The sequence below is a fragment of the Burkholderia sp. Ax-1724 genome (genome assembly GCF_011752995.1).
Classification (GTDB): Bacteria; Pseudomonadota; Gammaproteobacteria; order Burkholderiales; family Burkholderiaceae; genus Paraburkholderia.
The window spans coordinates 1-115343 of the sequence record NZ_VWWL01000001.1; the positions used below are offsets into that span (position 1 = coordinate 1).

97 protein-coding genes and 1 pseudogene (1 of these 98 running past the window's edge) are annotated in these 115343 nt (G+C 65.7%); 49 read left to right on the forward strand and 49 right to left on the reverse strand.

Going from position 1 to position 115343, the window contains the following annotated elements:
- The 18 genes from F3J19_RS00005 to F3J19_RS00090 all read left to right on the forward strand — a co-directional run.
- On the forward strand, window positions 1–680 hold a 680-nt coding region (locus F3J19_RS00005; RefSeq protein WP_167035788.1), incomplete at its 5' end, for a DUF3400 domain-containing protein.
- 33 nt (window positions 681–713) lie between these two features.
- On the forward strand, window positions 714–1142 hold the full coding sequence (locus F3J19_RS00010; protein ID WP_167035791.1) for an HIT family protein: 429 nt from the start codon (window positions 714–716) through the stop codon (window positions 1140–1142).
- A 95-nt stretch (window positions 1143–1237) separates the two neighbouring features.
- A complete protein-coding gene (locus tag F3J19_RS00015) occupies window positions 1238–1651 on the forward strand; it encodes a DUF971 domain-containing protein (protein WP_167035794.1) in 414 nt (137 codons plus the stop codon).
- 65 nt (window positions 1652–1716) lie between these two features.
- A complete protein-coding gene (gene ubiE / locus F3J19_RS00020; RefSeq protein ID WP_167035797.1) occupies window positions 1717–2448 on the forward strand; it encodes a bifunctional demethylmenaquinone methyltransferase/2-methoxy-6-polyprenyl-1,4-benzoquinol methylase UbiE in 732 nt (243 codons plus the stop codon).
- 36 nt (window positions 2449–2484) lie between these two features.
- The gene (locus F3J19_RS00025; RefSeq protein WP_167035800.1) at window positions 2485–3483 is read left to right on the forward strand and encodes a TIM44-like domain-containing protein; all 999 of its coding nucleotides are present in this window, start codon (window positions 2485–2487) and stop codon (window positions 3481–3483) included.
- 179 nt (window positions 3484–3662) lie between these two features.
- On the forward strand, window positions 3663–4307 hold the full coding sequence (locus F3J19_RS00030; RefSeq protein WP_167035803.1) for an SCP2 sterol-binding domain-containing protein: 645 nt from the start codon (window positions 3663–3665) through the stop codon (window positions 4305–4307).
- 15 nt (window positions 4308–4322) lie between these two features.
- Window positions 4323–5900 carry a ubiquinone biosynthesis regulatory protein kinase UbiB gene (gene ubiB / locus F3J19_RS00035; RefSeq protein WP_167035806.1) on the forward strand — a complete coding sequence of 526 codons (1578 nt, stop codon included), beginning with the start codon at window positions 4323–4325 and terminating at the stop codon, window positions 5898–5900.
- Window positions 5901–5948: 48 nt separating this feature from the next.
- Window positions 5949–6572: a methyltransferase domain-containing protein gene (locus F3J19_RS00040; protein ID WP_167035809.1), complete on the forward strand. Its 624-nt coding sequence runs from the start codon at window positions 5949–5951 to the stop codon at window positions 6570–6572.
- Between the two features lie 193 nt (window positions 6573–6765).
- Window positions 6766–7104: an FmdB family zinc ribbon protein gene (locus F3J19_RS00045; protein ID WP_167035812.1), complete on the forward strand. Its 339-nt coding sequence runs from the start codon at window positions 6766–6768 to the stop codon at window positions 7102–7104.
- A 75-nt stretch (window positions 7105–7179) separates the two neighbouring features.
- The gene (locus F3J19_RS00050; RefSeq protein WP_167035815.1) at window positions 7180–7836 is read left to right on the forward strand and encodes a DUF502 domain-containing protein; all 657 of its coding nucleotides are present in this window, start codon (window positions 7180–7182) and stop codon (window positions 7834–7836) included.
- 76 nt (window positions 7837–7912) lie between these two features.
- Complete coding sequence (gene aspS / locus F3J19_RS00055) at window positions 7913–9712, forward strand: aspartate--tRNA ligase (RefSeq protein ID WP_167035818.1); 1800 nt, start codon at window positions 7913–7915, stop codon at window positions 9710–9712.
- Window positions 9713–9897: 185 nt separating this feature from the next.
- A complete protein-coding gene (nudB, locus tag F3J19_RS00060) occupies window positions 9898–10401 on the forward strand; it encodes a dihydroneopterin triphosphate diphosphatase (RefSeq protein ID WP_167035820.1) in 504 nt (167 codons plus the stop codon).
- A gap of 29 nt (window positions 10402–10430) precedes the next feature.
- Window positions 10431–11657, forward strand: coding sequence for a cardiolipin synthase ClsB (gene clsB, locus F3J19_RS00065; RefSeq protein WP_205192465.1), 1227 nt, complete (start codon window positions 10431–10433; stop codon window positions 11655–11657).
- 430 nt (window positions 11658–12087) lie between these two features.
- Entirely contained in the window at window positions 12088–12687 is a 600-nt protein-coding gene (locus F3J19_RS00070; RefSeq protein WP_167035826.1) for a TetR/AcrR family transcriptional regulator, read from the forward strand.
- 96 nt (window positions 12688–12783) lie between these two features.
- Window positions 12784–14580, forward strand: coding sequence for an acyl-CoA dehydrogenase C-terminal domain-containing protein (locus F3J19_RS00075; RefSeq protein WP_167035829.1), 1797 nt, complete (start codon window positions 12784–12786; stop codon window positions 14578–14580).
- Between the two features lie 181 nt (window positions 14581–14761).
- Window positions 14762–17197 (forward strand): 3-hydroxyacyl-CoA dehydrogenase/enoyl-CoA hydratase family protein, encoded by a 2436-nt coding sequence (locus F3J19_RS00080; RefSeq protein ID WP_167035832.1) that lies wholly within the window; start codon window positions 14762–14764, stop codon window positions 17195–17197.
- Window positions 17198–17211: 14 nt separating this feature from the next.
- On the forward strand, window positions 17212–18411 hold the full coding sequence (locus F3J19_RS00085; protein ID WP_167035835.1) for an acetyl-CoA C-acyltransferase: 1200 nt from the start codon (window positions 17212–17214) through the stop codon (window positions 18409–18411).
- Between the two features lie 127 nt (window positions 18412–18538).
- Window positions 18539–19309 carry an enoyl-CoA hydratase gene (locus F3J19_RS00090; RefSeq protein ID WP_167035838.1) on the forward strand — a complete coding sequence of 257 codons (771 nt, stop codon included), beginning with the start codon at window positions 18539–18541 and terminating at the stop codon, window positions 19307–19309.
- Between the two features lie 202 nt (window positions 19310–19511).
- Here F3J19_RS00090 and fdhD read toward each other — a convergent pair whose 3' ends face one another.
- Entirely contained in the window at window positions 19512–20429 is a 918-nt protein-coding gene (fdhD, locus tag F3J19_RS00095) for a formate dehydrogenase accessory sulfurtransferase FdhD (RefSeq protein ID WP_205192434.1), read from the reverse strand.
- A 122-nt stretch (window positions 20430–20551) separates the two neighbouring features.
- Between fdhD and F3J19_RS00100 the strand changes: the two genes are divergently transcribed.
- Both F3J19_RS00100 and F3J19_RS00105 read left to right on the forward strand, forming a co-directional pair.
- Window positions 20552–21028: a nitrate reductase associated protein gene (locus F3J19_RS00100; protein WP_167035841.1), complete on the forward strand. Its 477-nt coding sequence runs from the start codon at window positions 20552–20554 to the stop codon at window positions 21026–21028.
- A 402-nt stretch (window positions 21029–21430) separates the two neighbouring features.
- The gene (locus F3J19_RS00105) at window positions 21431–24532 is read left to right on the forward strand and encodes an EAL domain-containing protein (protein WP_167035845.1); all 3102 of its coding nucleotides are present in this window, start codon (window positions 21431–21433) and stop codon (window positions 24530–24532) included.
- Between the two features lie 12 nt (window positions 24533–24544).
- On the opposite strand, the gene F3J19_RS00110 is transcribed toward F3J19_RS00105, so the two are convergent.
- Window positions 24545–24940 (reverse strand): acyl-CoA thioesterase, encoded by a 396-nt coding sequence (locus F3J19_RS00110; protein ID WP_167035848.1) that lies wholly within the window; start codon window positions 24938–24940, stop codon window positions 24545–24547.
- A 307-nt stretch (window positions 24941–25247) separates the two neighbouring features.
- Between F3J19_RS00110 and F3J19_RS00115 the strand changes: the two genes are divergently transcribed.
- Window positions 25248–27155 carry an ABC transporter ATP-binding protein/permease gene (locus F3J19_RS00115; RefSeq protein WP_167035851.1) on the forward strand — a complete coding sequence of 636 codons (1908 nt, stop codon included), beginning with the start codon at window positions 25248–25250 and terminating at the stop codon, window positions 27153–27155.
- Window positions 27156–27261: 106 nt separating this feature from the next.
- Here the strand turns inward: F3J19_RS00115 and murU are convergent, their stop codons facing one another.
- Both murU and F3J19_RS00125 read right to left on the reverse strand, forming a co-directional pair.
- On the reverse strand, window positions 27262–27981 hold the full coding sequence (gene murU / locus F3J19_RS00120; protein WP_167035854.1) for an N-acetylmuramate alpha-1-phosphate uridylyltransferase MurU: 720 nt from the start codon (window positions 27979–27981) through the stop codon (window positions 27262–27264).
- Between the two features lie 3 nt (window positions 27982–27984).
- Window positions 27985–29052 carry a phosphotransferase gene (locus F3J19_RS00125; protein ID WP_167035857.1) on the reverse strand — a complete coding sequence of 356 codons (1068 nt, stop codon included), beginning with the start codon at window positions 29050–29052 and terminating at the stop codon, window positions 27985–27987.
- A gap of 268 nt (window positions 29053–29320) precedes the next feature.
- On the opposite strand from F3J19_RS00125, the gene F3J19_RS00130 reads away from it, so the two are divergent.
- From F3J19_RS00130 to rsmA, 4 genes are all read left to right on the forward strand, one after another.
- On the forward strand, window positions 29321–31648 hold the full coding sequence (locus F3J19_RS00130) for an LPS-assembly protein LptD (RefSeq protein WP_240158595.1): 2328 nt from the start codon (window positions 29321–29323) through the stop codon (window positions 31646–31648).
- A gap of 65 nt (window positions 31649–31713) precedes the next feature.
- Window positions 31714–33078 carry a peptidylprolyl isomerase gene (locus F3J19_RS00135; RefSeq protein WP_345889912.1) on the forward strand — a complete coding sequence of 455 codons (1365 nt, stop codon included), beginning with the start codon at window positions 31714–31716 and terminating at the stop codon, window positions 33076–33078.
- 14 nt (window positions 33079–33092) lie between these two features.
- The gene (pdxA, locus tag F3J19_RS00140) at window positions 33093–34103 is read left to right on the forward strand and encodes a 4-hydroxythreonine-4-phosphate dehydrogenase PdxA (RefSeq protein WP_167035866.1); all 1011 of its coding nucleotides are present in this window, start codon (window positions 33093–33095) and stop codon (window positions 34101–34103) included.
- 102 nt (window positions 34104–34205) lie between these two features.
- Window positions 34206–35051 (forward strand): 16S rRNA (adenine(1518)-N(6)/adenine(1519)-N(6))-dimethyltransferase RsmA, encoded by an 846-nt coding sequence (gene rsmA, locus F3J19_RS00145; RefSeq protein WP_167035869.1) that lies wholly within the window; start codon window positions 34206–34208, stop codon window positions 35049–35051.
- 49 nt (window positions 35052–35100) lie between these two features.
- Here rsmA and F3J19_RS00150 read toward each other — a convergent pair whose 3' ends face one another.
- The 7 genes from F3J19_RS00150 to glyQ form a co-directional block, all read right to left on the reverse strand.
- A complete protein-coding gene (locus tag F3J19_RS00150; protein WP_167035872.1) occupies window positions 35101–36045 on the reverse strand; it encodes a DMT family transporter in 945 nt (314 codons plus the stop codon).
- A gap of 59 nt (window positions 36046–36104) precedes the next feature.
- Entirely contained in the window at window positions 36105–36500 is a 396-nt protein-coding gene (gene gloA / locus F3J19_RS00155) for a lactoylglutathione lyase (protein ID WP_167035875.1), read from the reverse strand.
- A 217-nt stretch (window positions 36501–36717) separates the two neighbouring features.
- A complete protein-coding gene (locus tag F3J19_RS00160; RefSeq protein ID WP_167035878.1) occupies window positions 36718–37611 on the reverse strand; it encodes a SprT family zinc-dependent metalloprotease in 894 nt (297 codons plus the stop codon).
- A 48-nt stretch (window positions 37612–37659) separates the two neighbouring features.
- Window positions 37660–38418, reverse strand: coding sequence for a lysophospholipid acyltransferase family protein (locus F3J19_RS00165; protein ID WP_167035881.1), 759 nt, complete (start codon window positions 38416–38418; stop codon window positions 37660–37662).
- Window positions 38419–38458: 40 nt separating this feature from the next.
- Window positions 38459–39013 (reverse strand): D-glycero-beta-D-manno-heptose 1,7-bisphosphate 7-phosphatase, encoded by a 555-nt coding sequence (gmhB, locus tag F3J19_RS00170; protein WP_167035884.1) that lies wholly within the window; start codon window positions 39011–39013, stop codon window positions 38459–38461.
- A 10-nt stretch (window positions 39014–39023) separates the two neighbouring features.
- Window positions 39024–41123: a glycine--tRNA ligase subunit beta gene (glyS, locus tag F3J19_RS00175; protein ID WP_167035887.1), complete on the reverse strand. Its 2100-nt coding sequence runs from the start codon at window positions 41121–41123 to the stop codon at window positions 39024–39026.
- Between the two features lie 15 nt (window positions 41124–41138).
- Window positions 41139–42146, reverse strand: coding sequence for a glycine--tRNA ligase subunit alpha (glyQ, locus tag F3J19_RS00180; protein WP_167035890.1), 1008 nt, complete (start codon window positions 42144–42146; stop codon window positions 41139–41141).
- A gap of 302 nt (window positions 42147–42448) precedes the next feature.
- Here glyQ and F3J19_RS00185 point away from each other — a divergent pair, with 302 nt between their 5' ends.
- Entirely contained in the window at window positions 42449–43294 is an 846-nt protein-coding gene (locus tag F3J19_RS00185; RefSeq protein ID WP_167035893.1) for a hypothetical protein, read from the forward strand.
- Window positions 43295–43529: 235 nt separating this feature from the next.
- On the opposite strand, the gene F3J19_RS00190 is transcribed toward F3J19_RS00185, so the two are convergent.
- The 3 genes from F3J19_RS00190 to F3J19_RS00200 all read right to left on the reverse strand — a co-directional run bounded on the left by F3J19_RS00190 (window position 43530) and on the right by F3J19_RS00200 (window position 47420).
- A complete protein-coding gene (locus F3J19_RS00190) occupies window positions 43530–45140 on the reverse strand; it encodes an FMN-binding glutamate synthase family protein (RefSeq protein ID WP_167035896.1) in 1611 nt (536 codons plus the stop codon).
- Between the two features lie 474 nt (window positions 45141–45614).
- Complete coding sequence (gene mnmA, locus F3J19_RS00195; protein ID WP_167035899.1) at window positions 45615–46835, reverse strand: tRNA 2-thiouridine(34) synthase MnmA; 1221 nt, start codon at window positions 46833–46835, stop codon at window positions 45615–45617.
- 105 nt (window positions 46836–46940) lie between these two features.
- Window positions 46941–47420: an NUDIX hydrolase gene (locus tag F3J19_RS00200; protein WP_167035902.1), complete on the reverse strand. Its 480-nt coding sequence runs from the start codon at window positions 47418–47420 to the stop codon at window positions 46941–46943.
- 382 nt (window positions 47421–47802) lie between these two features.
- Here F3J19_RS00200 and F3J19_RS00205 point away from each other — a divergent pair, with 382 nt between their 5' ends.
- Genes F3J19_RS00205 through F3J19_RS00215 form a run of 3 tightly spaced genes read left to right on the forward strand, consistent with a single transcriptional unit; the run spans window position 47803 to window position 50734 of the window.
- Window positions 47803–48942, forward strand: coding sequence for a Re/Si-specific NAD(P)(+) transhydrogenase subunit alpha (locus F3J19_RS00205; RefSeq protein WP_167035904.1), 1140 nt, complete (start codon window positions 47803–47805; stop codon window positions 48940–48942).
- 13 nt (window positions 48943–48955) lie between these two features.
- Entirely contained in the window at window positions 48956–49282 is a 327-nt protein-coding gene (locus F3J19_RS00210) for an NAD(P) transhydrogenase subunit alpha (RefSeq protein ID WP_167035907.1), read from the forward strand.
- The gene (locus F3J19_RS00215; protein ID WP_167035910.1) at window positions 49283–50734 is read left to right on the forward strand and encodes an NAD(P)(+) transhydrogenase (Re/Si-specific) subunit beta; all 1452 of its coding nucleotides are present in this window, start codon (window positions 49283–49285) and stop codon (window positions 50732–50734) included.
- A gap of 89 nt (window positions 50735–50823) precedes the next feature.
- Here the strand turns inward: F3J19_RS00215 and F3J19_RS00220 are convergent, their stop codons facing one another.
- The 8 genes from F3J19_RS00220 to F3J19_RS00255 form a co-directional block, all read right to left on the reverse strand.
- A complete protein-coding gene (locus F3J19_RS00220) occupies window positions 50824–51564 on the reverse strand; it encodes a YafY family protein (RefSeq protein WP_167035913.1) in 741 nt (246 codons plus the stop codon).
- Between the two features lie 37 nt (window positions 51565–51601).
- On the reverse strand, window positions 51602–51985 hold the full coding sequence (locus F3J19_RS00225; protein ID WP_167035916.1) for a VOC family protein: 384 nt from the start codon (window positions 51983–51985) through the stop codon (window positions 51602–51604).
- Between the two features lie 231 nt (window positions 51986–52216).
- Window positions 52217–53524 (reverse strand): class I SAM-dependent RNA methyltransferase, encoded by a 1308-nt coding sequence (locus tag F3J19_RS00230; RefSeq protein WP_167035919.1) that lies wholly within the window; start codon window positions 53522–53524, stop codon window positions 52217–52219.
- Between the two features lie 104 nt (window positions 53525–53628).
- Complete coding sequence (locus F3J19_RS00235) at window positions 53629–55779, reverse strand: site-specific recombinase (RefSeq protein WP_167035921.1); 2151 nt, start codon at window positions 55777–55779, stop codon at window positions 53629–53631.
- 58 nt (window positions 55780–55837) lie between these two features.
- A complete protein-coding gene (locus F3J19_RS00240) occupies window positions 55838–56578 on the reverse strand; it encodes a PqiC family protein (protein ID WP_167035925.1) in 741 nt (246 codons plus the stop codon).
- The gene (locus F3J19_RS00245; protein ID WP_167035928.1) at window positions 56575–58236 is read right to left on the reverse strand and encodes an MlaD family protein; all 1662 of its coding nucleotides are present in this window, start codon (window positions 58234–58236) and stop codon (window positions 56575–56577) included. Before F3J19_RS00245 ends, F3J19_RS00240 begins: the two co-directional genes overlap by 4 nt.
- Entirely contained in the window at window positions 58229–58879 is a 651-nt protein-coding gene (locus F3J19_RS00250) for a paraquat-inducible protein A (RefSeq protein WP_167035931.1), read from the reverse strand. The genes F3J19_RS00245 and F3J19_RS00250 overlap by 8 nt, the downstream gene beginning before the upstream one ends.
- Before the next feature lie 7 nt (window positions 58880–58886).
- Complete coding sequence (locus tag F3J19_RS00255) at window positions 58887–59534, reverse strand: paraquat-inducible protein A (RefSeq protein ID WP_205192436.1); 648 nt, start codon at window positions 59532–59534, stop codon at window positions 58887–58889.
- 390 nt (window positions 59535–59924) lie between these two features.
- Here F3J19_RS00255 and F3J19_RS00260 point away from each other — a divergent pair, with 390 nt between their 5' ends.
- From F3J19_RS00260 to F3J19_RS00275, 4 genes are all read left to right on the forward strand, one after another.
- Complete coding sequence (locus tag F3J19_RS00260) at window positions 59925–60485, forward strand: cytochrome b (protein ID WP_167035934.1); 561 nt, start codon at window positions 59925–59927, stop codon at window positions 60483–60485.
- Window positions 60486–60493: 8 nt separating this feature from the next.
- Complete coding sequence (locus tag F3J19_RS00265; RefSeq protein WP_167035936.1) at window positions 60494–61057, forward strand: YceI family protein; 564 nt, start codon at window positions 60494–60496, stop codon at window positions 61055–61057.
- Between the two features lie 146 nt (window positions 61058–61203).
- On the forward strand, window positions 61204–61773 hold the full coding sequence (locus tag F3J19_RS00270) for a YceI family protein (protein WP_167035939.1): 570 nt from the start codon (window positions 61204–61206) through the stop codon (window positions 61771–61773).
- A 295-nt stretch (window positions 61774–62068) separates the two neighbouring features.
- On the forward strand, window positions 62069–63346 hold the full coding sequence (locus F3J19_RS00275) for an MFS transporter (protein WP_167035942.1): 1278 nt from the start codon (window positions 62069–62071) through the stop codon (window positions 63344–63346).
- 77 nt (window positions 63347–63423) lie between these two features.
- Here F3J19_RS00275 and F3J19_RS00280 read toward each other — a convergent pair whose 3' ends face one another.
- The 6 genes from F3J19_RS00280 to queA form a co-directional block, all read right to left on the reverse strand.
- On the reverse strand, window positions 63424–63726 hold the full coding sequence (locus tag F3J19_RS00280; protein WP_167036906.1) for a contact-dependent growth inhibition system immunity protein: 303 nt from the start codon (window positions 63724–63726) through the stop codon (window positions 63424–63426).
- A 159-nt stretch (window positions 63727–63885) separates the two neighbouring features.
- Window positions 63886–64836: a protein translocase subunit SecF gene (secF, locus tag F3J19_RS00285; protein ID WP_167035945.1), complete on the reverse strand. Its 951-nt coding sequence runs from the start codon at window positions 64834–64836 to the stop codon at window positions 63886–63888.
- 18 nt (window positions 64837–64854) lie between these two features.
- Window positions 64855–66951 carry a protein translocase subunit SecD gene (gene secD / locus F3J19_RS00290; RefSeq protein ID WP_167035948.1) on the reverse strand — a complete coding sequence of 699 codons (2097 nt, stop codon included), beginning with the start codon at window positions 66949–66951 and terminating at the stop codon, window positions 64855–64857.
- 120 nt (window positions 66952–67071) lie between these two features.
- Window positions 67072–67401: a preprotein translocase subunit YajC gene (yajC, locus tag F3J19_RS00295; RefSeq protein WP_167035951.1), complete on the reverse strand. Its 330-nt coding sequence runs from the start codon at window positions 67399–67401 to the stop codon at window positions 67072–67074.
- A gap of 229 nt (window positions 67402–67630) precedes the next feature.
- The gene (tgt, locus tag F3J19_RS00300) at window positions 67631–68824 is read right to left on the reverse strand and encodes a tRNA guanosine(34) transglycosylase Tgt (RefSeq protein WP_167035954.1); all 1194 of its coding nucleotides are present in this window, start codon (window positions 68822–68824) and stop codon (window positions 67631–67633) included.
- A gap of 119 nt (window positions 68825–68943) precedes the next feature.
- Complete coding sequence (gene queA / locus F3J19_RS00305; RefSeq protein ID WP_167035957.1) at window positions 68944–70002, reverse strand: tRNA preQ1(34) S-adenosylmethionine ribosyltransferase-isomerase QueA; 1059 nt, start codon at window positions 70000–70002, stop codon at window positions 68944–68946.
- A gap of 192 nt (window positions 70003–70194) precedes the next feature.
- On the opposite strand from queA, the gene recG reads away from it, so the two are divergent.
- From recG to ubiA, 6 genes are all read left to right on the forward strand, one after another.
- Window positions 70195–72675, forward strand: coding sequence for an ATP-dependent DNA helicase RecG (recG, locus tag F3J19_RS00310; RefSeq protein ID WP_167035960.1), 2481 nt, complete (start codon window positions 70195–70197; stop codon window positions 72673–72675).
- Window positions 72676–72923: 248 nt separating this feature from the next.
- Window positions 72924–73883, forward strand: a complete 960-nt coding sequence (locus F3J19_RS00315; RefSeq protein WP_167035963.1) for a hydrogen peroxide-inducible genes activator — start codon at window positions 72924–72926, stop codon at window positions 73881–73883.
- Window positions 73884–74097: 214 nt separating this feature from the next.
- Window positions 74098–74220 (forward strand): hypothetical protein, encoded by a 123-nt coding sequence (locus F3J19_RS32930; RefSeq protein ID WP_275692046.1) that lies wholly within the window; start codon window positions 74098–74100, stop codon window positions 74218–74220.
- A 146-nt stretch (window positions 74221–74366) separates the two neighbouring features.
- Window positions 74367–74531, forward strand: a complete 165-nt coding sequence (locus F3J19_RS00325) for a hypothetical protein (RefSeq protein WP_167035966.1) — start codon at window positions 74367–74369, stop codon at window positions 74529–74531.
- A 224-nt stretch (window positions 74532–74755) separates the two neighbouring features.
- Complete coding sequence (locus F3J19_RS00330) at window positions 74756–75250, forward strand: Dps family protein (protein ID WP_167035969.1); 495 nt, start codon at window positions 74756–74758, stop codon at window positions 75248–75250.
- Between the two features lie 253 nt (window positions 75251–75503).
- The gene (ubiA, locus tag F3J19_RS00335) at window positions 75504–76367 is read left to right on the forward strand and encodes a 4-hydroxybenzoate octaprenyltransferase (RefSeq protein WP_167035972.1); all 864 of its coding nucleotides are present in this window, start codon (window positions 75504–75506) and stop codon (window positions 76365–76367) included.
- 252 nt (window positions 76368–76619) lie between these two features.
- Here the strand turns inward: ubiA and proC are convergent, their stop codons facing one another.
- From proC to F3J19_RS00365, 6 genes are all read right to left on the reverse strand, one after another.
- Entirely contained in the window at window positions 76620–77435 is an 816-nt protein-coding gene (proC, locus tag F3J19_RS00340; RefSeq protein ID WP_167035975.1) for a pyrroline-5-carboxylate reductase, read from the reverse strand.
- A gap of 82 nt (window positions 77436–77517) precedes the next feature.
- Entirely contained in the window at window positions 77518–78228 is a 711-nt protein-coding gene (locus tag F3J19_RS00345; protein WP_167035978.1) for a YggS family pyridoxal phosphate-dependent enzyme, read from the reverse strand.
- A gap of 36 nt (window positions 78229–78264) precedes the next feature.
- Window positions 78265–79491 carry a glycolate oxidase subunit GlcF gene (glcF, locus tag F3J19_RS00350; RefSeq protein ID WP_167035981.1) on the reverse strand — a complete coding sequence of 409 codons (1227 nt, stop codon included), beginning with the start codon at window positions 79489–79491 and terminating at the stop codon, window positions 78265–78267.
- 8 nt (window positions 79492–79499) lie between these two features.
- Window positions 79500–80588 (reverse strand): glycolate oxidase subunit GlcE, encoded by a 1089-nt coding sequence (glcE, locus tag F3J19_RS00355; RefSeq protein WP_167035984.1) that lies wholly within the window; start codon window positions 80586–80588, stop codon window positions 79500–79502.
- A gap of 213 nt (window positions 80589–80801) precedes the next feature.
- Window positions 80802–82295, reverse strand: coding sequence for an FAD-linked oxidase C-terminal domain-containing protein (locus F3J19_RS00360; RefSeq protein ID WP_167035987.1), 1494 nt, complete (start codon window positions 82293–82295; stop codon window positions 80802–80804).
- A gap of 207 nt (window positions 82296–82502) precedes the next feature.
- A complete protein-coding gene (locus F3J19_RS00365; protein WP_167035990.1) occupies window positions 82503–83918 on the reverse strand; it encodes an FAD-linked oxidase C-terminal domain-containing protein in 1416 nt (471 codons plus the stop codon).
- Window positions 83919–84250: 332 nt separating this feature from the next.
- On the opposite strand from F3J19_RS00365, the gene F3J19_RS00370 reads away from it, so the two are divergent.
- Window positions 84251–84805 (forward strand): cob(I)yrinic acid a,c-diamide adenosyltransferase, encoded by a 555-nt coding sequence (locus tag F3J19_RS00370; protein ID WP_167035993.1) that lies wholly within the window; start codon window positions 84251–84253, stop codon window positions 84803–84805.
- 56 nt (window positions 84806–84861) lie between these two features.
- Here the strand turns inward: F3J19_RS00370 and F3J19_RS00375 are convergent, their stop codons facing one another.
- From F3J19_RS00375 to F3J19_RS00400, 6 genes are all read right to left on the reverse strand, one after another.
- Window positions 84862–85194: an XRE family transcriptional regulator gene (locus F3J19_RS00375; RefSeq protein WP_167035996.1), complete on the reverse strand. Its 333-nt coding sequence runs from the start codon at window positions 85192–85194 to the stop codon at window positions 84862–84864.
- On the reverse strand, window positions 85191–85496 hold the full coding sequence (locus tag F3J19_RS00380; RefSeq protein WP_240158601.1) for a type II toxin-antitoxin system RelE/ParE family toxin: 306 nt from the start codon (window positions 85494–85496) through the stop codon (window positions 85191–85193). The genes F3J19_RS00375 and F3J19_RS00380 overlap by 4 nt, the downstream gene beginning before the upstream one ends.
- Window positions 85497–85780: 284 nt before the next feature.
- Window positions 85781–86854 (reverse strand): 3-deoxy-7-phosphoheptulonate synthase AroG, encoded by a 1074-nt coding sequence (aroG, locus tag F3J19_RS00385; protein ID WP_167035999.1) that lies wholly within the window; start codon window positions 86852–86854, stop codon window positions 85781–85783.
- A gap of 369 nt (window positions 86855–87223) precedes the next feature.
- Window positions 87224–88690, reverse strand: coding sequence for a metalloprotease TldD (tldD, locus tag F3J19_RS00390; RefSeq protein ID WP_167036002.1), 1467 nt, complete (start codon window positions 88688–88690; stop codon window positions 87224–87226).
- A gap of 87 nt (window positions 88691–88777) precedes the next feature.
- Window positions 88778–89641: a carbon-nitrogen hydrolase family protein gene (locus F3J19_RS00395; protein ID WP_167036005.1), complete on the reverse strand. Its 864-nt coding sequence runs from the start codon at window positions 89639–89641 to the stop codon at window positions 88778–88780.
- Window positions 89642–89724: 83 nt separating this feature from the next.
- On the reverse strand, window positions 89725–93975 hold the full coding sequence (locus F3J19_RS00400) for a YhdP family protein (RefSeq protein ID WP_167036008.1): 4251 nt from the start codon (window positions 93973–93975) through the stop codon (window positions 89725–89727).
- Between the two features lie 230 nt (window positions 93976–94205).
- Between F3J19_RS00400 and glnE the strand changes: the two genes are divergently transcribed.
- Window positions 94206–97001 carry a bifunctional [glutamate--ammonia ligase]-adenylyl-L-tyrosine phosphorylase/[glutamate--ammonia-ligase] adenylyltransferase gene (gene glnE / locus F3J19_RS00405; RefSeq protein ID WP_167036011.1) on the forward strand — a complete coding sequence of 932 codons (2796 nt, stop codon included), beginning with the start codon at window positions 94206–94208 and terminating at the stop codon, window positions 96999–97001.
- A gap of 35 nt (window positions 97002–97036) precedes the next feature.
- Here the strand turns inward: glnE and recN are convergent, their stop codons facing one another.
- Both recN and F3J19_RS00415 read right to left on the reverse strand, forming a co-directional pair.
- Window positions 97037–98710: a DNA repair protein RecN gene (recN, locus tag F3J19_RS00410; protein WP_167036014.1), complete on the reverse strand. Its 1674-nt coding sequence runs from the start codon at window positions 98708–98710 to the stop codon at window positions 97037–97039.
- Between the two features lie 73 nt (window positions 98711–98783).
- The gene (locus tag F3J19_RS00415; protein ID WP_167036017.1) at window positions 98784–99686 is read right to left on the reverse strand and encodes an NAD kinase; all 903 of its coding nucleotides are present in this window, start codon (window positions 99684–99686) and stop codon (window positions 98784–98786) included.
- 279 nt (window positions 99687–99965) lie between these two features.
- On the opposite strand from F3J19_RS00415, the gene hrcA reads away from it, so the two are divergent.
- The 3 genes from hrcA to F3J19_RS00430 all read left to right on the forward strand — a co-directional run bounded on the left by hrcA (window position 99966) and on the right by F3J19_RS00430 (window position 102700).
- A complete protein-coding gene (hrcA, locus tag F3J19_RS00420; RefSeq protein WP_167036020.1) occupies window positions 99966–100985 on the forward strand; it encodes a heat-inducible transcriptional repressor HrcA in 1020 nt (339 codons plus the stop codon).
- A gap of 228 nt (window positions 100986–101213) precedes the next feature.
- Window positions 101214–102284, forward strand: coding sequence for a ferrochelatase (gene hemH / locus F3J19_RS00425; protein WP_167036023.1), 1071 nt, complete (start codon window positions 101214–101216; stop codon window positions 102282–102284).
- Window positions 102285–102292: 8 nt separating this feature from the next.
- The gene (locus tag F3J19_RS00430) at window positions 102293–102700 is read left to right on the forward strand and encodes an RNA-binding S4 domain-containing protein (RefSeq protein ID WP_167036026.1); all 408 of its coding nucleotides are present in this window, start codon (window positions 102293–102295) and stop codon (window positions 102698–102700) included.
- Here the strand turns inward: F3J19_RS00430 and F3J19_RS00435 are convergent.
- On the reverse strand, window positions 102672–102833 hold the full coding sequence (locus F3J19_RS00435; protein WP_162842037.1) for a hypothetical protein: 162 nt from the start codon (window positions 102831–102833) through the stop codon (window positions 102672–102674). The genes F3J19_RS00430 and F3J19_RS00435 overlap by 29 nt on opposite strands.
- A gap of 369 nt (window positions 102834–103202) precedes the next feature.
- Here F3J19_RS00435 and grpE point away from each other — a divergent pair, with 369 nt between their 5' ends.
- The 4 genes from grpE (at window position 103203) to F3J19_RS00455 (ending at window position 109314) form a co-directional block, all read left to right on the forward strand.
- Window positions 103203–103778: a nucleotide exchange factor GrpE gene (grpE, locus tag F3J19_RS00440; RefSeq protein ID WP_167036029.1), complete on the forward strand. Its 576-nt coding sequence runs from the start codon at window positions 103203–103205 to the stop codon at window positions 103776–103778.
- A 193-nt stretch (window positions 103779–103971) separates the two neighbouring features.
- On the forward strand, window positions 103972–105924 hold the full coding sequence (gene dnaK, locus F3J19_RS00445; protein WP_167036032.1) for a molecular chaperone DnaK: 1953 nt from the start codon (window positions 103972–103974) through the stop codon (window positions 105922–105924).
- Between the two features lie 267 nt (window positions 105925–106191).
- Entirely contained in the window at window positions 106192–107331 is a 1140-nt protein-coding gene (gene dnaJ / locus F3J19_RS00450; RefSeq protein ID WP_167036035.1) for a molecular chaperone DnaJ, read from the forward strand.
- A gap of 24 nt (window positions 107332–107355) precedes the next feature.
- Window positions 107356–109314 carry a bifunctional anthranilate synthase component I family protein/class IV aminotransferase gene (locus tag F3J19_RS00455; protein WP_167036038.1) on the forward strand — a complete coding sequence of 653 codons (1959 nt, stop codon included), beginning with the start codon at window positions 107356–107358 and terminating at the stop codon, window positions 109312–109314.
- Between the two features lie 54 nt (window positions 109315–109368).
- Here the strand turns inward: F3J19_RS00455 and panB are convergent, their stop codons facing one another.
- From panB to hda, 6 genes and pseudogenes are all read right to left on the reverse strand, one after another.
- Window positions 109369–110184, reverse strand: coding sequence for a 3-methyl-2-oxobutanoate hydroxymethyltransferase (gene panB / locus F3J19_RS00460; protein WP_167036041.1), 816 nt, complete (start codon window positions 110182–110184; stop codon window positions 109369–109371).
- Window positions 110185–110220: 36 nt separating this feature from the next.
- The gene (locus F3J19_RS00465; protein WP_167036044.1) at window positions 110221–110901 is read right to left on the reverse strand and encodes a deoxynucleoside kinase; all 681 of its coding nucleotides are present in this window, start codon (window positions 110899–110901) and stop codon (window positions 110221–110223) included.
- Entirely contained in the window at window positions 110898–111443 is a 546-nt protein-coding gene (gene folK, locus F3J19_RS00470; RefSeq protein WP_167036047.1) for a 2-amino-4-hydroxy-6-hydroxymethyldihydropteridine diphosphokinase, read from the reverse strand. Before folK ends, F3J19_RS00465 begins: the two co-directional genes overlap by 4 nt.
- Before the next feature lie 48 nt (window positions 111444–111491).
- The gene (gene pcnB, locus F3J19_RS00475) at window positions 111492–113105 is read right to left on the reverse strand and encodes a polynucleotide adenylyltransferase PcnB (RefSeq protein WP_167036050.1); all 1614 of its coding nucleotides are present in this window, start codon (window positions 113103–113105) and stop codon (window positions 111492–111494) included.
- Window positions 113102–113788, reverse strand: coding sequence for an HAD family hydrolase (locus F3J19_RS00480; protein WP_167036053.1), 687 nt, complete (start codon window positions 113786–113788; stop codon window positions 113102–113104). The genes pcnB and F3J19_RS00480 overlap by 4 nt, the downstream gene beginning before the upstream one ends.
- Window positions 113789–113978: 190 nt before the next feature.
- A pseudogene (hda, locus tag F3J19_RS00485) lies at window positions 113979–114662 on the reverse strand (DnaA regulatory inactivator Hda); the annotation flags it as partial.
- A 311-nt stretch (window positions 114663–114973) separates the two neighbouring features.
- Between hda and purM the strand changes: the two are divergent.
- Window positions 114974–115343 carry the start of a phosphoribosylformylglycinamidine cyclo-ligase gene (gene purM / locus F3J19_RS00490; protein ID WP_167036058.1) on the forward strand. Its footprint extends 698 nt past the window's final position, so 370 of the gene's 1068 nt are visible here — the first part of the coding sequence; its start codon is at window positions 114974–114976; the stop codon falls past the right edge of the window.

Sequence of the window (115343 nt, forward strand, 5' to 3'; positions counted from 1 at the left end):
AGACGGTGGTGGTGTCGTGCGGCACGTGCTACGACCAGCTCGCCGGTTATGAATTCGACAAGATTTTCCCGGGCTGCCGGATTATCGACATCCACGAGTTTCTGCTGGAGAAGGGCATCAGGCTCGACGGCGTGAACGGCGTGCGCTACATGTACCACGACCCGTGCCACACGCCGATCAAGACGATCGACCCGGTCAAGCTCGTCAATCAGCTGATGGGTTCGGAGCACGACGGCTACAGGATCGAGAAGAACGATCGCTGCTGCGGCGAGTCGGGCACGCTGGCGGTTACGCGTCCCGACATCTCGACGCAGGTGCGTTTCCGCAAGGAAGAGGAAATCCGCAAGGGCGCGGCCAAGCTGCGCGGCATTCCGGTCGTGGCCGACGCGGGCGCGAACGCGCTCGACCCGGCCAATGCATCGGCCGGCGCGCCGAACGGCTCGGCGCTGACGGCCGGCGCCGCTCCGCAGCCTAATCACGGCAACGCGGGTGCGACCGACGTGAAGATCCTCACGAGCTGCCCGTCGTGCCTGCAAGGGCTGTCGCGCTACAACGAAGACGCGGGGACGGAAGCGGACTACATCGTGGTCGAAATGGCGCGCCACGTGCTCGGCGAGAACTGGATGGCGGATTACGTTCAACGGGCGAACAATGGCGGAATCGAGCGCGTGCTGGTTTAATGGCACGACCCACGATTTCTGCCGAGGACGACGATGGACTGCGTTTTTTGCCGTGAAGACGGTGGCGATGTGCTGTGGCAGGACGACTCGCTGCGGGTCGTCCTCGCCGACGAACACGATTACCCGGGCTTTTGCCGGGTGATCTGGAACGCGCACGTGGCCGAATTTTCGGACCTGTCGGCCAGCGAGCGCGACCGCGTGATGCAGGCGGTCTACGCGGTCGAGCGCGCGATCCGGCGCGTGATGCAGCCGGTGAAGGTGAACCTGGCGAGCCTCGGCAACCAGGTGCCGCATGTGCACTGGCATGTGATCCCGCGTTATTCGAACGACGCGCATTTTCCGCTGCCGATTTGGGCGCCGCGCCAGCGCACGGTGTCCGAAGCGATGCTGTCGTCGCGTCGCGCGCAGGCAACGCTGCTGCGCGAAGCGGTGCGGCAGGAAATCGAGCAGGCGCTCGGCTGAACCTCCCCGGGCGTGATTGACCGGTCGCCGCGCGAGGCCTATGCCCCAATGGGCGAAAGGCCGGCGCGGCCCGGCGTTTTCTATATGAGACCATGATGAGCGGATTGACTCCCGAGACCCCGGTGCCGACCGGCGTCGTCGTGCATTCGAAGTCGCGCGTGCTCGAATTGCAGTACGCGAACGGCGAATCGTATCGCCTGCCGTTCGAACTGCTGCGCGTGTATTCGCCGTCGGCGGAAGTGCAGGGCCACGGGCCCGGCCAGGAAACCTTGCAGACCGGCAAGCGCGACGTGACGATCACGATGATCGAAGGCGTCGGCAATTACGCGTTGCAGCCCACGTTCTCGGACGGCCATTCCACCGGCATTTATTCGTGGGATCTGCTGCATGACATGGCCGTGCGTCAGGATGAACTCTGGCGCGCGTATCTCGCCAGACTGGCGGCGGCCGGCGTCGATCGCGATACGCCGATGGTTCCGGCGGCGGCTGCGCACGGCCACTGTCACTGATACCATTCGCCCCGAACGCCGCGCGAGCGGCGCAACATTCAAGAACACGCGAAAGGACGAGCGCGATGAGCAAAACCCACTTCGGCTTTCAATCGGTCGACGAACAGGACAAGGCGCAGAAGGTGGCGGGGGTGTTCCACTCGGTGGCCGCCAACTACGACTTGATGAACGACCTGATGTCGGGCGGATTGCACCGCGCGTGGAAGATGTTCACGATCGCCCAGGCGAACGTGCGGCCGGGCTACCGGGTGCTCGACATCGCGGGCGGCACGGGCGACCTGTCGAAGGCGTTCGCGAAGCAGGCCGGCGAGAGCGGCGAGGTGTGGCACACCGACATCAACGAATCGATGCTGCGCGTGGGCCGCGACCGGCTGATCGACAAGGGCATCGTCACGCCGACGCTGCTCTGCGACGCCGAGAAAATTCCGTTTCCCGACAACTACTTCGACGTCGTGACCGTGGCGTTCGGCTTGCGCAACATGACCCACAAGGACGTCGCGCTCGCGGAAATGCGCCGTGTGCTGAAGCCGGCCGGGCGGCTGCTCGTGCTGGAGTTCTCGAAGGTGTGGGACCCGCTCAAGAAGTTTTACGATCTCTACTCGTTCAAGGTGCTGCCGTGGCTCGGCGAGCGCTTCGCCAAAGACGCAGACAGCTACCAGTACCTGGCGGAATCGATCCGCATGCATCCAGACCAGGAAACTTTGAAAACGATGATGGAACAAGCCGGCCTCGATGGCGTCAAATATTACAATTTGTCAGCTGGCGTGGTAGCTTTACATGTGGGGACCAAGTACTAGGGTTCCTAACCCATCGATTTTTAAAGGAAATGTGAAATGTCCGATTCGAATTTGTTATCTGCTCGTAAGGTTAAGGGGGCGCTGGCGAGAAGAATCGGACTGATCGCAATGGTCGGTCTGCTCGTGGCCGGCTCCCTCGCTTCCCTCGACGCGGAAGCGCGCCGCATGGGCGGCGGCCGCAGCATCGGCCGCCAATCGAATAGCCTGCAGCAACGTCAGACGCCGCCGCCGTCGCAACCGGCGCAGAGCAATCAGGCCACGCAGCAGCGTGCGCAACCGGCGCCCGCAACCACTCCTACACCGCCCGCCGCGCCGAACCGCAATCGTTGGCTCGGGCCGATCGCCGGTCTCGCGGCCGGCCTCGGCATCGCCGCGTTGCTGTCGCATTTCGGGCTCGGCGAGGCGTTCGCCGGCATGTTCGCCAACGTGATCGTGATCGCGCTGATCGCGATGGCCGTGATCTGGCTGATCCGCCGCTTTACCGGCCGCAAGCGCGATGCGTCGCAGCCGGCGTACGCGGGCACGGCGCCCTCGCTGAATGCCGGCAACACCGGCTACGCGCAGGAGCCGCGCTACAGTGCGCCGCCCGCCGGTTCATATCTCGAACCGCAAGGTAATCCGCTCGCTACGCCGTCTGTCGGCGCGGCGCCGTCGGTGCCGGCCGGCTTCGATACGGAAGCGTTCCTGCGTAACGCGAAGGTCTATTTCGTGCGCCTGCAGGCCGCATGGGACGTCGGCAACGTCGAGGACATCCGCGAATTCACGACGCCGGAAATGTTCGCCGAAGTGCGCGTCGATCTCGCGGCGCGCGGCACGCAGGCGAACCAGACCGACGTGGTGCAGCTGAATGCCGAACTGCTCGACATCGAGGAACGCGCGACCGAGTATTTCGCGAGCGTGCGCTTCTCCGGCCTGATTCGCGAGGAACCGGGCGCGGCGGCCGAGCCGTTCGTCGAGGTCTGGAATCTGTCGAAGGCACACCGTCCCGGCGAGGGCTGGCTGCTTGCCGGCATCCAGCAGGTCGAGCAGCACTGAGGCAACTGCGGGAGCACGGCGTCCAGCCGTCTCTCGACCAGGCCGGCGGCCGGCACGCCGCGCGCCGGCCAGTCGCATCACATTGGCCGTTCGGCCAGGCAGGCTGCGAAGCGAACGGACGTTACAATAGGAGCCCGCGCAAGCACCTCGCTCGCGCGGGTTTTTTCTTGCCACTTTCGATGACCCTTGCCGCCAAGCCCTTCGCTGCTGCTGTCAATCATCTGCTCGCCCGCGAATCGTGGGCCCGCGAGCGCCTCGCCCCTTATGCGGGCAAGACCGCCTGCCTGTCATGTCCGCCTGTCGTGCTGTCGCTGCTGGTGCAGCCGGACGGCTATCTGGGCACGCTCGGCGAGGCCGACGCGCCTCGCTTCGACGTGACGATCTCGGTGCCGTCCGACGCATTGCCGGCCTTCGTGCAAGGCGGTCAGGCCGCGGTGATGAAGCACGTGAAGATCGAGGGCGATGCCGAGTTCGCGACCGTGATCGCCAAGCTCGCCGAGCATCTGCGCTGGGAGCCCGAGGAAGACCTCGCGAAACTGATTGGCGACGGTCCGGCCTGGCGTATCGCCTCGCTCGTGCGTTCGGTCGGCGAGCACGTGCAGCGCACCGGCCGCAACCTGCTCGACACCGCCGCCGAGTATCTGCTCGACGAGAATCCGCAACTGGTGCGCCGCGCCGCGCTCGACGACTTCAACGTCGAACTGGCGCGTGCGCGCGATGCCCTGGCGCGCGTCGAAAAACGTATCGAGCGTCTCGAACAGAAGGTCGAAGCCCGTGGCGCGCATGCGCCGGGCGCCGCCGCCACGTTGCGCGGCACGCGCTAGTCACCGGGCCACACCATGCGTTTTCTGCGTTTTCTCAAGATATTTTTCACGGTCATCCGCTTCGGCCTCGACGAAATGATGCTGAGCCGCATCAACGACCGGCGCGTGCGTCTGCTGCTGCGTATCACGACGATCGGCCGCAAGTTCGACGATCCGCCGGGCGTGCGTTTGCGGCTCGCGCTCGAAAGCCTCGGGCCGATCTTCGTCAAGTTCGGCCAGGTGCTGTCCACGCGCCGCGATCTGCTGCCGGTCGACATCGCCAACGAACTCGCGAAGCTGCAGGACCAGGTGCCGCCGTTCGATTCGGCGGTCGCGATCGGGATCGTCGAGAAGTCGCTCGGCGCGCCGGTCGACGAGCTGTTCGACGACTTCGAGCGGGTGCCGGTCGCGAGCGCGTCGATCGCGCAGGTTCACTTCGCCAAGGTGAAGGCCGGCCAGCATGCGGGCAAGGCCGTGGCGGTGAAGGTGCTGCGCCCGAACATGCTGCCGGTGATCGACTCCGACCTCGCGCTGCTGCGCGACATCGCCGTGTGGGCCGAGCGCCTGTGGGCCGACGGCAAGCGCCTGAAGCCGCGCGAGGTGGTCGCTGAATTCGACAAATACCTGCACGACGAACTCGACCTGATGCGCGAGGCAGCTAACGGCAGCCAGTTGCGGCGCAACTTTCAGGGGCTCGATCTGCTGCTCGTGCCGGAAATGTACTGGGAGTTCTGCACGCCCACGGTGCTGGTCATGGAGCGCATGATCGGCGTGCCGATCAGCCAGGTCGAGACGCTGCGGGCGGCCGGCGTCGACATTCCGAAGCTCGCGCGCGAAGGCGTCGAGATTTTCTTCACCCAGGTGTTCCGCGACGGCTTTTTCCACGCCGACATGCACCCGGGCAACATTCAGGTGAGTCTCGACCCGGCGCACTTCGGCCGCTATATCGCGCTCGACTTCGGCATCATCGGTGCGCTGTCGGACTTCGACAAGAACTACCTCGCGCAGAACTTCCTCGCGTTCTTCAAGCGCGACTACCACCGCGTCGCGACGCTGCATCTGGAGTCGGGCTGGGTGCCGCCGACGACGCGCGTCGAGGAACTCGAAAGCGCGATCCGCGCGGTGTGCGAGCCGTATTTCGATCGCGCGCTGAAGGACATTTCGCTCGGCCAGGTGCTGATGCGCCTGTTCTCCACGTCGCGGCGCTTCAACGTCGAAATCCAGCCGCAGCTGGTGCTGTTGCAGAAGACCATGCTGAACGTGGAAGGGCTGGGCCGTTCGCTCGATCCGGAACTGGACCTGTGGAAAACCGCGAAGCCCTATCTCGAACGCTGGATGAACGAGCAGATCGGCCTGCGCGGCTGGTTCGAGCGCCTGAAGATCGAGGCGCCGCAATGGAGCAAGACGCTGCCGCAGTTGCCGCGCCTCGTCCATAACATGCTCGCCGAGCGGCATCACCCGGCCGGCGGCGCGAACGACGACGTGATTCGCCAGATTCTGCTCGAGCAGAAGCGCACCAACCGTCTGCTGCAAGGCCTGCTGCTGTTCGGCGCGGCGGTCGGCGTCGGCGCGGTGCTGGCGCGGGCGTTTCTGGTGCTCGCCTATGGTGGATGAGGCGGCCGGCTGCCTGCCGCCGAGCGCACAACCCGTACGAGGCATCCGATGAGCGATCCGACCCAACCCCCCGTGCCCGATTTTTCGAGCCGCGATCCCAACTCGCCCGAGTTCTGGGACGAACGCTTCGAGCGCCGTTTCACGCCGTGGGATCAGGCGGGCGTGCCGGCGGCGTTCCGCGCGTTCGCCGCACGGCATCGCGACGCCGCGGTGCTGATTCCGGGCTGCGGCAGCGCGTACGAAGCGCTCTGGCTCGCCCAGCAGGGCAATCCGGTGCGCGCGATCGACTTCTCGCCGGCCGCCGTCGCGGCCGCGCGCGAGCAGTTGGGCGCGCAGCATGCGCAACTGGTCGAGCAGGCGGATTTCTTCGCCTACGAGCCGCCGTTCACGCCGGCATGGATTTATGAGCGCGCGTTTTTCTGCGCCTTGCCGCCCGCGCGCCGTGGCGACTACGTGCGCCGGATGGCCGAATTGCTGCCGGCCGGCGCGCTGCTCGCGGGGTTCTTTTTCATCGGCGCGACGCCGAAGGGGCCGCCGTTCGGCGTCGAGCGCGGCGAACTCGACGCGCTGCTCACGCCGCACTTCGAGCTGATCGAAGACGAGGCGGTGGCCGATTCGATCGCCGTATTCTCCGGACGTGAGCGCTGGCTCAGCTGGCGGCGTCGCGCGTAAGGACGGACGCCGTGGCGCGCGCGGCACGGGCGCGCTCTTGAGAGTGTCGCGGGTCGCCCCCATCTGGCGCGATGGCGGCGCGCGGCGCGCATCGGCTCCCGAAATGCGGGGAGCGCTTACCGTTTGCGGCTATAATTCAAGGCTTTGCAAGCGTTTACAAGATTTCAGTAGGGATTTGGAGTAGGAAAGGATCATGCCGATCTACGCTTATCGTTGCGGGTCATGCGGCTTCGGGAAGGATGTGCTCCAGAAGATGAGCGACCCCCAGTTGACGCAGTGTCCCGAGTGCGGGAAAGACACGTTTAGCAAGCAGCTCACCGCCGCCGGCTTCCAGTTGAAGGGCTCCGGCTGGTACGTGACCGATTTTCGCGGCGGCAGCGGCGGCACGAGCGCGCCGGCTGCTTCGGAAGCCAATAACGCCGCCAAACCCGATGCGGCTCCGGCAACAGCCGCCGCATCGGCGGCCCCCGCGGCCTCTACGGCCGCAACCACCGCCGCTCCGGCCGGCACGAGCGGCTCCGGCAACGCCTAGTGAGACTGCTGTCTTCGCGGGCGGCGCATCTACCGTGGGTCGGACTTCGACTCGCGCGGCTTTCTGGCGGTACACATGACGACGAAAAAAGCGACGCTCAAATCGGTGTTCCTGACCGGCCTGCTGGTGCTGGTGCCTCTGGCCATCACACTGTGGGTGCTCGGTCTGATCATCGGCACGATGGACCAGACGCTGCTCCTGCTGCCCACCTCCTGGCAGCCGGAGCGCGCGATCGGCTATCGCCTGCCCGGCCTCGGCGCGGTGCTCACGCTCGCGTTCATCTTTATCGTCGGGCTGTTGACGCAGAATTTCATCGGGCAGAAGCTCGTGAAGTGGTGGGAGCTGCTGGTCGCGCACATCCCGGTGGTCGGCCCGATCTACACGAGCGTCAAGCAGGTGTCCGACACGCTGCTTTCGAGCAGCGGCAACGCGTTCCGCAAGGCCCTGCTGATCGAGTATCCGCGCCGCGGTTCCTATACGATTGCGTTTCTGACCGGGATTCCGGGCGGCGACGTGGTCAATCACCTGAAAGAAGATTACGTCAGCGTCTATGTGCCGACTACGCCGAACCCGACGTCCGGCTTCTTCCTGATGGTGCCGAAAAGCGAAGTGATCGAGCTCGACATGACCGTCGACGCTGCGCTCAAGTACATCGTCTCGATGGGCGTCGTGGCGCCTTCCGCGCCGCCGCCGGCGCCCGTGCCCCGCACGACCGTCGAGCCTCCGCTGTAATGCCGGCGCGCAGAGTTTCAGGCAGTGTCCCACTGCGGCGCGCCGTTCAACCAATGCAAAACGAAAGACAAACATCATGTCGATGAGATCTCAATACTGCGGTCTGGTGACCGAAGAACTGCTGGGCCAATCCGTCTCGCTGTGCGGCTGGGTAAGCCGCCGCCGCGACCATGGCGGCGTCATCTTCATCGACCTGCGCGATCGCGAAGGGCTCGTTCAGGTCGTCTGCGACCCGGACCGCGCGGACATGTTCAAGGCCGCCGAAGGCGTGCGCAACGAGTTCTGCCTGCAGATCAAGGGTGTCGTGCGCAGCCGTCCTGAGGGCACGACCAATGCCGCGCTCAAGAGCGGCAAGATCGAAGTGCTGTGCCACGAGCTGATCGTGCTGAACGCCTCGGTCACGCCGCCGTTCCAGCTCGACGACGACAACCTCTCGGAAACCACGCGTCTCACGCACCGCGTGCTCGACCTGCGCCGCCCGCAGATGCAGCACAACCTGCGTCTGCGCTACCGCGTCGCGATCGAGGCGCGCAAGTATCTCGACGAGCAGGGCTTCATCGACATCGAAACGCCGATGCTGACCAAGAGCACGCCGGAAGGCGCGCGCGACTACCTCGTGCCGTCGCGTACGAACCCGGGCCAGTTCTTCGCGCTGCCGCAGTCGCCGCAGCTGTTCAAGCAGCTGCTGATGGTCGCGAACTTCGACCGCTACTACCAGATCGTCAAGTGCTTCCGCGACGAAGACCTGCGCGCCGACCGTCAGCCGGAATTCACGCAGATCGACTGCGAAACCTCGTTCCTGTCGGAACAGGAAATCCGCGATCTGTTCGAGGCGATGATCCGCCACGTGTTCAAGCAGACGATCGGCGTCGAGCTCGACGCGAAGTTCCCGGTCATGGAGTACTCGGAAGCAATGCGCCGCTTCGGCTCGGACAAGCCGGACCTGCGCGTGAAGCTCGAATTCACCGACCTGACCGACGCGGTCAAGGACGTCGACTTCAAGGTGTTCAGCACGCCGGCCAACACGAAGGACGGCCGCGTCGCGGCGCTGCGCGTGCCGAAGGGTGGCGAGCTTTCGCGCGGCGACATCGACAGCTACACGGAATTCGTGCGCATCTACGGCGCCAAGGGTCTCGCGTGGATCAAGGTCAACGAAGTGGCGAAGGGCCGTGACGGTCTGCAAAGCCCGATCGTCAAGAACCTGCACGACGAAGCGCTCAAGGCGATCGTCGAGCGCACCGGCGCGCAGGACGGCGACATCATCTTCTTCGCGGCCGATCGCGCGAAGGTCGTGAACGACAGCCTCGGCGCGCTGCGTCTGAAGATCGGTCATTCGGAGTTCGGCAAGGCCAACGGTCTCGTCGAAGCGGGCTGGAAGCCGCTGTGGGTGGTCGACTTCCCGATGTTCGAATACGACGAGGAAGACAACCGCTACGTGGCCGCGCATCACCCGTTCACGAGCCCGAAGGACGAGCATCTCGAATACCTCGAAACCGATCCGGCACGCTGCCTCGCGAAGGCTTACGACATGGTGCTGAACGGCTGGGAAATCGGCGGCGGCTCTGTGCGTATCCACCGCGAGGAAGTGCAGAGCAAGGTGTTCCGCGCGCTCAAGATCAATGCGGAAGAAGCGCAGGCCAAGTTCGGCTTCCTGCTCGACGCGCTGCAATACGGCGCGCCGCCGCACGGCGGTATCGCGTTCGGTCTGGACCGTATCGTCACGATGATGGCCGGCGCCGACTCGATCCGCGACGTGATCGCGTTCCCGAAGACGCAACGCGCGCAGTGTCTGCTCACGCAGGCGCCGAGCGAAGTCGACGAGCGCCAGTTGCGCGAGCTGCACATTCGTCTGCGTACGCCGGAGCCGAAGGCGTAAGCCGGGTCCGCATCGCGTGGGCCGCTTGCGGGCGGCCACGCAAGTCCTGCAAAAAAGGCGCTGAGGTGAATCACACCGCAGCGCCTTTTTGGTTTTTTGCGTTACAGTGAGGTCACCGCTTTCGAGGCACTTTCGACTGTCATCCGACATGTACCGCGCGCGTCGGCGCGCCCAGTTTTCAGATCATGCCGAAACCGCCGAAAATTCCGCACTCCGTGCTCGTCGTCATTCATACGCCCGCGCTCGACGTGCTGCTGATCGAGCGCGCCGATCATGCGGGGTTCTGGCAGTCGGTCACGGGCTCGAAAGACCGGCTCGACGAGCCGCTCGCCGAAACGGCGGTGCGCGAAGTCGGCGAGGAGACTGGCATCATGATCGGCGGCGCGCTCGTGCCGCATAGTGCGCTCGTCGACTGGCGCTACTCGATCGAATACGAGATTTATCCGGAATTCCGCCATCGCTACGAAGCGGGCGTGGTCCGCAACACCGAGCACTGGTTCAGCCTGCGGGTGCCTGGGCAGATCGACGTGACGCTTGCGCCGCGCGAGCACACCGCGTTTGTGTGGCTGCCGTATGAAGAAGCCGCCTCGCGCTGTTTTTCGTCCTCGAATGCCGATGCGATCCTGCAGCTGCCACGCCGGCTTGCCGCGCATTCAGCCGGTTCACAGGCTGGGGAGCGTGGCCAGTGAGCGCAGGCGGCGCGGGCCGTTTCGCCCGACTGCGCCACACGCTGCTCGGCCGCCGTTACTGGCAGCGCTACCGCTTCACCAGTCACAACGAGGTCAGGCTGCTGCGCTCCGGCGACGAGTTCTTCAGCGCGCTGATCGCGCGCATCGACGCCGCGCAGCGCGACGTCATGCTCGAAACCTACATCTTCTGCGACGACGAAGCTGGCCAGGACGTCAACGAAGCGTTGCTGCGCGCTGCTGCGCGCGGTGTCAGGGTGCGCGTGATTACCGACGGCGTCGGCACTGCGCGTCTGAAGATGTTCGAGCCATGGCCGGCGGGCGGCATCGAGCATCGCATCTACAACCCGCATCTATTCGGCCGCTTCGGCTTTTCGCGCACGCACCGCAAGCTCGCGGTGATCGACGATCAATACGCCTATTGCGGCGGCATCAATATCGTCGACGACTACGACAACAACGGCGAGAAGCTGCCGTACCGGCGCTGGGATTTTGCGGTCGAATTGCAGGGGCCTGTCGTTATCGATGTGCACGAAGCGTTCGAGGTGCAGTGGCGGCGCATTCGCGTCGGGCATCGGTCGCTCGAATCGATGAGGCCCGACCTCACGCCGCACGATACCGCTTCGCTCGGCAGTCTGCGGCGGCGTCGGCGGCGCCGCAACAAGGAGTTGTGGGCGGCCGGCGAGCCGTGCGTGGCTTTCGTCGCGCGCGACAACCTCATCAACCGCCGCGCGATCGAGAAGGCGTATCTGGCTGCGATCGGCCAGGCGCGCCGCGAAATCCTGCTGGCGAATCCGTACTTCATGCCGGGGCGCAAGCTGCGCCGCGCGCTCGTGCTCGCGGCGCGCCGCGGCGTGGTCGTGAAGCTCATCATCGGACGCAAGGAGTTCAAGGCGCTCGATTACGCGGTGCCGTTTCTTTATCACGCGTTGCTGCGCGCGGGCGTGCAGATCGCCGAATACGAGAAGACGCTGCTGCACGGCAAGGTCGCCGTGGTCGATTCGAGCTGGGGCACGGTGGGTTCGTCGAATCTCGACGCGCTGAGCCTGATGCTCAACAACGAGGCGAACGTCGTGCTCATCAACGATCCGTCGATCGCGGGCTTGCGCGAGGCGATTCTCGGCGCGTTCGCGGATGCGCGTCCCATCGACGAAGCGCACTACGACTCGCGTCCGGCGCGCGTGCGCGTGCTGAACTGGCTCGCCTACACGAGCTACCGCGTCGCGATGAAGCTGTTGACGGTGGGGGGCTACGACTAGCGCGCGGCTCGCTTGCTGCATCGTGGCGACGGGCGGCGATGGTTGGAGAAGCGATAGAACAGGCACTGGAAGCAACAGACAGAAGCAACGGACAGAAAAAACGGGCACGAAGGCAATCGACGAGGCGATCAAACGGAGAATCGAAGCGGCGATCGAGCAGCGAGACAGCCAGGCAGCGAGATGCGACAACCATCACGCCGGTTTGCTTGCAGGAATCCGGCAACGAGAACACGCATACGCTGATCGGCAACCCTCGTTTCAAGGCAAACGCCTCTAAAAATCTGATTGATCTGATTGTCGAAAGCCGCAAAATTAGAACGCTGGTTAGACACCGGTTTCTAATAAAGTCCTTGTTTCGCGGACGGCAGCACTTAATAATAGTACGTCCGTTCGATTTTATTTCGATCACATTAGAACGGTAAGAACAGCTATGCGAAAAGGCGAACAAACGCGAGCGGCGATTCTCGATGCAGCACTCGATCTGGCAAGCCGTGACGGACTCGAAGGTCTCACCATCGGTTTGCTGGCCGAGCGTATGCAGATGAGCAAAAGCGGTGTGTTCGCGCATTTCGGGTCGCGCGAGGATCTGCAGGTCGAGGTCGTGCGCGAATATCACCGCCGTTTCGAAGACGAGGTGTTTTTCCCGAGTCTGCGCGAGCCCCGCGGTTTGCCGCGGTTGCGCGCGATGATTTCCCGCTGGATCGAGAAACGCATTCAGGAAGTCACGACCGGGTGCATCTACATCAGCGGTGCCGTCGAATACGACGATCGCGCGGATAGCCAGGTGCGCGAGCAACTGGTGTCGAGCGTGACGATCTGGCGTGCGGCGCTCACGCGCGCGATTTCGCAGGCAATGGACGAAGGGCATCTGCGTGCCGATACCGATCCGCAACTGATGCTGTTCGAACTGTATAGCGTCACGCTCGGCCTGCATCACGACGCGCGCTTCCTGCATCTGCCCGATGCGGTGCGTCTCACGTGGGCCGCGCTGGAAAAACTGATTGATTCGTATCAGAGCGAAAGCCGTTAGCCGCGTCGCCAGGACTTCCTGGAATCGCGCGGCGCAAGAGGTCCGTTCACGGACCCGGCCAACGGCCTGGCTTTTTGTCAAACTTGGGAGAGAGTCATGGGACAGTACGCCGCGCCGCTGCGCGACATGCAATTCGTGTTGCACGAATTGCTCAACGTCGAAGCCGAACTCCGGCAAATGCCGAAGCACGCCGATCTCGACGCCGACACGATCAACGCGGTGCTCGAGGAAGCCGGCAAGTTCTGCTCCGAAGTGCTGTTCCCGCTTAATCACAGCGGCGACCAGGAAGGCTGCACGTACGCCGGCGACGGCGTCGTGACCACGCCGAAGGGCTTCAAGGAAGCCTATGCGCAATACGTCGAAGCCGGCTGGCCGGCGCTCGGCTGCGATCCGGAATACGGCGGCCAGGGGTTGCCCGCGTTCGTCAACAACGCGCTCTACGAAATGCTGAACTCGGCGAATCAGGCGTGGACGATGTATCCGGGCCTCTCGCACGGCGCGTACGAATGTCTGCATGCGCATGGCACGCCCGAGTTGCAGCAGCGCTATCTGCCGAAGCTCGTCGCCGGCGTCTGGACCGGCACGATGTGTCTGACCGAGCCGCATTGCGGCACCGACCTCGGCATCCTGCGCACCAAGGCCGAGCCGAACAGCGACGGCTCGTATGCGATCAGCGGCACGAAGATTTTTATTTCGAGCGGCGAGCACGATCTGTCGGAAAACATCGTTCACCTCGTGCTCGCGCGTCTGCCCGATGCGCCGAAGGGCACCAAAGGCATATCGCTTTTCATCGTGCCGAAGTTCATCCCGAACGAAGCGGGCGAGCCCGGCGAGCCCGGCGAGCGCAACGGCGTGAAGTGCGGCTCGATCGAGCACAAGATGGGTATCCACGGCAACGCGACCTGCGTGATCAATCTCGACAACGCGAAGGGCTGGCTCGTCGGCGAGCCGAACAAAGGCCTGAACGCGATGTTCGTGATGATGAATGCCGCGCGTCTCGGCGTCGGCATGCAGAGCCTCGGCCTCACCGAAGTCGCTTATCAGAATTCGCTCACGTACGCGAAAGAGCGTCTGCAGATGCGTTCGCTGACGGGCCCGAAGGCGCCTGAAAAAGCCGCCGATCCGATCATCGTGCATCCGGACGTGCGCCGCATGCTGCTCACGCAGAAGGCCTACGCCGAAGCCGGCCGCGCGTTCTCGTACTGGGCCGCGCTGCAGATCGACAAGGAGCTCTCGCACGCCGACGAAGCCGAGCGCAAGGAAGCCGCCGACCTCGTCGCGCTGCTCACGCCGATCCTGAAGGCGTTCCTCTCGGACAACGCCTTCGAAGGCACCAATCATGCGATGCAGATTTACGGCGGCCACGGCTTCATCGCCGAATGGGGCATGGAGCAGTACGTGCGCGATGCGCGCATCAACATGATCTACGAAGGCACCAACGGCATCCAGTCGCTCGACCTGCTCGGCCGCAAGGTGCTCGGCGACATGGGCGCGAAGATGAAGAAGTTCGGCAAGCTCGTCGCCGAATTCGTCGAGGCCGAAGGTATCAAGCCGGAAATGCAGGAGTTCGTGAACCCGCTCGCCGACATCGGCGAAAAGGTGCAGAAGCTGACGATGGAAATCGGCATGAAGGCGATGCAGAACCCCGACGAAGTCGGCGCCGCGGCCGTGCCGTATCTGCGCACGGTCGGCCATCTGGTGTTCTCGTACTTCTGGGCGCGCATGGCGCGTATCGCGCTCGACAAGGAGGCCGCGGGCGATTCGTTCTACAAGGCGAAGCTCGCCACCGCGCGCTTCTACTTCGCCAGGCTGCTGCCCGAAACGGCGATGACGATCCGCCAGGCGCGCGCCGGTTCGAAGTCGATGATGGAAGTCGACGAAGCGTTGTTTTGACGCTCGCGCTGAAAACGAGCGAGGCGGGCGCGCGTGCCGGATGCGCGACGCCTCGTTCGAACTGCACGCGGGATGTATCGCAAAAAACAGCGAAAGACCCAGCTAAAGACCCACCGAGACAAACCTCGCGCGAAGCGCCGCTGAAGCTTCGCGACACCGCATCAATTCCCGGAGAAACGACGTGAGCAATCTGATCATTCGCAAGGTCGCCGTGCTCGGCGCCGGCGTGATGGGCGCACAGATCGCGGCGCACCTCATCAACGCCAAGGTGCCCGTGCTGCTGTTCGACCTGCCTGCCAAGGAAGGCCCGAAAAACGGCATCGCGCTGAAGGCGATCGAGAATCTGAAGAAGCTGTCGCCGGCGCCGTTCGGCGTGAAGGACGACGCGCAATACATCCAGCCGGCCAACTATGACGACGACATCGAAAAGCTCGCCGAATGCGACGTTGTGATCGAAGCGATCGCCGAACGCATGGACTGGAAGCACGACCTGTACAGGAAGGTCGCACCGCATATCGGCGCGAACGCGATCTTCGCGACCAACACCTCGGGCCTGTCGATCACGGCACTCTCCGAAGGTTTCGCGGACGACCTGAAGGCGCGCTTCTGCGGCGTGCACTTCTTCAATCCGCCGCGCTACATGCATCTGGTCGAGCTGATCCCGACCGCGACGACGCGCCCCGAAATTCTCGACCAGCTCGAAACGTTCCTGACCAGCGTGGTCGGCAAGGGCGTCGTGCGGGCGAAAGACACACCGAATTTCATCGCGAACCGCGTCGGCATTTTCTCGATCCTCGCGGTCATGACCGAGGCTGCGAAGTTCGGCCTGCGTTTCGACGAAGTGGACGACCTGACCGGCGCGCGCCTCGGCCGCGCGAAGTCGGCGACGTTCCGCACCGCCGACGTGGTCGGTCTCGACACGATGGCGCACGTCATCAAGACGATGCAGGACACGCTGCCCGACGACCCGTTCTTCCCGGTCTACGAAACGCCGGCCGTGCTGGCCGAACTCGTGAAGCAGGGCGCGCTCGGCCAGAAGACCGGTGCGGGCTTTTACCGCAAGGAAGGCAAGGCGATCAAGGTGCTCGATCCGAAGACGGGCGGGTACGTCGAGGGTGGCGCGAAGGCGGACGAAATCGTCGGCCGCATTCTCAAGCGTCCGGCTGCCGAGCGTCTGAAGCTGCTGCGCGAAACGCAGCATCCGCAGGCACAGTTCCTGTGGTCGATCTTCCGCGACGTCTATCACTACATCGCCGTGCATCTGGAGTCGATCGCGGATAACGCGCGCGACGTCGACCTCGCGATCCGCTGGGGCTTCGGCTGGAACGAAGGCCCGTTCGAAGGCTGGCAGACGGCCGGCTGGAAGCAGGTTGCCGAGTGGGTGCAGGAAGACATCGCGGCGGGCAAGGGGCTCGCCAACGTGCCGCTGCCGTCGTGGGTGCTCGAAGGCGCGGTCGCCGAAAAGGGCGGCGTGCATACGGCCGAAGGTTCGTGGTCGCCGGCCACGCAGAGCTTCGTGCCGCGCTCGTCGCTCGACGTGTACAGGAGGCAGGTGTTCCGCGCGCCGCTCGTCGGCGAAACCGGCGCCGATCCGAAGACCTACGGCAAGACGCTGTTCGAGACCGAGGCGGTGCGCGCATGGGTCGACGACCGCGCGGGCGAGAACGACGTCCTGATCCTCTCGTTTAAGAGCAAGATGAACACGATCGGACCGTCGGTGATCGACGGCATCGTGCAGGCGATCGAACTGGCCGAGCAGGACTACAAGGGCCTCGTCGTGTGGCAGCCGACCTCGCTGAAACTCGGCACGCCGGGCGGTCCGTTCTCGGCGGGCGCGAATCTCGAAGAAGCGATGCCCGCGTTCATGATGGGCGGTGCGAAGGGTATCGAGCCGTTCGTGAAGAAATTCCAGCAGGGCATGCTGCGCGTGAAGTACGCGAACGTGCCGGTCATTGCGGCGATCTCGGGCATCGCGCTCGGCGGCGGCTGCGAGCTTGCGCTGCATAGCGCGAAACGGGTCGCGCACATCGAGAGCTATATGGGCCTCGTCGAAGTCGGCGTGGGTCTCGTGCCGGCAGGCGGCGGTCTGAAGGAAGCGGCGTTGCGCGCGGCCGAAGCGGCAAGCCAGGTCGGCGCGACCAGCGATCTGCTGAAGTTCCTGCAGAAGTCGTTCGAAAACGCGGCGATGGCGAAGGTCTCGGCTTCCGCGCTCGACGCCCGCGCGATGGGCTATCTGAAGCCGTCCGACACGATCGTCTTCAACGTGTTCGAACTGCTCGACGTGGCGAAGAAGGAAGCGCGCGCGTTGGCCGCATCCGGTTACCGTGCGCCGCTGCGCGCGACTCAGGTGCCGGTCGCGGGCCGCTCGGCGATCTCGACGATCAAAGCCTCGCTCGTCAACATGCGCGACGGCCGTTTCATCAGCGAGCACGATTTCCTGATCGCGAGCCGCATCGCCGAGGCGGTGTGCGGCGGCGACGTCGAAGCGGGCAGCCTCGTCGACGAGGAATGGCTGCTGCAACTCGAACGGCGCGCGTTCGTCGACCTGCTCGGCACGCAGAAGACGCAGGAACGGATCATGGGCATGCTGCAGACCGGCAAGCCGGTGCGCAATTAAGCGGAGAATCACACATGGCAAAGCAATTGCAAGACGCATATATCGTCGCCGCGAGCCGCACGCCGATCGGCAAGGCGCCGCGCGGCATGTTCCGCAACACGCGCCCGGACGAACTGCTCGTCCACGCGATCAGGTCGGCCGTGGCGCAGGTGCCGGGCCTCGACACCGGCGTGATCGAAGACGCGATCGTTGGCTGCGCGATTCCCGAAGCGGAGCAGGGCCTCAACGTCGCGCGGATCGGCGCGCTGCTCGCCGGCCTGCCGAACACGGTCGGCGGCGTCACGGTGAACCGCTTCTGCGCCTCGGGGCTGACCGCGCTCGCGATGGCCGCGGACCGCATCCGCGTCGGCGAGGCGGACGCGATGATCGCGGGCGGCTGCGAATCGATGAGCATGGTGCCGATGATGGGCAACAAGCCGTCGCTGTCGCCGCATATCTTCGATCGCAGCGAAGACGTCGGCATCGCGTACGGCATGGGCCTGACCGCCGAGAAGGTCGCCGAGCGCTGGAAGATCAGCCGCGAAGCGCAGGACGCGTTCTCGGTCGAATCGCATCGCCGCGCGATCGCCGCGCAGCAGGCCGGCGAATTCAACGACGAGATCGCTGCCTACACGATCACCGAGCGCTTGCCTGATCTCGCCACCGGCGAAGTCAGCGTGAAGACGCGCGAGGTTGCGCTCGACGAAGGTCCGCGCGCGGATACCTCGATGGAAGGCCTCGCGAAGCTGCGCGCGGTGTTCGCGAACAAGGGCTCGGTCACGGCCGGCAATAGCTCGCAGACCTCGGACGGCGCGGGCGCGCTGATCGTCGTATCGGAAAAGATCCTCAAGCAGTTCAACCTGACGCCGCTCGCGCGCTTCGTCAGCTTCGCGGTGCGCGGCGTGCCGCCGGAAATCATGGGCATCGGCCCGAAGGAAGCGATTCCGGCCGCGCTGAAGGCCGCGGGCCTGAAGCAGGACGACCTCGACTGGATCGAGCTGAACGAAGCGTTTGCCGCGCAATCGCTCGCGGTGATCCAGGACCTCGGCCTCGACACCTCGAAGATCAACCCGCTCGGCGGCGCGATCGCCTTGGGCCACCCGCTCGGCGCGACGGGCGCGATCCGTGCGGCGACCGTGGTGCATGGCCTGCGCCGCCGCAACTACAAGTACGGCATGGTGACGATGTGCGTCGGCACCGGCATGGGCGCGGCGGGCATCATCGAGCGGCTGTAAGCGGGTGATCCTCGCAGTGATCCACCCCATGACTCACGCGGTGTACCACTAGCCGCGCAACGGTTCGCAGGCCGCGAGGCTTGCGGACCGTTTTTACATTCGGCAGGACCGAAAGGAGATGAACGGGATGACGACGGATATTCTGGTCGAGCGCGCCGACGCGGTGCTGACGATCGCTTTCAACCGGCCCGGCAGGAAGAACGCGATCACGGCCGCGATGTATCAGACGATGGCCGATGCGCTTGTCGAGGCGCAGCGCGACGCGTCGGTGCGCGCGATCCTCATGCGCGGCAGCGCCGGCATTTTCAGCGCCGGCAACGATCTCGACGATTTCATGAAGACCCCGCCGATGGGCGAGAACGCGCCGGTGTTCCAGTTCCTGCGTGCGATCAGCTCGGCGGAGAAGCCGGTGGTGGCGTCGGTCGCGGGGCCGGCGGTGGGCATCGGCACGACGCTGCTGCTGCACTGCGATCTCGTCTATGCGGCCGATACCGCGAGCTTCTCGCTGCCGTTCACGCAGCTCGGGCTGTGCCCGGAAGCGGCGTCGAGCCTGCTGCTGCCGCGCGTGGGCGGCTATCAGGCGGCGGCGGAAAAACTGCTGCTCGGCGAGGCGTTCGACGCGGCCGAGGCGCACCGCATGGGCTTCGTCAATCGTGTGCTGCCGGCCGGCGAGGTCGATGCGTTCGCGGCGGCGCAGGCCGCGAAGCTGGCGGCGTTGCCGGCTTCGTCGCTGCGCGTGACGAAGAGTCTGATGAAGCACGCGAGCCGCCAGGAACTGCAAACGCAGATGAGCGAGGAGGCCGTGCACTTCGGCAAGATGCTGCTCGCGCCCGAAGCACGCGAGGCGTTCAAGGCGTTCTTCGAGAAGCGCAAGCCGGATTTCCGGCAGTTCGATTGAGGCGGGGGCGGCATACATGGCACCGCGCCGCGCCGGGTTGGCGGTGCCGGCCGTTGCGGTGCATCGGCACTCCTCGTCGCTTTATTGCCGCTTTATTGCTTGATCGCTTCGATCGGCCCCGCCCCGCTGGCGCAGATGTGCCGTAGTTGAAGCGGCGTGAGCCGAGATGGCGCGGTTCGGGGCTGACCGCCGCTTCAATCGCTCACGCTTGCGGCGGCTGCCCCGTGTCGTAATCGACGTAGCTGCTTTCGCGGCAGAAGCTCACGAGCCGCACGCCCGCCTGACGCGCAATCGTAATCGCCAGCGAGGACGGCGCGGAGATCGTCGCGAGCATCGGCACGTCGACGCGCGCGGCCTTGCGCACGAGTTCATAACTCGCGCGGCTCGACAGAAACACGAAGCCGTCACGCGTATCCGCGCGATCGAGCACGAGCTGGCCGATCAGTTTGTCGAGCGCGTTGTGGCGGCCGACGTCCTCGAACGCATGGCGGATCGCGCCTGCCGCATCGCACCACGCGGCCGCGTGCAGGCCGCCCGTCAGACGCGTGAGCGCCTGATGCTCGGGCAGGGCACGCGCGGCGCGCGCGATCGCATCGGGCGCGAGCCGTTGCAGAAAGCCGGTGTCGGGCACGCGAGCCGGCTTCAGATCGAGCAGATCGATGCTTTCGATCCCGCATACGCCACAGCCGGTGCGCCCCGCGAGCGCGCGGCGCTTTTCCTTCAACGCGACGAACGCCTGTTGCACGACCTGTAGCTGCACTTCCGCGTGCGGCAGCTCGCCGTCGTCGTGCAATTCGACCTCGATGTCCCGAATGTCGCTGCCACGCTCGACGATGCCTTCCGAAATCGCGAAGCCGACCGCGAACGCTTCGAGGTCGCGCGGCGTACACATCATCACCGCATGCGAAATGCCGTTGAAGACGAGCGCGACCGGCCATTCCTGGCCGACGTGATCGGTGACGGTTTCGACCTGCGCGCCGCGATGCCGGCGCACCTCGCGCTGCACCGCGCCGGGTTGTTCGGTGGCGTCGTGGTCCGTGCCGCCTCGCTGAGCGTTATTGGGCGCGTGGTCCTGGCCGATTCCCTGCCTGCCGTTCTGCCCGATTTCCTGTCCGTTCAAGCTGCTTTGCTCCTGTACCATGCCGCGCTCACGGGCGTTTGCCCGCGATGTCGCGCGAATAAGGTTCTAAAATACCTCAAGCGACGCCCGCATGCTGTCCGTCACCGCGAAGGAGCCTGGTCATGGCACTCAACGAAGCCCCGCTTCTGTTCGACTTCGAAGTCGCGTCTTCGGAGAATTTCACCTATATCCCGATGTCGGTGCGCTTCAATCTCGATCGTTTCGGGCTGCGTATTTCGCTCGATCAATGGCAGCAGTTGCCGCTCGAAGACCGCAAGCTGCTCGCACGCTTTCCGGTCGACGAGGACATCGAAACCGAACCGAACTTCGATCACGCGCTGTTCGAAATGCTGCGCACTCACGCGAACGTCGAGCCGGAGTGGTTCACGCCCGAAGCCGCCCCCGCATGGCGCCGCATCGACGACGTGCCCGCAGGCGTCGCGCATCAGGCGGGACTCGCGGGCCTCGCCGCGCCGAGCGTCGCGCGCTGGGCCGAACTCGATCCGTTCAAGCGCTACGTGCTCGCCAAGCTGTCGCGCAAGTCCGAGGCGAATCACGACTTCGTCCCGGCGATGAAGGAGTTCGGCGCGGCCGGCTAGGCGCGGCCGCTTGTCTTGCGCGTGTCGTGCCGCGATCGGCGCGACGTGCCGTTCATCGGCGAGGCAAGGTCCAACATCGTCCTGTCATAGTGCAATGCGATTCTATAAAAGAGTCAGCATTGCGATACTGATCGAACGCTCGATCCACGAAGGGACTCCAAAGAAGCCACCTCGCTTTCGGTCCCAGCGCCGACGTATCCCGAGCCTCGCCCCGCCTCTCGCCCTCTACCTCCGATCGCTCGCGGCCGCTATCCCGCGACGGTATTTTTTCCTTCCCTCCCTCAATCTTTTCGCAACGCGGTCGTTATCCATAAGTTAGCGCGTAAAAAGATTCGCATCGATGCCGCAGGACGCACCGAAAGCGAGCGCTTCCGCCCTCGGAACGATTGACGTTCGGAATCCATGAATTCTTTCTTATCGAAGCGGCTGCTGATCAACCTGGCGGTCGTCGTCGTGGCGGTCGGCGCCAACGCGTTGGTCGCCTACACGCAGATCCGCGGACAAAGTGACGCCGACGTGCGCATGTTGCGTTCGACGAGCGTGCGCCAGCACCTCGATGCCTACCGGGCGACGCTCGACAACGCGCTTGCCGCGCTCGGCCGCTTCGAAGCGTCGGGCCAGCGCGCGCCGCTCGACACGGCCGCCGCGACGAGCTCGAAGCTCGTCAGCCTGGAGCTCGAGCTGCGCGACGACTTCACGGACGAGCCGTTGATGAGCGGCGCGCTGACCCGGCTTTCCACGGACAGTCTCGCGCTGCAACACGACATCGACGCCGAGCGGCAGAGCACGGCCGCCGTGCCGGAGGCGTCGAGCGAGGCGGCCGCGCCCACGCGTCTCACGCCCGCGCTCAGACGTGTGCAGGCGGCGCTCGCCGCGCTGCGCGCCGAGGAAAACCGCGCGTTGCAGAACTCCCTCGCAGCGGCGGCGAGCGACGGCGAACGCGCGACTTTCGTGCTGATCGTGACGATGCTCGCCGGCAGCACGCTGCTCATCATGACGTTCGGCGCGCGCGAGAGCAGCGCGCGCGAAAAGCTGCACAGCGCCCGCGCGCTCGTGCGCGGCGAACAACGCTTTCGCAGCCTGTTCGACGATCACGCCGCGCCGATGTACATCTTCGATCGCGAGACGCTGCGCTTTCTCGCCGTCAACGCGGCTGCGGTCCAGCAATACGGCTACTCGGAAAGCGAGTTTCTCGGCATGACGATTCGTGCGATCCGCACGCAGCCCGAGATCGCGCGCCTCGAAGCGCATCTCGCCCGCTGCCCGGCAGTCGTTCACGGCCACACGATGGCGGGTATCTGGCGTCACCGCCGCAAGGACGGCACGATCATCAGCGTCGACGTGTCGTATCACGCGCTGAACTTCATGGGCTGCGACGCGTTTTTCGTGCTTGCCGACGACGTCACCGAGCAGATCAATGCCGAAGCCGAAGCGCGGCGCTCGAACCAGATGCTCGAAGCCGTGATCGACAGCATTCCGCAGCGCATTTTCTGGAAGGATCTGAACTCGCGCTATCTCGGCTGCAACATGGCGTTCGCGCGCGACGCGGGGCTCGCGTATCCCGAGCAGGTGGTCGGCAAGAGCGACGCCGATCTGCCGTGGAGCAAGTTCGCGAGCGAGATGACCGAATACGACACCGAAGTGGTCAGCACCGGCGTGCCGCAGATGAACTACGAAGTCGAACTGATGATCGACGGCGAGTACCGCACGCGCATCACGAGCAAGCAGCCGTTCACCGACGGCGACGGCCGCGTGATCGGCGTGCTTGGCTCGTACCAGGACGTGACCGAGCGCAAGCGCGCCGACCTCGCGCTGCGTCTGCAAAGCCGCGCGCTCGACGCGAGCGTCAACGCGATCCTGATTACGGCGCCGTCGCCGGCGGGCAACCTGATCGAATACGTGAACCCGGCCTTCATGCGCATCACCGGCTACGATCCCGCCGAGGTGATCGGCCACGACTGCCGCGTGCTGCAACGCGACGACCGCGAGCAGGAAGGCGTCGCGCTGATTCGCGAGGCGCTCGCGGCGAACCGCGAGGTCAGCGCGGTGGTGCGCAACTATCGCAAGGACGGCGCGCTGTTCTGGAATCAGCTGTTCATCGCGCCGGTGCCGGATGCGGATGGCGTGATTACGCATCACATCGGCGTGATCAATGACGTGACCGAGTTGATCCGCTATCAGGAGCAGCTCGAATATCAGGCCAATTACGACAGCCTCACGCGGCTGCCGAACCGCAATCTGCTGCGCGACCGGCTCGAACATGCGCTCGTTCTCGCGCGGCGGCATCACAGCGGCGTGGCGGTCGTGTTCCTCGATCTCGACGGCTTCAAGAACGTCAACGACAGCCTCGGCCACAGCGTCGGCGATAGGCTGCTCGGCGTGGTCGCCGAACGGCTCACGCGCTGCTCGCGCACGAGCGACACGATCGCGCGGCACGGTGGCGACGAGTTCGTGATCGTGATGACCGACACCGTCGACGAAAAATCGCTGATCGCGTGGATGGAGCGCGTGCGCTCGTCGATCGCGGAGCCGGTCTGGCTCGACGGCAACGAGCTGTACGTCGGTTGCAGCATGGGCGCGAGCCTGTTCCCGCAGGACGGCGACGACGCCGAAACGCTGATGAAGAAGGCCGACGTCGCGATGTATCGCGCGAAGGACATGGGCCGCAACACGTTCCAGTTCTATCAGCCGGAGATGAACGCGAGCGCGGGCGTGCGCCTGAATCTCGAACGGCGTTTGCGCCGCGCGCTGCGCGACAACGAGTTTCTGCTGCATTACCAGCCGCAAGTCGATATCGGCAGCGGGCAGATCGTCGGTATCGAGGCACTGGTGCGCTGGCACGACCCCGAGGTCGGGCTCGTGCCGCCGTCGTCGTTCATTCCGCTCGCGGAAGAGAGCGGGCTGATCGGTCCGCTGTCGGAATGGGTGCTGCGCGAAGCGTGCCGCCAGAACAAGGCGTGGCAGGACGAGGGGCTGCCGCCCGCGCGCGTGTCGGTGAACCTGTCGGCGCGCGTGTTCCAGCAGCGCGACATCGCGAAGCTCGTCATGCAGGTGCTCGCCGAAACCGGGCTCGAACCGAAGTACCTCGAACTCGAACTGACCGAGAGCACGATCATGCGCAACGCCGAAGAAGCCGTGTCGATGCTCAACGAACTGCACGCGCTCGGCATCGGTCTTGCCATCGACGACTTCGGCACCGGCTATTCGAGCTTGAGCTACCTGAAGCGCTTCCCGGTGGATCGGCTCAAGATCGACCGCTCGTTCGTGTCGGATATCGGCGTCTCGGGCGACGACGAAACGATCACCTCGGCGATCATTGCGCTCGCGCATTCGCTGAAGCTGCAGGTGATCGCCGAGGGCGTGGAGACGTCCGCGCAACTCGATTTCCTGCGCGAGCGCGAGTGCGACGAAATGCAGGGCTATTACTTCGCGAAGCCGTTGTCGACCGATGCGATTTCGGCGCTGCTGAACGGCGGACTGGTGAAGGAGCTGGAGACGGCCTGAGGCGCCGGCGGCTCAGCCGAGCGCGGGCAGCGGGCGTGGCCGGCGGTTGCTGTCGGTGGCGACGTAGGTCAGGGTGGCTTCGGTGACCTTCACGACTTCCTGGGCGAGGCTCATGCGCTGCGCGTAAACCTCGACCGACACCGTGACCGACGTGTTGCCGGTCTTGATGATATCGGCGTAAAAGCTCAGCAGATCGCCGACGAACACCGGCTGCTTGAACAGGAACGAATTGACCGCAATTGTCGCGACGCGCCCGTTCGCGCGACGGCTTGCCGGGATCGAGCCGGCAATGTCGACCTGGGCCATGATCCAGCCGCCGAACACGTCGCCGTGGATGTTCGCGTCCGCCGGTTGCGGCATCACGCGCAGCGCGCAGGATTTGGACGGAAGTTGCAGAAGATCGGTCATCGGGACATCCTTGGGAAACGTGTTCACGCGTATCGGCGTATGGGCTGGAGCGCCTTGACCGTGGGCCCCGGGCGGGCGGCCGGGGCGTGACGCCCGCGGCCCATGAAAAGCGGCGCCAGCCGGCTTCTGCGACAATGCGAAGATCAGGAATTGTACGGGAAAGCGCCCAGCCCAGCGAAGCGCGAGCCGCCCGAAGCGTCACAGGCAGGATCGGGCGCTGCGGCCGGCTCGCCCGGGTCATGTGCGGTGCGAACCTCACGCGTCGCCGCGCGCTCCGGCAGTTCCACCTATTTCCCCAGCCGACCCCATGCGCCGCTCGCCTTCGTCCGAACCCTCGCCGATTTCCACCCAGCCTCGCAACGACTGGCAGACGATCCTGTCGCTGCTGCCGTACCTCGCCACCTACAAATGGCGCGTCGGCTTCGCGCTGAGCTGTCTGATCGGCGCGAAGGTCGCCAATCTCGGCGTGCCGATCGTGATGAAGCGCATCGTCGACAGCCTCGCGTCCGTGCAGCATCTGACCGCGCTCGGCCGCGCCCAGGACGCGCCCGGCATCGTGCTGCTCGGCGGCGTCGGCCTGCTCGTGGTCGCGTATGCGGTGGTGCGCCTGTCGACCTCGTTTTTCACCGAGCTGCGCGAGATCCTGTTTTCGAAAGTGACCGAAAGCGCGGTGCGCCAGCTTGCGCTGAAGGTGTTCCGCCATCTGCATGCGCTGTCGTTGCGCTTTCATCTCGAACGGCAGACGGGCGGCATGTCGCGCGATATCGAGCGCGGCACGCGCGGCATCACGCAGCTGATTTCCTATTCGCTCTACAGCATCCTGCCGACGCTCGTCGAAGTCGGTCTCGTGCTCGGCTTTTTCGTCGTCAAATACGAGGCCTATTACGCGATCGTCACGTTCGTCGCGCTCGCGGTGTACATCGTGTTCACGGTGAAGGTCACGGAGTGGCGCACGCATTTTCGCCGCACGATGAACGAGCTCGATTCGAAGGCGAATTCGCGCGCGATCGACTCGCTGCTCAACTACGAAACCGTCAAGTACTTCGGCAACGAGGACTGGGAAGCGAATCGTTATGATGAAAACCTCAAGCGCTATCGCGCGGCGGCGATCAAGTCGCAGCGCTCGCTGTCGGCGCTGAACTTCGGGCAGCAGGCGATCATCGGCACGGGGCTCGTGTTCATCCTGTGGCGCGCGACCCAGGGCGTAATGGCCGGGCGCCTTACGCTCGGCGATCTCGTGCTCATCAACACGTTCATGTTGCAGCTCTATATTCCGCTCAATTTTCTCGGTGTCGTGTATCGCGAACTGAAGCAGAGCCTGACCGACATGGACCGCATGTTCTCGCTGCTCGGCGCGCCCCGGGAAGTACCCGACGCGCCCGCGGCGGCGCCGCTCGCCGTGGCCGGCGCGCAGGTGCGCTTCGAGCACGTGAGCTTCGCGTACGAGGCCGCGCGGCCGATTCTGCACGACGTGAGCTTCACGATCGCCGCCGGTACGACGACGGCGGTGGTCGGCCATAGCGGCTCGGGCAAGTCGACGCTCGCGCGCCTGCTGTTCCGCTTCTACGATCTCGACCGCGCGACGGGCGGCGCGATCGTGATCGATGGGCAGGATATTCGCGACGTCACGCAGGATTCGCTGCGCGCGTCGATCGGCATCGTGCCGCAGGACACGGTGCTGTTCAACGATTCGATCTACTACAACATCGCATACGGCCGGCCCTCGGCGACGCGCGACGAAGTGATCGCGGCGGCGCGCGCGGCGCATATCCACGAGTTCATCGAGAGTCTGCCGAAGGGCTATGACACGCCGGTCGGCGAGCGCGGGCTCAAGCTCTCGGGCGGCGAGAAACAGCGCGTCGCGATTGCGCGCACCGTCCTCAAGAATCCGCCGATCCTGCTGTTCGACGAGGCGACGTCCGCGCTCGATTCGCGCTCCGAGCGCGCGATCCAGCACGAGCTCGACCAGATCGCGCGCGAGCGCACCACGCTCATCATCGCGCACCGGCTCTCGACGGTCGTGCACGCGCAGCAGATCATCGTGATGGACAAGGGGCGCATTGTCGAGCGCGGTACGCACGCGGAGTTGCTGCGCGCAAATGGACTCTTCGCGCAGATGTGGGCGTTGCAGCAGCGCGCCGCGCAGACGCCGGACGCGGTGGAAGGGGCGGACCTGAAGCAGGGCGAGGTCGGGGCGGACGCCGGCGCGCGGTGATTGCCGGGGGCAGCGGGCTCTACTTCGGGCTGGGCTCGCGCGGCGGGCAACTGTGCCCGCCTTCGGTTCCGTGCACCCGCCGCGGCTCAGTACACCCACCTGCGGCTCAGCGCGCCCGCAGCAGCCGATCGAGCGCTGCCAGTTGTTCCGGGGTCCCGACGTTCTCCCACAAGCCTTCGTACAGCTCGCCGCTCGCGAGGCCGCGCGCGATCGTCTCGCGGTAATACGGGCTCAGCGCGCGCCGCGTGCCGCGCGGCAGGGCGCGGAACATGCGCGTGTCGTAGAGCCCGATGCTGCCGAACGTGAGGCGCGGCGGCGTATCGAGCGACAGCACGCCATCGGCGAAACCGAAGTCGCCGTTCGGGTGGAACGGCGGGTTCGGCACCATCACCAGATGCATGCCCGGCTCGGGCAGCGCGCGCAGGCGTTCGGCATGCGCGGTAAGCGTCGTGTAATCGAAATCGGCATACACGTCGCCGGCGACCGCGACGAACACTTCGCTCGCGCCCCCGTCTTCGAGCAGCGGCAGCGCATAGGCGATGCCGCCCGCGGTTTCCAGCGCCTCGCCCCCTGGTTCGGCCGAATAGCGCAACTCGATCTGCCAGCGCGAACCGTCGCCGAGCGCGGCTTCGAGCTGTGCGCCGAGCCACGCGTGATTGATGACGATCGTCTCGATGCCGGCCCGCGCGAGGCGCTCGATCTGCCATACGATCAAGGGCTTGCCGCCCGCTTCGAGCAGAGGCTTCGGACACGCGTCGGTCAACGGGCGCATGCGCTCGCCGCGGCCCGCGGCGAAAATCATCGCTTTCTTCACGGAGAGGCTCATCGCTCAGAAGGTGTAGCCGACTTCCTGCGCGCGGCCTTCGAGGTCGTCGAGCAGTTTCGCGAACGGGCGCAGCGGCGCGTAACGTTCCGCCACCTTGCGTGCATAGCCGATGAAGCGCGGCAGGTCGTTCATGTAATGCGCCTTGCCGTCGCGGTAGTGGATCCGGCAGAAGAGGCCCAGCACCTTGATGTGGCGTTGCAGCCCCATCCATTCGAGCTGGCGGTAGAACTCGCCGAAATCGGCATCGACGGGCAGGCCGGCTTTTTTGGCGCGCTCCCAGTAGTACGCGAAGCAGTCGAGTTCGAACTCTTCGTCCCAGCTGAGGAAGGCGTCGCGCAGCAGCGATACCACGTCGTAGGTGAGCGGGCCGTACACGGCGTCCTGGAAGTCGAGCACGCCGGGATTGGGCTCGGCGATCATCAGATTGCGCGGCATGAAATCGCGCAGCATGAAGCCTTGCGGCTGTGCGCGCGCGCTCGCGATCAGCAGCGCGAACGTGCGATCGAGCAGCGCGCGCGTCGCGGCGTCGACCTCGCGGCCGAGGTGCCGGCCGATGAACCACTCGGGCATGAGCTCCATCTCGCGGCGCAGGAACGCTTCGTCGAACGGCGGCAGCACGTCTTCGCGCGAGCTCAGTTGCCAGCGGATCAGCGCGTCGAGCGCGTCGCGCATCAGCGCGCGGGCCGCGCGCGCGTCGCCGCTCGTCTGCGCCCCGGTCAGCGCGCCGAGGTACGAGGCGGTGCCGAGGTCGGTGACGAGCATGAAGCCCGCGTCGAAATCGACTTCGAGCACGCGCGGCACGTGCACGCCGGCCGCGTCGAGCAACTGCGCGATCTGCGCGAACTCGCGGCATTTTTCGGGCGGCGGGGCGTCGACGGCGATCAGCGTGGCCGCGCCGTTGCCTTGCGCCGCCTTGCCGGCGAGCCGGAAATAGCGCCGGAAACTGGCGTCGGACGAAGCGGCAACGAGGCTGTCGGGCTCGAGCGCATGGCGTGCCGCGTGGCTTTGCAGCCAGGCTTTGAGCAGGGGGAGACGGGAGTCGGTGAGGTCTGGGTTCGAAGGCGGCGTCATGAAAAGCGGCGGCAAATTCTGGGGGGCAACGTCTTGCCATATAATACCCCACGACTTTTTTGACGCGACTCGCACGCCCGCTTGCGCGTGTTTCGTTCCACCGCCCGCCCTATCGTTCGGCAACCTGTAAATCCTGACGTGCAGCCGACTGTCACGGTCGCGGTGTGCAGGCGGTGGATCGCGATGACGCAAGCGTTGGCACGGGCCGATTGCCAAACGATACATGCCGCCTAGACAGCTTTCCAAAATCAATTCCTCCTGTGCAGTCATGCCGCGCAAAAGGCGGCTCGTCGCGGCGTTGATCGCCGTTCCGGGCCTCATGCCCGCGCTGGCGCACGCCCAGCTGGCGGGGGAAGCTGCGCAGCCGCAGGCGATCGATCCGCCGTGGGGCATGCAGCTTGCTCCGCAGCTCGAAGAGCATCCGCTGCAGACGGGCCAGCGGCCCGCCACCTTCGTGCTCGGCGACCAGGCGAGCGGCACGATCGACCAGGATCTGGCGGCCAAGGGCTCGGCCGAAGTGCGTCACAACACGGCCGTCATCAAGGCCGACGCGCTGCACTACGATCAGGACACGGACATGGCCGACGCCTACGGCAATGTCCACGTGGTCAACACCGGCAACACCTTCATCGGGCCCGAGGCGCATCTGCGCGTCGATTCGACCGAAGGCTTCATGAACGCGCCGAAGTACCACTTCAACATGACGGGCGGCTCGGGCAGCGCGCAGCGCGTCGACCTGCTCGACGCCGAGCGCTCGGTGTTCACGAAGGGCACCTACACGGCCTGCTCGTGCACGGACAATCCGGCCTGGTACATCAAGGGCAGCGAGTTCGATTTCGATACCGGCGCGGACGAAGGCGTCGCCTACAACAGCGTGCTGTTCTTCCAGGGCGTGCCGGTGTTCGCCTCGCCGTGGCTGTCGTTCCCGCTCTCGGGCGACCGGCGCAGCGGCCTGCTGCCGCCCACGTTCTCGCTGAGTTCGTCGAACGGCTTCGAACTGTCGGTGCCGTATTACTTCAACATCGCGCCGAATCGCGACCTGACGCTCACGCCGCGCCTGATCTCGAAGCGCGGTGTGCAACTGCAGAGCACGTTCCGCTATCTGTCGCCGACGTACTCCGGCTCGATCACGGGCGAGTTCCTGCCTGACGATCACCTGACGAAGACCAACCGCTACGCGCTGTACATCCAGCACAACCAGAACTTCGGCAACGGGTTCGGCGGCTACATCTACTACAACAAGGTTTCGGACAACACGTATCCGGAAGACCTGTCGTCGTCGGTCAACCAGTTCATGAACGGCACCCAGCTCCTGTACCAGCAGGAAGCCGGGTTGACCTACAACAACGGACCGTGGTCCGTGCTCGCGCGCGAGCAGCACTGGCAGACGCTGCAGCCGTCGGTCGCGCCGTACGGCCGCGAGCCGCAGTTGAACGTGAAGTACGCGAAGTACAACGTCGGCGGCTTCGACTTCGGCGCCGAGGCCGACTACACGAACTTCCGCATTACGACGGCCGACGTGACCGAAGGCCAGCGGGTGCTGTTCAACCCGTACCTGTCGTATTCGGTGGTGGGGCCGGGCTACTTCGTCACGCCGAAGATCCAGTGGCACTTCGCGTCGTATAACCTGAACAATATCGGCACCGACCTGTCGGGCGTGTCGAATGCGCAGAAGAATTTCACCGAGTCGATCCCGACCTTCACGTTCGACACCGGGCTGACGTTCGAGCGCTCGGTGCGCGTGTTCGGGCAGGACTACATCCAGACGCTGGAACCGCGCCTGTACTACGTGTACACGCCGTACCGCAACCAGGACAACGCGCCGCTCTTCGACACCGCCGACTCCGACTTCGGCCTCGCGGAAATCTTCACGCCGAACACCTTCGTCGGCAACGACCGGATCGCCGACGCGAACCGCCTGACCGTCGGTCTCACCACGCGCTTCATCAACCCGGCCACCGGCGACGAACGCGCGCGCTTCGTGATCGCGCAGCAGTATTACTTCCAGGATCAGCGCGTCACGCTGGAGCCGAGCCAGACCAGCACCGAGGCCACGCACTCGGACCTGATCGCGGGCGCGTCGGTCAAGCTGGGCGCCGGTTTCGCTTCGGAAACTGCGTTCCAATATAATGCCGACAACAATCAGCTCACGAAGACGAGCGTCGGCTTCGGGTTCAGTCCGGCGAGCGGCAAGGTGATCAATGTCGCGTACCGCTACACGCGCGCCAACACCACGCTCGACAACGAGCCGATCAATCAGGTGCTGATTTCGGGCCAGTGGCCTCTGTCGCATCGGGTGTACGGGGTCGGTCGCTTCAATTACGACCTCGGCGGCCACCGGATCGTCGACGGCCTGATCGGCCTGCAATACGACGCGGACTGCTGGACGCTCGGCGCCGGTATCCAGCGCTATGCGAACGGCCTGAACACCTCGGGGCAGAATCAGTCGAGCACGCGGTTTCTGGCGCAGTTGACGTTCAAGGGGTTGTCGAGCGTCGACAACGGGCTGATGACCGCGTTCCGCACCAGCGTGGCCGGTTACACGCCGTTGCCGCCGCCGCCGCCGCCGGAGTCGAGGTTCACCAACTACGAATGACGGTCGCCCGGTCATTCATGGCTTGCGAAAAGACGGGCGAAGCGCCCGACATCATTGGAGTATCTGTGGCAATCATGAAACAGCTTCGCTTGGCAACGCTCGCGGCGGCTCTCGTCGCCGTGGCGTCTTTCCTTCCGGTTGCGCCGGCGCAGGCGCAGGCGTTGAGCGACAGTGGCGGCCAGACGGTCGACACGATCGCCGCGGTGGTCAACAACGGCGTCATCACGCAGCGTGAGCTCGACGAACGCATGGGCCTCATCACGCGCCGGCTGAACCAGCAGAACGCGCCGGTTCCGCCGATGGACCAGTTGCGCCAGCAGGTGCTCACGCAGATGGTGCTGGAGCGCATCCAGCTGCAGAAAGCCAAGGAAGACGGCATCACCGTCGACGACGCGGCCGTGCAGCACACGCTCGAACGTCTCGCGCAGGCCAACAACATGACGCTCGCGGTGTATCGCGCGCGCATCGAGTCGGAAGGCGTGCCCTGGACCACCTTCATGAGCGACGCGCGCACCGAGCTGACGCTCTCGCGTCTGCGCGAAAAGGAAGTGGACAGCAAGATCACGGTGACGGACGCCGAGGTCGTGAACTACATCGCGAGCCAGCGCGGTCCGAACGCCGGGCAGACGAACGATCTGCACATCCAGCACATTTTCCTGAAGGCGCCGCTGAACGCGTCGGAGACCGACATCGAAGCGGCGCAGAAGAAGGCTGACGCGCTGCTCGCCGAAGCGAAGGGCGGCGCGAACTTCGAAAAGCTCGCGAAGGCCAATTCGCAGGCGCCGGATGCGGCGAAGAACGGCGGCGACCTCGGTTTCCTCGCGCCGTCGAAGCTGCCGCCCGAGTTCGTCACGGCCGCGGCAACGCTGCGCCCGGGCGAGGTCGACCCGCAGGTGATCCGCACCAACGACGGCTTCGAGATCGTGCGCCTCGTCGAGCGCCGCGCCGGCCAGGGCACCACGGCGGACGCGCCGAAGCTCGTGCAGACGCACGTGCGCCACATCCTGCTGCGCGTCGGCGACGGCATCTCGGAGCCGCAGGCGCGCGAGAAGCTGCTCGACATCCGCAACCAGATCGTCGCGGGCGGCGACTTCGCGAAGTTCGCGCGCACCTACTCGCAGGACGGTTCCGCCTCGCAGGGCGGCGACCTCGGCTGGATCAGCCCGGGCGAGACGGTGCCGGAATTCGAGCGCGCGATGAACTCGCTGCAGGACGGCCAGATCAGCGAGCCGGTGCGCAGCGAATACGGCTACCACCTGATCCAGGTGCTGGGCCGCCGCGATGCGGAAGGCTCGGTCTCGCAGCAGATGGATCTCGCGCGCCAGGCGATCGGCCAGCGCAAGGCGGAACAGGCCTACGCCGACTGGCTGCGCGAATTGCGCGACACGGCTTACGTGGAAGTGAAACCGGTCATGTCGAGCGCGCAGTAAGCGAGGTCGTCACCATGACAGGCGTCGCCCAGTCTGCCCAACTCCCGCTGCAGATCGCGATCACGACCGGCGAGCCCGCCGGCGTCGGTCCCGAACTGACCGCGCAGGCGTTGGCCGGGGCGGCGGCGCACTGGCCCGGCGCGCAGTTCACGGTGCTCGGCGACGCGCCCTTGCTCGCCGAACGCGCGCGCGCCGTCGGCGTCGACTGGGCCGCGCTGCTCGCCGACGGCCAGCGCGTGCGCGTCGAACACCGCGCGCTCGGCGCGCCGTCGCAGGCGGGCAAGCTCGACGCCGCGAACGGCCGCTACGTGCTCGATCTGCTCGATACCGCGATCGACGGCGCCGTGGCCGGCCGGTTCGACGCGATCGTCACTGCGCCGCTGCAAAAGAGCACGATCAACGATGCCGGCGTGCCGTTCACGGGCCATACCGAATACCTCGCCGAGCGCACCCATACGCCACGTGTCGTCATGATGCTCGCGGGCACCGGCAAGCGGCCACTGCGCGTCGCGCTCGCGACCACGCATCTGCCGCTGAAAGACGTTTCCGCGGCGTTGTCGATCGACAGCCTCGCCGAGACGCTGCATATCATCGACCGCGACTTGCGCCAGCACTTCGGCCTGCCCGCGCCGCGCATCCTCGTGACGGGGCTGAACCCGCATGCGGGCGAAAACGGCTACCTGGGCCGCGAGGAGATCGACGTCATCACGCCGGCGCTGCAACATGCGAACGCGCAGGGCATCGACGCGCGCGGTCCCTATCCGGCCGACACGCTGTTCCAGCCGCGCTATCTCGAAGAGGCCGACTGCGTGCTCGCGATGTTCCACGACCAGGGCCTGCCGGTCCTGAAGTTCGCGACGTTCGGCGAGGGCATCAACGTCACGCTCGGCTTGCCGATCATTCGCACCTCGGTCGATCACGGCACCGCGCTCGATCTCGCCGGCACCGGCCGCGCCGATGCGGGCAGCCTGATGGCCGCGATCGACACGGCGGTGTCGATGGCGCGGCATCGTCGCACGGCCTGAGGCGGCCGCCGCGCGAGTGGCCCGAATGAGCGGCTCGAATGAGCGGCTCAAGTACGCGGCACAATCCTTTTCTCAAGCAGTTTTCTTTCTGGCGTTTCTTCGATGTCCACCAGCAGACAGCAACAAGGCCGGCACCAGGGCCATCTCGCGCGCAAACGTTTCGGTCAGAACTTCCTGGTCGACATGGGCGTGATCGATTCGATCGTCGACGTGATCCGGCCGCAGCGCGGCGAGCGCATGGTCGAAATCGGGCCGGGGCTCGGCGCGCTGACCGGACCGCTGATCGAGCGGCTCGCGACGCCCGAGGCGCCGCTGCATGCGGTCGAACTCGACCGCGACCTGATCGGCCGTCTGAAAACGAAATTCGGCAATCTGCTCGAACTGCATGCGGGCGACGCGCTCGCGTTCGATTTCGGCTCGCTCGCCGCGCCGGGCGAGAAGGCGTCGCTGCGGATCGTCGGCAACTTGCCGTACAACATTTCGAGCCCGCTGCTGTTTCATCTGGCGACGTTCGCGGAGCGTGTGATCGACCAGCACTTCATGCTGCAGAACGAAGTGGTCGAGCGCATGGTCGCGGAGCCCGGCACCAAGGCGTTCAGCCGCCTCTCGGTGATGCTGCAGTACCGCTACGTGATCGACAAGCAGCTCGACGTGCCGCCCGAGGCGTTCCAGCCGCCGCCGAAGGTCGATTCGGCGATCGTGCGGATGATTCCGTACGAGCCGCACGAGCTGCCGGTGGTCGACGCAAACGTGCTCGGCGAAGTCGTGACGGCCGCGTTTTCGCAGCGTCGCAAGATGCTGCGCAATACGCTTTCCGCGCTGCGCGACCGTGTCGATTTCGAGGCGCTCGGCTTCGATCTGCAACGCCGCGCCGAAGACGTGCCGGTGGCCGAATATGTGAGCGTCGCGCAGGCGCTGGCGGCGAATTCGAAGGGCGCACCGCAATAAGCGGCGCGTGCGCCGTCGTCGTGAGATCGCGAGATGAGCGGCGGCGTGCCTAGGCCTTGCCGGGCTTTGCCTGTGCCGGTGCGTTGACGAGCGCGATGCCGGCCAGCACGAGCAGCGCGGCGCTCAGAAAGCGCGCGCTGAACGATTCGCCGAGCAGCAGCACGCCGAAGGTCACGCCGAACAGCGGCGTGAGAAACGAAAACACCGAGAGTCGCGACGCGATATAGCGCGTGAGCAGCCAGAACCACAACAGATAGCTGACGAATGCGACGACCACCGCCTGATAGGCGAGGCTCGCCAGCGCGAGCGGCGTGACGGTGTCCACGCGCATCTGACCGAGCCCGAGCGCCAGCGCGAGCAATACCACCGCCGATACCGCCAGCTGATAGAACAGCGTCTTGCTCGCGCTCATATGCGCGAGCCGCGAGCCGCGCACGACGACGGTCGTCGCGGCCCATGCGATGCCGGCGAGCACGCCGAGTGCGTCGCCGGCCGCGCCCGCAAGCGTCGAGCCGTGAGCCGCGCTGGTGTGCAGGAAGCCGTCGGCGAAGGCGAGCGCCATGCCCGCGAACGCGATGATGATGCCGAGCCACTGGATGCGCCGCATCCGTTCGCCCTCGACGAACCAGTGCAGACCGAGCGCGGTGAAGCACGGCGCGGTGTAGAGAAACACCGCCATGCGCGACGCGCTCGTGAGCGTCAGCCCAAGAAAGATGCAGATGAACTCGGCCGCGAACAGCACGCCCGCGAGCAGGCCTGCGCCGAGCGTGCCGTCGTCGCGAAAGAGCGGCGTGCCGCGCGAGCGCGCCCATGCCCACACGAGCACCGCCGCAATCGCCGAGCGCAGCCCCGCCTGGAAGACGGGCGGCAGCGCCGCGTTGGTGCTCTTGATCGCGACCTGCTGGAGTCCCCAGATCGCGCAGAGCCCGATCATCAGCAGGATCGCGAAGCTATCCGGGGCGCGGCGCGCGGGCAAGGCGGTCGTGGTGCTCATGGACGATGGGGTGACGAGAACGTTGTGATTCCGATACCGGGCCCAGGCAAGCGCGGGTCTCAGTCGACGCGGCCCTTCTTCTGGATCAGTTCGATCTTGTAGCCGTCCGGGTCGGCCACGAAGGCGATGACCGTCGTGCCGTGTTTCATCGGACCGGCTTCGCGAGTCACGACACCGCCGCGCTTCTTCACTTCTTCGCATGCGGCATAGGCGTCGTCCACTTCGAGAGCGATATGGCCGTAGCCGGTTCCGAGGTCGTATTGATCGGTGTCCCAGTTGTGCGTCAGCTCGATCGCCGCGGCTTCGGATTCGTCCTCGTAGCCGACGAATGCCAGCGTGAATTTTCCGTCCGGGAAGTCGCTCTTGCGGAGCAGGCGCATGCCGAGAACTTCGGTGTAGAAACGGATGGAAGCGTCCAGATTGCCGACTCGCAGCATGGTATGCAAGATTCGCATGGGTAATCCTTTGAAGGTGGGGCGGTAAATGTCTGGTTGAGTGACGGCAATTGTAAATGATTGCCTCATAGCCTGAATTCGACGCCGCGCGGGCGATGCGGCCTGAGCGGGAGGCACGTCGGCGGGTGCGGCTCGCTCGGGAGCGGGCACGAAGACCGCCGCGACCGGCATGCTGCAAATGCCGCGGCGCATCGAGGCGGCAAATCGAGGCGATGCCTCAAAGCGTCGGCAACAACTCCGGCGGATGCGACTTCAGTGTCTGCCGCGCCTCGCGAAATTCCGGAAAGATCGATTCGACGGTTTGCCAGAAGCGCGGACTGTGATTCATCTCGCGCAGATGCGCGAGTTCGTGCGCGACGACGTAATCGATGATGGACAGCGGAAAGTGAATGAGCCGCCAGTTCAGGCGAATCTTGCCGTCGCTCGAACAACTGCCCCAGCGCGTCGCCGCCGACGACAACGCATACGCGCGATAGTTGACGCCGAGCTTCTGCGCGTAAATCGCGAGGCGCTCGCCGAACAGCCGCTTCGCTTCGCCTTGCAGCCAGCCCTGCACGCGGTCCTTGATCTGCTGCGGATCGGCCTGCAACGGCAGCGGCAATTGCAGCGCGGCATGCTCGGCGCTGAACGCGAGCGTGCCGTGCGGCGCGCCGAGCGTGACGCGCACCGGCTGACCGAGGTACGGCACTTCAGCGCCATCTTTCCAGTCGATCTTCGGCAAGGCGCGCTGTTCGACACGCGTTTGCCATTCGATCAGCTTCGTGAAAATCCAGCGCTGCTTTTCGGTGATCGCGGTTTCGATATCGGCGAGCGTGACCCAGCGCGGCGCGGTGATCGTGAGACCGGTGCTGTCGATCGCAAAGCCGATCGAGCGGCGCGCCGAACGCTTGAGCACGTAGTGCAGCGTGCGCGAACCGATGACGAGACTGCGCAGCTTGCTGCCGTCCGGCGCGAGCGGCGCGGCGGGCGGCATGACCGGTGCCGGATTCGATGAACCCGGCGCGGCAGGTGAAGGGGACGACGACATCGACCCCGGCTCGGCGAAGAGCGGGAGATCGAGCTGGCGGTTTTCGAGCGCCGCAGCGGACGGCGGCGTGGGAGACTTCTGCATCGGCTTCGCTTCGCGCAATACGCCTTCGGGCTTCGAGGGCGTGGCGCGTCAGATGGGGGCGGCGGCGGAGTCGCTGGCCGCCGCGCTATAGGCCGAGGGATCGATGCGGCGCATTTCGGCTTCGATCCACTGTTCGACGCGCGTGTTCACTTCGTCGGGCGTGAGCCCCGTCGTGTCGATCGGCTTGCCGATCGACACCGTGACTATACCCGGATATTTCGTAAACGAGTTGCGCGGCCACACGCGTCCCGCGTTGTGCGCGATCGGCACGACCGGCGCGCCGGTCGCGATCGCGAAGCGCGCGCCGCCGGTCTTGTACTTGCCCTGCTTGCCGGTCGGCGTGCGCGTGCCTTCCGGAAACATGATGACCCACGCGCCTTCGGCCATGCGCGCCTTGCCCTGCTTCGTGACCGATTCGAACGCGTACTTGCCTTCCTTGCGGTTGATGTGAACCATCTTCAGCATGCCGAGCGCCCAGCCGAAGAACGGCACGTACAGCAGTTCGCGCTTGAATACATAGCACAGCGGGCGCGGCATGATCGCCGGAAACGCGAGCGTTTCCCACGCCGACTGATGCTTCGACAGCAGCACGGCCGGACCGTCGGGCAGATTCTCGAAACCTTCGATGCGATAGCGGATGCCGTTCAGGTAGCGCACCGTCCACAGCGTGAGGCGGCACCAGCCGGCTGCCATCCAGTAGCGGTTTTCCGCGCGCAGGAACGGAAACGCGATGAAGCACGCGGTCGCATACGGCACCGTGACCAGCACGAAATAGATCAGCAGCAGCAGGGAACGGAGGAAGCGCATCGGCGTGGTCGGTGAAGGTTGGAAACGCGCGGTGCGCGCGTTATTCCTGAGCGTCGGCGAGAAAGTCGAGCGCGAACGCGCGCAGGTCGTCGTGCACGAGCGTGCCGTCGGGCAGGCCGCCGGCCGCGAGCGTCTTGCGGCCCTTGCCGCTCAGCACGAGATGGGTCGGATGACCGAGCGCCGCGCCCGCCTGCAGATCGCGCAGCGAATCGCCCACGACATGCGTTTGTGCCGGATCGATTTCGAAGCGTTCGGCGATCATCTTCAGCATGCCGGGCTTCGGCTTGCGGCATTCGCAATGATCTTCCGCCGTGTGCGGGCAGAAGAACACCGCGTCGATGCGCGCGCCGACGGCCGCGGCCATGCGATGCATCTTCAGATGCATCGCGTTCAACGCGTCCATGTCGAACAGACCGCGGCCGATGCCCGACTGGTTCGTCGCGACCGCAACGCGATAGCCCGCTTGGTTCAGGCGCGCGATCGCTTCGAGCGCGCCGGGCAGCGCGATCCATTCGTCGGGCGACTTGATGAACGCGTCGGAGTCGACGTTGATCACGCCGTCGCGGTCGAGGATCACCACTTTCTTGTTCGGCATGGCGCGGTACTCAGGCGGCGAGTCGGGAAATGTCGGCGACGCAGTTCATCTGCTGATGCAACGCGCCGAGCAAGGCCAGGCGATTGGCACGCAGCGCCGGGTCGTCGGCGTTGACCATCACGTCGTTGAAGAACGTGTCGACCGGTTCGCGCAGCGCGGCGAGCGCGGTGAGCGCGCCGGTGTACTCGCGCGCGGCCAGTTGCGACTGCACGCGCGGCGCGACCTGTTCGAGCTGCGCGTGCAGCGCTTTTTCCGCCGCCTCGGTAAGCAGCGCCGGCTGCACGCCGCCGTTCGCCGCGCCGTCCGACTTCTTCAGGATGTTCGAGATGCGTTTGTTGGCCGCCGCGAGCGATGCCGCTTCGGCGAGCGACGCGAATTCGCGCACCGCGTCGAGACGCGCGACGATGTCGTCGAGGCGCGTCGGATTCAGCGCGAGCACCGCGTCGATTTCGCCGGCCGCATAGCCGCGTTCGCGCAGGAGGCCGCGCAGGCGGTCCATGCTGAACTCGTAGATCGCGTCGGTCGAATCGGCGACGTTCGGCACGCCGGCGAATTGCGCATAGGCGGCGCGCAGCAGTTCGACGAAATCGACCGGCAACTGCTTTTCGACCAGGATGCGCAGCACGCCGAGCGCATGACGGCGCAGCGCGAACGGGTCTTTCTCGCCGGTCGGCTGCAGGCCGATGCCCCAGATGCCGACCAGCGTTTCGAGCTTGTCCGCGAGCGCGACGACGGTGCCGGTCGCGGTGGTCGGCAAGGCGTCGCCCGAGAAGCGCGGCTGATAGTGTTCCGAGCAGGCGAGCGCGACCTCTTCCGGCTCGCCGTCGTGGCGCGCGTAGTACGTGCCCATCGTGCCTTGCAGCTCGGGGAATTCGCCGACCATGTCGGTGATGAGGTCGGCCTTGGCGAGACGCGCGGCGCGCTTCGCGAGCGCGACGTCGGCGCCGGTCAGCGCGGCGATCGCGCCGGCCAGCCCTTCGAGGCGCTCGACGCGTTGCAGCGCCGAGCCGAGCTTGTTGTGATAGACGACGTTCGCGAGCAGCGGCACGCGGTCGGCGAGCGGCTTCTTCTTGTCCTGCGTGAAGAAGAACTTCGCGTCGGCGAGGCGCGGACGCACCACGCGCTCGTTGCCTTCGACGATCTCGTCCGGCGTTTCCGTCTCGATGTTCGACACGATCAGGAAGCGCGAGCGCAGCTTGCCGTTCGCATCGGTCAGCGCGAAGTACTTCTGGTTCGTCTGCATCGTGAGGATCAGGCATTCCTGCGGCACCTGCAGGAATTCGTCCTCGAAGCGGCAGGCGTAGACCACCGGCCATTCGACCAGCGCGGTCACTTCGTCGAGCAGCGACTCGGGCATCACGACCTTGTCGTCGCCGGCCTGTTCGAGCAGTTGCGTGCGGATTGCGTTCTTGCGTTTCGCGAAGCTCGCGATCACGCGGCCCCTGTGTTCGAGCGTTTCGGCATACGAATGCGCATGCTGGATCTGCACGAAGCCTTCGGAGAGGAAGCGATGGCCGAGCGTGGTGTCGTCGGCGTCGATGCCGAGCGCGCTGACCGGCACGACTTCTTCGCCGTGCAGCGCGGTCAGACGATGCGCCGGGCGCACGAATTGCACGCTCGAACCGTCCGGGCGCTGATAGGTCATGAACTTCGGAATCGGCAGCTTCCCGAGCGTTTCGTCGAGCGCGGCCTGCAAGCCGTCGACGAGCGTCGCGCCCGGCGCCGCGTAGCGCAGGAAGAACGCCTCGGCCTTGCCGTCCTGGGCACGTTCGAGATCGTTCACCGAGAAGTCGGGGAAGCCGAGCGCGGCGAGTTTCTTGGCGAGCGGCGCGGTGGGCTGGCCGTCTTTATCGAGCGCGACGGAAACCGGCAGCACTTTTTCGCGCACGTGTTTTTCCGGCGCAACGGCGCGCACGTTGTGAAGCATCACCGCGAGGCGGCGCGGCGTCGCATAGCCTTCGAACGACGGTTCGCCGTCGATCAGATCGCGCGCCGCGAGGCGCTGCGCAATGCCTTCGGCGAAAGCGTCGCCGAGACGCGCGAGCGCTTTCGGCGGCAGTTCTTCGGTCAGCAGCTCGACGAGCAGGGTAGCGTGTTGAGATTGAGTCATGGGTTGATATTCTCGTCAGTCCTGATCGATCTTGCGTTCGACTTTCAGCGGCGGCGCCCACGCGGGCATCGCGGCTTCCTGCTCGTCGGTCGTGAGGCCGGGCACGCCGTGCACCGGATTGCCGAGCATCGGGAAGCCGAGCTTTTCGCGCGAGTCGTAGTAGGCCTGCGCGACCAGACGCGACAGCGCGCGAATCCGGCCGATGTAGGCCGCGCGTTCGGTGACCGAGATCGCGCCGCGCGCGTCGAGCAGGTTGAACGTGTGGCCGGCCTTCAGCACGAGTTCATAGGCGGGCAGCGCGAGCTGCGTTTCGATCATGCGCTTCGCTTCCGCTTCGTAGCTGTTGAAGAACGTGAACAGCAGATCGACGTTCGCGTGCTCGAAGTTGTAGGTGGACTGCTCGACTTCGTTCTGGTGATACACGTCGCCATAGCTCAGGCGGCGCAGTTCGGGGCCGTTCGGGCCTTGCTCTTCCCACTCGGTCCAGACGAGGTCGTAGACGTTCTCGACCTTCTGCAGGTACATCGCGAGACGTTCGAGACCGTAGGTGATTTCGCCGAGCACCGGCTTGCAGTCGAGACCGCCGACCTGCTGGAAGTAGGTGAACTGGGTCACTTCCATGCCGTTCAGCCACACTTCCCAGCCGAGCCCCCAGGCGCCGAGCGTGGGGTTTTCCCAGTCGTCCTCGACGAAGCGCACGTCGTTCTGCTTGAGGTCGAAGCCGAGCGCTTCGAGCGAGCCGAGGTACAGGTCGAGGATGTTTTCCGGCGCGGGCTTGAGCACCACCTGGTACTGGTAGTAGTGCTGCAGACGGTTCGGGTTCTCGCCGTAGCGGCCGTCTTTCGGGCGGCGCGACGGTTGCACGTAGGCGGCGCGCCACGGCTCGGGGCCGATCGCGCGCAGGAACGTATGGACGTGGGACGTGCCCGCGCCGACTTCCATGTCGATCGGCTGGAGCAACGCGCAGCCCTGCTTGTCCCAGTAGGACTGCAAGGTCAGGATGATTTGCTGAAACGTGAGCATGAAGTGCCTTTCGGGCAGGGGGCCGTGCCGCGTGCGCCTGAGCGCCCGAGGCGGCCGTGGAGCGAAGTGCTAAACGCGAGATTTTAACGGAAAGGGCGCGGGGCGGCCTGTTTTGCGGGGGCGGACGGGTTGGGGTGCGGTTTTTGGGCGACAGGCGGGGGCGGGCGGCGCGGCCGTCGTTGGGCCGTCACGAAGTGCCTGTCTGAATAAATTTCTCATTTGGGATAAAAATTAGTCCAATTCTGATAGACGCCGGTGCCTGCGCTTTCGATACTGCCGTTTGCACATCACTTCATGCACACATGTTCGAACCATTGCGGGAGCGCATTTTCCGTTTCGCCGGGAACGGACTTTTCAAGCCGAAGGCGCGAGATCGCGGCGGTACCGCAATGGCGGGTGCGGGCAGCCAGATGATTTCGCGCCTGATAACAGGCGTCAGACGGATCGGCATCCGGTTACTGCTTGCAGTCGTCATTGCAGTGCCGGCGAGGGCCAATGACATGCAGGGAACAATGACGAACAGGCAGATGACTTCCGACCAGCAGGCGCAACTGCTGCGCTTCACTGAAGTCGGTTTGAAATGGGCCGCAGGGCAAATCACGTTCGACGACGTAATACAGCGCCTTGGCAAACCTCAATATCAGTCGGAGCAGATAGACCTGATCAAGTATGCGTATTACCAGAACGGTGTTATGTCGATGCATTTCGTTTACGACAAATTGAAACTCGTCGATGGAAAACCCCGCATCGCTTTCGTCGAGATCGAGGTCAGTAACGACGTTCGCACGAACATTCCCTATGAACATTTCGAAAGTCTGGGTCTGCACCGCCTGGTGCGTGGGGAGACAATCGATGGTATTCGTCGGGAAACCCGCCACTTTTTTGCCCCGACAGGCGCGCTCGAAATACCGCAATTCTACGGAAAGAACTACGTCACTTTTGGGTATCGTTTACCGATGCCGCGTGATTCCCTATTCGACGTAACTGCGGGCTTTAGCTACGACGTGAAATGGATCGACGATAGCGGTCCGCCAGCTCTCCACAATATTCGCAAAGCTGAAAACTTACGCGGCCTCGGAATCAGCCGTCATTACCTGACGCCCAAAGAACTGGAACAGCGACGTCAGGCCACGCAATGGAAGTACTGAACGATCAATCTGCGCATCGCGCAGGGTATGTCCGTACTTTCACGCCATTAGCTGCTCCTGACGCGGCAGGCATAAGCGACTTCTGATTCGGCACGGAAAGATCAGACATGACAGCAATGGAAAAAACGCGAAGCCACATTCCAGCCTCGGCACGGTCAATCTCGGTTCAGGTGGGAGCCGATGACATGCAAGATACTGCCATCAACAAGCCAACGACTCCCACCGGGCACCGCGCTCAGGTCGCCGCCAGCTCCACCTTCGGCGAGAACGAATCGCATTGCGCGATCGGCCAGTACTTCTCGAACAGCGTATAGCGATAGTTGCCGTTGAGCAGGTCGTTCGGTTCGAGATACTTGAGCAGGTCCGACATGAGCCGCACTTCATGCGACGACACGCGCCGCACGATGTGATGCGCGCGCAGTTCCGCCGGGTGGTGCAGCCCCGCCGCCTGGATGATCTCCTGCAAGGCGTGCAGCGTGTTATGGTGGAAGTTGAACACGCGCTCGGCCTTGTCCGGCACGACGAGCGCGCGCTGGCGCACCGGGTCCTGGGTCGCGACGCCGGTCGGGCAGCGGCCCGTGTGGCAGGTCTGCGCCTGGATGCAGCCGACCGCGAACATGAAGCCGCGCGCCGCGTTGACCCAGTCCGCGCCGATCGCGAGCGTCTTCGCGATGTCGAACGCGGTAATCATCTTGCCGCTCGCGCCGATGCGGATGCGCTGCCGCAAGCCGATGCCGACCAGCGTGTTGTGCACGAGCAGCAACCCTTCCTGCAGCGGCACGCCGACGTGATCGGTGAATTCGAGCGGTGCCGCGCCGGTGCCGCCTTCCGCGCCATCGACGACGATGAAGTCTGGCAGGATGCCGGTGTCCAGCATCGCCTTGGCGATGCCGAAGAATTCCCACGGATGCCCGATGCACAGCTTGAAGCCGGTCGGCTTGCCGCCCGACAGCGTGCGCAGCCGCTCGACGAATTCGAGCAGTTCGCGCGGCGTCGAGAACTCGGAGTGCGTGGCCGGCGAAATGCAGTCGCGGCCCATCGGCACGCCGCGCGTTTCCGCGATTTCGGGCGTGATCTTGGCGGCCGGCAGCACGCCGCCGTGGCCGGGCTTCGCGCCTTGCGAAAGCTTGATCTCGATCATCTTCACCTGCGGCTCGGCGGCCTGTCTGGCGAATTTCTCGGGGTTGAACGTGCCGTCGTCGTTACGGCATCCAAAGTAACCCGAGGCGATTTCCCAGATGATGTCGCCGCCATGTTCGCGGTGATACTTCGACATCGAGCCTTCGCCGGTGTCGTGCGCGAAGTTGCCTTTCTTCGCGCCGAGGTTCAGCGCCATGATCGCGTTGGCCGACAGCGAGCCGAAGCTCATCGCCGAGACGTTGAAGATCGACATCGAATACGGCTGCGCGCGATCGGGTCCGACGACGATGCGAAAGTCGTGGCCGTCGAGCTTCGTCGGCGCGAGCGAGTGGCTGATCCATTCGTGCGCGACCGCTTTCACGTCGAGTTCGGTGCCGTACGGGCGGCTGTCGACGTCGTTCTTCGCACGCTGATAGACGATGCTGCGCTGCGCGCGCGAGAACGGTTTTTCGTCGGTATCGTCCTCGACGAAGTACTGCCGGATCTCCGGGCGGATGAACTCGAAGATGAAGCGCATATGGCCCCAGAGCGGGTAGTTGCGCAGGATCGCATGGCGCTGCTGGGTCAGGTCGAACAGGCCGAGCGCGACGAGCGCCGCCGGCACGACGAGCCAGAACCACGACAGGTGATGCGTCGCGGCAAGCGCGGCACATGCGACGAGGAGCGCGACTGCGCACCACATGGCCAGATAGCGTCGAGAAAACATGGAGACTCCGGTACGGTGAAAATCATTGCGGCGGGATCATGCGCGCGGGTCGCGCGGACGGCATCCGCCGCGAAGGAAAACGGGTGGCCGTGGGTCGGCGTACAGCGGATGTTAGCCCGAAATGTTAGCCCGAAGCGGCCGCGCGCGCCGTGGCGTGCGCAGGGCGTGCAAAGCTCGCGAGCCCGGGGACGCACGAAAAGGCACGAAAAGCGGCGCAGCGCGGGCAGGCGGGCGGCAGCTTACGGTCGCACGCGAAGGTGAAGCTCGTGTGACTCGGGCGCGCAAGGCGACGGGAGAGGATGAGGCGAGCGCAACGGCTGCGGCGGATATGACTGCCACGGCCGGGGGGCCGGGGCGGCGGGACGTATCAGGCGCGGCGGGGGGCCAGGGCAGCGGGGCATATCAGGCGCGGTGCGGCGGGGAGCCGGAACCACGCAACACGCCGTTCCCGCCACCCACGCCGCTTTGCCTCGCTCAATGTCCGCCGAGCAGCGCCGCTTTTTGCAGTGTGCCCTGCGGCTTTTTCCGCGAGCGCGCTTTCGGCTGCTTGGGCGGCTGGGCTTGCGGCAGTTCGGCCGGCTGGCCGGTCATCGCCTGTTCGATGATGCCGCCGCCGAGGCACACGTCGCCGTCGTAGAGCACCGCCGATTGTCCCGGCGTGACGGCCCATTGCGCGGCCTCGAAGGTCAGCTCGAAGAGGCCGTTGCCGGCCGCGCCGCCCTTGGCGCTGCCGAACGTGCAGGCCGCGTCGGCTTGCCGGTAGCGCGTTTTCGCGCCGCACACGAAGCCTTCGGGCGGCGGCTCGCCTGCGACCCAGCTCGTATTGCCGGCCGACAGCGTGTGGCACAGCAGCCACGGATGCTCGTGGCCCTGCGCGACGAACAGCGTATTCGAGGCAATGTCCTTGGCCGCGGCGAACCACGGATCGCCGTTGCCGTCCTTGCTGCCGCCGAGGCCGATGCCCTTGCGCTGGCCGAACGTGTAGAACGCGAGGCCGATGTGTTCGCCGACCACCTTGCCGTCGGTCGTCATCATCGGGCCGGGCTGGGTCGGCAGATAGCGGTTCAGGAAGTCGCGGAACGGCCGTTCGCCGATGAAACAGATGCCGGTCGAGTCCTTCTTCTTCGCGTTCGGCAGGCCGATCTGTGCGGCGATCTCGCGTACCTTCGTCTTCGGCATTTCGCCGAGCGGAAACAGCGTCTTCGACAGTTGCGCCTGGTTCAGTCGGTGCAGGAAGTACGACTGGTCTTTCGTATGATCCAATGCCTTCAGCAGTTCGAAGCGGCCGTCGCGCTCGTGGTTCTGGCGCACGCGCGCGTAGTGGCCGGTCGCGATGGTTTCCGCGCCGAGCGACATCGCGTGATCGAGAAAGGCCTTGAACTTGATTTCGGCGTTGCACAGCACGTCCGGGTTCGGCGTGCGGCCGGCCGAGTATTCGCGCAGGAATTCGGCGAACACGCGGTCCTTGTATTCGGCCGCGAAGTTGACCGCTTCGACGTCGATGCCGATCAGGTCCGCCACCGACACCACGTCGATCCAGTCCTGGCGGGTCGAGCAGTATTCGCTGTCGTCGTCGTCTTCCCAGTTCTTCATGAACAGGCCGACCACGTCGTAGCCCTGTTCCTTCAGCAGCCACGCGGTGACCGACGAATCGACGCCGCCCGACATGCCTACTACGACTTTGCGCTTGCTCATAAGGTGCTCATTGGGTGCTGCATGACTGCATGGATCGTGAAATGGCCGCTCGTGACGGCTGCTGCAACGGTTGCCGGGCGGTTGGCCGCGGCGCTTATCTGGCGCTTATCTTTTCGGCCCGACCGAATGCGTGTGCACGAAGTCGAGCGGGAAACGCCGGCCGGCCAGGTAATCGTCGACGCATTGCATGACGAGCGGCGTGCGGTGCCGCTCGGGGCAGGCACGTAACTCGTCGGCGCTCATCCACAGCGTGCGGACGATGTCGGGATCGAGCGCGCGCGCCGGGTCCGGTGCGCCGCCCGCGCCGCAATAGGTGAAGCGCAGGTACGTGATGCCCTCGCGCTCCGGCCGCTCGAAGTGGGTCATGTACATGCCGACTAGCGCTTCAGGCGCGAACGAATGGGCGGTTTCCTCGAGCGTTTCGCGGATCACCGCGTCCAGCAGCGTTTCGCCCGCTTCCAGATGGCCGGCGGGCTGGTTCAGGCGCAGGCCGGCGGCGGTGTGCTCCTCGACCAGCAGGAAGCGCCCGTCACGCTCGACGATCGCCGCGACGGTCACGTGCGGCAGCCAGGTTTCCGGTTTCATGGGTGCGCATTTTACCGGTTATGGGCATGGGCTGCCGGGCGTCGGCGCGGGCGGGGCCGGGGTGGCCGGCGCGGCTTGCGTGGCCGTACGGCCGCGCGGCCGGAGGATGGGAGTGCGGATAAGCCAGGGATTGGCGAGGAATAGGCGAGGCATCAGCCGGGAATAAGCAACGAATAAGCAACGAATAAGCGACGAATAAGCGAGGAATAAGCACGCCCGTCCGGAATCGCCCAGCCACATTGCCGTGCCCCCCGCATTGACCCCGATTTTTGCACCGCGGCGGTTTCGGTTAAAGTGGGACCTTCGTTAGCCGTTGCATCTGCAAGCCGGCGTGCCTCGTCGGCCGATCCGTCGTCAAACAGGAAGTCGAGGAGGAACAACGATGCACATCGGAGTGCCAGCCGAGACGCGCGCGCATGAAACCCGCGTTGCCGCGACGCCCGAAACGGTCAAGAAATACGTGGCGCAGGGCCACCGCGTCACGCTCCAGAGCGGCGCCGGGGCCGGCGCGAGCTTTCCCGACGAGGCCTATACGGCCGTGGGCGCGGAAATTGTCGATGCGGCCACCGCGTTCGGCGCCGATCTCGTCCTCAAGGTCCAGTCCCCCACCGACACCGAACTGCCGCTCCTGAAGCGCGGCGCGACGCTTGTCGGCATGCTCGATCCGTTCAACGCCGACAACGCCCAGAAGCTCGCCGCCGCCGGCCTCACCGCGTTTGCGCTCGAAGCCGCGCCGCGCACCACGCGCGCGCAGAGCCTCGACGTGCTGTCGTCGCAGGCGAACATCGCCGGCTACAAGGCGGTGCTGCTCGCGGCGACGCTTTATCCGCGCTTCATGCCGATGCTGATGACGGCCGCCGGCACCGTAAAGGCCGCGCGCGTGCTGATTCTCGGCGCGGGCGTGGCCGGCTTGCAGGCCATCGCGACCGCGAAGCGCCTCGGCGCCGTGCTCGAAGCGTCGGACGTGCGGCCGGCCGTGAAGGAGCAGATCGAATCGCTCGGCGCCAAGTTTCTCGACGTACCTTACGAAACCGACGAAGAGCGCGAGGCTGCGCAGGGCGTCGGCGGCTACGCGCGGCCGATGCCGCCGTCGTGGCTTGCGCGCCAGGCGGCGCTCGTGCATGAGCGCGCGAAGCAGGCCGACGTGGTGATCTCGACCGCGCTGATTCCGGGCCGTCCCGCGCCGACGCTGCTGTCGGTCGACACCGTGCAGGCGATGAAGCCGGGCTCGGTCATCGTCGATCTGGCGGCCGGGCGCGGTGCGGAATACGAGGGCCGGCGCGGCGGCAACTGCCCGCTGACCGAGGCGGACCAGGTGGTCGTCAAGCACGGCGTGCAGATTGTCGGCTATACGAACCTGCCGGCGATGGTGCCCGCCGATGCGTCGTCGCTGTACGCGCGCAACCTGCTCGACTTCCTGAAGCTGATCGTCACCAAGGAAGGCGCGCTCAACATCGATCTCGCGGACGACATCGTCGCGGCCACGCTGCTGGCGCGCGACGGTCAGGTCACGCGCAAGTAACGGGAGAGCGGCGATGGAAGTCATCAATCACACCGTGATCAATCTGATCATCTTCGTGCTGGCGATCTACGTCGGCTATCACGTGGTCTGGAACGTCACGCCCGCGCTGCATACGCCGCTGATGGCCGTGACCAACGCGATCTCGGCGATCGTGATCGTCGGCGCGATGCTCGCGGCGGGCCTGACGGTCGGCGGCGCGGGCAAGTTCTTCGGCACGATCGCGGTCGCGCTCGCGGCCGTCAACGTGTTCGGCGGCTTTCTCGTCACGCGGCGAATGCTCGAGATGTTCAAGAAGAAAGAGCCGAAGAAACTTCCCGCTGGCGGCAAGGAGGGTGCGTAAATGAGCCTGAACGTCGTCACGCTGCTGTATCTGGTCGCGTCGGTCTGCTTCATCCAGGCGCTCAAGGGGCTGTCCAATCCGAAGACCGCGCGCGTCGGCAATACCTTCGGCATGGTCGGCATGGCGATCGCGATTCTCACGACCATCGCGCTGATCTCGAAAGAGGCCGCCGCGCTCGGCTCCAATCTCGGCCTCGGGCTTGGCCTGCTGCTGGGCGGGCTGGTGGTCGGCGGCGCGATTGGTGCGTTCGTCGCCGCGCGCGTCGAGATGACGAAGATGCCCGAACTCGTCGCGGCCATGCACTCGCTGATCGGTCTAGCCGCGGTGTGCATCGCGTATGCGGTCGTCTCCGAGCCGGCCGCGTTCGGCCTCATCGATCCCGACAATCCAATCCCGGGCTTCCTGCCGTACGGCAATCGCATCGAGCTGTTCATCGGCACGTTCGTCGGCGCGATCACGTTCTCGGGCTCGGTGATCGCGTTCGGCAAGCTGTCGGGCAAGTACAAGTTCCGGCTCTTCCAGGGCGCGCCGGTCGTGTACGCGGGCCAGCATCTGATCAACCTGATGCTCGCGCTCGCGATGATCGGCTTCGGCATCCTCTTCTTCCTCACGCAATCGTGGCTGCCGTTCATCATCATGACGGTCATTGCGTTCGTGCTCGGTGTGCTCATCATCATTCCGATCGGCGGCGCGGACATGCCGGTCGTCGTGTCGATGCTGAACTCGTACTCGGGCTGGGCGGCGGCCGGCATCGGCTTCTCGCTGAACAATCCGATGCTGATCATCGCGGGCTCGCTGGTGGGTTCGTCGGGGGCGATCCTGTCGTACATCATGTGCAAGGCGATGAACCGCTCGTTCTTCAACGTGATTCTCGGCGGCTTCGGCAACGAGGCGGGCGCGGCGACGGGCGGTGCGACGGAGCAGCGTCCGGTGAAATCGGGTTCGGCCGACGATGCCTCGTTCATGCTCGGCAACGCCGAAACCGTCGTGATCGTGCCGGGCTACGGGCTGGCCGTGGCGCGCGCGCAGCATGCGTTAAAGGAGTTGACCGACAAGCTCGTCGAGAAGGGCATCGAGGTGAAGTACGCGATTCACCCGGTGGCGGGCCGCATGCCGGGTCACATGAACGTGCTGCTCGCCGAGGCCGAGGTGCCGTACGACATGGTCTACGAGATGGAAGACATCAACGGCGAGTTCGGCCAGGTCGACGTGGTGCTCGTGCTCGGCGCGAACGACGTGGTGAATCCGGCGGCGAAGAACGATCCGAAGTCGCCGATCGCGGGCATGCCGATCATCGAGGCGTACAAGGCGCGCACCGTGATCGTCAACAAGCGTTCGATGGCGGCGGGCTATGCCGGGCTCGACAACGACCTGTTCTACATGGACAAGACGATGATGGTGTTCGGCGACGCGAAGAAGGTGATCGAGGAGATGGTGAAGGCGGTGGAGTAGGCGTACCCGGTTTCGTTGTTCGCGGTTCGTTTCAGTCCACTCGCCGCTCGCCGCCTGTGCTGATAGCAACGGCGACGGGCGGCGGGCTCTCACCGCGACTTCGCATTGACATGCCGCAGCAGGTCCGCGAGCCGCCTGCCTTCCCGATCAGGATAAGTTTCGAGCACCTCGAGATCGCGGATCTTTTCGAGCCCGAAATTGCGGAAATCGCCGCGCAGTTCGCACCATGCACCGAGCGTCCAGCGCGCGCCCCAATACGCGAGCGCGAGCGGCCAGACGCGCCGCTCGGTGTTCGCGCCTTTCGCGTCGGTGTACGCGAAACGCACCACCTGGCGCATGTCGATCGCGCGATGCAGCGTATCGAGCTGCGCCGAAAAATCCCCTTTGATGTGAAACGACGGTGCGAAGATCGCGAGCCGTTCGAGCGTCGCGCGCTTGTCGGCGGGCATCGCCGAGGCGATCTTCGCAAGTGCTCCGCGCGCGCCGCTTGCGAAGCCCGCGCCGCCCCACGATTCGAGCATGCGCGCGCCGGCTGCGAGCGCGGCGAGTTCGTCGGCGGTGAAGGTGAGCGGCGGCAGACTCGCCGAGCGCGAGAGCCGGTAGCCGATGCCGGCTTCGCCTTCGATCGGCACCCCTGACAATTGCAGATCGCGCACGTCGCGATAGACCGTGCGCAGCGAAACGTTGAGCCAGTCGGCCAGTTGCTGCGCGGTGGTCAGGCGCCGCCCGCGCAGCAACTCGGCGATCTGGAACAGGCGGTCGGCGCGGCGCGTCATCGTGGGCGTCGGGTAGAAGAGGAGGGGGAGGGTCCCGCGATGATAGCGCCGCATGGCGGCTTCCGGTGGACGTGCGGCGAGCCGGGTGCGCCTAGCCGTTGGTACGCGAATGTAGGCCGACGCGGTTGCCCTCGGTATCGATGAAGAACGCGATGTAGCCGATATCCTGCGGCAGCTCGATCACCGGGCCGTCGGTCTTGCCGCCCGCCCGCTCGATGCGCGCGAGGGCGGCGTTGACGGTGGGCTGCGCGTTCAGGTAGACGGTGACGCCGTCGGCGGCAGGCTTCATCGACGGGCCGTGGACGATCGCGCCGCCGGTGGCCGGCTCTTCATAGCCGAACGTGGCGATCGGCTGACCGCCGAACTCCTGGCGGTTCAGTTCGACATCGAGCGCGGCTTCGTAAAAGCGCACCGCGCGGTCGAAATCGACGGACGGAATTTCGAACCAGGCAACGACTTTGGGCAATGCGGACATGACACTCTCCTTCGGTTGGCAGTAGGCCGTACAAGGCGCCGGATGGCGTGAGAAGGAGTGTGCTGGAGGGCTGCTGACAGCGTAGTGGCAGTAGGGGGCGAGTGGTTTGTCTGTGCCGTCGTCCCTTACCACATCAAATGAAAAAGCCACGGTCGTGAGACCATGGCTTTTCTTGCCGGCATGGCGTGCTTGCAATGCGGCGTCGCTTGAGGCTTGACGCGCTTCGTTGCCTTAGCCCGCCGCCGACACATCCCCCTGCGGCCGCTGCCGTACACTGCCCGCGATCAGGTCGAAGCGGAACAGCCGGCATTCGAGCGCGCCGTTAAAGAGCGGTGTCTTGGTCGATTCGCGCAGCCGCAACTGGCCCGGCAGCTTGCGATCCGAGGTCAGGATAAACGCGTTCCAGCCGGCAAAACGCTGCTTCAATGCATTGCCGAGCGACTGGAAAAATTCGCTGTCGGGCGCTTCTTCCTGAATGCGGCGAAAGCCGTCGTCGTCGCGATGCTCGCGATTGCCGCGTCCTTCGCGCAACTCGCCGCGTGCATTGCGGCCGCGCACTTCGATCCGCTCGCCATACGGCGGATTCGCGACGAGGATGCCGGCCCCCGAGGCGGGCGGCGTCATGTCGCGCGCATCGAGCTGCTTGAGCGGAATCGTCGGCAAGCCGGCGCGCTCGAAGTTCGCGCGTGCTTTTTCGAGCATGTCGCCGGAGATGTCGCTGCCGAAAATCTGCAAGTCGGTGCCGCGAGAACCGCGTGCCGTGTTTTTCGCTTCGAGCGCCGCGCCCTTCAGCGCTTGCCAGGTCCGCGAGTCGAACTGCTTGAGCTTCTCGAAGCCGAAGCGGCGCTCGACGCCCGGCGCGATGTTCAGCGCAACCTGCGCCGCTTCCGCGAGGAACGTGCCGCTGCCGCACATCGGGTCGTAGAGCGGCGTGCCGGCTTGCCAGCCCGTGAGACGCAGAATGCCCGCCGCGAGGTTTTCGCGCAGCGGCGCGGCACCCTTGTCGAGACGCCAGCCGCGCTTGAAGAGCGGGTCGCCCGACGTGTCGAGGTAAAGCGTGCAATCGGTCGCCGTCAGGAACGCGAACACGCGCACGTCGGGCATCGCGGTGTCGATGCTCGGGCGCGCGCCGCTCTTTTCGCGCAGACGGTCGCAGATCGCGTCCTTCACGCGCAGCGTCGTGAATTCGAGGCTGCGCAGCGGCGACTTGATCGCGGTGACGTCGACACGCAGCGTCTCGTGCGCGGAGAACCACTGCTCCCAGCGCTGTTCGACCGCGAGTGCGTAGATGTCCTGTTCGTTGCGGTAGGGCCGATGCGCGATTTTCAGCAGCACGCGGCTCGCGAGCCGCGAATGCAGGTTGGCGGCCATGCCGGCGGCCCAGCCGCCGCGGAAATGCACGCCGCCCGGCACCTGGGCGCCGGCCGTGAACGGTGCGCCGTTCAGATGCTGGGCGGCAATTTCGGCAATTTCGGCGAGTTCGGCCGCGAGCGGAGCTTCGAGCCCGCGCGGGCAAGGAAGGAAGAAATCGAAGGACATTGAGGTTGCCGCAAGGCTTGGGATAAGGCGCTATTGTACGCGGTCGGGGTGGGCGGCCCGGCGCGATTCGTGCCGGGCCAGGCGAGGGTGCCGCCCGGCTCGCCTTACCGCCCCTGCGGTTCCACCTTTGCCGGCCACACGAGTTCCAGCGGCCGCCGCCGCAGCCGCTGCCAGATTGCGCCACGCAGCGAGCGCACCGCGCTGCGCCGCAAATCGCGCGATTTCGCGGCCATATAGAACGCCAGCGCGAAACTGACTGCGACGTTGAGAATCGCCATGCTGCCGACGCCCGCCACCGCCCACCACAGCGCCGGCAGTCGCAGCGCGTCCTTGCCGAGCACGCCGAGCGCGACGCCGATCGAGCCGGCGCTGAGCGTCACGTGACGCACCTCGAACTTGAACGCGAACGCGGTCAGGATCGCCGGCACGAGTCCGAGCATCAGACCGAGCGTGATATTGCCGGCCACGCCCGCGACGTTCGTGCGGCAGAAACGTGCGAGACGCTCGGCACCGGCCGCGCCGAGCGTCATGCGCAGACGGCGGTTGTAGGCGAGCGCATCGGCGACGCGATGCAGGATGAACCAGTTGTCCGCCCAGCCCGCGAGCAGGCTCGACGACCACAGCAGCACGCCGGTCAGCGCCGCGTAGAACGGCGTCGGCCCGACGAGCGAGAACGACTGCAGCGTCGCGAGCGCCTTGTCGGCGGAGATCAGATCGGTGTGGAACAGCGCGTGCCACAGCAGGTCCACGCCGAGGCTCACGGGGAACACGAGCAGCACGTTGCCGAGCACGGCGGCGGCCTGGGTGCGCATCAGCGCCGTCACCGAGCTGACGAAGCTGTCGACGCCCGCCGGCGTGCCGACGTCGTCGAGTTCGCGCGCGAGCGTCGGCGCGGTCATGGCCGGCTGCTTGGTCGCGAGCGAGAAGTGCAGGAAGTGCATGAGCAGGAAGCTCGCCGAGTAGTTGATGCCGGCGAGCAGGCCTTCGAGCATCGCGTGCAGATGCGCGCCCGTGATCGCGAACTTCACGCAGACCGTCACGACGGTGACGAGCCCGCCGCCGGCCGCCATGCGCATCATCTTCAGATACTCGGCGCGGTCGCGCGCGATGTAGTGCTCGCCGGTGTCGGCACTGTACTCGACGACCTTGCGCGCGAGCAGCGAGAAATTGCTGCGCGCGAGATGCGCGACGCTCTGGCTGGCCTGATTCGCGCGCACGAGTTCGGCGCTCAGGCGCGCGACCGCGCGCAGGTCGTCGCGCGCGAGCCAGGCGTCGAGCAGATGCTCGGCGCGCTCGATGCGCATGCGCATCCGCTCGACCTGGAACACGATGTCGACGCTCACGCCGTTGCGATACAGATGCGCGAACACGTTGTCGGTCGCGACGCGGCACTCGTCGAGCAGCAGCCGCAGATAGTTGACCTCGCGCAGCAGCGGCTCCTGCGGGCTGCCCGCGGCGTAGGCGTCGTGCGCGGCTTCGAGCGCGAGCATCGCGCGCGTGAGCCGGTAGAACGGCTGTTTTTCCATCGCGACGCGCACGTCGCTCGTGTCGTCGGCGAGTGCGTCGCTTGCGGCCGCGCCGCCGAGGCGGCTGCGCACCGTCTGCGACAGACCGGTCGAGCTGATCTGGCAGGTGAGGTTATGCAGCGCGGCGAGCAGATCGAGCGAGAACGGCGTGCTGTTGCGCGCTGCGTCTTCAGCGGAGGCGAAGCCGAACAGCGCGTGAATGCGCGCGAGCAGATCGGCGGGCAGCGTGTCGATCCATTCCGCGTCGAGCCCGGAGCCGAACATCAGCGTGACGATCGCGGTGAGGTCGCGGCGGTTCGGCGCGGGCGGGATCAGCGAGGCTTCGACGCGTTCGAACACCGCGCCGAAGAAGCCGGAATGCACGGGCATGCCGGCGTCGCAGAGCAGCGAAAGGCTGTCGCTTTCGCGCAGCAGCGCGCGCAGAATGCCGGCCACGTTGGCCTTCCACGCGGGATTGCGATCGAGCACGTGCAGCAGATAGCGGATGCGCGTGTGCGCGGGGTTCTTCGATGGCGGCGCGGCGGATTCGGCGGCGCTGTTCGCGGTCTCGGCCGCGCCGGGCTGCACCGTGCGGCCGCGGCGAATCCAGTGCGCGAGTTCGATCAGCCATTCGCTGCGCTCCGCGTAGGGCGCGGTTTGATCGGCGATCGCGAGCAGCGCATCGAGTTGATGCCCGCCGTCGCGCGACGCGCGCCATTTTCTGATGAGTCGTTTGAGCGAGTCGAACATGGTTTTTCTGTGTCCTGCGGATGCCGAGGGGGATGGGTGGGCCGGTGCCTCGAATGCCTCAGGCGCCGCTTCCCGTGTTCATCCCCGCGGCCGGACACGGCGGCACGGCCACCGCCGCCGCTTTCCCTGCCGCCGCACCCACACCGCTCGCCGCCATCGCCCGCACCGCCGACGCGATCTGCGTCGACACTTCCGCGAGCGCGCGCCGATGTCCGTCGACGAGCGCGTCATACCCGCTGCCAACCGTCTCGCCGACCACGCTGCGGCACGTCATCACCGCATTGCCGCGCACGGCCCGCACGCTCCACACCGCATCGATCAGCGCATGCGAGCCGGGCCACGATTCGAAGCGCTGCACGTTCATGGCGATCCGGTACACCGGCGTGTTGTCCGAACGCGCGGTGCCGAACGCATCGAGGGTGCCGAGCTGCTGCGTCAGGTCCGTCGACAGCGCGCGGCGAATTTCGTCGCCAGGCAGCGAGGCCCAGCGCTCCTGTTCGAGCAGTTGCACCTGGGTCGGACCGCTTTGCACGACCAGCTGATTTCTCGACACCTGCGGCGGCACGTTGACCGGCGCGACTTCGATCAGCCACGCGGGCGCGGTCGCCGTGCGCGCCGTGGCCGGCGCCGGCGCATCGGCGCCGCCCAGCGTATAGAAGTGGCTCGACGGCGACGCGCACGCCGCGAGCGCGGCCGCCGCGACGAGCGCGCCGCCCTGCACGATACCGCGCACGAGCGCGCGCGGCGGGCGGGGCAGGCGACGTGGGCGAGGCGGGCGGTGGAACCGGGCAAACATCATGGTTTATCTCCTGATTTACCGCGCAACAGCGATTCGGGATGGCGCTCCAGATAATCCGACAGCGCATTGAGCGACTGCAACGTGCGCGTCAGTTCCTGCAACGCCTGATGAACGTCGGACTGCAACGGCGAGTCCTGCTGCAAGGTCGCCTCGGCCGAGCTGAAGGTCTGCTTCGCGGCCGAGAGCGTGTCGCGCGCCTGCGGCACGACTTCCGTGTCGAGGCGCGAGAACAGCTGGTCGGCATTCTTCAGCGCGCTGTTCAGGTTGTTGCCGATCTGGTCGAACGGCACCTTGTCGAGCTTCTTCGCGATGTCGGCAACCTGCAGCTGCAATTCGTCGAGCGTGTTCGGAATGGTCGGCAGCTCGATCGGATCGTTCGTCACGTCGACGCTGGCAGGCGGCGCTTTCGGGAAAATATCGAGCGCCACGTAGAGCTGGCTCGTAATCAGGTTGCCGGTGCGCAGCTGGCCGCGCAGCCCGTGCTTGACCAGTTGCGCGAGCAGGTTCTGACCGGCGAGCGTGCCCGGGGCCGGCGCGGTTTCGCGGAAGCGCTTGCCGAGGCGGTCCGGATACACGTTCATCGTGACCGGCATCGTGAAGCTGCGCGTCTTCGGGTCGTAGTCGATGCCGATGTTGGTCACCTGGCCGAGCACGATGCCGCGGAAGTCGACCGGCGCGCCGATCGACAGCCCGCGCAGCGACTGGTTGAAGTTCATCACGACGCGCAGCGGGATGCCGTCCGGTTCGCGCATCGCGTCCGCTTCGTCGGAGCCGAGGCGGAACGTCTGGTTGTTCGGCGCCTGCGGGCCCATGTTCTGGCCGAGCGGCGACTGGAACGACAGGCCGCCGACGATCACCGTCGCGAGCGACTGCGTGTTCAGCTTGAAGCCGCTCGAATCGAGCCGCAGATCGACACCGCTCGCATGCCACCAGCGCGTGTTGGTGCCGACGTACTGGTCGAACGGCGCGGACACGAACACCTGCATCGTCACGCCGGTGCCGTCCTTGTCGAGCGAGAAGCCGACTACCTGGCCGACCTGCACGCGCCGGTAGAAGATCGGCGAGCCGATGTCGATCGAGCCGAGCGAGTCGCCATGCAGCGTGTACTGGCGGCCCTTCTGGTCGCCGGTGATCGGCGGCGGCGTTTCGAGGCCGACGAAGCTCTTTTCCGTTTCGGTCGAGCGGCCCGCGTCGGCGCCGATATAGGCGCCCGAAAGCAGGGTGGTCAGACCCGACACGCCGCTCGCGCCGACCCGCGGGCGCACGACCCAGAAGCGCGAGTCCTTGACCGCGAACTGTTCGCCTTCCTTGGTGAGCTGCACCTGCACGAGCACGTGCGACAGATCCTGCGCGAGCCTGATCGTCTTGACCGAGCCGACGTCGACGTCCTTGTACTTGACCTTGGTCTTGCCGGGCTCGAGCCCTTCGGCACTGATGAAGCTGATCGTGATGACGGGCCCGCGCTCGGTCACCGACTTGACCACGAGCGCGATGCCGATCAGCGCGGCGATCAGCGGAATCACCCAGACGAGCGAGGGCAGCCAGCGGCTGCGCGGCTCGATGTCGGGGTCGGGCAGATGAGGCGGCAGCTTCGGTCCGTTCGAATCGTGGCGCGGCGCATCGTCGGAAGCGGGCGTCGGTCCTTGCGGGCTAGTCATGATGAGGGTCCTGAGGTTGGGAGGGGCTGCCTTCCACGGGGTCCCAGATGAGCCGTGGATCGAATTGCATGGAGGCGATCATGGTCAGGATCACGACCGAGCCGAACGCGATCGCGCCCGGTCCGGCCGTGATCACGGCCAGCGACCTGAAGCGCACGAGTGCCACCGTGAGCGTGACGACGAACACGTCGAGCATCGACCAGCGGCCGATGCGCTCGACCATCCGGTAGAGCGTCGTGCGCTGCTGCGGACGCCAGCGCGAGCGGCGCTGCGCCGTGGCGGTCAGCAGCGCGAGCACGCCGAGCTTGAGCATCGGCACCATGATGCTCGCGATGAACACGATCACCGCGAGCGGCCAGTCGCCCGAGGTCCAGAAATAGACGACGCCGCTCATGATGGTGTCGTCCTCGGAGCCGAGCAGCGACGCGGTGTGCATCACGGGCAGCAGGTTCGCGGGAATATACAGCAGCGCGGCCGCGATCAGCAGTGCCCAGGTACGCGTCAGGCTGTCGGGATGGCGCGAGTGCAGGTGCGCGCCGCAGCGTCCGCAGTGCTGCGGCGCGCGCGAGCGCACGCGCGGCTCGACGCGTCCGCACGCATGACAGGAAATGAAGCCCGCGCGTTTCGCGGTGACGTATTTCATCGCGGGTTCATCCTTCGCGTCGAGTGGGCGGCAGCGGCCGCTTGCCGCGCCGGCCGAGTTCGTCGGCGAGGTCCCACAGCACGGCCGGGTCGAACGTGACGACCACGGCGAACATCAGCGTGAGCGCGCCGAACGCGAACAGCGCCGCTTCGGGGATCACGCGCGCGAGGCTCACCATCTTCACGATCGTAATCAGCACGCCGAGCATGAACACTTCGATCATGCCCCACGGCCGCACGAACTGGATCGCGCGCAGCACGCGGTTGAAGTGGCTCGGCACGTAGCCCGCGCGCAGCGGCACGAGCACATAGAGCAGCGCGACGAGTTCGGTGAGCGGAAAGAGGATCGTCGAGCAGAACACCATGACCGCGACGATCTGCATGTCCTCGCCCCAGAGCGCGACGAGCGCACCGAACAGCGTGGTCTGCGAGGTGATGCCGTTGGTTTCGAGTTCGACGATCGGAAAGCCCTGCGCGATCAGGAACGTGATCAGCGCGGCGAGCGTCATCGCGCAGATCGCGTCGAGCTTGCGCGAGACGCCGCGATAGAGCGTTGCGCCGCAACGCGGACAGCGCGCGGCAGTGCGGCCGACAAGCCGTGGCTTGCGGAACAGCGTATCGCATTCATGGCACGCGATCAGATTGTCATGTTCCATGCGGTAGATGGGCTAACGACGTGGAAGGCGGCGTGCAAGGTCCGTTGTGCCCGCTTGTGCCTGCTTGTGCCTGCTTGTTGCCTGGGTTATGGCCTGTTTATGCCGGGCTTATCCCTGTGCATGCCCGTTGTGCAGGGCGCAGCGGGCGGCGGGGTGGAGCAATAGTACCAAACGCGCCCCGCCACCGCCGCTATGCGCCGTAGCAAAGTTCGGACCTGTCCGCCCCGTGCCGCGACAGCCGGCTTGCCGTGCCTGGGGTAGCATGGCGGCCTTGGCGTGTGTCGCAGCAGGGCTCCCACCGCAGGCAACGCGAAATGGCGGGGAATAGCCGGGCAAGCCGCGCCGTTAACTTCCATCCGACTGCGTTCCCTCCGACTGCGTTGCTCCGTCATGCCACTCAATCCTTCGTTCGGTACCCGGGAGTCGTACACGCGGACCGCCATCGCGTTTCACTGGCTGATCGCGCTCCTGATCGTCTGCGGCTTCGCGCTCGGCTGGGTGATGACCGACATCCCGGGCTTCACGCCCGCCAAGCTGCGTTATTTCTCCTGGCATAAATGGATCGGCGTGACCGTGTTCGCGCTCGCGATCGTGCGCATCCTGTGGCGCGCGACGCACGCCGCGCCGCCGTTGCCGCGCCGCATGCCCGCCTGGCAGCGCGGCGGCGCGCATCTCGTGCACCTGCTGCTGTACGCGCTGATGATCGCGATTCCCGCGTCCGGCTATCTGTATAGCTCGGCGGCCAACGTGCCAGTCGTCTATCTCGGGCTGATTCCGCTGCCGCGCCTGATCGCGCCGGACCCGCATCTCAAGGACCTGCTGAAGAACCTGCACATCGCGCTCAATTACACGTTGCTCGTGCTGGTCGCGCTGCACGTCGCGGCCGCGCTCAAGCATCAATGGCTCGATCGCGACGGGCTGCTTTCGCGCATGCTCCCTTTTCTCAAATAAGGACAACCATGAAGGTCTCGTTTTATCGCTACATGCTCGCCGCGTTCGCGGCGGCCTCGCTGACCGCCTCGGGCGCGGCGCTCGCACAGGTCGACGTCGCGAAGAGTTCGGTGACGGCCACCTCGAAGCAGATGAACGTGCCGGTCGAAGGCAAGTTCGGCAAGTTCAGCGCCGAGGTCAGCTTCGATCCGGCCAGGCCCGCGGCCGGCAGCGCGCAGATCAACATCGACGTCGCCAGCTACGACCTCGGCGACGAGAGCTACAACGAGCAGGTGCGCGGCAAGGAATGGTTCGACGCGAAGACGTATCCGGGCGCGACGTTCGTGTCGATCGCGATCGCGCCAGCCGGCGGCGGCAAGTTCAACGTGACGGGCAAACTGACCATCAAGGGCAAGTCGCAGACCGTGGTCGTGCCGGTCACGGTGGCGCAGCAGGGCGCGCTGCAGACCTTCGATGGTGCGTTGCCGATCAAGCGCTCGCAGTTCGACATCGGCACCGGCGAGTGGAAGGACACTTCTGTCGTCGCCGATGAGGTGCTCATCAAGTTTCATCTCGTTGCCGCGCACAAGTAGCGCGCGGCATGCGCGGCATGCGTGACATGCGTGACGTGCATCCCGCGCGCTGCGCGGCCGGCTTTTTACCGGCTTCCTGCTGGTTTCTTACCGCAATCTTCACCGCGATTTTCACCGCCATCCAGGAGCATGAATTGAAAACGTCCATGTCGATCGCTGTCGGTGCGCTGGCATCCTCCCTTTCGCTCGGCGCGTTTGCCGCCGATACCTATATGCTCGATCCGACCCACACGTATCCGAGCTTCGAGGCGGATCACTTCGGCGGCCTGTCGATCTGGCGCGGCAAGTTCACGAAGACCATCGGCACGGTGACGCTCGATCGCGCGGCGAAAACCGGCACGGTGGACGTAACCGTCGATCCCGCTTCGGTGCAGACCGGCAACGGCAAGCTCGACGAGCACCTGAAGGCGGCCGAGTTCTTCGACGTCGCCCAATATCCGGGCGTGACCTACAAGGGCACCGGAATTAAATTCGACGGCGACAAGCCGGTCGAGGTGATCGGCAACCTGACGATTCGCGGCATCACGAAGCCGGTGAATCTGAAGATCGATTCGTTCAAGTGCATGCCGCACCCGGTGCTCAAGCGCGAAGTCTGCGGCGTCGAGGCGAGTACCGAATTCAACCGCGCCGATTTCGGCATGGACTTCGGCGCGAAGTACGGCTTCGGCATGGAGACGCGTTTGCATATCCAGTCCGAAGGCATCAAGCAGCAGTAAACGCGCTGCTTTCGCGACTGCCGTCGCCGCGAAGCGAGCCGCGCACTGTCTCGCTTCGCGCTGCGCCGCAACACGAAAACCGCTTCGATCGCTCGCACGACGAAGCGGTTTTTTACCGCTGCTACCGAATGCCGCGCCCTTATGTGGCGGGCCTCCGCTATTTGCCGCTCGCCTCGTTTTATTTTTTCAGTTAAATAGAACGCATGAAGCCATGCCGGTGATGCGCGTAGCCGGTGCGGCCTGCGCGGCACAGCGCCTTCGCCGATAAATATTGCGCGCGGCACAGGAGATCGGGATGAATGCAACGACAGCAGCAAGCATCGCGGGAAGCCGGCACAGCTCGTGGCGCGCCGTGGCGGCGGCCTCGATCGGCAACGCGCTCGAATGGTTCGATCTGGTCGTGTACGGTTTTTTCGCCGTCATTATCTCGAAGCTGTTTTTTCCGGCCGGCAACGAGACGGTCTCGCTGCTGCTCACGCTCGGCACGTTCGGCGTGTCGTTCTTCATGCGGCCGCTCGGCGCGATCGTGATCGGCGCGTACTCGGACCGCGCGGGGCGCAAGGCGGCGCTCACGCTGTCCATCGCGCTGATGATGACCGGCACGCTCATCATCGCGGTCCTGCCGACCTATCAGAGCATCGGCCTCGCCGCGCCGCTGATCCTCGTGGTCGCGCGCTTGATGCAGGGCTTCTCGGCGGGCGGCGAGTTCGGCAGCGCGACCGCGTTTCTCGCCGAGCACGTGCCGGACCGGCGCGGCTTCTACGCAAGCTGGCAGATGGCGAGCCAAGGGCTCACGACGCTGCTCGCCGCCGGCTTCGGCGCGCTGCTGACCGGCAGCCTCTCGCCGCAGCAGATGACGTCGTGGGGCTGGCGCGTGCCATTCGTCTTCGGTCTGCTGATCGGCCCGGTCGCGCTCTATATCCGCACGAAGCTCGACGAGACGCCCGAATTCCTCGCCGCCGAAACGACGCAGACGCCGCTGCGCGATACGTTCGCGACGCAGAAACTGCGGCTCGTGATCGCGATGGGCGTGGTCGTGCTCGGGACCGTGTCCTCGTACCTGGTGCTGTTCATGCCGACCTATGGCGTGAAGCAGTTGGGGTTCGCGCCGTCGGTCGCGTTTTCGGCGATTGCGGTGACGGGGCTGATCCAGATGGTGCTCTCGCCCGTGGCCGGGCATCTGTCGGACCTGCATGGACGCACGCGCATCATGCTGAGCGCGGCCGGCCTGCTGCTCGTGCTGGTCTATCCGGCGTTTCTGTATCTGATCGCGCATCCGAGCTTCGGCACGCTGATCGTGTGGCAGATCGTGTTCGGTATTCTCGTGAGCGGCTACTTCGGCGCGACGCCGGGTTTGCTGTCGGAAATCTTTCCGGTGCAGACGCGCACGACCGGCATGTCGCTCGCGTATAACATCGCGGTGACGGTCTTCGGCGGCTTCGGGCCGTTCATCATCGCGTGGCTGATCGGCGCGACCGGTTCGAAAGCCGCGCCGAGCTATTACGTGATGTTTGCCGCGCTGGTGAGCATCGCGGCGTTGATTGGGGCGCGGCGCAGGTTGGGGTTCCGGTAGCTGGATTGCAGCCTGATGCGGGTTCAGTGCACTTTTTCCGTCATGTGCCCGGCGGCACGAAGCCGCCCGGCGGGTCGCTACTCGCTTAGAAGGCGCTTCAGTTCGTCGAGAAACGATGCCGTCGTGTGGCCCCATAGCTTCGGATTGAAATCCTGTCCGTACTTTTCATAAAAGGCACTGTCCAGGTTTTCGCCGCAGCTTGCCGCCAGTCTGTTAATTTCATCGATAGCAGACTGGCGCATTTCAGGCGTAATTCCATTTTTATAAATGCTAACAATTTCCTCAATCGAGTCTGCGTGGTAGTGATAATCCTGATTCAGGTATCCGCCAAAGAGGATATCGAGATTTGGGTATGAGGGATTATTTTCTGCGCGAGTCATCATTGGGTGTATGTCTTCCCAGCCTCTGATTAAGCGCTATCGTTTCACGCGTGTGCGGTATGGTTGCAAGGCGGAGTAAACGTAAAAGGCCGGTTTGCAATGAACCGGCCTTTTGACTCTTTCGGCTCGCGCAATCCGTGAGCTATGCGCGAATCCGCATCAGACTTGCGCGCCCGCGTTCGGATCGTTCGGATCGACGCGGTCCTTCTTTTCCTTCAGCAAGTCTTCGCGCTTGACGCCGAACCACATCGCGAGCGCCGCGGCGACGAACACCGACGAGTAGATACCGAACAGAATACCGACCGTCAGCGCGAGCGCGAAGTAGTGCAGCGTCGGGCCGCCGAACAGGAACATCGAGAGCACCATCATCTGCGTACAGCCGTGCGTGATGATGGTTCGCGACATCGTGCTCGTGATCGCGTGGTTGATCACTTCGATCACGCTCATCTTGCGTTCGCGGCGGAAGGTCTCGCGAATCCGGTCGAAAATAACGACCGATTCGTTGACCGAATAGCCGAGCACCGCGAGCACCGCGGCCAGCACCGACAGCGAGAACTCCCACTGGAAGAACGCGAAGAAGCCGAGAATGATCACGACGTCGTGCAGGTTGGCGATCACGCCGGCCACCGCGTACTTCCATTCGAAGCGGAACGACAGGTAGATCACGATGCCGACCACCACGCACGCGAGCGCGAGCAGGCCGTCGGTGGCGAGTTCCTTGCCGACCTGCGGGCCGACGAATTCGACGCGCTGCAACTGCACCTCGGGCGTATCGGCCTTCAGCGCGCCCATCACCTGTTCGCTCTGTTGCGCGGACGTGTAGCCCGTTTTGAGCGGCAGGCGGATCAGCACGTCGCGCGAGGAGCCGAAGTTCTGCACCTGCGCGTCGGCATAGCCGAGCTTGCCGAGCGTGTTACGCACCGGGTCGAGCGGCACCGCGCCCGGATACTGCACTTCGATCACGGTACCGCCGGTGAATTCCACCGACAGATGCAGCCCGCGATGCACGAGGAAGAACACCGCGGCGAGGAAGGTGATCAGCGAGATCGCGTTGAAGACCAACGCGCGCTGCATGAACGGAATGTCTTTGCGGAAACGGAAAAATTCCATGGTCTTGTTCTCCGGGACTCAGCGGGATGAACCCGGTTTCTCCGGCGTCGAGGCGCTCGACGCCGGCGTGCCTGGCGCATTGCGTCGGCGCACGGTCGGCTTCGCGCGGCCTTGCGCGCCGGCCGCGGCCTTTGCGCCCGCCTTCGGATTGGCCTTGGCGGCGGCCTTCGTGGCGGCGATGGCCTGCGCGGTGTCGGTCGCGTCGTCGTCGCTGCCGAGGCTATTGCCGGCGTAGGCGGCGCCTGCTCCCGCCGTTTGCGGACGCCACACCTGGCCGATCGACAGCGACTTCAGCTTCTTCTTGCCGCCGTACCAGAAGTTGACCACGCCGCGCGAGAAGAACACGGCCGAGAACATCGACGTCAGAATGCCGATACAGTGAACCATCGCGAAGCCGCGCACCGGACCCGAGCCGAATGCGAGCAGCGCGAGGCCGGCGATCAGCGTGGTCACGTTCGAATCGAGAATCGTCGCCCATGCGTGCTCGTAGCCGTTCTGGATCGCCAGTTGCGGCGGCGCGCCGTGGCGCAGTTCTTCGCGCACGCGCTCGTTGATCAGCACGTTCGCGTCGATCGCCATACCGAGCGCGAGCGCGATAGCGGCGATACCCGGCAGCGTGAGCGTGGCCTGCAGCATCGACAGCACCGCGACCAGCAGCAGCAGGTTCACCGAGAGGCCGATCATCGAGATCACGCCGAACAGCATGTAGTACGCGATCATGAACACGGCGATCGCCGCGAAGCCCCACACCACCGAGTGGAAGCCCTTCTTGATGTTGTCGGCGCCGAGGCTCGGGCCGATCGTGCGTTCCTCGATGATTTCCATCGGCGCGGCGAGCGAACCGGCGCGCAGGAGCAGCGCGAGGTCGGTGGCCGCTTGCGGGGTCGGCTGGCCGGTGATCTGGAAGCGGTCGCCGAGTTCGGACTGGATGGTCGCGACCGTCAGCACCTCGCCCTTGCCGCGCTCGAACAGCACCATCGCCATCGGCTTGCCGATGTTGTCGCGCGACACGCTGCGCACCGCGCGGCCGCCGGCCGAGTCGAGACGGATGTTGACCGACGGACGCTGATGCTCGTCGAAGCCCGCCGACGCGTCGATGATGCGGTCGCCGGTGAAGATCACCTGCTTGCGCAGCAGCACCGGCACCTGGTTGCCTTGCGTGAACAGTTCGTCGCCCGGCGGCACCGGGTCGTTCGGGTTCGGATGCGTGTTGACCGGGTCGGCGAGACGCGCTTCGAGCGTCGCCGTGCGGCCGATGATGTCCTTCGCCTTCGCGGTGTCCTGCACGCCCGGCAGTTCGACCACGATGCGGTCCGTGCCCTGCTGCTGGATCACCGGCTCGGCCACGCCGAGTTCGTTCACGCGGTTATGCAGCGTCGTGATGTTCTGCTTGAGCGCGGCGTCCTGCACCGCGCGCTGCACGGCCGGCGTGAACGTGCCGACCAGCTGCACGCCGCCGTCCGCGCCGGTGTTCGGCTGCGAGGCCCACTGGAGTTCGCTGACGCTGCGGCTGAGCAGCTTGAGCGCCGCATCCGCCGTGGCCTGGTCGGCCAGATTCACCACCACCGACTGGTTTACGCGATTCACGCCGCCGTCGCGGACGTTGTTGTCGCGCAGCAGCGTGCGCACGTCCGAGGCGTCCGAATCGAGCTTCTTGTTCAGTGCGCCGGCCATGTCGACCTGCAGCAGGAAGTGCACGCCGCCGCGCAGGTCGAGACCGAGGTACATCGGCAGCGCGCGCAGCGCGGTCAGCCAGTTCGGCGAGGCGCTTTGCAGGTTCAGCGCGACGATGTACTGCGGATCGTTCGGGTCGCTATTGAGCGACTTCTGCAACAGGTCCTTCACGCGCAGCTGCGTGTCGGTATCCGTGAGGCGCACGCGGATGTTCGCGTTGTTCTGCGAGTTGTCGAACGTGACCGCGGTCGGCTTGATCTGATTGCCGGCGAGCGCGGCTTCGACCGACGCGAGCGTCGTGGCGTCGAGCCTGACCGTCGCCTTGCCGCTCGACACCTGCACGGCCGGCGCTTCGCCGTACAGGTTGGGCAGCGTGTACACGAGGCCGATGACCAGAGCCACCAGCATCACGGCGTATTTCCAGAGGGGGTAGCGATTCATGAGTGGTCCAACGGGAAGGTTGGCTTGGATGCGATGCGTCCGGCGATGAGCGCGGGCGGTTCAGCGCGGGGAGGGCATGAACCGCCGGCGAGGCCGCGCCGGACGCGGGGAGAGCAGGCCTTACAGCGACTTGATCGTGCCCTTCGGGAGAATCGTCGTGACCGACGCCTTTTGCACGGTGATTTCCGTGCCTTCCGAGACTTCGATGCCGACGTAGGCTTCGCCCACCTTCGTCACCTTGCCGACGATGCCGCCGTTCGTCACGACTTCATCGCCCTTGGCCATCGCCGCGAGCATGTTGCGATGTTCCTTCTGACGCTTCATTTGCGGGCGAATCATAATGAAGTACAGCACGCCGAACATCAGGATCAGCGGCAGGAAGCTCATCAGGTTCGATTCGATGCCACCTGCTGCAGCGCCTTGAGCATAGGCATTGGAAATGAACGACACGTTGGTCTCTCCGTTATCAGTCAAACGAACAAAAAATCAGCCGATTATTCTACCACCGGCCGCACACGCGCCGGCACGGCGAATCGGCTTTGCGATCAACCGTTTAAAGCCGCGCCTGCGGCCCGCGTGGCGGGCCTCGGCGCGCGGCCGGCGAAAGTGAATTGTAAGTTTATGCGCGCGGCCGTGGGTGGCCGGGTGGATTCCTCAGCGGAATCAGTGTGCCGCACGATCATGACGACGGCTCGACGCCGCGCGCGCGGTCCTCGTGAAAACGCTTGCGGAATGTGTCGAACATTTTTGCGTCGATCGCGTCGCGCATTTCCTGCATCAGTTCGAGGTAGTAGTGCAGGTTGTGGATCGTGTTCAGCTGCGCGCCGAGGATTTCGCCGACCCGGTGCAGGTGATGCAGATAGCCGCGCGTGAAGTTGCGGCAGGTGTAGCAGCCGCATTGCTCGTCGAGCGGGCGCAGCGAGTTCTTGTGCGTCGCGTTGCGGATCTTGATGTCGCCGAAGCGCGTGAAGAGCCAGCCGTTGCGCGCGTTGCGCGTCGGCATCACGCAGTCGAACATGTCGACGCCGGCTGCGACGCCCGCCACGAGGTCTTCCGGCGTGCCGACGCCCATCAGGTAGTGCGGCTTGTTGGCCGGCAGCTTCGGGCCGATGTGGTTCAGAACCCGCATCATGTCCTCCTTCGGCTCGCCGACCGACAGCCCGCCGATCGCGAGGCCGTGGAAGTTTTTCTCCGCGAGACCGGCGAGCGATTCGTCGCGCAGGTCCTCGAACATGCCGCCCTGCACGATGCCGAACAATGCATTCGGATTGCCGAGGCGCTGGAATTCGTCGATCGAGCGCTGCGCCCAGCGCATCGACATGCGCATCGAGTCGGCCGCTTCCTTGTGCGAGGTCGGGATGTTGTTGGTCGCGTACGGCGTGCACTCGTCGAACTGCATGACGATGTCCGAATTCAGCACCTTCTGGATCTGCATCGACACTTCCGGCGACAGGAACAGCCGGTCGCCGTTGATCGGCGAGGCGAACGTGACGCCATCCTCGGTGATCTTGCGCAGATCGCCGAGCGAGAACACCTGGAAGCCGCCCGAGTCGGTCAGAATCGGCTTGTTCCAGCCCATGAAGCCGTGCAGGCCGCCGTGCGCTCCGATCGTTTCGAGCCCCGGGCGCAGCCACAGGTGAAACGTATTGCCGAGGATGATCTGCGCGTGCATTTCCTCGAGCTCGCGCGGCTGGACTGCTTTCACGGTGCCGTAGGTGCCGACCGGCATGAAGATCGGCGTCTCGACCACGCCGTGATTGAGCGTGACGCGGCCGCGGCGCGCGAGGCCGTCGGTGCCGAGCAGTTCGAATTTGAGGCCATTCTCCGGGCGCTCGTGAGCCGCTTGTTGCGACGATGGATGACCAATGGTCATGGAGTGACTCCTGTGCTACCGGAAAACAGTCCGGCGCAAACAATGAAAACCGCCACGAGGGATCGCGGCGGCTGGGAAAACTGCCAATACGTCAAAGCAGAAGCTATGCTCGAGCCGGCTCAAACCTCGCGCCGCGTCAGCAGCATCGCGTCGCCGTAGCTGAAAAAGCGATAGCGCTCGTCGATCGCATGACGATACGCGGCGCGAATCGTCTCGACGCCCGCGAACGCCGACACCAGCATCAGCAGCGTCGACTTCGGCAAATGGAAATTCGTCACCAGCCGGTCGACCACGCGGAACCGGTAGCCCGGCGTGATGAAGATGTCGGTTTCGGCGCTCGCCGCGGCGAGCGGGTGGCCGGCCGCTTCGGCGTCGCGCGCGGCGGCTTCGAGCGCGCGCATCGAGGTGGTGCCGACCGCGATCACGCGATTGCCGCGTGCTTTGGTCGCGGCGATCTTGTCCGCGAGCGCTTGCGGCAGGTGATACCACTCGCTGTGCATCTTGTGCTCGGCGATGTTCTCGACGCGCACCGGCTGGAACGTGCCCGCGCCGACGTGCAGCGTCAGCGTCGCGCGTTCGACGCCGCGCGCATCGAGCCTCGCGAGCAGCGCGTCGTCGAAGTGCAGGCCGGCGGTGGGCGCGGCGACCGCGCCCGGATTCTGTGCGAACACGGTCTGGTAGCGGGTTTCGTCGGTCGCGTCGGGATCGTGCTCGATGTAGGGCGGCAGCGGCAGGCGGCCGTATTGCTCGATCAGCGTGAGGCAGTCGGCGGGGAAATGCAGCGTGTAGAACGGGTCGACGCGCTCGCCGACCGTGACGTCGAACGCATCCGCGAGACGGATCGTGGTGCCTGGCTGCGGGCTCTTGCTCGCGCGAATCTGCGCGAGCGCGTCGCGCTCGCCGGTCAGGCGCTCGACCAGCACCTCGATCTTGCCGCCGCTCGCCTTCTGGCCGAAGAAGCGCGCCTTCAGCACCTTGGTATCGTTGAAGACGAGCAGGTCGCCCGGCGCGAGGCATTCGGGCAGCTCGGTGAAGCGGCGGTCGATCAGGCGCGCGGCGCCGTCGGCGGCGCCCGCGGCGTCCACGTCGAGCAGACGGCTCGCGCTGCGCTCGGGCAACGCGACTTGCGCGATCAGCTCGGGCGGCAGATCGAAATCGAAATCGGAAAGCGTAAACATGCGAACGACTGGAAGCGGGTTGGGACTGATTTGGGACTGAATTGAGCCGAAGCCGGAGCCGGGCCGCTATGATGGCGGGACGCCGGAGCGGTCCGCGCGCACCCTGTGCCGCATCCCGTATGCGCTAGAGCGCGAAGGGCGGCACGACCTTTTCTTTCGACAGCAGCCGATATTGTACTTGCGAAGCAGCCCATGCCTTTGTCCGACCGCCGATTGTCCACCGCCACCCCAGACGCGGGCGCCGAACCGCGCCGCCGCGGCGCGCGGAGCGAGGCGGGGGAAGGCGGTGCGGCGGAAGGCGGATCGCGAGGTGCGGGAGAGCGCGTGATGGCGGCTGGCTATCGTGGTACGCCTCGCGGTGAAGAAAGCGGTGAGGGGGCGCGTGAGCTGGCGGGCGATACGGCGAGTACACCGCCGGGTGGCGACGTGAAGAGCAAACCCGCCGCGAATGTCGGCATCGAGGCTGCGGCTGAAGCGGCAGGCGAGGCCGACGCCAAAGACACAGCCGAGGCCGTGGCAAAGCGCAGAACCAAAGCCAGCAGCGAGACCGGCGCCAAAGGCTCCGCCGAGGCCGCCACCAAACCCGCCGCCCAAGCCGCCTCGAAACCCGCGCTCAAAACCGCCGACAAACTCGCCAAGCTCGGCCTCACCCGCGACATCGACCTCGTGCTGCATCTGCCGATGCGCTACGAGGACGAAACCTCGCTGACGCCGATCGGCCATCTGCTGCCGGGCGGCATCGCGCAAACCGAAGGCGTCGTGTTCGACAACGAGATCGCCTACCGCCCGCGCCGTCAGCTACTCGTGAAGCTGCATGACGATGCCGGCGACGAACTCGTGCTGCGCTTTCTGAACTTCTACGGCTCGCAGGTCAAGCAGATGGCGATCGGCGCGCGGCTGCGCGTGCGCGGCGACGTGCGCGGCGGCTTCTTCGGCATGGAGATGGTGCATCCGGCCGTGCGCGCGGTCGAGGCGGACACGCCGCTGCCGCAGGCGTTGACACCGGTCTATCCGAGCACCGCGGGCGTGTCGCAGGCGTATCTGCGCAAGGCGATCGACAACGCGCTCGCGCGTACCTCGCTGCCGGAACTGCTGCCCGCGCCGGTCGCGCGCGCGTTTCTCGATCCGCTCGGCGTGCCCGGGCTGATGGACGCGGTGCGTACGCTGCATCATCCGGGCGCGCAGTCCGACGAAACCGCGCTGATCGACGGCACACATCCGGCGTGGGTGCGCATCAAGTTCGAGGAACTGCTCGCGCAGCAGATGTCGCTCAAGCGCGCCCACGACGAGCGCCGCACGCGCGCCGCGCCGGCCATGCCGCGCCGCAAGCTCGGCGACGACGCGGCGCTGGTCGCGCGGCTGCTGAAGGCGCTGCCGTTTTCGCTGACGGCGGCGCAGGAGCGCGTCGGCGGCGAGATCGCGCTCGATCTGACGCAGCCGCATCCGATGCAGCGCCTGTTGCAGGGCGACGTCGGCAGCGGCAAGACGATCGTCGCCGCGCTCGCCGCCGCGCAGGCGATCGATGCCGGCTACCAGGCCGCGCTGATGGCGCCGACCGAAATCCTCGCCGAGCAGCACGCGCGCAAGCTGCGCGGCTGGCTCGAACCGCTCGGCGTGAACGTCGCGTGGCTCGCGGGCAGTCTGAAGGCGAAGGAGAAGCGCGCCGCGATCGAAGCGGCGGCGCTCGGCACCGCGCAGCTTGTGATCGGCACGCATGCGATCATCCAGGACGCGGTCGAGTTCGCGCGGCTCGGCCTCGTGATCGTCGACGAACAGCATCGCTTCGGCGTCGCGCAGCGGCTCGCGCTGCGCGCCAAGGCGCAGAACGCCGCCGACGGCGCGCGCGATTTCCAGCCGCATCAGCTGATGATGTCCGCGACGCCGATTCCGCGCACGCTCGCGATGACCTACTACGCCGACCTCGACGTTTCCACGATCGACGAACTGCCGCCCGGCCGCACGCCGATCCTGACCAAGCTCGTCTCCGACGCGCGCCGCGAAGAGGTGATCGGCCGCGTGCGCGAGGCGGCGCTGACGGGGCGCCAGGTGTACTGGGTGTGTCCGCTGATCGAGGAAAGCGAGACCTTGCAGTTGCAGACCGCGGTCGAGACCTACGAAACGCTCGCGGCCGCGCTGCCCGAACTGAAGGTCGGGCTCGTGCACGGGCGCCTCGCGCCGGCCGAGAAGGCCGCCGTGATGGATGCGTTCTCGCGCAACGAAATCCAGCTGCTGGTCGCGACGACCGTGATCGAAGTGGGCGTCGACGTGCCGAACGCGTCGCTGATGGTGATCGAGCATGCCGAGCGCTTCGGCCTCGCGCAGCTGCACCAGTTGCGCGGTCGCGTGGGGCGCGGCAGCGCCGCGTCGGTCTGCGTGCTGCTCTATACGGGACCGCTGTCGATGACCGCGCGCTCGCGTCTGCAAACGATGCGCGAAACCACCGACGGTTTCGAGATCGCGCGCCGCGACCTCGAAATTCGCGGGCCGGGCGAGTTTCTCGGTGCGCGGCAGTCGGGCGCGGCGATGCTGCGTTTCGCCGATCTGCAGAACGACCAGTGGCTGATCGAGCCCGCGCGCGAGGCAGCCGCGGTGCTGCTCGAAAAATACCCCGAGGTGGTGTTGCAGCACCTCGCGCGCTGGCTCGGCGCGCGCGAGCAATATCTGAAAGCGTGATGGTGGGCGCGTGCGCGGGCTTGAAGGCGCGGGCGGGTTCGGCTTGATGGCGCGTAACGGCGCCTCGGTGCGCGCGAAGCCGTGCGTGCACCGAGGCGCACAACTGCCGCACCTAAGCGCACCTAAGCGCGAATCCGCGCGACCCAACCCCGCCAAACGCTCGCCGAAAATCCCGCAAAGGTTGGCGAACCGACCCTATAGGTGTATAACTAGAACCTATCAAACCCTCCATACTGATTGATCCCCGAATGACGCTCACCGAATTGAAATACATCGTGGCGGTGGCTCGCGAGCGCCACTTCGGCCGGGCGGCCGAAGCGTGCTTCGTTAGCCAGCCCACGCTGTCCGTGGCCATCAAGAAGCTCGAGGACGAGCTGAACGTGCAGATTTTCGAGCGCGGCACGAGCGAGGTCAGCGTCACGCCGATCGGCGAACAGATCGTCACGCAGGCTCAGCGCGTGCTCGAACAGACGCTCGCGATCAAGGAAATCGCCAAGCAGGGCAAGGACCCGCTCGTCGGCCCGCTGCGCCTCGGCGTGATCTACACGATCGGGCCGTACCTGCTGCCCACGCTCGTCAAGCAGATGATCCAGCGCGTCCCGCAGATGCCGCTGATGCTGCAGGAAAATTACACGCTCAAGCTGATCGAACTGCTCAAGCAGGGCGAAATCGACGTCGCGATCATGGCGCTGCCGTTTCCCGAAACGGGCCTGATGCTGCGCCCGCTCTACGACGAGCCGTTCGTCGTCGCGCTGCCTTCCGGCCACGCATGGGAAAACCGTCCGAAGATCGACCCCGACGACCTCAAGCAGGAAACCATGCTGCTGCTCGGCAGCGGTCACTGCTTCCGCGATCACGTGCTCGGCGTGTGTCCCGAGCTGATGCGCTTTTCGCAGAACGCCGACGGCATCCAGAAGACCTTCGAGGGCTCCTCGCTCGAAACGATTCGCCATATGGTCGCGAGCGGCGTCGGCATTACCGTGCTGCCGCGCATGTCGGTGCACGAAGTCAGGCCGCACGCGGCCGGCATCGACGCGGGCCTGCTCAGCTATGTCGCGTTCGACGAACCCGTGCCGGACCGTCGCGTCGTGCTCGCGTGGCGCAAGAGCTTCACGCGCATGCCCGCGATCGATGCGATCTGCGACGCGATCGCCGCGTGCGATCTGTCGGGTGTCAAGAAGCTCGATCTGCCGGCTGCCGTCAACTGACGGCGGGCTCCGCACCGCGCTGTCGGTGCGGATGCCCGTGTGGATGTCTCACAAACAGGGCGCAAGCCCTATCGAATAGATTAAATTAATCAAACACGAGAATTTGATAGGGTTGATATAGTTTCCTCCATGGATCGCCCGATCCCTTTATTTCATAAGGCTGAGTGCTCGGACCCGAAGCGCGGAACCCGAGGCAAGCTAGGAGGACAACACCATGCAAGCGAATTCGCAGCCCATTCACGTTTCCACCCCTGCGCAAGCGGCTACGCCGCGTGTCGTGCCGAGTTTTCGCACGGTCGCTCTGTCGCTGCTGGTCGACCGGGTTCTGGCCGCCTGACGCGCTGGTGCCGCGCGAGCTGGCGAACCGCATCGGCGCGGGCAATTTCCCGACGTGGCGCTGCGCGATTCAGGTGATGCCGGAAGCGGACGCCGCCCACTACGCGGGTAACGTACGAACCAACGATACGAACCGGGAGCAGGATCATGATTCAGATGATGATGGCAACCATCGGCGGCCCGAGCACCGCACGCGGCATGCAGGCGCATCGACATGCGTGGATGTTGCGCAAGACGGTCGGCTGCGCGATCGTTGCGAGTGGTTTTGCGGTGATCGCCGTGCAGGCGTTGCAGCACGTTTTCGGTGGTTGAATACAGGGCTTTTTGTGCAGTTGCCCCGAACATGTCAATCAACGCAACACCGCTGTGACGGCAAGGTGAAGGCAAGTCGGCGCAGGGTGCCCGTCGGCATGACGGCGTAGCCCGGCACCCGGCTAACGCAGCGGGGTTTCACGCTACACTGTCGAACGTTTTATATCCGTTTCTGCTGACCGTCATTTGCCGACCGGTCCGTATCACTCTTCAAAGGAGTCATCATGGCCAAGAAAGAAGCTGCAGCCGTACAGCACGTCAACATCGGGATTAGCGACAAGGATCGCAAGAAGATCGCGGAAGGGCTCTCGCGTCTGCTCGCCGATACCTACACGCTGTACCTGAAGACCCACAACTTCCACTGGAACGTCACGGGTCCGATGTTCAACACGCTGCACCTGATGTTCGAAACGCAATACAACGAACTGTCGCTCGCCGTCGACGCGATCGCCGAACGCATCCGCGCGCTGGGCGTGCATGCGCCGGGCAGCTACCGCGACTTCGCGAAGCTGTCGTCGATTCCCGAAGCCGACGGCGTGCCGGCGGCCGAAGAGATGATCCGCCAGTTGGTCGAAGGTCAGGAAGCAGTGGTGCGTACCGCGCGCGCGATCTTCCCGTCGACGGAAGCCGCCAACGACGAACCGACCGCCGACCTGCTCACGCAACGCATGCAGACGCATGAAAAGACTGCGTGGATGCTGCGCTCGATGCTGGCGTAAAGCGCGTTTGAGTTGCGCCTGAGCGGCATCTGATGCCGGTACGCGGACAACGTCCGCGTCGCGCTGCAACGAACGAGCCCCCTGCACAGGGGGCTTTGTTTTTTGCGCCGCCGTTGCGTCGCTATTGCGTCGTTCGCATGCACGCGTCGTGCGGCTCGCGTCGCACCTCGATACGCAGCCGCGCGAATCCGGGCGCGTCACGCACATCCCGTAAAATAGCGGGACCGTGTTCGCACTTCATCGAATCCGTCCCATGTTCGCACGACTTCCCCTGTATCTGCGCCTCGTGCGCATGGACAAGCCGATCGGCAGCCTGCTGTTGCTGTGGCCGACGCTCAACGCGCTGTGGATCGCGTCCGGCGGCCATCCGTCCTGGCAGTTGCTCGTGATCTTCACGATCGGTACGGTGCTGATGCGCTCGGCCGGCTGCGCGATCAACGATTACGCGGACCGCGATTTCGACCGCCATGTGAAGCGCACCGAAAACCGTCCGCTCACCTCGGGCAAGATCAGGGCATGGGAAGCAGTGGCGCTCGCCACCGGTTTGTCACTGCTCGCATTTCTGCTGATCCTGCCGCTCAACGCGTTGACGAAGCAGTTGTCGGTGGTGGCGCTGTTCGTTGCCGGCTCGTATCCGTTCACGAAGCGTTTCTTCGCGATTCCGCAGGCCTATCTCGGCATTGCGTTCGGCTTCGGCATTCCGATGGCATTCGCCGCGATCCAGGATCACGTGCCGCTGCTTGCATGGGTGATGCTGCTCGCAAATATCTTCTGGTCGGTCGCCTACGACACCGAATACGCGATGGTCGATCGCGACGACGACATCAAGATCGGCATCCGCACCTCGGCGCTGACGTTCGGCCGCTTCGACGTGGCCGCGGTCATGCTGTGTTACGCGGTGACGCTCGGGATTTACGTCGGCATTGGCGTGACGCTCGGTTTCGGCGTGCTGTACTGGATCGGTTGGGCCGCGGCAGCAGGCTGCGCGATCTATCACTACACGCTGATCCGCAATCGCGAGCGCATGCCGTGCTTTGCCGCGTTCCGCCATAACAACTGGCTCGGCGGCGCGCTGTTCGCGGGGATTGCCGCGCATTACGCGGCGGCTTCGTTCTGATGCGCGTGCGCGGCGGCTGATCCGGCCGCTGCGGCTATTGCTGTTTTTCGACGCCGTAGGTGCCTGCCCTGAATCGAAGGGTGGCCACCTACGGCGTTTTTGCTTCTGCGTGACGATGTGCGGGTGGTTTCGAGCGCCAGGCCGTCGCTCTGTTTTCCGGCGGATGCCTGAGCGCCGCCCGATAGCGACCCGATCGCTACGAGATAGCTACCCGAGCATCGCATGGCCGCCGCCCCATCGCCGCCCGGCCACTTACTGCTTGCCGAACTCCTCGCCCATCTCCTTCGCACGCGCATCCGCCGCGAGCACGCCGCGCACAATCGCATCCTTGATGCCGCTCGCGTCGAATGAGGCGAGCGCCGCCGCGGTCGTGCCGCCTTTCGACGTCACGCGTTCGCGCAGCACGCCCGGCGGCTCGTCGGAATTGGCCGCCAGTTGCGCGGCGCCGGTGAAGGTCGCGACCGCGAGCGCGCGGCCCTGCGCTTCGTCCATGCCGAGCTGGCGCGCGGCTTCCTGCAGCGCCTCGATGAAATAGAACACATAGGCCGGCCCGCTGCCCGAGATCGCGGTGACCGCGTCGATCTTCGCTTCGTCGTCGAACCAGACCGTTTCGCCGACCGCACCGAGCACCTGCGACGCGAGCGCGCGGCCCGCTTCGTCGACGCTCTGCGTGGCGACGAGGCCCGTCACGCCCATGCCGATCAGCGCCGGCGTATTCGGCATCACGCGCACGATGCGGCCGTGGCCGCCGAGCCAGCGCGACATGTCGGCGATGCGGATGCCCGCGACGATGCTCACGGCCAGTTGCGACGCCTGCAGATGCGGCGCGAGTGCTTCGGCCACGCTCTTGAGGATTTGCGGCTTCACCGCGAGCACGACCGCGTCGTAGGCGGCGAGCGCGCTGTCGGCGCTCGCGCCGGTGCGGATGCCGAATTGCTCTTCGTTGCGCTTGCGCGCGTCTTCGTTCGGATCGATCGAGTACAGATCAGCCGGCGCGACGCCGCGCTTGATGAGGCCGCCGATCAACGCCGCGGCCATGTTGCCGCCGCCGATAAACGCAATTTTCATGATGGTCCGGTGAGGTTCAGATAAGAAGCGGGAATGCGACGAGGGCGCTCGCGCAGCCGCGCGCGAATGCCCGGGAAAAAGCTCAGTGCGAATAATCGCGCGCGCCGAAAATCGCGGTGCCGACGCGCACGATCGTCGCGCCTTCGAGCACGGCGGCTTCGAGGTCGGCCGACATGCCCATCGAGAGCGTGTCGAGTGCGAGCCCGTCGCCGCGCAGGCGTTCGAACAGCGCGCGCAATTCGCGATGCGGCGCGCGTTGTGCTGCGAGATCGCCGGCCGGTTCGGGAATCGACATCAGTCCGCGCAGCTTCAGCTTTGGCAGCGCGGCGATCTGCTGCGCGATTTCCGCCGCCTCGGCGATGCCGACACCGCTCTTCGACGCCTCGCCGCTGACGTTGACTTGCAGGCACACGTTAAGCGGCGCCAGGTTGTCGGGGCGCTGCTCGGAGAGCCGCTGCGCGATCTTGAGCCGGTCGACCGAATGCACCCAGTCGAAATGCGCGGCGACGGGGCGCGTCTTGTTCGATTGCAGCGGCCCGATGAAATGCCATTCGAGCGACGCGCGCAGATCGGCCAAGGCCTCGATCTTGTCGAGCGATTCCTGCACGTAGTTCTCGCCGAACGCGCGCTGGCCGGCCGCATGGGCGGCGCGCACGGCATCGGCGGGAAACGTCTTGGAGACCGCGAGCAGCCGCACGGATTGCGCATCGCGCCTGGCCGCCCGCGCGGCTTCGGCAATGCGCTGCCGCACGTCGGCGAGGTTGTGCGCGAGGTGGTGGAGCAGGTCGGACATGGAGCGAGCCGGTGTTCAGCGAAGACGATGCCCCGATTATACGGACAGCATGTGCTCGACCAGCTCGATCCAGTGCGCGACCGGCGTCGACGTGCCGCTTTGCAGATGCGCGATGCAGCCGACGTTCGCCGACACGATCACCTGCGGCTCCTGCGCCTGCAGCCGCTCGAGCTTCTGATCGCGCAGCGCGTACGAGAGACGCGGCTGCGTCAGCGAATAGGTGCCGGCCGAGCCGCAGCACAGATGGCTGTCGGCGGGCAGGCGCACGTCGACGCCGAGCGCGCTCAGCAACTGCTCGACCTTGCCGCGTATCTGCTGGCCGTGCTGCAGCGTGCAGGGCGGATGAAACGCGACCGTGTGCACCGAGCGGCGCCGCGTGATCGCGACAAGCTGTTCCTCGAACTCCGGCAGTATTTCCGCGACGTCGCGCGTCAGCTCGACGATGCGGCGCGCTTTCTCCGCGTATTCGGGATCGTGGCGCAGCAGATGCGCGTATTCCTTGACCGTCGCGCCGCAGCCCGAGGCGTTCATCACGATCGCCTCGGCGCCCTGTTCGACGTGCGGCCACCATGCGTCGATATTGGCGCGCAGGTCGTCGAGCGCTTCGTCGTGATAGCCGAGGTGCAGGCGGATCGCGCCGCAGCAGCCGGCCTCGGGCGCGACCACCGTTTCGATGCCGAGCGCATCGAGCACGCGCGCGGTCGCGATGTTGACGTTCGGCATCATCGACGGTTGCACGCAGCCCGCCAGCATCAGCATCTTGCGTTCGTGTTTCGCGGCGGGCCATGCGAGCGGGTTCTGCCGCGCGGGCACCTTGTCGCGCAGCTTTTTCGGCAGAATGCGGCGCACGCGCTGGCCGAGCCGCATCGCCGGCGTGAAGATCACGCTGTTCGGCACGACGCTCGCGAGCACGCGGCGCAGCAGCCGCTGGTTGAGCGGGCGCCTGACTTTCTCTTCGGTGAGCTTGCGGCCGATTTCGACGAGCCGCCCGTATTGCACGCCGGACGGGCACGTCGATTCGCAGTTGCGGCAGGTGAGGCAGCGGTCGAGGTGGACCTGCGTGCTGCGCGTGACCGGCGCGCCTTCGACCATCTGCTTGATCAGATAGATGCGCCCGCGTGGGCCGTCGAGTTCGTCGCCGAGCAACTGGTAGGTCGGACAGGTGGCCGTGCAGAAACCGCAATGCACGCACTTGCGCAGGATGGCGTCCGCTTCGTTGCCATCGGGCGTATTGCGAATGAAGTCCGCGAGGTTGGTTTGCATCGCGTCGCTCAGAAGTCGGGGTAGAGACGGCCGCGATTGAAGATGCGGGCCGGGTCGAAGGCGTGTTTGAGGCCGCGATGGATTTTCATCAGCGGCGTGGGCAGCGGCGTGAAGACGCCGGCGCTGCGGTCGTAGCCGTGGCCGCTGCGGAAGATCGTCGCGTGGCCGCCGGCCTGCTTCGCGCTGATGCGCACGGTTTGCGCGTCGGTGTCGGTGATCCACCAGCGCTGGCCGCCGCCCCATTCCATCAGCTGCGCGCCGGGCAGTTGCAGCGGCTCGGTGATCGACGGCAGCGCGAGACGCCACAGCGCGGCCTTCGGCGGGATCGCCGAGAAGAACGCATCGGTCTGCTCGCGCAGGCCGGCCCAGAAACGCTCGGCCTCGACCGCATCGACGACTTCGCCGTCGAGCGCCGCGCGCGCCGCCTTGACCGCGGCTTCCGCGCCCGCGAGCCGCACGGCGAGCGTGCCGTTGCGCCATGCGCTCGCGGTGATCGGCAGCGGCCGGCCGGCCCATTCGTTGAGCTTGCGGACCGCGTCGGTGCCGTTCATGTCGAACTTCAGCGTGGCTTCGGCCTGCGGCAGCGGCAGCACCTTGACCGACAGTTCGAGGATCAGTCCGAGCGTGCCGAGCGAGCCCGCCAGCAGCCGCGAGACGTCGTAACCGGCGACGTTCTTCACGACCTGGCCGCCGAAATGCAGCACCTGGCCCTGGCCGTTCATGACGACGGCGCCGAGCACGAAGTCGCGCGCCGCGCCGACGGCCGGGCGGCGCGGCCCGGAAATGCCCGCGGCGATGCAGCCGCCGAAGGTGGCCTGCGGCCCGAAGTGCGGCGGCTCGAACGGGAGCATCTGGTCGTGCTCGGCGAGCGCGGCTTCGATCTCCAGCAGGGGCGTACCCGCGCGCGCGGTGATGACGAGCTCGGCCGGATCGTAGGCGATGATGCCGCGATAAGCGCGCGTGTCGAGGATCTCACCTTCCAGCGTCTGACCGTACCAGTCTTTGGTGCCGCCGCCCCGGACGCGCAGCGCGCGTCCTTCTGCGCTGGCCGAACGCACGCGTTCGGACCAAACGGCGACGATGTCGTCCTCTTCCATGGTGTCCTGCTCGTTGTGTTTCGGTTGATTGTACCGGGCGGGGGCTCGCTGGCAACCAGGAGCGCACCCGCATCGGCAGATCGGCTGAAGGGACCGCGAAAGGCGGGGCAGGCGCTATGCAACGGAGCGCCTGCCCCGCCTTTTGCGGTGCGCGCTTCATGCGCGATGCGAGCATGAACGATGCGAGCGGTAACGGACCCTAGAAGCCGGACGCTAGAAGCGCGGCAGCTCAGGGTGGGGCAGCAGCCCGCCGCGCACATGCATCTTGCCGTATTCGGCGCAGCGCGCCCGCGTGGGAATACCCTTGTCGGGGTTCAGCAGGCCGGGCGCGTCGAATGCGCGCTTGACCGCGTGGAACGTGTCGCGTTCCTCGGGCGAGAACTGCACGCACATCGAATTGATCTTCTCGATGCCGACGCCATGCTCGCCCGTGACCGTGCCACCCAGTTCCACGCAGGCTTCGAGGATGTCGCAACCGAATTCCTCGGCGCGGTGCCACTCGTCCTTGTCGTTGCCGTTGAAGAGGATCAGCGGATGCATGTTGCCGTCGCCGGCATGGAACACGTTGATGCAGCGCAGCCGGTATTTTTTCTCCATCTCTTCGATGCGCGCGAGCAGCGGTCCGATACTGCGGCGGGGCACGGTGCCGTCCATGCAGTAGTAGTCCGGCGAAATGCGGCCGGCCGCCGGAAACGCGTTTTTGCGCCCGGACCAGAAGCGCAACCGTTCCTCTTCCGTGCGCGAAATCTGGATGCGGGTTGCACCGTGTTCGCGCAGTACCGCGGTCATGCGCACGATCTCGTTGGCGACCTCGTCGGGCGTGCCGTCCGATTCGCACAGCAGGATCGCCGCCGCGTCGAGGTCGTAGCCCGCGTTGACGAATTCCTCGACCGCGCGCGTGGCCGGCTTGTCCATCATCTCGAGGCCGGCCGGAATGATGCCCGCCGCGATGATGCCGGCCACCGCGTCGCCGCCTTTCACGACGTCGTCGAAACTGGCCATGATGACCTGCGCCGTCTGCGGCTTCGGGATCAGCTTGACTGTGACCTCGGTGACGATCGCGAACATACCCTCGCTGCCGATCAGCACCGCGAGCAGATCGAGCCCGGGCGCGTCCGGCGCGAGCGAGCCGAATTCGACGATCTCGCCTTCCATCGTCACCGCGCGCACGCGCAGTACGTTGTGCACCGTGAGGCCGTATTTCAGGCAGTGCACGCCGCCCGAATTCTCTGACACGTTGCCGCCGATCGTGCAGGCGATCTGCGAGGACGGGTCCGGCGCGTAGTAGAGCCCGTAAGGCGCCGCGGCTTCGGAGATCGCGAGATTGCGCACGCCCGGCTGCACCGTGGCGGTACGCGCATACGAGTCGACCTCGACGATTTTCCTGAAGCGCGCGAGTGACACGACCACGCCATGCCGGATCGGCATGGCGCCACCCGAGAGGCCGGTGCCCGCGCCGCGCGGCACGATCGGCACGCCGAGGCGATGGCAGATCTGCACGATGCGTTGCACCTGCGATTCGGTTTCCGGCAACGCAACCGCGAGCGGCAGACGCCGGTAAGCGGCGAGGCCGTCGCATTCGTACGCGACGGTGTCTTCCTCGCGATACAGCAAACAATGATTCGGCAACACGGCCATCAGCGCCTGCACGACTTCGCGCTGGCGCTGGGCGAGTACTTCGGCCGACAGTTCAGCGGGTGCGTTCATGTAACTTGTCTCCCCTTGCTTTTGCCGATCCGGCTCTTCGTTCGAGCCGGTTGTTTCAGGCGGCCTCGTTGCGAGCCGATTCGCTTCGAGTCACGTCGTTCCGGGTCACGGCGTTTTGAGTCACATCGTTCCGGGCCACCGCGTTTCGAGGCCGGCGCGACCGCCGCCCGATGTGGCGGCCGCCGCTTCCGGCGTGCCCGGTCTGCGTCAGGCCGCCCAGCTGAATATCTTGCCCGGGTTCATCAGATTGCGCGGGTCGAGCGCATGCTTGATCGAGCGCATCGTATCGACCGCGACGTCGCCGTGTTCCTCGAGCAGGAAGCGCATCTTGTGCAGGCCGACGCCATGCTCGCCGGTGCAGGTGCCGTCCATGCGCAGCGCGCGCTGCACGATGCGATGGTTCAGGCGCTCGGCTTCTTCGAGTTCCTCGGGCTTGTCCGGGTCGATCAGGATCGCGACGTGGAAGTTGCCGTCGCCGACATGGCCGACGATCGGGCAGGGCAGCGGCGAGGCCTTCAGATCCTGCTCCGTTTCCACCACGCATTCGGCGAGGCGTGAGATCGGCACGCAGACATCGGTCGTGACCGCACGGCAGCCGGGCTTCAGTTGCAGCATCGCAAAATAGGCGCTGTGACGCGCGTTCCACAAACGGCTGCGGTCTTCGGGGCGCGTCGCCCATTCGAAACCCTCGCCGGAATTTTGCGCGGCGATGTCCTGCACGAGTTCGGCCTGTTCCTTGACGCCGGCCTCGGTGCCGTGGAATTCGAAGAACAGCGTGGGGGCTTCGCGCAGCGTCAGATTCGAGTGGCGGTTGATCGAGCGCACCGCGAGCGAGTCGACGAACTCGACGCGCGCGATCGGCACGCCGATCTGGATCGTCTCGATGACCGCGCGCACTGCATCGCCCATCGACGGGAACGCGCATATCGCGGCCGATACCGCTTCGGGCTGCGGATAAAGCCGCACCGTGATTTCGGTGATGACGCCGAGCGTGCCTTCGGAGCCGACGAAGAGCCGCGTGAGGTCATACCCCGCCGACGATTTGCGCGCGCGCGTGCCGGTTTTGATGACGAGGCCATCGGCCAGCACGACCGCGAGGCCGAGCACGTTTTCGCGCATCGTGCCGTAGCGCACGGCATTGGTGCCCGACGCGCGCGTGGCCGACATGCCGCCGATGCTCGCGTCGGCACCCGGATCGATCGGGAAGAAGAGGCCCGTGTCGCGCAGTGCTTCGTTCAACTGCTTGCGCGAGATGCCGGGCTCGACGGTGACGGTGAGGTCCTCGGCGTTGATCGACAGCACGCGGTTCATGGCCGACAGATCGATCGACACGCCGCCTTGCACCGCGAGCAGATGCCCTTCGAGCGACGAGCCGTTGCCGTACGGAATGATCGGCACGTCGTACTGGCCGCATAGCTTGACGGCGGTTTGCACGTCTTCGGTCGTGTGCGCGAAGACGACGGCGTCGGGCAACTGGGGATCGAATGGCGATTCGTCGCGGCCATGATGCGCGCACACGGCTTCGGCAACCGACACGCGTTCACCGAACGCGGCTTTGAGCTGGTTCAGCAGTTCGGCGGGAAACGGCCGGCGCAGCGGGGCCGGCGGCACGGGATGGTTCACGCATGTCTCCTGTCGAACGGAGTGGGCGGCTTGGCGGTCGACCCGAGTGGTGCCTGCGGTTGGCCGAAGTGAGCGCTCTCGCGCGTCATTCGGTTCCCGGCGAAGCTCCTGCTTCGGTTTCATGCAAAGCGCTTACTCCGATTTCATGAAAGATTTTTGAGGGCACGGCTTATGTGTGCCGCATTCATTTCATTTTACGCCGATCGTCCGTGGGCCGGCACCGGTCCGCGCTCGGCTCGGCTTCCCGGCTCATATAATGGCGGCGATTTCGCGATGCGAGCAATATGGATAAACGTGGTGGGCGTATCGCCACTGAACGTATGGGGGACATCATGGGCAACCGCCTGAGCAAGATCGCCACTCGCACCGGCGATGACGGCACCACCGGTCTCGGCGACGGCCGCCGCGTGCGCAAGGACAGCGCGCGCATTGCCGCGATCGGCGATGTCGACGAACTCAATTCGCAACTCGGCGTGCTGTTGTGCGAGAGCCTGCCCGACGGCGTGCGCGCGGCGCTGGTGGCGATCCAGCACGATCTGTTCGATCTGGGCGGCGAGCTCTGCATTCCCGGCCACACGATGATTACCGAGCGGCATCTCGCCCAGCTCGACGGCTGGCTCGCCGACTACAACGCCGCATTACCGCCGCTGAAGGAATTCATTCTGCCCGGCGGCTCGCGCGCCGCAGCGCTCGCGCATGTGTGCCGCACCGTCTGCCGCCGCGCCGAACGCGCGATCGTGGCGCTCGGCGAGCATGAGGCAATCAACGCGGCGCCGCGTCAATATGTGAACCGGCTGTCCGATCTGCTGTTCGTGCTCGCGCGCGTGCTCAATCGCGCGGATGGCGGCACCGACGTGCTATGGCAGCACGATCGCGGCACGCATTGAGTGCAATTGAGCGAATGGTGCGCGGGTGCGCATGGCATCAGGCACCGGGCCCCGCGTTAGCCGATCGCGAGCGTAACCGGCTTGCCGATGCGGCTCATCATTTCGACGAGCGTGTCGATCGTGAACTTGGTGGTTTTCTTGTTGACCACGTCGGATACGCGCGGGCGCGACACCATCAGAATTTCCGCCGCCTCGGCCTGCTTCAGATGATGCTGTTCGATCCAGCTCGACAGCTCGGTCATGAGCTGCTCCTTGAGCAGGCGCGTGTCGTTGATCTGCTTTTGCGACGCCGCGTGCAGGCGCTTCGCTTCTTCGGCGGAAAAGCCGAGTTCGAGAAACAGATTCGCACCGGGTTGGGTGACGTGGCGAATGCGGGTGTCGGTCGTCATTGATAAGGTTTCCTATCGTTAATGATCGCGCGGTAGCGCATCTCGGCGATCTTTTTGTCTCGCGGCCCGAGCTTCTGCGTTTTCTTCTGAAAACAATGCAGCACGTAGATCGCTTCGACAAACTTACTCACATACATCACGTGAAAAATGCCGTCTTCGTCTTTGATGCGGATTTCGCGCGTTCCGGTGCCGATCGAGTCGAACGCTTTCCAGTCGTCGGGGTCGAGTCCCGCCTGAATCTTGTGCAGTTGAAACCCCGCGCGACGACGTGCTTCAGCGGGAAAGGCGAGCAGATCGCGCAAGCTCGAACCTAATCAGCGAATTTCTTTTTCCTGCTCCATAACCGCTTTTGTGTATAAAATATTATACGAGCCATCCAGCCCGGTCAAGTCCGTTTGCATGCCTCTGAGTCAGGTACGCACGCGTTGCGAAGGCGTCACATGCAAGCGGACAACGAGCTGTTACGGTACAGAGGCGGCGCGCGCAGCACCATCGTCCGTTCGGCCAATAAAAAACCCGGTTCGAAGCCGAACCGGGTTTTCTACGGATGACTGACGAACTGCCGGAGCAGCGGCGCGGCAGGCGTTCAGTTGCCGCTGCCGCGTGCCACGCGGCGCTGCCTGACGGCTTCGGCGAGACCTTCGAGCACCGTGACGCTTTCGTCCCAGCCGATGCACGCATCGGTAACGCTCTGGCCGTACGTGAGCGTGCCGCCTTCCTGCAGATCCTGGCGGCCCGCCACGAGGTGCGACTCGACCATCACGCCGACGATCCGCTCGTCGCCCGCGGCGATCTGGCGGCCGATGTCCGCGCACACCGGAATCTGGTTCTCGTGCTTCTTCGAGCTGTTCGCGTGGCTCGCGTCGATCATCAGGCGTGCGGCGAGACCTGCCTTGCCGATGTCGGCGCAGGCGGCGTTGACGCTGTCGGCGTCGTAGTTCGGCGCCTTGCCGCCGCGCAGGATCACGTGGCAATCCTCATTGCCGGCCGTCGACACGATCGCCGAGTGGCCGCCCTTCGTGACCGAGAGGAAATGGTGCGGCTGCGAGGCGGCCTTGATCGCGTCGACGGCGATCTTCACGTTGCCGTCCGTGCCGTTCTTGAAGCCGACCGGGCACGACAGTCCCGAAGCCAGTTCGCGGTGCACCTGCGACTCGGTGGTCCGCGCGCCGATCGCGCCCCACGAGATCAGATCGGCGATGTACTGCGGGCTGATCATGTCGAGGTATTCGGTGCCGGCGGGCAGGCCGAGTTCGTTGATGTGCAACAGCAGCTCGCGCGCGGCGCGCAGGCCGTCGTTGATCTTGAAGCTGTTGTCCATGTGCGGATCGTTGATGAGGCCCTTCCAGCCCACCGTCGTGCGCGGCTTTTCGAAGTACACGCGCATCACGACTTCGAGTTCGCCGGCGAAGCGCTTGCGCTGTTCGATCAGACGTCCTGCGTATTCGATCGCGGCCTTCGGATCGTGAATCGAGCACGGGCCGATCACGACGATCAGGCGGTCGTCCATGCCATGCAGAATGCGATGCATCGCGTTGCGCGAGTCGTAGATCACGTTGGAGACCGACTCGTCGCACGGGAATTCGCGAATCAGGTGAGCGGGCGGCGTGAGTTCTTTCAATTCGCGGATGCGGACATCGTCGGTGTTGTGCGGGGGCATGGGGTTCTCCTGAATCGGTTCGTAGTTCGTAGCGTGTTCGCGTGAGTAGCGGGTGTCAAAGTTCGTCTGGAAGCAAGGCTTCAAAAGCGTGAGGCGAAAAAAAACCGCCAGGCTGGCTGGCGGTTTTTCGGGAATTCTTGGTGTCCTGCGTGCACTAACACCCCTCTCGATCCGCCAGCGGTCTGAGATACCAAAAAAAGTAAAAATAAAACTTGGCGGACATGGCGAGGTGAAATGCGTTGCTGGTCAAAAAAGGTGAGTGACTTTATAACCCGGTACAGGCTCGCTTGACAAGCATGGGCCTATAAAAATGCGGGTAATCCGCACGTTTCGCACTTTTTTCGCACGAAACGTGCATGACTTGCAGAATCAGGCGGTGCCGCCGACCGTCATGCGCTCGATGCGCAGCGTCGGCTGGCCGACGCCCACCGGCACGCTCTGGCCTTCCTTGCCGCACACGCCGACACCCGAATCGAGCTTCATGTCGTTGCCGATCATCGTGACGTACTTCAGCGATTCCGGGCCGCTGCCGATCAGCGTCGCGCCCTTGACCGGATACGTGATCTTGCCGTTCTCGATCATGTAGGCCTCGGAAGCCGAGAACACGAACTTGCCGTTCGTGATGTCGACCTGGCCGCCGCCGAAGTTCACCGCATAGAGGCCGTTCTTCACGGACGCGAGAATTTCCTGCGGGTCCTTGTCGCCGTTCAGCATGTAGGTGTTGGTCATGCGCGGCATCGGCAGCGCCGCGTACGATTCGCGCCGCGCGTTGCCGGTGACCGGCATCTTCATCAGGCGCGCGTTCAGCGTGTCCTGGATGTAGCCCTTCAGGATGCCGTCCTCGATCAGCGTCGTGCATTGGGTCGGGTTGCCTTCGTCGTCGATGTTGAGCGAGCCGCGGCGGTTCGGCAGCGTGCCGTCGTCGACCACGGTGACGCCCTTCGCGGCGACCTGCTCGCCGATGCGTCCCGCGAACGCCGACGAACCCTTGCGGTTGAAGTCGCCCTCGAGCCCGTGGCCGATCGCCTCGTGCAGCAGCACGCCGGGCCAGCCCGGGCCGAGCACGACCGTCATCGCGCCGGCCGGCGCCGGCCGCGCGTCGAGATTGACGAGCGCCGCATGCACCGCGTCGTCGACGTAGCGCGACAGCACTTCGTCGGTGAAATAGCCGTAGTCGAAACGCCCGCCGCCGCCGCCGCTGCCGATTTCGCGGCGGCCGTTCTGCTCGGCGATCACGGTGACCGAGACGCGCACGAGCGGCCGGATGTCGGCCGCGAAGCCGCCGTCGCTGCGCGCGACGAGCACCACGTCGTATTCGCCGGCGAGGCCCGCCATCACCTGCTGGATGCGCGGATCGCGGCCGCGCGCCATTTGTTCGATGCGCTCGAGCAGCTTGACCTTCGCGGTCGCGTCGAGCGAATGGAGCGGATCGGACGGCAGGTACAGATCGCGCCCGGCGATGCCGGTCAGCGACGAGGCCACCTTGATTTTCTGCTTGCCGCCGCCCGATCTGGCGATCGCGCGCGTGGCGATGGCCGCCTGGCGGATCGCCTCGGGCGAAAGGTCGTCCGAGTAGGCGAACGCGGTGCGGTCGCCCGACACGGCGCGCACGCCGACGCCCTGATCGATGCTGAAGCTGCCCGACTTCACGATGCCTTCCTCGAGGCTCCACGCTTCGCTGCGGGTTGCCTGGAAGTAGAGATCCGCGTAGTCGACGCGGTGCGTGAAGATTTCGGCGAGCGTGCGCGTGAGCAGCGACTCGTCGAGACCATAGGGCGTGAGGAGAATGTCCTTGGCGGCGGCGAGATTACGGATACCGGGTTCGATGATGTTCATGCGAAATATGTTCTGCTCGATACGAGGGGGGCGGGGAGCGCCTGAGCCACCATATGCGTGGCGGGCGCCGCAGTTTCAATGTCGGATTCAGGTCAGCACGCGATGACGCCAGGCCGGCAGGCTCTGCCGCACTTCGTCGATCCGCGCGCGTTCGAGGTTGCCGGCGACCACGCCGGCGCCTTCGTCGCGCACCGCGACGATTTCGCCCCACGGGTCGATCAGCATGCTGTGGCCCCAGGTGCGGCGGCCGTTCTCATGTTTGCCGCCTTGCGCCGCGGCGAGCACATAGCACTGGTTTTCGATCGCACGGGTGCGCAGCAGCAGCTCCCAGTGCGCGCGGCCGGTCGTGTAGGTGAAGGCGGACGGCACCACGATCAGCGCGCAGTCGCCCATGCGCCGATACAGCTCCGGAAAGCGCAGATCGTAGCAGACCGACAGGCCGACCCGGCCGAACGGCGCCTCGAAGCCGCGTACCTCGGTGCCGGGGCGGATCGTGCGCGCTTCGTCGAACGATTCTTCGCCCTTCTCGAAGTTGAACAAGTGAATCTTGTCGTAGCGCGCGGCTTCGTTGCCGTGCGGGTCGAACACGAGCGTCGTGTTCAGCACGCGCGAGGCTTCCGGCGCGGTGAGCGGCAGCGTGCCGCCGATCACCCAGAGCTTGTGGCGGCGCGCCGCGTCGGCGAGAAAGCGCTGGATCGGGCCGTCCTGGTAGGGCTCGCGCACGGCGAGCTTGTCGGTGTCCTTGAAGCCCATGAAGCAGAAGTATTCGGGCAGCAGCACGAGTTGCGCGCCGTCGTCGGCGGCTTCGGCGATCAGGCGTTCCGCGTCGGCGAGATTGCGCACGCGATCGGGCGTGCTGACCATCTGCAGCGCGGCGACCCGGAAGGGGCTGATGAAGGAGCCGCCGGATGCCGCGGCGGACGGCGATGAAGAGACGTGTGTTTCGCTCATGAGCGTGTCGAAAGGCTCCCGGCACAGCGGCGGTGCGAACCGCGGACGCCGCATGCGTCGTTCAGGGCGGGCTCGAACGCGGCTCAGGGCGCTTCCACGGTCGAAGCCGGAGCGTCCATCTTACCCCGTTCGGTCGTCACTCGCTCGATGTGCGGTTTCGCCCACGAGCCCGTGATCGTGTACTCGCGCGCGAACACGTGCGACACCCCGTGGGTGAGCGCGATATCGGCGATCAGCGCGCCGAGGCCGATCAGCGGATTGACGACCGTCGCGGCGATCACCGCGGAGCCCGCGCTGACGGTCGGCACGACGTGCAGGTGCAGGTCCTGGGTTTTCTGCGCGATGTCGACCGAGCCGGCCATCTCGGCGCGCGCCGGCGCGGTCACCATTCTGAAGTTGTCGGTGCGGGCGATGCCGTCGTGAATCTGCGCGGTGCCGGTCACGCTCGAAAACGGCAGCCCTTCGCCGATCACGTCGCGGAAATCGAGCGTGGCGATGCGCGCGAGGCTTTGCAGGCTCAGCACGCCGAGCAGCGTTGCGACGCCCGGATCGATCTTGAGAATCTGGCCGTGACGCAGATCGAGCGCGAGGTTGCCGTTCAGCGTCGAATAGTCGATCCTCGCCGGACCGCCTTGCCAGGCGGCCTTGCCCGCCAGCGAACCGCTGCCGCCCTTGAGCGTCTTCGGCAGGCCGAGGCGTTCGAGCAGCGCGCCGGCATCCTTGATGTCGAGCTTGAAATCGAACACGGTGCGGCGCGGCGTGGTTTCGTCGGCGGAACTGGCGAGTTCGGTCGAGGTGCGCCAGTTCGCGGTCGCGCTTAGTGTCGCGGCGGGATTGGTGACGTCGAACTTGTCGAGTTGCCAAACCGGCACGCCGTTTTCCTCGAAGTTGTGCGCGTCGACTTCGAGTTTGCCGATGTTGCGGTCGCGCACGATCAGCTCGTTCACGACCAGATCGATCGACGGCATGTTTTGCGCGGGCGCCGACATCGCCGGGCCGAGCAGATCCTTGTCCGCGACCGACGGAATTACGACGCGCGCAAAGCGCGCCTGCAGCGAGCCCGGCGAGTCGCGGGTCGCGCCCGGTAGCCACGACACGTGGCCCGACACCTGGTTCGAGGCGATGTTCGCCTGCCAGGTGCGGTCCGCGCGCGATGCGCCGACGATCACGTTGTCCCAGTGGCGCTTGAGCAGCGTCAGCGTGTCGACGTGCAACGCGAAGCGGCTCGGCAGGAATTGCGTGAGCGCGGGGTTGGGCTGTGGCGGCGCGGCGGCCGGAGTGGGCGCCGCGGTGCTTGTGGCGGCAGCATTGGCGTTTGCTGCGGGCGCGCCGGCGCTGCCGTTGTTACGCAATTGCGCGAAGAGCAGGCGCCACGCGTCGGCGTCGAATTCCTTGAGATCGACCGCGGCGACCACGCCGTCGGCCGGCAGCTCCGCCGGCCGGTTCACGCCGACCGCGCCGCGCACGACCGCCGGCGGCGTATTGGGCTGCACCTTCGGCGCGTAGCGCAGCAGGTACGTGGCGGCGATCGGCCCGAACGCGAGGTCGGCGCGTTCGAGACCGGCGTCGCCGGGCGTCGTCGCCGGGCTGACGGTGAAGTGCAGCGGCATCGGCGTGCCGAGCGGCTTGTCGAACGGCGCCGGGAAATCGAGCGCGAGGCCGCTCAGGTCGGAATCGGCGCTGACCTGCGGCAGGCTTCCCTTCGCGCCGTTCACCTTCAGCGCATAGGGCGCTCTGCCGCTCAGGCGCGTCAACACCTGCCCGGCCGGGCCATGCAGATCGAGCCCGCGCGCGGCATCGACGGCAATGTGGCCGTTCAGCGAGAGCGCGTACGTGCCGTTCTGGCGCAAGCCGCCGTTCGCGTGCAGGTCGCCGCCGAGGAACTGCGCGGAGAGCCGCTCGACCTCGGCCGTGTGCTCGGTGAAGCGCACCCGGCCGTTCAGTTGCGACAGCGGCGGCACGTTGTTCATGCTCAGGCGGTTATCGAGGAAGCCGAGCGCGCCTTCCACGCCGATATGCGGCTTGGGCGTGCGCGGGATCGTCAGCTTGAGCGCGAGCGATGCGGCGCCGTCGGCGCGGATTTTCTCGGTCTGGTGCCGCGCCATGATGCCGAGCGAGCTGTCGTTCACGTAGTCGAGCATGTCGGCGAGCGGGCCGCGGCCATTGCCCTGGATGACCAGGTTCGAGCTTTTCGTGCCGAGGTCGGCGATTCTGCCACGCACGCCGGTGAGCGCGACGCGCTTGTAGCGTCCGCGCTCGATGTCGAAGCGCAGCACGTTCTGCTTCAGTTCGAACACGCCGTCGATGTCGTCGAGCGCCGGCCACAGGTTCGGCGTGCCGTTCCTCATGTTGCGCGGCGGGTAGGGCGTCGGGTCGAAGCGGCCGCCCCGGAACGGCGCGACGATATGGAAGATGCCGGCGGCGGGATCGCGCGAATAGGGGAACTGGGTCAGGTCGCCGTGCACTTCGATCGTGGCGCCGCGCGAGATGCCCGCCTGCAGTCCGTGGCCCAGATAGATGCGCAGCTTCTCGCTGACGGAGGTCGGCAGATAGCGCACGATGCGCGTGACCTGCGCGCGCTGGAAGTCGGCCTTGAGGTCGAGCGAGCCGCGGCCGTGGCCGGGGTTGCTGTAATTGGCGGCGGCGGTGGCCGCGACGTCGGCGTTGGAGACCGCGACGTCCGCGAGCTTGAGGCTGAAGGCCGGCCGGTTGTCGCCCGGCGCCTTCGCGCCCATGACCCAGTCGGCGCGGGCGTGCAGCCGGTCGAGCTTCAGGCGCGGATCGTCGAACACGCCCGGCAGCGTAATCGCCACGTTCGAGGTATCGAGCAGTGCATGGCCGCCTTTCTCGTCGGCGTCGACGTTGCCCCACAGGTTTTCGATGCCCGGTATGCCGGCGCGCGGATGGCCGCGCGGCGTGAGCCCCGGCCCCGGCTCCTGGGCGGCGAAGCTGATGCCCTGCAGATCGCCCTTGAAGCGATAGCGCTCGATCGGCTCCGCGCCGGCCGGCCGACGGTCGCTGCCTACCTCGCCGGATTCCGGCTTGCCGCGCTCCACTTCGATCACGTAGTTGGCGACGAGCCCGCGCGGATTGATGCGCACGAGCCCGTTCAGGAAGCGCCGCGGCAACGGCAGCGCGCGGCTGAATTCGGCGAGGATGCCGAGGTCGACGTGATCGCCGCTGACGCCGAGCAGTTGCCCGTGCTGCTGCGTCGCGGCCCGGAACCGGCCATCGAGCGTGTGGAACTGGAGCAGGCGCGTGAGCGGCGTGCCGTCGTCGAGCGGCGGCTGGCCGAGTTCGGCGCTCAGGTCCGAGAGCTGCAGTCGGTAGTCGCCTTCGGTGGCTTCGACGTGCCACAGGAAATGGGCGACCGGCACGAGCAGCCGCGGCTGGGTCGGCCGCACGCGCAGCGCGATGTCGGTGCCGTTGAGCCGGCCGCCCGCCGCCGTCATGCGGCCGTCGGAGAAGTCGATCCAGATGGCGTTGTCGATGCGGCCGGCGAACGTCTCGATCGGGAATTTGATGTAGCGCGCGAGCGTCGGCAGATCGACGGTGCCGGTCGAGATGTACGCCTGGCCTTTCCAGTTGATCGGCTTGCCGATCTCGGAAAGCGGCGCGTGCCGGAAGTGCGTGCGGAAGTCGAGCGGCCCCTTTAGCACCTGGCCGTCGGGCGGCGCCTGCAGCGCCATGCGGTGGTCGTAGCCGTCGTTGAGGATCGCGATGCGGATGTCGCGCAGCGCGAGTTCCGGCGCCTCGCGCAGCGCGTCGCGCCAGCGCAGCACGCCGCCGCGCACGACGATCGCCTGCTGGCGCAGGAGCCAGGTGGAAAGCGCGTCGTTGCCGCTATGCCGGGTCGGCACCGGCACGCCCGCGACCGACAGCACGCCGTCGTCGCTGCGCGCGACCAGCACGTCCGGCTGATCGACGATCAGGCTCGACAGCGCCGGTTGGAACTGCCACAGCGAGCGCCATGAGACCGTCGCGGTTGCGTGCGGAATCGTCAGCGCGGCGTGGCCGTCGCGATCGCGGATGACCAGGTTCGTGACGTCGAGGCCCGGCTGGAAGCCGCTCCAATGCGGCGCGAGCCGCCCGATGGTGAATTGCGTGCGCAGCTTCTCGGAGACCACCGCTTCGATGCGCGGCCGGAACATGTCGATGCGCGGCAGCACCACGTAGCGCAGGCCGAGGAACAGCCCCGTGGCGATGAAATAGAGGACGAGCGCGAGCGTGAGGACCACCCGCAAGATCCGGCGCAGCACGACGTGGTCGCTTCCGCTCGCGTGCCGGAGCTGCTCGGTGGCGTGCGGGTCGACGGATTCGTTTCGCTCGGACATGCTGCGTCGGCTGGGCGTATGGTAGTTTTGCGGATTAACTATGGAATGTAACACACGGAAAAGCGTCGGCGGACCTCCTGCAAACCCTGTCCGCGTGCCGCTTTGCGGCTGCCGCCGGCCGGTCCGGCAAGGCCTTGTGCGCGCTTTTCGAAGCGTTCCCTTCCGTGTGCCGCCATGCATCGAAACAACACCGGACAACGCCAACCAGCAACGAGCGAGCCTGATTCTTGATGACTGACGCCACTCTCCTGAGTTCCAGCTATTCCCGCTATGCGGCGCGTGCCGCCGCGGCCCGTCCGCAACTCGTCGAGCACGTGAACGCGCTGGCCGCCGTGCCGCTCACGCGCGAGCGCATCGATGCCCGTCTCGACGCGTTGTGCGCCGGGGCGGCCGGTCCGGCCGGCGCGCCGCTCGGCGAGGAAGCGCTGAAGAAAGCGCTGCGCCAGTTGCGCACCGAGGTGTTCTGCGCGGTGATGGAGCGCGATCTGGCTGGCGAGGCCGACATCGCCGAAGTCACGGGCGCGATGACCGATCTCGCGGAAGCGACGATCCAGCGCGCGCTCGCGGTGCTCACCGCCGAGCTCGAAGCGCTCTACGGCGAGCCGCGCGGCCCGCAGGGCGAACGGCTCACGCTCGGAGTGGTCGGCATGGGCAAGCTCGGCGGGCGCGAGCTGAACGTGTCGTCGGATATCGATCTGATCTTTGTCTATGAGGACGACGGCGAGACGGCCGGCGGCCAGCGCTCGCCGCTCGCGACCCAGGAGTTCTTCACGCGCCTCGGCAAGCGCCTGATCGGCGCGCTCGCCGAAGTGACCGCCGACGGCTACGTGTTTCGCGTCGACATGCGCTTGCGGCCGAACGGCGATTCGGGGCCGCTCGTGTGCAGCCTCGGCATGCTCGAAGAGTATTTCTACGTGCAGGGCCGCGAGTGGGAACGCTATGCGTGGATCAAGGGCCGGCTCGTGTCGGAAGGCGGGAGCGCCGCGGCGCAGCGGCTCTCGAAGCAGCTCGACGCGATCGTCACGCCGTTCGTCTACCGGCGCTATCTCGACTTCGGCGTGATCAGCGCGATTCGCGCGCTGCATCTGCAGATTCGCCAGGAAGCGCAGCGCCGCGCCTCGATGCGGCCCGACAAGGCCGACGACATCAAGCTCGGACGCGGCGGCATCCGCGAAATCGAATTCAGCGCGCAGGTGTTCCAGCTGATTCGCGGCGGCCAGGACGCGGGCTTTCGCGTGCGGCCGACGCTCGCCGTGCTGCGCCATGCGGCCACGCATGGGCTGATGGACCCGGCGGTGTGCGTGAAGCTGTCGCAGGCGTACCGCTTTCTGCGCGAGCTCGAACACCGTCTGCAATACCGCAACGACGCGCAGACCCATGCGATGCCGGTCGATCCCGAAGACCGCGCGGCACTGGCCCGCGCGATGGGCTGCGACGATTACGCGGCGTTGATGGCAAAGCTCGACGCGCATCGCGAATTCGTCGAGCAGCAGTTCGACCAGATTTTCGCCGACAAGGTGAGCGGCCGCGACGGCTGCGCGGCCCCCGAAGATGGCGCGGCCGCGTGGGTCTGGAGCAGCGCGCTCGCCGACGACAGCGCCGACGACGCGCTGCGCGCGCGCCTGATCGAGCTGGGCGTGGCCGAGCCCGGCGATCTGCTCGCGCGGCTGCAAGGGGTGTGGCGCTCGTCGCGCTACATGGGCCTGAACGAGCGCAGCCGGCAGCGCTTCGACATCGTCGCGCAGCGCGCGCTCGAAGCCGCGCGCACGCTCGAACCGCCCGAGCGGCGCGGCAATACTGTCGCGCGCTTTTTCGATCTGCTCGAAGCGGTGAGCCGGCGCGGCGCCTATCTCGCGCTGCTGACCGAATATCCGCAGGCGCTGCACCAGGTGCTGTCAGTGCTCGGCGGCTCGCGCTGGGCGGCGGGCTATCTGATCCGCCATCCGCAACTGCTCGACGAACTGCTCGACGGCGAGGCGATCAACAGCCCGTTCGACTGGGCCGAGTTCAAGCGCGGCTTGCGCCTGCGGCTCGCGGCCGCCGACGGCGTGGAGCAGCAGATGGACCTGCTGCGCCACGCGCACCATGCCGAGGTGTTCCGCATTCTGCTGATCGATCTGGCCGGCAAGCTCTCGGTCGAGCACGTGAGCGACCGCCTCTCCGAGCTGGCCGACGCGGTGCTCGACGTGACGCTCGAAGCGGTCTGGAAGCAACTGGCGAAACGGCATCGCGACGAGCCGCGCTTCGCGGTGATCGCGTACGGCAAGCTCGGCGGCAAGGAACTCGGCTACGCGTCCGACCTCGACCTGATCTTCCTCTACGACGATCCCGACGATGCCGCCGCCGACGTCTACGCGACCTATACGCGCCGTCTGATTACGTGGCTCACGACCGCGACCGGCGCCGGCACGCTGTTCGACATCGACCTGCGGCTGCGGCCGAACGGCGAGTCGGGTCTGCTTGTCACCGATCTCGACGCGTTTCGCCGCTACCAGCTGCGCGAGGGCGACGCCGCCAACACCGCATGGGTCTGGGAGCACCAGGCGCTCACGCGCGCGCGCTACTGCGCGGGCGACGCCGAAATCGGCGCGAAGTTCGAGGCGATCCGCGAACAGGTGCTGACGACGCCGCGCGAGGCGGCGCCGCTCGCGAAGGAGATCGTCGAGATGCGCGAGCGTGTCGCGGCCGGGCATCCGAACCATACGCCGGAACTGTTCGACCTCAAGCACGATCGCGGCGGCATGGTCGATATCGAATTCACGGTGCAGTACTGGGTGCTGCTGCATGCGGCGAGCGATCCCGAGCTGATCCGCAACACCGGCAACATCGCGTTGCTGCGCGAAGTGTCGCGCTTCGGGCTCATGAGCGAGGCCGAAGCGGAGACGGTCGGCGCCGCGTATCGCACCTATCGCAAGCTGCAGCACACGCTGCGGCTCGACGGAATGGAGAAGGCGCGGGTCGATCCGGTGCGCGTGAATACCGAGCGGGCGGCGGTGCTGGCGTTGTGGAAGAGGGTATTGGGGTGAGGGCGCGCGGCCATGTCGGCCCCCTCACGTCCGACTTACGCCGCCAGCATTTCCTTCGCGTGCTTGCGCGTGGTCGCGGTGATTTCGAGACCGCCTAGCATGCGCGCGACTTCCTCGATGCGGCTCGCCTTGTCGAGCGAGGTCACGCTGCTGATCGTGCCGCCCTTGCCGTTGCCGGTCTTCGCCACCTGGAAGTGGTGATCGCCGCGCGCGGCGACCTGCGGCAAGTGGGTGACGCACAGCACCTGGCGCGCGTGACCGAGCTGATGCAGCAGCCGGCCGACCACTTCGGCGACCCCGCCGCCGATGCCGGTGTCCACTTCGTCGAAGATCAGCGTCGGTGTCGGGCTCGCCGCGCTTGCGATGACCGCGAGCGCAAGGCTGATACGCGCGAGTTCGCCGCCCGAGGCGACCTTCGCGAGCGGCCGCAGCGGCACGCCGGCGTGCCCGGCCACGCGGAACTCGATCTGCTCGAGCCCATGCGCGCCGCCTTCGGGCAGCGGCACGAGCGCGACCTCGAAGCTGCCGCCCTTCATCGACAGTTCCTGCATGCCGGTCGTGACCGCTCCGCCGAGCGCCTTGCCCGCTTTCGCGCGCGCTTTCGAGAGTTTTTTCGCCTCGGCGAGGAAGGCTTCTTTCGCCTGGGCTTGCGCGGCGCGCAGGCCGTCGAGGTCGGCGGCGGCGTCGAGCGCGGCCAGTTGCGTGCGCCGTGCCGTGTGTTCTTCGGGGAGCGTTTCCGGTTGCAGGCGGAATTTGCGCGCGGCCGAATGCAGCGCGTCGAGACGCTTGTCGACCTGCGCGAGCCGGTCGGGATCGAGTTCGAGCCGCTGCGCGTAATGGCTTAGCGAATACGCCGCTTCCTGCAACTGGATTTCCGCCGGTTCGAGCGCAGCCAGCACGTCGTTGAGCGCCGGGTCGATCTCCGCGAGGTCGCGCATTTTCGAGACGATCGAGCCGAGGTGCGCGATCATCGCCTCGTCCGATTCGGACAGCGCGCCGAGCGCGCCCTGCACGCCGTCGATCAGATTCGCGGAATGCGACAGCCGCTTATGCTCGGTGTTGATCTCTTCCCATTCGCCGGGCTGCGGCGCGAGCTTGTCGAGCTCGGCGAGCTGCCAGGCGAGCCGTTCGCGCTCCAGTTGCAGTTCGCGGTCGCGCGTCTGCGCATGCTCGACCGCCTGGACCTTCTCGCGCCATGTGCGCCATGCGCGTGTGACCGTGGCCGAGATGTCCGAAAGACCCGCGTGCGTGTCGAACAGCTCGCGTTGCGCGTCCGGACGCATCAGCAACTGGTGCGCGTGCTGGCCGTGAATGTCGACGAGCATTTCGCCGACTTCGCGCAGTTGCGCAAGCGTCGCCGCCGTGCCGTTGATGAACGCTCGCGAACGGCCGTTCGCGTCGACCACGCGCCGCAGCATTACCGTGCTGCCATGCTGGCCGTCGTCGGCCTCGGCCGCGCCGAGCGCCTGCGCGTCGAGCCATGCGTCGACCTGCGCGTGCGTCTCGAATTCGGCGGTGATGTCGGCGCGGCTCTCGCCCGTGCGCACGACGTTCGCATCGGCGCGCGCGCCGAGCGCGAGCGCGAGCGCATCGATCAGGATCGACTTGCCGGCGCCGGTTTCGCCCGAGAAAACGGTAAAGCCGCCGTCGAATTCGAGGTCGAGCGCGGCGACGATCACGAAGTCGCGTATCGAGAGATGGCGAAGCATGGAAGTCGTCTGGTGAGCTTGGGGTTCAGGTGTCAACCACGGCGGCGGGCGCGCTCGAATAGGGCAGCGCCGCTCAGGATTTGGAGTCTTCTTCGTGCGACGGGTACTCGTGCCAGTGCAGCTTCTTGCGCAGCGTCGCGTAATAGCTGTAGCCGACCGGATGCAGCATCGGCACCGTATGGCGCGAGCGGCGCACCTCGATCGTGTCGCCGAGCGCGAGCGAGGTGAACGACTGCATGTCGAAATTGACGTTCACTTCGCGGCCGGAAACGATCTGGATGCTCACCTTCGAGTCGTCCGGCAGCACGATCGGCCGGTTCGACAGCGCATGCGGCGCGATCGGCACGAGCACGAAACCCTGCAGTTGCGGATGCAGGATCGGCCCCTGCGAGGACAGCGCGTAGGCGGTCGAGCCGGTCGGCGTCGCGACGATCAGGCCGTCCGAGCGCTGGTTGTACATGAAGCGCCCGTCCACCGACACGCGCAGCTCCGCCATGCCCGAGACGCCGCTGCGGTTCACCACCACGTCGTTGAAGGCGAGCGCATGGTAGATCGGGTTGCCCTCGCGCATGATGCGCGCCTCGAGCAGCACGCGCTCCTCGCGCTCGAAATTGCCCGAGAGCATTTGCGGGATGGTTTCCCGCATGTCGGAGATCGGAATGTCGGTGATGAAGCCAAGCCGCCCGTGATTGATGCCGATCAGCGGCGTGCGGTACGGGGCGAGCTGGCGGCCGATGCCGAGCATCGTGCCGTCGCCGCCGAGCACCACGGCGACGTCGGCGCGCGCGCCGATCTCGGCGGGCCGCAGCGCCGGGTAGTCGGTCACGCCGATTTCGGCGGCGGTGCTGGCTTCGAACACGACTTCGAGGCCGAGCTTCGCGATGCACGAAGCGAGCGCGACGAGCGGCTCGCCGATGCCTGGCGTGTTGCTGCGCCCGACGAGCGCGACGGTCTTGAACTGGCTGGTCACTTGCATGCCGGCATTACACCATAGGTGGGGCCTGAAAAGAACCGCAGACAGACCCGGTGGCGAGCCGGTGCTCGCGGGCCGTCGGCGTATCTCGCGATTATCGTTAGAATAGTGAAGCCCTGATGACATGTGCGCCGGCTAAAGTGCGGTGTGGCGCGCGGCCAGGAGCCCGGCCGTGCGTGAAAGCGCCGCCGCGCGGCGCGCCGGCCGGCGGTGGAGCGTTCGCGCGGAGCGGGCGCCGTGCGTGCTCGCGGTAGCCGGGCCCTTGAGCTAAAATTTTTCGTCATGCTAGATCCTCGCGCACAAACCCTCCTCAAAACGCTGATTGAGCGCTACATCGCCGAAGGTCAGCCGGTCGGCTCGCGCACGCTGTCACGTTATTCGGGCCTCGAACTGAGCCCGGCCACGATCCGCAACGTGATGTCGGACCTCGAGGAACTGGGGCTCGTGATCAGTCCGCACACGTCGGCGGGGCGCATTCCGACGCCGCGCGGCTACCGGCTTTTCGTCGATACGATGCTGACGGTCGAATCCGCCGCGGACGAAGAGGCCGTGATGCGCACGGTCAAGACCACGCTGCAGGTGGGCGAGCCGCAGAAGATCGTCGCCGCGGCGGCGAGCGTGCTGTCGAGCCTCTCGCAGTTCGCCGGCGTCGTGCTCACGCCGCGCCGCAGCCACGTATTCAAGCAGATCGAGTTCATGCGCCTGTCCGACAAGCGCATCCTGCTCATCATCGTGACGCCCGAAGGCGACGTGCAGAACCGCATGCTCGCGACCCAGCGCGACTTCTCGCCGTCGCAACTGGTCGAGGCCTCCAACTACATCAACGCGCATTTCGCCGGCCTTTCGTTCGACGAAGTGCGCCGCCGCCTGCGCGAGGAAATCGACGAACTGCGCGGCGACATGACCTCGCTGATGCACGCGGCCGTCACCGCCAGCACCGACGAATCCGACACCGGCGAGACCGTGCTGATCTCGGGCGAGCGCAATCTGCTCGAAGTCGCCGATCTTTCGTCGGACATGGCGCGCCTGCGCAAGCTGTTCGACGTGTTCGACCAGAAAACCAGCCTCCTTCAGTTGCTCGACGTGTCGAGTCACGCGGCGGGCGTGCAGATTTTCATCGGCGGCGAATCGAATCTCGTGCCGATCGAGGAAATGAGCGTGGTCACCGCGCCGTACGAGGTGAACGGCAAGATCGTCGGCACGCTTGGCGTGATCGGCCCGACCCGCATGGCCTACAACCGCGTGATTCCGATCGTCGACATCACCGCGCGCCTGCTCTCGCTGACGCTGAGCCAGCAGTAGTCAGCAGTAATCAGCCCGGCAATCATCCGGCAATCATCCGGCAGCCGTTCCTCCGGTTTGCCGCGCTGCCGTCAGCGCAGCCCGTGCCGGCCATGATGCGTCATGGCGCGCGGCCTGCCAATCGGCCGAACGGCCAGGGACGCCTGGCGACGCCTCGCCCGACCCGCGCCGCTATAATGAATCCCCATTGAATCGATTTGCCGCGTCATGCGGCGACTTCCGCTGCCTATGCGCTTCGACCTCGAGCGGCCCTCCCAGAACGCTTCGTCGCATCGCGTCGCCGTGTTGCTCATCAACCTCGGCACGCCCGACGCGCCGACGCCGCGCGCGGTGCGCCGTTATCTCGCGCAGTTTCTGTCCGATCCGCGCGTGGTCGAAATTCCGGCGTTGCTCTGGCAGTTCATTCTGCGTCTGCTGATTTTGCCGTTTCGCGGCCGCAGTTCCGCGAAGAAGTACGCGGCGGTCTGGATGCCCGAGGGCTCCCCGCTGCGCGTGCATACGGAAAAGCAGGTGGAAGGCTTGCGCCATCTGCTGCAGGTGAACGACTACACGGTGCTCGTCGACTACGCGATGCGCTACGGCACGCCTGGCATTCCGGCGATGCTGAACCAGTTGAAGCTCGCGGGCGCCGAGCGCGTGCTGCTGATGCCGATGTACCCGCAATACTCGGCGTCGACCACGGCCACCGCTTTCGACGATGCCTTCTCCGCGCTCAAGCGCATGCGCAACCAGCCGGAAATCCGCACGGTGCGTCAGTACGCCGATCATCCGGCGTATATCGCGGCGCTCGCCGCGCAGGTGCATCAGTACTGGCATCAGCATGGCCGTCCCGACTTCGCGGCCGGCGACAAGCTCGTGTTCAGTTTTCATGGCGTGCCCAAGCGCACGCTCGATCTCGGCGACCCCTACCACGAGCAATGCCAGCAAACCGGCGCGCTGCTGATGCAGGCGCTCGGACTCACGCCGGTCGAATGCCGCATCACGTTCCAGTCGCGCTTCGGCAAGGCCGAGTGGCTGCAGCCCTACACGGCGCCCACGCTGAAGGAACTCGGCGCGGCGGGCGTGCGGCGCGCCGACGTGTTCTGTCCGGGCTTTACCGCCGACTGCCTCGAAACGATCGAGGAAATCGGCATGGAAGTGCGCGACGAGTTTCTGCATGCGGGCGGCAAGGAGTTTCACCGGATCGCGTGTCTGAACGTATCGCCGCCGTGGATCGCCGCGCTCGGCGAGATCGTCGCGCAGAATCTGCAGGGCTGGCCGGTGCAGGCGGTGCCGGTGCCGCACACCACGGGAGCGTGAAGACGCCGATGAATTACCGCATTTCAACCGAACCGGGCGCGAAGCTGCGCATCGACAAATGGCTGTGGGCGGCGCGTTTTTTCAAGACGCGTTCGCTGGCCGCGGACGCCGTCGAGAAGGGGCGGGTACGCATCGGCGGAGCGGCGGTGAAGCCGGCGAAGGACGTGCGCGTCGGCGACTTCGTCGAGATCGAGATCGAACGGGTCGTGTGGCAGGTGGAAGTGCTGGGCGTGTGCGACGTGCGCGGCCCGGCGAGCGTCGCGCAGACGCTTTATGTAGAGACCGAAGAAAGCAGGCTGAAGCGGCAGGTCGAGCAGGAGCGGCGCAGGATCTATCGCGAGCCGGCCGCCGCGTTGCACGGGCGGCCGACCAAGCGCGACCGGCGCTCTATCGACAGATTTTCAGGTGAGGATTGAAGAACTGTTCCATCGTGGCGTGCACGCCGCCGTATTCGGTGGTGTGGTCGTTGACCGCACCGGACATACAGATGGTCGTGGTACCCGCGATCAGTACCAGTGCGACCACCCCGATTGCAAAGGTCAGTTTCACGGTACTCCCCTTGGGAAGATTGAAACGGGCTGAATAGGTACAACTGTCAGACGTCGGTAAGGTCTACGTTAGATTAGGGTTAACGTGGCGTTTCCGATGTATGAGTGGAGAATAGGCCAGTTGCCGGCCGCACTCAATCCCTATCTGATTGCGCCACGTTAACGGTTGTTACGGCGCATTTCGCCTGCACACCGGTGGTGCGAAAAGAGCCCCGAGAGCCGCTTGAAACGGCTCTTTGCGGCCCCATCTGCAGTTTTGTATGCGGTTGCGCGCGAACGCGCGTGTCGCGATTTTGCAACGCACAAATCCCGACGCGTGTCATGTGTTTGCGTCACCGTTGGTTTTTACTTTTTAACGACTTTCAGCGACATGGAAAACACGCAAGAGAACCCGACGAGCCAGACTCCCACGCCCGCCGACGAAGCCGCGCGCCAGGCCGCCGAGGCCGCAGCCGCCCCGCAGGAAGCCGCCGCGGGCGCCGAAGCGCCGGCAGCCGGCGAGCAGGCGCTGGCCGACGCTCAGGCGAAGATCGCCGAGTTGCAGGAAAGCTTCCTGCGCGCGAAGGCCGAAACCGAGAACGTGCGCCGTCGCGCTCAGGAAGACATCACCAAGGCGCACAAGTTTGCGATCGAGAGCTTCGCCGAGCATCTGCTGCCGGTGATCGACAGCCTCGAAGCGGCCGTCGCCCATTCGTCGGACGACCTGCAGAAGGTTCGCGAAGGCGTCGAACTCACGCTGCGTCAATTGAGCGGCGCGCTCGAGAAGGGCCGCGTCGTCGCCATCAATCCGGTCGGGGAGAAGTTCGACCCGCATCGCCACCAGGCTATCTCGATGGTGCCGGCCGACCAGGAGCCGAACACCGTCGTCGCGGTGTTGCAGAAGGGCTTCGTGATCGCCGATCGCGTGCTGCGTCCCGCGCTCGTGACCGTCGCGGCACCGAAGTAAGCGCCGCGCGGCTTCGCTCGGGCGGCAGTCCCGTGATTGAAAAAATTTAAAGACCGCATCGTAAAAGAGGTCTTGAAAACGATGTGGCCGCACTTATTTTGAGTGCAGGTATGAATTGAGAGCGGGGCGCCTTCGGGCCGGATGGGCCAACCGGGCGCTTCCCGCAGCGATCAAAGTCAGGAGATTAGTAAAAATGGGCAAAATCATCGGCATCGACCTCGGCACGACCAATTCGTGCGTGGCGATCATGGAAGGCAACTCGGTCAAGGTGATCGAGAACTCGGAAGGCGCGCGCACCACGCCGTCGATCATCGCTTACATGGAAGATAGCGAGATCCTCGTTGGCGCGCCGGCCAAGCGTCAGTCGGTCACGAACCCGAAGAACACGCTGTACGCGGTCAAGCGCCTGATCGGCCGCCGCTTCGAAGAGAAGGAAGTGCAGAAGGACATCGGCCTGATGCCGTACAGGATCATGAAGGCCGACAACGGCGACGCATGGGTCGAAGTGCGCGATCAGAAGCTCGCTCCGCCGCAAATCTCCGCCGAAGTGCTGCGCAAGATGAAGAAAACCGCTGAGGACTACCTCGGCGAGCCGGTTACGGAAGCCGTGATCACGGTGCCGGCGTACTTCAACGACAGCCAGCGTCAAGCGACCAAGGACGCGGGCCGCATCGCCGGTCTGGAAGTCAAGCGCATCATCAACGAACCGACCGCTGCGGCTCTCGCGTTCGGTCTGGACAAGGCCGAAAAGGGCGACCGCAAGATCGCGGTGTACGACCTGGGCGGCGGCACGTTCGACGTGTCGATCATCGAAATCGCCGACGTCGACGGTGAGAAGCAGTTCGAAGTGCTCTCCACGAACGGCGATACGTTCCTCGGCGGCGAAGACTTCGACCAGCGCATCATCGACTACATCATCGGCGAGTTCAAGAAAGAGCAGGGCGTCGATCTGTCGAAAGACGTGCTCGCGCTGCAGCGCCTGAAGGAATCGGCTGAAAAGGCGAAGATCGAACTGTCGTCGAGCCAGCAGACCGAAATCAACCTGCCGTACATCACGGCCGACGCGTCGGGTCCGAAGCACCTGAACCTGAAGATCACGCGCGCCAAGCTGGAAGCGCTGGTCGAAGAGCTGATCGAACGCACGATCGAGCCGTGCCGTGTCGCGATCAAGGACGCGGGCGTGAAGGTCGGCGAAATCGACGACGTGATCCTGGTTGGCGGCATGACCCGCATGCCGAAGGTGCAGGATAAGGTGAAGGAGTTTTTCGGCAAGGAACCGCGCCGCGACGTGAACCCGGACGAAGCCGTGGCCGTCGGTGCCGCGATCCAGGGCCAGGTGCTGTCGGGCGACCGCAAGGACGTGCTGCTGCTCGACGTGACTCCGTTGTCGCTCGGCATCGAAACGCTCGGCGGCGTGATGACGAAGATGATCAACAAGAACACCACGATCCCGACCAAGCACGCGCAGGTCTACTCGACGGCTGACGACAATCAGAGCGCCGTGACGATCAAGGTGTTCCAGGGCGAACGCGAAATGGCAGCGGGCAACAAGCTGCTCGGCGAGTTCAACCTCGAAGGCATTCCGCCGGCCCCGCGCGGCGTGCCGCAGATCGAAGTGAGCTTCGACATCGACGCGAACGGCATTCTGCACGTCGGCGCGAAGGACAAGGCGACCGGCAAGGAAAACCGCATCACGATCAAGGCGAACTCGGGCCTGTCCGAAGCCGAAATCGAGAAGATGGTGAAGGACGCCGAAGCGAACGCGGAAGAAGATCACAAGCTGCGTGAGCTGGCCGACGCCCGCAACCAGGGTGACGCGCTTGTTCACAGCACGAAGAAGGCGCTCACCGAATACGGCGACAAGCTGGAAGCTGGCGAGAAGGAAACGATCGAAACCGCGCTGAAGGACCTCGAAGACACGCTGAAGAACGCGTCGAGCGACAAGGCCGCGATCGAAGCGAAGATCGAAGCCGTGGCTACCGCCTCGCAGAAGATGGGCGAGAAGATGTACGCCGACATGCAGGCTGCGCAAGGTGCCGAAGCGGCAGCAGCGGGTGCGGCGGCGGGTGCCGGTGCATCGGCGGGCGCGAGCCAGCAGGCCGACGACGTGGTCGACGCCGAGTTCAAGGAAGTGAAGAAGGACTAAAGCCAGGTCGTCATCCGACCGTAAAGCCGCGCACAGCAATGTGCGCGGCCCGGCTGCACAAAAAACGGCGTCCTTTCGGACGGTCTGAGTGCAAGAGCGGTTATCGCGCCTGGCGAGCCTTTTCGGCTCTCCGGGCACATTTGTTTTATGGAGGGCGTTGTTTTGAGTCGCGTCGAAGCGGGTGAAAACAACGGCCGGACGAGTCGTGAGACTCCAGCATTCAAAAGGAGCTACCGCGCCGCATTGCGCGGGTGGCGTTGAACCGATATGGCGAAACGGGATTACTACGAGGTTCTGGGCGTCGCAAAGAACGCGAGCGACGACGAAATCAAGAAGGCTTATCGCAAGCTCGCGATGAAGCACCACCCCGACCGCAACCCGGGCAACAAGGATGCGGAAGAGCATTTCAAGGAAGTGAAGGAAGCCTATGAAATGCTGTCGGACTCGCAAAAGCGTGCCGCGTACGACCAGTACGGCCACGCGGGCGTCGATCCGAACATGGGTGGGGCCGGCGCCCAAGGCTTCGGCGGTTTTGCCGATGCATTCGGCGATATTTTCGGCGACATCTTCGGCCAGGCGGCCGGGGGCGCCGCACGCGGCGGCGGCCGTGCCGGTCCGCAGGTCTATCGTGGCGCCGATCTGCGCTACAGCATGGAAATCACGCTCGAACAGGCCGCGCATGGCTACGACACGCAAATCCGCGTGCCGAGCTGGGTTTCGTGCGAAGTCTGTCACGGTTCGGGCGCAAAGCCCGGCACCAAGCCGGAAACCTGCCCGACCTGTAGCGGCTCGGGCTCGGTGCGCATGTCGCAGGGCTTTTTCAGCATCCAGCAGACCTGCCCGAAGTGCCACGGCACCGGCACGTATATTCCCGATCCGTGCGGTCACTGCCACGGCGCAGGCAAGGTGAAGGAAACCAAGACGCTGGAAGTGAAGATTCCGGCCGGTATCGACGACGGCATGCGTATCCGCTCGGCCGGCAACGGCGAGCCGGGCATCAACGGCGGTCCGTCGGGCGATCTGTACGTCGAGATTCACATCAAGCAGCATTCGGTGTTCGAGCGCGACGGCGACGACCTGCATTGCCAGATGCCGATTCCGTTCACCACGGCGGCGCTCGGCGGCGAGATCGAAGTGCCGACGCTCGCGGGCCGCGCGAGCTTCACGGTGCCGGAAGGCACGCAGTCGGGCAAGACGTTCCGTTTGCGCGGCAAGGGTATCAAGGGCTTGCGCTCGAGCATCGCCGGCGATCTGTATGTGCACGTGCAGGTCGAAACGCCGGTCAAGCTCACCGACACGCAGCGCGATCTGCTCAAGCAGTTCGAGAAGGCGCTCGTGGAAGGCGGGGCGCGGCACAGCCCGCAGAGCAAGAGCTGGTTTGATCGGGTGAAGAGTTTCTTCGATTAATCGCAGTCCGATTCGGCGATAAGCATGACGGCGGATGAGCGCGGCGCGGTATTCGCGCTGCTCGACGATTGCGGCGCAACGGCGGCGCGCCGTTCGAGTCGTCTGTACACGGGTTTTGTGCATGAGCGGGTCTGCGCGGATGCCGCGCTGCTCGACGCCGTGTGCGCAAGCGTCGTCGCGGACGCGCGCAGCGGTTTGCATGCCGTCGTGCTCGCCGACTATGAATTCGGCCGCGCGCTCATGGGTCTCGATGCGCGCCGGTCTTCGGAAACGCAGCGTGGCAATGCCGCGCTGCGTTTTTTATTGTTCGAACGCTGTGCGAGGCTTTCGCGCGAAGAGGTCGATGCATGGCTGATCGCGCGCGACAACGACGCGCTCGAGCCTTCGGTCGCGGGCACGGCCAACGTGCGCGCGAGCGTCGATTCCGCGCAGTTCAACGCGGCGATCGAGGCGATTCACGCTGCCCTGCGCGCGGGCGATTCCTATCAGGTCAACTACACGTACCGGCTCGGTTTCGACGTATTCGGGCCGCCGGTGGCGTTGTATCGGCGCTTGCGCGCGCGCCAGCCGGTGCCGTTCGGTGCGCTTGCCGCCTTGCCGGGCGGCGGCTGGGTGTTGTCGTGCTCGCCGGAGCTGTTCGTCGAGAAGCAGGGCGCGACGTTGCGCGCGCGGCCGATGAAGGGCACGGCGCCGCGCTCGCACGATCCATCCGCTGACCAGCGGACCGCCGAGTTTCTCGCCAACGATCCGAAAAACCGCGCCGAGAACGTGATGATCGTCGATCTGTTGCGCAACGACCTGTCGCGCGTCGCCCAGACCGGTTCGGTCAAGGTGCCGGCGCTGTTCTCGGTCGAGCCGTATGCGTCGGTCTGGCAGATGACGTCGACGGTGGTCGCGACGTTGCAAGGCGGCACGTCGTTTGCCACGATCCTGCGCGCGCTGTTTCCGTGCGGCTCGATTACCGGCGCGCCGAAGCATCGCACGATGCAATTGATCGACGAACTCGAAAGCACGCCGCGCGGGTTGTATACGGGCGCGATCGGCTGGCTCGATGCGCCTTTTGCGAATGCTGACAGCGCGCAGTCGGATGCCGTTACACACGCCACCGTTACCCACGCAGAGGCGGCCGCGAACACGTCCTTGTGCGGCGACTTCTGTCTCTCGGTCGCCATCCGTACGCTAACGCTGAGTCCATCCGCGCAAACGCAAGCGGGCGACACCACCTGTTTCCGCGGCAGCATGGGCATCGGCGCGGGTATCGTTCTCGACAGCGTTGCCGCCGACGAACATGCGGAGTGTCAATTGAAAGCACGTTTTCTGACCGGCGCGGAGCCGGGCTTCGAACTTTTCGAAACGATGTACGCGACGCGGGAAGACGGCGTGCGGCATCTGGCGCGCCATCTGCGGCGCCTGTCGTCGAGTGCGGCGACGTTCGGCTTTGGTTTCGACGAAGCCGGCATTCGCGAGCAGATCGACGCACAGTGTGCGGCGCTGCCCGGACAAACGCCGCATCGCGTGCGGCTCGCATTGAGCAAGAGCGGCGCGGTGCAGATCACGGCCGCGGTGCTCACGCCGTTGACGGAGTCGACCGTCGGCGTTCTGCTCGGCGCCGAACAGCAGTTCGCGCCGACGCAGGCGAACGATCCGCTGCTGCGCCACAAGACCACCCGCCGCGCCGGCTACGACCGCGGCTGGCGTGAAGCCGAAGCGAAGGGCGCATTCGATACGCTGTTCTTCAACGAACGCGGTGAGCTGACCGAAGGCGGCCGCTCGAACGTATTCGTGAAGCTCGCGGGGCAATGGTGGACGCCGCCGCTCGAATCGGGCGTGCTGCCAGGCGTGATGCGGAGCGTGTTGCTCGAGGCGGCGGCGGGCCTGCAGGCCGGAGAAAGAGTACTGACCCAGGTCGACGTGCTGAATGCCGAGGCGCTGCTGGTCTGCAACGCATTGCGCGGCGCGGTGCCGGCGCGGGTCGTTCGCTAGAGCGCGAAGCGGAGCCGCGGCGAAGCACACAGAAATTTCAACAGAAGCGCTGCATCAGAACGTGTGCTCGGCGCTTGGAAACGCTCCCTCTTTCACCGCCCGCACATACGTCTCGACCGCCGCCTGAATGCTCGGCTGCCCCTGCATGAAATCCTTCACGAAGCGCGGACGCTTGCCGGGGAAAATCCCGAGCATGTCGTGCAGCACGAGCACCTGACCCGAGCAGTCGAGCCCCGCGCCGATGCCGATCGTCGGAATGCGCAACTGCTTCGTGACCTCGCTCGCGAGTGGCGACGGAATCGCTTCCATCACGATCAGCTGCGCGCCGGCTTCCTGTACCGCGAGCGAATCGCGCAGCAACTGGCTCGCCGCCGCTTCGGTCTTGCCCTGCACCTTGAAGCCGCCGAACGCATGCACCGACTGCGGCGTGAGCCCGACGTGCGCGCACACCGGAACCGAACGCTCGACCAGATGACGCACCGTGCCCGCGAGCCATTCGCCGCCTTCGAGCTTGACCATCTGCGCGCCCGCGCGCATTAGTTCGACCGCGCTTCTGAACGCGTCTTCCGGCGTGCCGTACGTGCCGAACGGCATGTCGGCAACGATCAGCGCCGACGGCCGCGCGCGTGCGACGCTCGCCGTGTGATACGCGATGTCGGCAAGCGACACCGGCAGCGTGGTTGTCTGCCCTTGCAGCACATTGCCGAGCGAGTCGCCGATCAGCAGCACGTCGACGCCCGCGCGGTCGAGCAGCGCGGAAAAACTCGCGTCGTAGCAGGTGAGCATCGCGATTTTTTCGCCGGCGTCGCGCATTGCCTGCAGTTTCGGCACGGTGATAGCGCTCCGGCTCGCTTCCTGCAAATAGGTCATGGTTAATCCAATGGAAAAAGAAATGGCCGAGCCCGCTTAGAGCGAGGTGCCTTTGACGAAGAATTCCTTGCGGCCGCGCATCGTCTCGATGCGTTCGGCGAGCAGCGCGAGGTCCGCATCGGAGTCGAGTGGATTCAGGTGCTCGGCGTTGACCGTCAGCACGGGCGTGTGGTCGTAGTGGTAGAAGAACTCGTTGTATGCGTCGCAGAGCGCGCGCAGATAGGCGTCGGAAATCTGCAGTTCCATCGGCACCGCGCGCTTCTGGATGCGCGCGAACAGCACCTCGGGGCTCGCCTGCAGATAGACGACGAAGTCCGGCGCGGGCGCGCTGACGTCGAGCCGGGCGGCGAGCGCGCGATATAGCTGCCACTCGTCTTCCTGCAAGGTGAGACGCGCGAAGATGTCGTTTTTCTGCGTGAGAAAGTCGGCGACGAGCGGCGTGCCGGTGGCCTGCGCCGCGCTCACTTCGTGCGCCTGCTGCGTGCGTTGCAGCGCGAAGTGCAGTTGCACCGGCAGCGCGTAGCGCGCGGTATCGCGATAGAAGCGTTCCAGAAACGGATTCTCGTGCGGGCGCTCGAACAGCTCCTGCATCGACCAGCGTTGCGCGAGGCGCCGCGCGAGCGAGGTCTTGCCGACGCCGATCGGCCCTTCGATCGCGAGATAGCCGAACGGCGGACGTAGTTGCGGCGCGGTGACCGTGAGCGGCGGCGAACTCATTCGCAGCGGCCCTTATCGGCGGAATCGTCGCCGTTCAGCGCGTTGAGCATCGGGCACTGGCACGGCCCCTTCATCTTTTCGATGCGCTGATCGCGGACATGTTCGAGCAGCGCGCTAGCGCGCCCATGTTGCGGAATGATGATCGCCGCGTCGATTTCGACGAGCGGCACGAGCGCGAATGCGCGCTCCACGAGACGCGGATGCGGCACGATCAGATCGGCTTCGTCGATCGACTGATCGCCGTACAGCAGGATGTCGAGGTCGAGCGTGCGCGGGGCGTTGCGAAACGGCCGCTCGCGGCCGAAGTGATGCTCGATCTTGTGGCACAGCGCGAGCAGATGCCGCACGGGGAGCGTCGTTTCGAGCTTCACGACGCAGTTGAAATAGTCGTCGCCGCCCGCGTCGATCGGGGCGGTGCGATACAGGCTCGATTTGGCGAGCACGGTGATGGTGTGCTGTTGTGCGAGGCACACCACCGCGTCTTTCAGGGTCTGACGCGCGTCCCCGAGATTCGCGCCGAGACCAAGATAAGCAACCGTCATGGCATAACTTCCTGCAACTATCGTTCGACGGCTTCCGCGAACGCCGCGTCAGTCTTCGTGCGAGCCTGTGTGGCCCGCGTCGTTGTCCGTGCGTTCGGCTGGTGTGCCGCCCTCCATTCCGTCACCTGATTTGCGGTTTCTGGCGCCTCCGCGCCGCCGGCGTTTTCTGGGGCTCCGGTCCTTCCCGCCTTGCGTGAGCAATGTCTCGCGCGCGGCGGCGTCTCCTTCGATGAACTCCGTCCACCATGCGCCGGCCGACTCGTCGAGTTCGCCCGAGGCGCAGCGCAACAGGAGGAAATCATACCCCGCTCTAAATCTTTGGTGTTCCAGCAGCTTCAGCGCGCTGCGGCCCGAACGTTTTTCGAGGCGCAGCTGCAGACCCCAGATCTCGCGCATGTCGGCCGAGAAGCGCTTGTGGATCGCGAGTTTCTCGGTTTGCATGTCGAGCACTTCGTCCATCGCGCGATGCAGCGCGGGCACCGGGTACTCGCCTTCGGCCTCGAATTTCTGCCAGCGCTGCTGCACGTCGTGCCACAGCAGCGTCGCGAACAGGAAGCCCGGCGAGACCGGCTTGCCGGCCAGCACGCGCGCGTCGGTGCTGGAGAGAGCGAGCGAGATGAATTTCTCGCCGGTCGGCTGTTCGAGCACGACGTCGAGCAGCGGCAGCAGTCCGTGATGCAGGCCTTCCTGGCGCAGCCGCTTCAGGCATGCGAGCGCGTGACCCGACAGCATGAGCTTGAGCATCTCGTCGAACAGACGCGCGGCGGGCACGTTGTTGATGAGGTCGGCCATCTTCTTGATCGGCGCGCGCGTTGCGTCGTCGATCTCGAAGCCGAGCTTGGCGGCGAAACGCACGACGCGCAGCATGCGCACCGGGTCTTCGCGATAGCGCGTGGCCGGGTCGCCGATCATGCGCAGCAGGCGTGCGCGGATGTCGGCCATGCCGTTGTGGTAGTCCAGCACGGTTTGCGTGGCCGGATCGTAGTACATCGCGTTGATCGTGAAGTCGCGGCGCGTGGCGTCTTCGTGCTGCTCGCCCCAGACGTTGTCGCGCAGCACGCGGCCGCTCGCGTCGACCGCATGGGTGCGGCGGTCGAGCTCGTCGCGCTTCAGGCGCTTCGGCGGCGCGGCGTCGGCCGCGGGCGGATCGACGAGCGCGCGGAACGTCGAGGTCTCGATGATTTCCTGGCCGAACTGCACGTGCACGATCTGGAAGCGCCGGCCGATGATGCGAGCGCGGCGGAACAGCTTCTGCACCTGTTCGGGCGTCGCGTCGGTCGCGACGTCGAAGTCTTTCGGTTTCACGCCGAGCAGCAGGTCGCGCACCGCACCGCCGACGATGAACGCACGGTAGCCCGCCTGTTGCAGACCTTCGGTGACGCGGATCGCGTTGCGCGAGATCAGCGTGGGGTCGATGCCGTGCACGTCGTGCGGAATGATGACGGGCGCGTCCGGTTCGCGCGGCGCTTTGGCGGCGGCCGCGGCGGATTTGCGGCGCGGCTTCGCGGCCGTGCCGGAAGCGCTCGTGCCGGCGCCGGACTTGCCGCGCGCCGATGCGTTGCCTTTGGCGTCGCCGGCCTCGGCGTGGGTTTCGGCGGAGAGCGTGTCGTCAGCGGTCGCCGCGTCCTGGCCGAAGAGCTTGCGAATGAGTTTCTTGATCACGAGGGTTGAAAGAGTTCGAGGATGCGCCAGCCTTTGGCTTGCGCATGGGCGCGCAACGTGTCGTCCGGATTGGTCGCGATGGGATCGGTGACTTTTTCGAGCAGCGGGATGTCGTTGTGCGAATCGCTATAGAAATAGCTGTGCTCGAAGTCGCTCCAGTTCTTGCCGAGCGAGGCGAGCCACATTTCGGTGCGCACGATCTTGCCTTCCTTGTAGCTCGGCGTGCCGGTCGGGCGGCCCGTGTAAGCGCCGTGCGGATCGCCGCCGACGGTTTCCGCCTCGCAGGCGATCAGCGCGTCGACGCCGAATGCCTGGGCGATCGGCCGCGTGATGAATTCGTTGGTGGCGGTGACAACGCAGCAGAGGTCGCCCGCTTCGCGGTGCTGCTTCACGAGTTCGAGCGCGGCCGGCAGGATGGCCGGCGTGATGACCTCGTGCATGTACTGCGCGTGAAGGTCGGCAAGCTGCGCGCGCGAGTACCTGGCGAGCGGCGTCAGCATGGCGATCAGATAAGCGTGAATGTCGAGCTGGCCGGCTTTGTAGTCGGCGTAGAAGCGGTCGTTTTCACGGGCGAAATTTTCGGCGTCGACCATGCCTTTTTTCACCATGAAGCGGCCCCATTCGTGGTCGCTGTCGGTGGGAATGAGCGTGTGGTCGAGATCGAAGAGTGCGAGGTTAGCCATGGGGGCCTATTTTACTTGAAGCGGGAGAGACGGCGTATGAACCTGCCGGGTCGGCCAGGGACGCGCCGGTGCCCGGGCCTTCGTGCGCGGCGGCCGGGCCGGATGCGGATGAGGCTGGCGCAGCGGATGCCCCCCCTGCGGCCGGGCCGGTAATGGAGCCCGTGGAACCGCCGCGCCGCTCGTCCGCGCCGGGCGATGCGAGCATCGTGCGCAACAGCGGCAGCGTGACCGCGCGCTTCTGTTCGAGCGAGAAGCGGTCGAGCGCGTCGAGCAGCGCCATCAGGCTCGGCATGTCGCGGCGAAAATGCGTGAGCAGGTAGGCCGGCACGTCGTCGGCGAGCATGATGCCGCGCTCGCGCGCCGCGCGTTTGAGCACCGCGGCCTTGGCGTCGTCGGGCAGCGGCGCGAGATGAAACACGAGACCCCAGCCGAGCCGCGTGCGCAGATCCTCGCGCACGGTCATGCCGATCGGTGGCGCGTTGCCCGCGGCGACCAGCGCACTGGTCGGGTGCGCGCGTACTTCGTTGAAGAGGTTGAACACGGCGATCTGCTGCGCGGCCGACAGCGCATCGCAGTCGTCGATCGCATAGAGCGCGACGCGCGGATCGAAGCCGAACGCGGCGAGGCTGCTCTGCGGGCCGGCGAAGCGCGCATGGCCCGGCGGCGCTTCGTGCACGAGCGCCTGCAGCAGATGCGTGCGGCCGCTGCCGGCTTCGCCCCAGACGTAGAAGGTGCGATCGGCGACCGGCCCGGCGGCGAGCGCGTTGTCGAGCTCGCGCAGACGCGTGACCAGCTCGGCGTTCACGCCGGCGAAAAAATTGTCGAATGTCGATGGCGGCGGGGTGCCGAGATCGAGCGTCAGTTGACGAAGCACAGTAGGTTAATGCCGAATTAATGCCGAAAATAAGGCTCGGGCCGCACCGGGCCCGAACCTCGGGGCCTGAAGCGTCAAGCAAGCCGATCAATCAAGCGGGTCAATCAGCGCTCAGTGGTTGCAGGGCGTGCTCGCCGGGCTGCCGGGCCGCGCGTCGCGCGAACGCGGCGGATGGAATCGCGCGTGGTAGCGGCACGGGAATCGGAGTGTCGTAGGGCAAACTCGTTTCCGGCTCGGTCGAACGCGCGAATTCCAGCCAGGCGGCCGGCATCGGGTAAAATCGCATTTTACCGACCTTCGAGCTCTTCCCCATGAATCAACCGAAATCCACCCCGTCTTCAACCGATTCGGCCCAAGGTTTGTCGTATCGCGACGCCGGCGTGGACATCGATGCGGGCGACGCCCTCGTCGACGCCATCAAGCCCTTTGCCAGGAAGACTCTGCGCGACGGCGTGCTGGGCGGCATCGGCGGATTCGGCGCGCTGTTCGAAGTGCCGAAGAAGTACAAGGAGCCGGTGCTCGTGTCCGGCACCGACGGCGTCGGTACCAAGCTGCGCCTCGCGTTCCAGCTGAACCGCCACGACACGGTCGGTCAGGACCTCGTCGCGATGAGCGTCAACGACATCCTCGTGCAGGGCGCCGAGCCGCTGTTCTTCCTCGACTACTTCGCCTGCGGCAAGC

What these genes read in the sequence shown, in the direction of transcription:
- F3J19_RS00125 (WP_167035857.1), bottom strand. Translation starts at nt 29,052, where the DNA reads ATGACGCCGCCTTCGAACCCAGACCTCACCGACTCCCGTCTCCCCCTG.
- queA (WP_167035957.1), bottom strand. Translation starts at nt 70,002, where the DNA reads ATGTTTACGCTTTCCGATTTCGATTTCGATCTGCCGCCCGAGCTGATC.
- F3J19_RS00025 (WP_167035800.1), top strand. Translation starts at nt 2,485, where the DNA reads ATGTCCGATTCGAATTTGTTATCTGCTCGTAAGGTTAAGGGGGCGCTG.
- F3J19_RS00345 (WP_167035978.1), bottom strand. Translation starts at nt 78,228, where the DNA reads ATGTCCGACCTGCTCCACCACCTCGCGCACAACCTCGCCGACGTGCGG.
- F3J19_RS00360 (WP_167035987.1), bottom strand. Translation starts at nt 82,295, where the DNA reads ATGAACGCACCCGCTGAACTGTCGGCCGAAGTACTCGCCCAGCGCCAG.
- nudB (WP_167035820.1), top strand. Translation starts at nt 9,898, where the DNA reads ATGCCGAAACCGCCGAAAATTCCGCACTCCGTGCTCGTCGTCATTCAT.
- F3J19_RS00110 (WP_167035848.1), bottom strand. Translation starts at nt 24,940, where the DNA reads ATGACCGATCTTCTGCAACTTCCGTCCAAATCCTGCGCGCTGCGCGTG.
- F3J19_RS00105 (WP_167035845.1), top strand. Translation starts at nt 21,431, where the DNA reads ATGAATTCTTTCTTATCGAAGCGGCTGCTGATCAACCTGGCGGTCGTC.
- F3J19_RS00160 (WP_167035878.1), bottom strand. Translation starts at nt 37,611, where the DNA reads ATGCAGAAGTCTCCCACGCCGCCGTCCGCTGCGGCGCTCGAAAACCGC.
- F3J19_RS00375 (WP_167035996.1), bottom strand. Translation starts at nt 85,194, where the DNA reads ATGACGACCGACACCCGCATTCGCCACGTCACCCAACCCGGTGCGAAT.
- glyS (WP_167035887.1), bottom strand. Translation starts at nt 41,123, where the DNA reads ATGACTCAATCTCAACACGCTACCCTGCTCGTCGAGCTGCTGACCGAA.
- F3J19_RS00315 (WP_167035963.1), top strand. Translation starts at nt 72,924, where the DNA reads ATGACGCTCACCGAATTGAAATACATCGTGGCGGTGGCTCGCGAGCGC.
- folK (WP_167036047.1), bottom strand. Translation starts at nt 111,443, where the DNA reads ATGACGGTTGCTTATCTTGGTCTCGGCGCGAATCTCGGGGACGCGCGT.
- F3J19_RS00115 (WP_167035851.1), top strand. Translation starts at nt 25,248, where the DNA reads ATGCGCCGCTCGCCTTCGTCCGAACCCTCGCCGATTTCCACCCAGCCT.
- F3J19_RS00245 (WP_167035928.1), bottom strand. Translation starts at nt 58,236, where the DNA reads ATGACTAGCCCGCAAGGACCGACGCCCGCTTCCGACGATGCGCCGCGC.
- gloA (WP_167035875.1), bottom strand. Translation starts at nt 36,500, where the DNA reads ATGCGAATCTTGCATACCATGCTGCGAGTCGGCAATCTGGACGCTTCC.
- gmhB (WP_167035884.1), bottom strand. Translation starts at nt 39,013, where the DNA reads ATGCCGAACAAGAAAGTGGTGATCCTCGACCGCGACGGCGTGATCAAC.
- proC (WP_167035975.1), bottom strand. Translation starts at nt 77,435, where the DNA reads ATGAAAATTGCGTTTATCGGCGGCGGCAACATGGCCGCGGCGTTGATC.
- F3J19_RS00430 (WP_167036026.1), top strand. Translation starts at nt 102,293, where the DNA reads ATGAATTACCGCATTTCAACCGAACCGGGCGCGAAGCTGCGCATCGAC.
- F3J19_RS00200 (WP_167035902.1), bottom strand. Translation starts at nt 47,420, where the DNA reads ATGAAACCGGAAACCTGGCTGCCGCACGTGACCGTCGCGGCGATCGTC.
- dnaJ (WP_167036035.1), top strand. Translation starts at nt 106,192, where the DNA reads ATGGCGAAACGGGATTACTACGAGGTTCTGGGCGTCGCAAAGAACGCG.
- F3J19_RS00075 (WP_167035829.1), top strand. Translation starts at nt 12,784, where the DNA reads ATGGGACAGTACGCCGCGCCGCTGCGCGACATGCAATTCGTGTTGCAC.
- hemH (WP_167036023.1), top strand. Translation starts at nt 101,214, where the DNA reads ATGCGCTTCGACCTCGAGCGGCCCTCCCAGAACGCTTCGTCGCATCGC.
- rsmA (WP_167035869.1), top strand. Translation starts at nt 34,206, where the DNA reads ATGTCCACCAGCAGACAGCAACAAGGCCGGCACCAGGGCCATCTCGCG.
- F3J19_RS00265 (WP_167035936.1), top strand. Translation starts at nt 60,494, where the DNA reads ATGAAGGTCTCGTTTTATCGCTACATGCTCGCCGCGTTCGCGGCGGCC.
- F3J19_RS00455 (WP_167036038.1), top strand. Translation starts at nt 107,356, where the DNA reads ATGACGGCGGATGAGCGCGGCGCGGTATTCGCGCTGCTCGACGATTGC.
- F3J19_RS00255 (WP_205192436.1), bottom strand. Translation starts at nt 59,534, where the DNA reads ATGGAACATGACAATCTGATCGCGTGCCATGAATGCGATACGCTGTTC.
- panB (WP_167036041.1), bottom strand. Translation starts at nt 110,184, where the DNA reads ATGACCTATTTGCAGGAAGCGAGCCGGAGCGCTATCACCGTGCCGAAA.
- recG (WP_167035960.1), top strand. Translation starts at nt 70,195, where the DNA reads ATGCCTTTGTCCGACCGCCGATTGTCCACCGCCACCCCAGACGCGGGC.
- F3J19_RS00220 (WP_167035913.1), bottom strand. Translation starts at nt 51,564, where the DNA reads ATGCGGCGCTATCATCGCGGGACCCTCCCCCTCCTCTTCTACCCGACG.
- F3J19_RS00100 (WP_167035841.1), top strand. Translation starts at nt 20,552, where the DNA reads ATGGCACTCAACGAAGCCCCGCTTCTGTTCGACTTCGAAGTCGCGTCT.
- pdxA (WP_167035866.1), top strand. Translation starts at nt 33,093, where the DNA reads ATGACAGGCGTCGCCCAGTCTGCCCAACTCCCGCTGCAGATCGCGATC.
- F3J19_RS00330 (WP_167035969.1), top strand. Translation starts at nt 74,756, where the DNA reads ATGGCCAAGAAAGAAGCTGCAGCCGTACAGCACGTCAACATCGGGATT.
- dnaK (WP_167036032.1), top strand. Translation starts at nt 103,972, where the DNA reads ATGGGCAAAATCATCGGCATCGACCTCGGCACGACCAATTCGTGCGTG.
- F3J19_RS00070 (WP_167035826.1), top strand. Translation starts at nt 12,088, where the DNA reads ATGCGAAAAGGCGAACAAACGCGAGCGGCGATTCTCGATGCAGCACTC.
- F3J19_RS00275 (WP_167035942.1), top strand. Translation starts at nt 62,069, where the DNA reads ATGAATGCAACGACAGCAGCAAGCATCGCGGGAAGCCGGCACAGCTCG.
- F3J19_RS00325 (WP_167035966.1), top strand. Translation starts at nt 74,367, where the DNA reads ATGATTCAGATGATGATGGCAACCATCGGCGGCCCGAGCACCGCACGC.
- aroG (WP_167035999.1), bottom strand. Translation starts at nt 86,854, where the DNA reads ATGCCCCCGCACAACACCGACGATGTCCGCATCCGCGAATTGAAAGAA.
- F3J19_RS00165 (WP_167035881.1), bottom strand. Translation starts at nt 38,418, where the DNA reads ATGCGCTTCCTCCGTTCCCTGCTGCTGCTGATCTATTTCGTGCTGGTC.
- F3J19_RS00230 (WP_167035919.1), bottom strand. Translation starts at nt 53,524, where the DNA reads ATGTCCTTCGATTTCTTCCTTCCTTGCCCGCGCGGGCTCGAAGCTCCG.
- F3J19_RS00210 (WP_167035907.1), top strand. Translation starts at nt 48,956, where the DNA reads ATGGAAGTCATCAATCACACCGTGATCAATCTGATCATCTTCGTGCTG.
- aspS (WP_167035818.1), top strand. Translation starts at nt 7,913, where the DNA reads ATGTCGATGAGATCTCAATACTGCGGTCTGGTGACCGAAGAACTGCTG.
- recN (WP_167036014.1), bottom strand. Translation starts at nt 98,710, where the DNA reads ATGCTTCGCCATCTCTCGATACGCGACTTCGTGATCGTCGCCGCGCTC.
- ubiA (WP_167035972.1), top strand. Translation starts at nt 75,504, where the DNA reads ATGTTCGCACGACTTCCCCTGTATCTGCGCCTCGTGCGCATGGACAAG.
- F3J19_RS00400 (WP_167036008.1), bottom strand. Translation starts at nt 93,975, where the DNA reads ATGTCCGAGCGAAACGAATCCGTCGACCCGCACGCCACCGAGCAGCTC.
- F3J19_RS32930 (WP_275692046.1), top strand. Translation starts at nt 74,098, where the DNA reads ATGCAAGCGAATTCGCAGCCCATTCACGTTTCCACCCCTGCGCAAGCG.
- F3J19_RS00215 (WP_167035910.1), top strand. Translation starts at nt 49,283, where the DNA reads ATGAGCCTGAACGTCGTCACGCTGCTGTATCTGGTCGCGTCGGTCTGC.
- F3J19_RS00050 (WP_167035815.1), top strand. Translation starts at nt 7,180, where the DNA reads ATGACGACGAAAAAAGCGACGCTCAAATCGGTGTTCCTGACCGGCCTG.
- F3J19_RS00030 (WP_167035803.1), top strand. Translation starts at nt 3,663, where the DNA reads ATGACCCTTGCCGCCAAGCCCTTCGCTGCTGCTGTCAATCATCTGCTC.
- glcF (WP_167035981.1), bottom strand. Translation starts at nt 79,491, where the DNA reads ATGCAAACCAACCTCGCGGACTTCATTCGCAATACGCCCGATGGCAAC.
- F3J19_RS00150 (WP_167035872.1), bottom strand. Translation starts at nt 36,045, where the DNA reads ATGAGCACCACGACCGCCTTGCCCGCGCGCCGCGCCCCGGATAGCTTC.
- ubiE (WP_167035797.1), top strand. Translation starts at nt 1,717, where the DNA reads ATGAGCAAAACCCACTTCGGCTTTCAATCGGTCGACGAACAGGACAAG.
- F3J19_RS00085 (WP_167035835.1), top strand. Translation starts at nt 17,212, where the DNA reads ATGGCAAAGCAATTGCAAGACGCATATATCGTCGCCGCGAGCCGCACG.
- F3J19_RS00190 (WP_167035896.1), bottom strand. Translation starts at nt 45,140, where the DNA reads ATGTTTTCTCGACGCTATCTGGCCATGTGGTGCGCAGTCGCGCTCCTC.
- ubiB (WP_167035806.1), top strand. Translation starts at nt 4,323, where the DNA reads ATGCGTTTTCTGCGTTTTCTCAAGATATTTTTCACGGTCATCCGCTTC.
- F3J19_RS00010 (WP_167035791.1), top strand. Translation starts at nt 714, where the DNA reads ATGGACTGCGTTTTTTGCCGTGAAGACGGTGGCGATGTGCTGTGGCAG.
- grpE (WP_167036029.1), top strand. Translation starts at nt 103,203, where the DNA reads ATGGAAAACACGCAAGAGAACCCGACGAGCCAGACTCCCACGCCCGCC.
- F3J19_RS00225 (WP_167035916.1), bottom strand. Translation starts at nt 51,985, where the DNA reads ATGTCCGCATTGCCCAAAGTCGTTGCCTGGTTCGAAATTCCGTCCGTC.
- tldD (WP_167036002.1), bottom strand. Translation starts at nt 88,690, where the DNA reads ATGAACATCATCGAACCCGGTATCCGTAATCTCGCCGCCGCCAAGGAC.
- tgt (WP_167035954.1), bottom strand. Translation starts at nt 68,824, where the DNA reads ATGACCATTGGTCATCCATCGTCGCAACAAGCGGCTCACGAGCGCCCG.
- F3J19_RS00415 (WP_167036017.1), bottom strand. Translation starts at nt 99,686, where the DNA reads ATGCAAGTGACCAGCCAGTTCAAGACCGTCGCGCTCGTCGGGCGCAGC.
- F3J19_RS00250 (WP_167035931.1), bottom strand. Translation starts at nt 58,879, where the DNA reads ATGAAATACGTCACCGCGAAACGCGCGGGCTTCATTTCCTGTCATGCG.
- F3J19_RS00465 (WP_167036044.1), bottom strand. Translation starts at nt 110,901, where the DNA reads ATGAGTTCGCCGCCGCTCACGGTCACCGCGCCGCAACTACGTCCGCCG.
- F3J19_RS00040 (WP_167035809.1), top strand. Translation starts at nt 5,949, where the DNA reads ATGAGCGATCCGACCCAACCCCCCGTGCCCGATTTTTCGAGCCGCGAT.
- glyQ (WP_167035890.1), bottom strand. Translation starts at nt 42,146, where the DNA reads ATGCTCACGTTTCAGCAAATCATCCTGACCTTGCAGTCCTACTGGGAC.
- F3J19_RS00280 (WP_167036906.1), bottom strand. Translation starts at nt 63,726, where the DNA reads ATGACTCGCGCAGAAAATAATCCCTCATACCCAAATCTCGATATCCTC.
- glcE (WP_167035984.1), bottom strand. Translation starts at nt 80,588, where the DNA reads ATGGAAGAGGACGACATCGTCGCCGTTTGGTCCGAACGCGTGCGTTCG.
- hrcA (WP_167036020.1), top strand. Translation starts at nt 99,966, where the DNA reads ATGCTAGATCCTCGCGCACAAACCCTCCTCAAAACGCTGATTGAGCGC.
- F3J19_RS00130 (WP_240158595.1), top strand. Translation starts at nt 29,321, where the DNA reads ATGCCGCGCAAAAGGCGGCTCGTCGCGGCGTTGATCGCCGTTCCGGGC.
- F3J19_RS00045 (WP_167035812.1), top strand. Translation starts at nt 6,766, where the DNA reads ATGCCGATCTACGCTTATCGTTGCGGGTCATGCGGCTTCGGGAAGGAT.
- F3J19_RS00090 (WP_167035838.1), top strand. Translation starts at nt 18,539, where the DNA reads ATGACGACGGATATTCTGGTCGAGCGCGCCGACGCGGTGCTGACGATC.
- F3J19_RS00480 (WP_167036053.1), bottom strand. Translation starts at nt 113,788, where the DNA reads ATGGCTAACCTCGCACTCTTCGATCTCGACCACACGCTCATTCCCACC.
- secF (WP_167035945.1), bottom strand. Translation starts at nt 64,836, where the DNA reads ATGGAATTTTTCCGTTTCCGCAAAGACATTCCGTTCATGCAGCGCGCG.
- mnmA (WP_167035899.1), bottom strand. Translation starts at nt 46,835, where the DNA reads ATGAGCAAGCGCAAAGTCGTAGTAGGCATGTCGGGCGGCGTCGATTCG.
- murU (WP_167035854.1), bottom strand. Translation starts at nt 27,981, where the DNA reads ATGAGCCTCTCCGTGAAGAAAGCGATGATTTTCGCCGCGGGCCGCGGC.
- F3J19_RS00270 (WP_167035939.1), top strand. Translation starts at nt 61,204, where the DNA reads ATGTCGATCGCTGTCGGTGCGCTGGCATCCTCCCTTTCGCTCGGCGCG.
- glnE (WP_167036011.1), top strand. Translation starts at nt 94,206, where the DNA reads ATGACTGACGCCACTCTCCTGAGTTCCAGCTATTCCCGCTATGCGGCG.
- F3J19_RS00370 (WP_167035993.1), top strand. Translation starts at nt 84,251, where the DNA reads ATGGGCAACCGCCTGAGCAAGATCGCCACTCGCACCGGCGATGACGGC.
- F3J19_RS00015 (WP_167035794.1), top strand. Translation starts at nt 1,238, where the DNA reads ATGAGCGGATTGACTCCCGAGACCCCGGTGCCGACCGGCGTCGTCGTG.
- F3J19_RS00235 (WP_167035921.1), bottom strand. Translation starts at nt 55,779, where the DNA reads ATGTTCGACTCGCTCAAACGACTCATCAGAAAATGGCGCGCGTCGCGC.
- F3J19_RS00240 (WP_167035925.1), bottom strand. Translation starts at nt 56,578, where the DNA reads ATGATGTTTGCCCGGTTCCACCGCCCGCCTCGCCCACGTCGCCTGCCC.
- F3J19_RS00205 (WP_167035904.1), top strand. Translation starts at nt 47,803, where the DNA reads ATGCACATCGGAGTGCCAGCCGAGACGCGCGCGCATGAAACCCGCGTT.
- secD (WP_167035948.1), bottom strand. Translation starts at nt 66,951, where the DNA reads ATGAATCGCTACCCCCTCTGGAAATACGCCGTGATGCTGGTGGCTCTG.
- F3J19_RS00260 (WP_167035934.1), top strand. Translation starts at nt 59,925, where the DNA reads ATGCCACTCAATCCTTCGTTCGGTACCCGGGAGTCGTACACGCGGACC.
- F3J19_RS00185 (WP_167035893.1), top strand. Translation starts at nt 42,449, where the DNA reads ATGTTCGAACCATTGCGGGAGCGCATTTTCCGTTTCGCCGGGAACGGA.
- F3J19_RS00395 (WP_167036005.1), bottom strand. Translation starts at nt 89,641, where the DNA reads ATGAGCGAAACACACGTCTCTTCATCGCCGTCCGCCGCGGCATCCGGC.